Origin of the sequence: Kibdelosporangium persicum, assembly GCF_013280595.1 — a bacterium.
Taxonomy (GTDB): Bacteria; Actinomycetota; Actinomycetes; order Mycobacteriales; family Pseudonocardiaceae; genus Kibdelosporangium; species Kibdelosporangium persicum.
In genome coordinates this window covers 57,672-173,014 of record NZ_JAAATY010000019.1, presented here as the reverse complement: position 1 = coordinate 173,014, position 115,343 = coordinate 57,672, and the positions used below count along the sequence as shown (strand labels likewise).

Here is a 115,343-nt window from a genome sequence, read left to right as displayed (position 1 = left end):
CCTGCCGATGAGCGGGATCGCGCTGATCGTGGCCGGGCTGGGGTTCGTGCTGTTCCCGATCGCGGTGATGATCATCCGGCTGTGGACCGACGTGCACCGCCATCTGGCCGGCTGGGTCCTGGGGACGCCCGTGCAGCCGCAGTTCCGCCCGCTGACCGGCGGCGTGCTGGCCAGGGTGCGGCAGGTGATCACCGACCAGACCACGTGGCGTGACCTGGCGTGGCTGGTCGCCAACATGGTGCTGGGCTTCGCGTTCGGCATGGTGGGCATGCTGCTCGCGGCGTTCGCGGGGGCGAGCTTGGTGATGCTGTTCTTCTGGTGGGCGATGCCGCCGGGGGAGGCGATCCAGATCCTGAACGTGCCGATCACCGATCTGGGCAGGGCCATCGTGATCGGCGCGCCCACCACCGTCGTCGCGCTCGCCCTGGCGTGGTTCGGCGTGCCGGTGCTGGCCCGGATTCACGCGAGCTTCTCGAAACTGATGCTGTCGCCGTCCAGGCTGGCCGCCCGGGTCGAGCAACTGGCGGAGACCAGGGCGGGCGCGGTCAGCGCGCACGACGCCGAACTGCGCCGGATCGAGCGGGATCTGCACGACGGCACGCAGGCACGGTTGGTGTCCATCGCGATGCGGCTGGGGGTGGCCGAGAAGTCGTTGGACACCAAGGATCCCGTGTCGACGTTGGTCAGGGAGGCGCGGGAGGGCGCCGAACAGGCCATGGGGGAACTGCGGGACGTCATCAGGACGATGTACCCACCGATCCTCGCCGACCGCGGTCTCGACGGGGCGTTGGCCGCGCTCGGCGCGCGCTGCCCGGTGCCCACGGTCGTGGAGACCGAGGACCTGGGCAGCGTGCCCGCCCCGGTCGAGGCGGCGGCGTACTTCGTGGTGGCCGAGGCGTTGACGAACGTGGCCAAGCACAGCCACGCGACCAGCGCGTCCGTGCGGGTCGTCAGGGACGAGTGCGTCCGCATCACCGTGTCCGACAACGGGTTCGGTGGCGTGGACGAGTCCAGGGGGACCGGAATCCTCGGAATGCGACGCCGAGTGGCCGCGCTGGACGGTACCGTGGCCGTCGACAGCCCGATCGGCGGGCCCACGGTGATATCGGTGGAGCTTCCTTGCGCGTCGTGATCGCAGAGGACAACGTCCTGCTGGCGGAAGGCCTGAACCTGCTGCTGCGCACCAGCGGCATCGAGGTCGTGGCCACCGCGGGCGACGGGACGTCCTTTGTCGAAGCGGTGCGCGCACATCGGCCGGACGTGACCATTGTGGACGTCCGGCTGCCGCCGTCGTTCCGGGACGAAGGACTGCGCGCGGCGCTGGTGGTGCGTGCGGAGTTCCCGTCGTTGCCGGTTCTCGTTCTCTCCCAGTACGTGGAAGAGACCTATGCGACGGAGTTGCTGGCCGACGGGCGCGGCGGCGTCGGTTATCTGTTGAAGGACCGCGTGAGCCGCGTGGACGAGTTCGTGGACGCGTTGCGCAGGGTGGCGGACGGCGGAACCGTGATGGACCCCGAAGTGGTCGCCCAGTTGCTGGTGCGCCGCCGCCGGGGGCACGACCCGGTCAGCACGTTGAGCCCGCGGGAGCGCGAAGTGCTCGGGCTGATGGCCGAAGGACACGGCAACAGCGACATCGCGACCAAGCTCGTGGTGACGGAACGGGCCGTGCACAAGCACATCGGGAACATCTTCGCCAAGCTGGACCTGCCGCCGAGCGACGGCGGACACCGCCGCGTGCTCGCGGTCCTGGCCTACCTCAACAGATGACCTAGCCCGGTGGGAGTGTGGCGGCCTGCTGCGCTTCCCAGTCACGCAGGCGCAGTTCGACCGTGGAACCGTCACGCCAGCGCAGGGTCCGGTTGGGCGGGTCGACGTGCGGCCGCGCGGGACCGTCGCCCTGCCACAGGATCGTCACGCGGAACTCGTCCCGCGCGATGCGGATCAGCGCGGACCGGTTGCGGGTCCAGACGAACCAACACGGGTCCACTTCGTATTTCTGGTGCTCGGCTTTGGTCGCGTCGGCGAAGGCCACTCCCATGCCGTTGGCCGGTCCGCTGACCTTGCTGGTGCGGTAGCTGCTGGACGGCCCGTTGCCCAGGATCGCGATCGGTGCCAGGACGATGTCGCGCAACGGCAGCAGAATCCGGCCGAAGAACCACCGGACCGGCTGCCGTCCTTTCACAGACCCGTTGCGGCGACGGCCTTCCACCTCGTACGCCGGGCGGAACGCCTCGATCTCGACGGACAGGGCCGGGCCGTCGTGCCAGACCCGCGCGAAGTGGTCGCGCACGAACGCGTGCCGGTCGGGTACGTGCGTGATCCTGGACCACTCAGTCATCGGCGATTCCTCGGGGCTGCCAGAAGAACCCGTCGAAGATACCCTCCGTGAGGTCCTTGATGTCGAGCCAGTCCTCGGTATTGGTGCTCATCACCGACAACGCGACCAGTGTGGTGCCGTCCGGGTCGGGAATCCAGGCGGTGAGCGAGTGCTGCGTGAGCTCGTAGGTCTCCGCGGGCTCGCCCATGGTGATCTCGCTGTCCTCGCGGGCCTCGACCGTGACCGCGGGGCCCGAATCCAGGTGCACGGTCCGTACGAGACCGGCCTGCCGGCTCTCGTGGACCTCCAGCAAGCCGCTGATCGCGGCCTGGACCGAGGCGTGGCCGGATGCCATCACATAGGCGCTGAGCAGCACCAGAAGTGGCCGTTCGCCGTCGGTGGACCGGAAAATGCCCGCGGAGACGTGTGACGCGCCGCCCGCGGCGGCTCCCGCGCCGACCGACGCGAGGGTGATGGCCGAGGCCACCGCGCCCAGGTCCGGTTCGGGAACCTGGAAGACACCGGCGATCTCGGCCGCCAGGCCACGGAGCCCGTCCTCGGTCAGCTCGCCCAGCGGGATCCGCACGAACTGTTCCGGCAGCACGAGGTTGAACCCACGCGGCTGTCGCATGGTCGTCACCACGGGGAGTGCTCCTTCACCTGCTCCTTGCCCAGACCGATGCCCGTCTTGATGGTGCTGTTGACGGCCGTCCCGGCGATCAGGCCGCCGGTGGAGAACGCGTCGGTGATGTTCACGCCCGGGATCCAGTTCGCCATCTTGACGCCGTTGGCGTGGGTGTAGCGGGCGGCGTTGTACATCGCCTCAGCCGGGTTGGCACGCAATGCGGCCTGCGTGATCGGGGTGAACGTGTCGCTGCCGATCTGCACCACCTTGGCCCCGGCGACCGGGACCCGGGAGACCGCGCCGGTGGTCCGGGCGGCCTGGACGGCGGCGTTCTTGGCGCCCGCGACGACCCGGCCGCCGGGGATCACGCCGATGGCGTCCATCCCGATGCTGGTCCAGGAGACGTCCGCGCCCGCGGCCTTGGCCAGCAGCTTGGTCCCCGCGGCGGCGCCGCTCACCACGGCGGCGGCGGTGGCGGTGACCGCGTTCACGCCGGGGATCCAGCACGTCGCGATGGCCACCACACCCAGGACGTTGCCCACGGCGCTGAGCACGGTGCCGATCTTGGCGATGACGTCGGCGTGCTCCTTGACGAAGTTCCACACGTCGCCGGCGAGTTCCTTGACGCCGTCGACGATGTCGCTGAGCGCCTCCCCGATCCGGTCGAAGAACCCGGGTTCCTCGGGCGCTTCGTCCTTGGCCCTGCGCAGTGCGTCGGCGACCCGGTCGGCCAGTTCCTGATGCTGTTCGAGCAAACGCTTGGCCTGCTCACGGATGGCGGTCAGGTCGTTCTCGGCGTTGGTGAGCTGCTGCTTGGCCTGGTCGAACCGCTGCTGCGCGGTGCGCAGGGCCTCCTCGGTGTCGAACATCTGGCCCGCGAGACCGAGATCCGGGTTGTTCTCGGCGTTCCGCACGGCCTGCAACGCCTTCTTGGCCTGCGCCTCGTAGTCCTGCGCGGTGCGCTGCATGGACTCCAGGTCGGCGGCCCAGTCCTGCAACACTTTGGACGCGTCACCGAGGGAGCGGCGTGCCTTGTCCAGATAGTCCGGAAGTTCCCCGACCTTGCCCTGGAACCCGCTGGCGGCCTCACCTTCCCAGACGCTGCCGCCACGGCCGATGCTCGTGAGCGACGTGTACGCCTCGTTGAGCTCCTTGGCCACAGTGGACATGTTGTCGGCCACACTGGTCACCGAGCCCACGGTGCCGGGGGCCGGGTTGAAGCCGATTGCGGGGTAGCTCACGAGGCACCGCCCATCCTGCGGGAGATCCGCGAGTCGCCCTCACCGGCGGGAAAGTACTCCGAGATGGCCTGTTCGGCCTGCTGGTACTGCTTGCGGGTGGCGCCGAGCCCCTCGACCATCTTGCCCGCGCATTCGGCCAGCTTGCCGATGCCGTACTCCCACCGGTCCTGGAAGGCGTTGCCCGCCTGGTCGACGGTGAGGCTGCCCAGATCACGGGCGGACGAGGCGCGCAGGTTGTCGTTGGCCTTGGTCATCCGTTCCTCGGCCCTGGCCAGCTGATCGATCAACCTGCCCATGCCGCCCAGTTCGAGGCGGTATCCGTCTGGCATCGAACTCCCCGTTCTCGTCGCGTGTGGACTCTGACGCAGTGGCGGCCCGTTTGGATCCACCCTGTCATCCGGATGATCGCGAGCCGGGCAGCCGGGTGTCCCGGAGGTCGTCCGCACCGGACACCAGGCGGCTCGCAGTTCCAGTACCGCGTCAGTGCCGACAAGGCCGCATTTCCGGCGCGGGAGCGCACGTCCGGGCAGCGTTGATTGTCGCGTGCGTTCCAGACGCGAATCCGTCGACTGCGAAATACAATTAGCATGGCTAATTGATCGATCCGCCGCTGCCTCCGCCGCTCGGTCATTTCGCTCTTTCGTGGGCGTTGTCGGGTCCCCGAGACCCACGCGGACCGTTACAGTCTTGGCTATGCTCGTTCACGCAGTGTGTACGACATGCAGAGGTGAGGCCCGATGCCCGAGCGACCAGGCCTGAGTGAGATCCGCCCTGATCAGGTGGACAAGGTCGGCAAGCTCTTCGAGGACTCCGTCGAAGACCTCACGCGGCTCGTCCGCGACGGCCGCCACCAGTTGCGGATGCGGCCGATGGCCGGCGACGAGGTCAGCCTGCGCGCGGCGGAGGGCTTCACCCAGGCGGGCCTGGCTTCCCATGTCGGCGCCTTGGAGCAGTACCGGGACCGGCTGCGGGACATCGCGGACGGGATTCGAGCCGGCGTCGCCGAATACCGGCGGACCGAGACGGGCAACGCCGAGGGAATGCGGAGGACCGAGGGTGTCTAGTTCGCGGCTTGGCGCGGCCGAACCGGTGTTAGTCCTGGCTGGTGGGTGCACTGTGGACACCCCCGGCCACGCCTCGACGCAGCCTCCGTCCGGGCCGTCCCCGACGGCCTCCCGCCAGACCTCCACCGCCACGCACCCGGCGGCCCCACACCCTCGTGCGGGGCAGACCGATTGGGTGAATCAGCGCGAGCGTGTTCCGGCACATCGGCTGAGGAGAATCGCCCCCGGCGAACCGCCGAGCCCGGCCCGCGGCGTCCCCACCTGCGAATTGTTTTCGGGCCGCGCGAACAATGTATTCCGCCGGGCATCAGTACCCGATTCCGGAATCGGAAAATCCGATTCGGACAGGGCATTCGGTCGCGGTGACCACGTAGCCGGCGAGATGGGAGGTGTGCGGTGGGGTGGATCGACGACGTGACGAGTCACCTGGTGTGGCTCGCGAAGTCGCATCAGCGGATGTACGACGACATCCACGGCGGCCTCGGTGCCGGCGCCGCGCAGGGCACCGTCGAGCACTACGACTGTGCCAGCAGGAAGCTGCAGGAGATACACGAACGGATCGAGAGGGGCGTGCGGGAACTGTCCGCCAACTGGTCGGGTACGGCCGCGGCCGGCGCCACGGCGTTGACAAAGGCATCAGCTGACTGGGCGGCAGCGGCGGCGGTCGCGGCGAGCAAGGCGTGCGAGCTGAGCGTGCGGCAGGTGAACGCGTTCGTCGATGCCCGCAACCGGATGCCGGAACCCGTGCCGCTTCCGGACATCTCGCCGAGCGGTGGGTTCCCGGCCGCCAAGCTGACCGCCGACTTCGTGCGGGCCAAGGAGCGCGCCGACGCCGCGCACCAGGAGGCCGCGCGGGTGATGACCGGCTACCAGACTTCGACGAACCAGCACCTCGGCTCGCTGCCGGAGTATCCGCCGCTGACCACCTTGGCCACTGTCGCCGCCACGGACACACCCGGCGGGCACCCTCGTGGCGGGCCGGTCCCCGGGCCGCGGCCGCCGGTCGGGCAACGTGCCGTGGCCCAGCCGCCACCCGGTGTCCCGCCGCAGCAGCAAGCGACTCCAGCACAGGCAGAACCCATTCCGGTGACCGGCGAGGACAGATACTGACGTGGGCGCGATCCGACTTTCCGCGACGGCGTTCCTCGTGCTGACCGAGCGCCTGGGTGTCCGGGTGCCCTCGGCTGTCTGGCTCGTGCCGGACGGCCTGGGGCCCGACCGGATCAACGACGCGTCAGCGGAGTTAAGCCGCCTGGAACTGGTCGACGAGTGGGGTGACGTCGACGAAAGCCTGGCCGGGCGGTTGCGGCTGTTCGATCAGGCGACCCGGATCGTCGACGTGGTCGCGCACGTCGACGGCCCGGCGAACGCGGTGCTGGTCGCGACCGAGCGGCGTGCGGTGCTGGTCATCAACCGTGGGCAGCAGGTGCTGATCCGGCGCGCGACGGCGCAGAGCCTGAGCGATCAGGCGGTCCGGCTTCTGCCTGACACCTCACCTGGTTACGGCCGTTCGGTGTCCCTGCCGACCGAGACTCTGCGGAAGGCCGCCGCCGAGGCCGGTGACGACACGCGCGAGCTCCAAGCAGCACTCCAGCGTCTGGGGGTGGGCAGCAGCGACGCGCGCATGATCGCCGTGATGAACGAGTCCCCAGTGGACACCGCCCAGTTCGGTGTCACGGTCAAGCGGCGCCGGGGCCAGCGTGTCATCGGGTGGTGGCGCACCGAGTCCGGCGGCTATCTCACCGAGGAGCACATCAGTCCGTCGGGTGAGCCGTGGACGACGATCGCACCCACCGACGCGGCGCGCCTGGCCCGCCAGATCGACAGGGTGCTTTTCGAATGACCGGTGCCGGGGTAGGCGCACCCCCGGTGGCAGATCAGCACTTCCCGCGCTCGTCCGGGCGGAGATCGACGTCCGCCCTGGCCGAAACCACACCCAGCGCAGACCGGCGCGGGTGAAACGGTCCAACAGAACCAGCGCGAGAACAAGCCGGGTATGCCATGCGGTGAAGCATGGCGTACCCAGCTCGGATCAGGCCGGCCTCAGCACTTCGTCTTGTAGAAGAACTCCGCCTTCTTGTCCATGTCCTCTTTGGTCAGTGCGACCAGCGGCGCGGAGATGTTGCGCTGCACGGACTTGCCCTCGACGGCCGCGATCGCCTGCTGGACGCCGGTCCGGCCGATCATGCCGGGGTCCTGCGCGATCAGGGCCTGGAACGCCCCGGCGCGCAGGCCTTCCACCTCCGACGGGCTGGCGTCGAAACCGACCAGCTGGACCTGGCCGACCTTGCCCGCGCTCCGCAGCCCGGTCGCGGCGCCCTCGCCGGTGTTCAGGTTCGTCGCGAACACGCCGACCAGGTCCGGCGTGCTGGAGATCGCCGCGGTCACCTTCTGGGCCGCCACCGAGGGCTCGTTCTCGGTGAACTGGATCCCGATCGACTTCAGGTTCGGCGCCGAATTCTTCAGTTCCTCCTCGAAGCCCTTGGCCCGCGCGGCCGTGGTCGACGTGCCCGCCTTGGTGTCCAGGACGAGCACCGAACCGGTCTTGCCGCTGGTCAGCTTCGCCATCGTCTGGGCGGCGAGCCGGCCGCCCTGGGCGTTGTCCGACGAGATCGACGAGACGGCGATGCCGGTGTCCTGCAACGCGGTGTCCACTTCGATCACTTTGACGCCCATGTCCTTGATCTGCTTCATCTGGGGCGCCATGGTCTTGTCGTCGGTCGGTGCGATCAGCAGCGCGGCGGGCTTCTTCGCGCCCAGTGCCGTCACGATCGGGGCCTGCAGCGTCGGGTCGAACTTGTCCGGCGCCTGGGTGGTGATCGTGTAACCCGCTTCCTTCGCGGCGGCTTCCGCGCCGCACTGCATGGAGATGTAGAACGGCTCGTTCTTCACGCCCACAACAAGGTCAAGGTTCTTGTTGGCGGGCGTCGCGCCGCCGGTCTGGGCCGGCGTGTCGTTGTTCTGCCCGATCTGCCCGCCGCATCCCGCCACCAGCGCACCCGTGGCGAGCACCAGCATGAGTGTCCTCGTTGACACCACAACCTCCAATTATCGCTTGTTCTGGGAGCGACGGCGTTGCTGGTCGAACCACACGGCCGCGACCAGGACCGCGCCGACCGCGATCATCTGCCAGTACGGCTGGACGCCGATGATATTGAAGCCCTTCTGCAGCACCGCCGGGATGAACACGCCGATCACCGTGCCGAGGATCGTGCCGATCCCGCCGAACAGGCTCGTGCCGCCCATCACCACACCGGCGATGGCGTTGAGGTTGTCCGTGGTGTGCCCGGAGATCGTGGTCGACTGGAAGTACGCCAGCGACATGAAACCCGCGATCCCGGCCAGAAAACCGGTGAGCAGGTAGACGTTCGTCAGGTGCCGGGTCACGCCGATGCCCGCCCGCCGTGCGGCTTCCGGGTTGGAGCCGATCGCGAACGTGTACCGGCCGAACCGGGTGGTGTGCAGGACGAGGCCGAAGATCACCGTGATCACCACCGCGACGACGACCAGGTTCGGGATGTTGCCCTCCAGCGTGCCGAAGCCGAGGCTGTCCCGCAGTTCCAACGGAACCGTGCGCACGTTCGTGCCGTCGTTGAGCAGCGAGGCCACGCCCAGTGCGGCGCCGAGCGTGCCGAGCGTGACGATCAACGGCGGGATGTTGGCCCGTGCCACGAGCAGACCGTTGATCAGGCCCCACAGCGAACCGCCCGCGATCGCCACCACCAGCCCGGCGGTGATCACGCCCCAGCCCGCGTTGCTGGCGTCCTGACCAGGGCTCATCCACTCCATCGTCTTCGCGGAGATCATGCCCGCGAAGATCAGCACCGAGCCGACCGACAGGTCGATGCCGCCGGTGATGATCACGAACGTCATCCCGACCGCGATCACCAGCAGCACCGCGGTCTCGATGAACAGCTGCTGGAAGTTGAAGAACGTCAGGAACGACTCCGGCGCGATCGCGCTGAACACCACGATGAGCGCCAGCAGCACAAGCGCGATCCAGAAGGTGTTGGCGGACAACAACCGGGCGCCTAACGACCGCCGTTCCGCGGTGGGCAGGCCGTCCAAAGTGGTCATGCCGCGTCCTCCTGGGTCAACGCGCCCGTCATCGCGCCGACGAGGTCCTCCAGCGAGGCTTCGGCGGCGGTGAACCGTGCGACACGACGCCCGAGCCGCAGCACCTCGACCCGGTCGGACACCGAGAGCACCTCGGGCATGTTGTGGCTGATCAGCACGACGGCCATGCCCTCGTCGCGCACACGTTTGATCACGTCGAGCACCTTTTCCCGTTGCACCACACCGAGTGCGGCGGTGGGCTCGTCCATGAACACGACCTTGCTCGCCCACACGACCGAACGCGCGACCGCGACGCTTTGGCGTTGCCCACCGGAAAGCGCTCCGATCGGCACGTCGATGCTCTGCAGCGTCACGCCGAGCCGGGTGAACTCGTCGGCGGCACGCCTGCGCATCTCCGCCTTGTCCAGCACGCCGAACTTGCCGAGCAGGCCCTTGCGGCGGATCTCCCTGCCCAGGAACAGGTTCGCGGCCGGGTCGAGATCCGGTGCGACGGCGAGGTCCTGGTACACGGTCTCGATGCCGAGCCTGCGCGCGGTCACCGGCGAGTCGAGCGTCACCGGCTGTCCGTCGAGCAGGATCGTGCCCGAGTCGGGGATCTCCGCGCCGGACAGGCACTTGACCAAGGTCGACTTGCCCGCGCCGTTGTCGCCGATCAGTGCGACCACTTCACCTTGGCCCACTTCGAACGACGCGCCACGCAGTGCTTCGACCGAACCATAGTGCTTGACTATGTTCTGCGCCTGCAGGACAGGTGTCACAACGTTACCTCCGGTGGCAGGCAACGGATCGCCACGAGCTCGCCGTCCACTGTGGCCGGACCGGCGGCGTGCGGGAACACGTACGTATCGCCCTTGTTCACCGCCACCTCGCCGCTTTCGGTCCGGATCGTGCCCGACCCCTCCAGTGCGACGAGGATCGAGAACGACGCGTCCAGCGACGCGCCACCACGAATCCGTTGCGCACGGAAGAACCCTGCCGCGTCCGGGCCAAGGAGGTCGGTCACCGGCGACGCGTCCTCGGCGTGCCGCACGATCTGCTTGAGCCGGTCCGCGTCCCACCTGGAACGGTCCACGCAGTCGAGCACCACGTCGTAGCCGAAGCCGAGGTGTCCACCGGCCTCCGAGTCGAGGAAGTCCTTCCACTCCAACGTGACCGACAGGTCGGTCGGCTGCTGTAGTTCGACGATGAACACGCCAGCGCCGATCGCGTGCGGCAACCCGGCGGGCACAAAAACCGTGTCGCCCGGCCGGACCGTGACGGTGTTCAAGGCGCCGAGCATCGCCGAAGTGTCCTGTTCGGCCACCCAGTCGGCCACCGTGGAGCCGGAAAGGTCCTCCCGGAATCCGATGTGGACGTCGCCGCCGTCCGCCGGTGTGCCGACGATGATCCACGCCTCGGTCTTGCCGAAGTGGGAACCCATGTGCCGCTGCGCGAACGCGTCCGACGGGTGGCAGTGCACCGGCAGCCGCTGCCCGGCGTCCAGCAGTTTCACCAGCACGGCGGGATCGCCGCCGAAGCGTGCCGAATGTGCCTTGCCCAGCCAGTTCTCCGGGTTCTCCCGCACGGCGTCCCGCAGCCACTGGCCGTTGGCGAGCATGGTCAGGCCGGCGGTCTCCTGGCCGTACCTCGTGGTGGTCGACCCGACCCAGTCCTCCGGGCCGTGGTCCGTCCGTGCGTTGCCGACCCCTCTGAGCGCCTCGATCGATTCCCCGCCTGCGTAGAACTGCATGGGCTGGTTGGCAGGCAGCCACACCGGGCTTACTCCGGTTGCGACGTCTGGGCTGTTCAAGGTCGTACCTCTCCCGATCCCCGAGGGATGATGTTGGCCGGCAGCACGATCCTGCGCGGCGGTGACGTGTCGCCCTCCATCCGGGCGAACAACAACTCGGCGGCGGCCCGGCCCATCGCGGCGATGTCGTGCGCCAGCACGGTGACCGGCGGGGCGAGCAGATCGGCCAGTTCGAAGTCGTCGAAACCGGCCACGGCGGGACGCGCGTCGAGCGTGCTCAGGGCACGCAACACCATGATGGTGATCCGGTTGTTGCCGGTGATCAGCGCGGTCGCCGGATCGGCGCCGGAGAGCAAGCGGCGGACGGAACTCGCCACCGCGGCGTCGGTGTGCGGCCCCATCACGACGAGCGACTCGTCGTAACGGATGCCCGCCTTCGCGCATCCTTCGCGGAAACCTCGTAACCGCTCACTGGCGGTGAAGATGTCGGGTGCGTCGCCGAGGAAGGCGATCCGGCTGTGGCCGTACCGGGCCAGGTGATCGACCATCGCGGCGGTGCCGCCAAGGTTGTCCACCAGCACGGTGTCGGCCACGACATCGCCAGCGGGCCGGTCGACGAACACGACCGGAGTTCCCGCGCGCATCTCGGGCACGAGATAACCGTGCTGCATCCCGGCGGGCACGACGATCAGCCCGTCGACCCGGCGTGAGCAGAACTCCAGCGCCAGCTCTCGTTCCCTGGCCGGGTCCTCGGCGGACGAACCGGTCAGCACCTGGCGCCCGAACGCCCGGGCGACCTCCTCGACGGCCCTGGTCAGCACGGAGTAGAAGGGGTTGCCGACGTCCTCGAGGACAAGCCCGATGGTCCCGGTGGACATCCCCCGCCGAAGATTGCGGGCACCGAGGTTCCGGCGGAAACCCAGCTGTTCGATCGCGGCCAGCACCCGTTCCGCGGTGTCGGGATGGACACCGGGCTCGTCGTTGACCACCCTGGACACGGTCTTGATGCTCACCCCGGCAAGCCGGGCGACATCACTCATGGTCGCCCGCCGAACCTTGCGAGTCCCTGGTTCCGACAACGTTGTCATGGTGGCGCTGAGTATCACATGAGCAACAACGAAGAACAAGCGAGCGAAGCGAGCGCGTGAGTCGGTGACATGTGACCGCGCGTGTCTGCCTTTGCGGCGCGTGAGTTGCTCCGTCCGCGGCGCACGGAGAGAAGAAAGCACGCTGGAAGCGAGTCGGATGGAGAACTCACGCCAAGCCGCAAAGGCGGACACGCGGTAATTCACCCAACCCAGCCCGGCTGAGACAGGCAGGAAGCGCATCGAAGGTGCCGCAAGCACATCGGAGGTGCCGCAAAGCGCATCTCACGGTGCCGGAGTGGTGGACACGGGGTGCCGGAGTGGTGGACACGGGGTGCCGGAGTGGTGGACACGGGTGGTGGCGGGCGAGGTGAGGGGTGGGTTAGCGCGTTTGGGGTAACTGGGGCGGGCTGGATGGGCTGAGATCTGGTGAAGGGTTGACGAAGCCCGCCACGCTGCGCAGTGTGGCCGACACGAACGGTTGATAGCGACAAGGTTGTCAGTCAATCCGGGAGGCGATCGGCCACATGTCACGCAGAAGATGGTTGGCAGCGACGGTGACCCTGGGGGTCGCGTGGGGCGTGGTCAGCGCCCCGGTCGCGACAGGTCAGCCGCGGACCGCCGTCGAGGATCTAGCACAGTTCGTGAACCCCTACGTCGGCACCAAGCCCGGCGGACCCGACCACGGCACGGGCGGCGGTGCCGGCAACACCTTCCCTGGGGCCGTGGTGCCGTTCGGCATGGTGCAGTGGAGTCCGGACACCGTGACCCACCAGCACGGGGGATATTTCCACGACGACAATCGGATCAAGGGCTTCAGCCTGACGCACCTGTCCGGCGCCGGGTGCAGCACGTACCAGGACATCCCGTTCATGCCGTTCGTCGGCCAGGTGACCACGTCCCCGGCGACGGACCCGGCCAGGTACATCGCGAAGTTCAACCGTGCCAACGAGACGGCGACGCCCGGGCGCTACGGGGTGACGCTGGACTCCGGCGCCGGGGTCGAACTCACCGCGACCCAGCGCACGGGCGTCGGCCGCCTGCGGTTCCCGGCGGGCGCGATGTCGACGTTGCTGGTCAACACGTCAGGATCGGTCGCGGGCACGGACGACGCCGAGACCGTCATCGGTACCGACACCATCAGCGGGTGGGCCACGAGCGGCAAGTTCTGCGGTGTGGACCACCGCTACCGCGTCTACTTCCACGCGCAGTTCGACCGGCCCTTCGAGTCGGTCGGTACCTGGAAGAACGGCACGGTCACGCACGGCAAACGAGCCGAAAGGGGTGGCGCGCCGCCGAAGGTCGACCTCGAAGCCGTGGACGCGCCGAAGACCGCTGAGCGGGCCGGGAAGCCGCGGCCGGTCGCACCACTCGACACCACGGTGTCCGGGCCAGGCTCGGGCGGGTTCGTCACGTTCGACTCCTTCGAGTCGGACACCGTGAACGTCCGAGTGGGACTCTCGTTCGTGTCGATCGACGGCGCGAAGGGCAACCTCAATGCCGAGAACGGCACCTTCGAGCAGGTCAGGGACAACGCACGGGCCGCGTGGAACGCGAAGCTCAACCAGATCCAGGTCAAGGGCGGCACGACCGACGAGCGGACCACGTTCTACACCGCGCTCTACCACTCCTTGATCCAGCCCAACGTCTTCTCCGACGCGGACGGCAGATACGCCGGGTTCGACGGTCGCGTCCACACCACGGACCGGCCCGTCTACACCAACTTCTCCGGCTGGGACGTCTACCGCTCACAGTTCCAACTGCTGTCCCTGCTGGCGCCTGAGGAAGCGTCGGACATCGCCCGGTCGATGATGCTGTACGCCGAGCAAGGCGGGGCATGGGACCGCTGGACGGTCGCCAACGGCTACACCGGCGTGATGAACGGCGACCCGTACCACATCATCGTGTCGACCGCGTATGCCTTCGGCGCCAAGGACTTCGACGCGGCCAAGGCCCTCCTGCTGATGCTGCGCGGGGCGACACAGCCGACGCAGGGCTACATCGAGCGCCCTGGCCTTGAGGACTACCAGGAACTGGGCTACATCCCGATGGGCTCGCCGAACGTCTGGGGAGCGGCCGCGACCACCCTGGAGTACACCAGCGCGGACTTCGCGATCGCCGAACTGGCCCGCAGGCTCGGCGACGGCGCGACCTGGAGCACGTTCATGAAACGCGCCCAGAACTGGCAGAACCTCTACAACCCGGCCAACGGTTATCTGAACCCGCGCAACAAGGACGGCTCGTTCATGCAGCCGTTCAACCCGGCCAGTGGCGACGGCTGGGTCGAAGGCAACGGCGCGCAATACGCCTGGATGGTCCCGTACAACCCGAGTGGCCTGTTCACCGCGATGGGCGGGAACGCGACCGTGATCAACAGGTTGGACACGTTCTTCACGGAGCTCAACGCGGGTCCCGGCAAACCGTTCGCCTTCATGGGCAACGAGCCGAACTCGCACGTCACCTGGCTGTACAACTACGCCGGGGCGCCGGAGAAGACCCAGGCGATCACTCGTAAGGTGCTGACGGAGTTGTACAGCCCCAAGGAGAACGGCCTGGTCGGCAACGACGACCTCGGCCAGTTGTCCTCGTGGTACGTCTGGGCCGCGATGGGCATGTACCCGATGATCCCGGGCCGCGCCGAACTGGTCCTGAATGGACCGTTGTTCGAGGAGATCGTGGTCACCCGGCCCGCCGGTGCCAAGCTGACCATCCGCGGCGCGGGCGCGGGCGCGAAGTCGCCGTACGTCACCGGCCTGCTCTTCAACGGACGCCCGTCGAGCCGGACCTGGCTGCCGGAGTCCTTTGTGGAGCGTGGCGGCACGGTGGACTTCACCATGTCCGCGACTCCGTCGGCGTGGGGCAGCGGGCCTGGCGACGCGCCGCCCTCGTTCCGGGACGGCGAGGTCGGGCAGCGCGGGTACGTCTCCCCGTCACGGATCGTGCTTCCCGCAGGCACCACGGGCTTCGTCGAGATCGGCGCGCAGGACTTCTCCGGCGACGGCGCACGGCTGACGTGGACCGCGCCGGGACCGCCCGGGATCTCGGTGATCCCCGGCGGGAGCGAGTTGATCGTCCCGCCGGGAGCCAAGGCGGGCAGGTCGGTCGCGGTTCGTGCCGAGCCCGGCACGCCGGAGGCCACCTACCAAGTGGTGGTGCGGTTCAACGGTCCGCAGGGACCACTGCAGAGCGCGACGCTGCAGATCCTCGTCGCACAGCCCGACAGCCTGCGGGCGGCCTACAACAACGTAGGAATCTCCCCGGACAACGCGATGTCCGTGGCGAACTTCGACAACGTCGGGTTCAGCTACTCGGCCAACGCCCTGTCCAACGCGGGGCTGAAACCCGGCGGAACCGTCACAGTGGACGGTTTGCCGCATACCTGGCCGCTCACCGAGGTCGGCGAACCGGACAACGTGATCGCCTCCGGGCAGACGGTGAACGTCCAGGCGGCTGCCGGGGCGACCAAGCTGGCCTTTCTCGGCAGCGCGGCGAACGGCACGGCGTCCGGCACCTTGACGATCACCTACACCGACGGATCCACGCAGCAGGCCCAGATCGGCTTCTCGGACTGGACGCTGGGCGGTGGCGGGCAACAGCCGTCGTTCGGCAACCGAATCGCGGTGACGTCCTCGTACCGCAACTCGGTGAACGGGTCGTCCCAGGGCCTGAACACCTACGTGTTCGCGACCGAGCCCATCGCGCTCGATCCGTCCAAACAGGTCAGGAGCGTGACGCTGCCGTCGTCGGTGTCCGGCGGCACCTTGCACGTGTTCACGGTGTCCGTCGGGTAGGCCGAACGGCCTAACCGGACGGCTGATATTCGTATCGAGTGGCCCGCCTCGCGAGATTTCGCCCGCGAGGCGGGCTACCTTGCGTCCATGACCGGTAATGGGGGAGGCGGGGACGCGATCGTCGTCTCCGCGATCCGCAAGACCTACGGTGAGCTCACCGCCGTTGACGGAGTGTCGTTCACTGTGGCCGAAGGTGAGTTCTTCGGCATCCTCGGGCCGAACGGCGCCGGGAAGACGACCACCCTGGAGATCGTCGAGGGCCTGCGGCGGCCCGACGCGGGCAGCGTGACGCTACTGGGTGAGAACCCGTGGCCACGCAAGGTGAAACTCGTGCCACGGATCGGCGTGCAGTTACAGGCGTCGGCGTTCTTCGAGAAGCTGACCGCGCGGGAGCAGTTGCAGACGTTCGCCTCGCTGTACGGCAAGGGCACCAAGAACATCGACGAGATGCTCGACGTGGTCGGCCTCGCCGAGAAGGCGAACACCAGGGAGGACAAGCTTTCCGGCGGTCAGCGCCAGCGGCTGTCCATCGCGTGCGCGCTGGTGCACGACCCGGACATCGTGTTCCTCGACGAGCCGACCGCGGCGCTGGATCCCCAGGCCCGGCGCAACCTCTGGGACGTGCTGCGGGAGATTCGCTCGCGCGGCAAGACGATCGTGTACACCACCCACTACCTCGACGAGGCCGAGGCCCTCTGCGACCGGGTGGCGATCATGGACCACGGCACGATCCTCGCGATGGACACGCCTGCCGCGCTCGTCCGCGGACTGGACGCGCCCGCGCACATCATGCTCGACCACGGTGTGCTTCCCGTCGACGACGTACGGGGATTCACCGGTGTCGACGAGGTCAAGGACGACGGCACCACGCTGACGATCACCACCCGCAAGCCCGCGCCGGTGCTGAGTGCGTTGGCCGAGCGCGGCACCCTGGACGGGCTGCAGGTCAGGACCGCCACCCTCGAGGACGTGTTCCTCGACCTGACCGGACGGGAGTACCGGGCGTGAACGCGTTCAAGAGCCTTTCCATCGCCGGTGCCAAGGGATTCCTCCGGGACAAGGCGGCGGTGTTCTTCATCCTGTTGTTCCCCTTGATGTTCCTGGTCATCTTCGGGCTGCTGTTCCGGGACGCGGGCACCGACAAGATCAAGCTGGCGGTGGTCGGCGACGGCCCGGTCGTGCGGGCGCTCAGTCAGGCCGGGGTGGTGGAGACACAGCGGTTCGACTCCGCCGACGCGGCCGTGGCCACGGTCAGGGCCGGTGACCTGCCCGGCGCGGTGATCGAGAACGGCACGAACGTCCAGCTGCGGTTCGCCGCCAGTGACCAGAACCAGTCCGGGATCGTCAACGGGCTGGTGTCCAGTGTGGTCGACAAGGCCAACGTCGCGGCGACCGGCCAGCAGCCGCGGTTCACCTTTCAGCCCAGCCAGGTCGAGGACGACTCGCTCAACGCGATCCAGTACCTGACCCCGGGCATCCTGAGCTGGGCGGTGGCGTCCGCAGGCGTGTTCGGGGCGGCGATGACGTTCGTGCAGTGGCGCCGCAAGCAGGTGCTGCGGCGGCTCTGGCTCGCGCCGGTGTCCCCGGCGACCGTGCTGATGTCCCGGATCGGCGTGACACTGGGCATCGCGATCTCCCAGGCTGTGCTGTTCGTCGGGATCGCGTGCCTGCCGCTGTTCGGGCTGAGGCTGGCGGGCACGTGGTGGCTGTCCATCCCGGTGTTCCTGTTCGGCATGCTCGCGTTCTTCGCCATCGGCCTGCTGATCGGGTCGTTCGCCAAGACCGAGGAGGCCGCGAACGGCGCCGCGCAGATCGTGGTGCTGCCGATGGCGTTCCTGTCCGGCACGTTCTTCCCGATCGACCGGTCGCCCGGCTGGCTGCAGACCGTCTCGCAGATCTTCCCGCTGCGGCACATGAACGACGGCATGCAGGACTTCCTGGTCCGCGGCAAGGGTATCGAGGCACTGGTGGTGCCCAGCGCGATCCTGATCGGGTTCACGCTGGTCGTCGGCTTTGTCGCGACTCGCGTCTTCCGCTGGGACAGCTAGCTCGACACGTGGCCGAAAGGATCAGGCAGGACCCACAGTGAACCCCTCGTGAGTGTTTATCAGGGTTAGAACACCGATAAACACTCACGAGAGGGCAGGCAACCCTTTCGCACGCCTTCGCGCGACAGAACGCCGCGTCGAACGCGGGATCGCCTGCCTGACCAGGCCGTCTAACGGCGGCGGTTCGCCAGCTTCTTCAGGTGCAGCGGGAGCGTCAGCACGAAGCTCACGATCGCCACGATGATCGCGCCGAAAAAACCGGCCCAGAAGCCGGTGACCTCGAACGGCAGGTCCAGTTCGCCGGCGATCCAGCCGGTGAACCAGAACAACAGGCCGTTGACCACCAGGCCGATCAGGCCGAGCGTGAGGATGTAGACGACACAGCCCGCGATCTTGGCTATCGGTTTGAGAATCAGGTTGACGAGGCCGAACAGCACCGCGACGCCGATCAGCGTGCCGATGCGGGCCGGCACCGATCCGCTCAGCAGGTTGATCCCCGGCAGGATGGTCGCGACCCAGACGGCGGCGGCCGAGGCGAGCACTCGATACACGAATTCCACGCGGCCACCTTCTCACGGATGACCAATCTGGACACGTAGGCGCGGGCTACCGCGATCGGCGGTGCCGTACTTTACGGCCTAACGGCGTGGTTTCGGTGCCTGTGTGGCTCGCGACGTGTCGCAATTGTCCACACAGGACTGTTTGCCTGTGGCCAGTACTGCCGCCGCGGGCAGTGCCCGCGGCGGCGGCTCCGGTCGCTAGAACAGCGCGCTGGCCAGGTCGCGGCGGGCCTTCGCGACGCGGGGGTCGTCCGCCGGGAAGAGCCCGAACAGCTCGACCAGGTGCGACCGCGCCTTGTCCCTGTCCTCGCCCGAGGTGTTGCGGACGGTGTTGATCAGGCGCGCGAACGCCTCGCCGACCTGCTGCTGCGCCACCTGCACGTCGGCCGCGGCGAGCTGGGCGTCGACGTCCGACGGGTCCGCGTCCGCCTTGGCCACGGTCGACGGGTCGGCCGACTCCGCGCGCGCGGTGAACTTCACCTGCGCGAGCGCCGCCTTGACGTCCTCGTTGCCCGGCTCGGTGGCCAGGATCTGCTGGTACGCCTGCTCGGCCGCGGCGTAGTCGCCGCGCTCGATGGCGTCCTCGGCCGCGATGATCCGCGGGTCGGCCGGCTCCTCGGGCACCTCTTCGACGCCGCCCTGGGCGTTGGCCTCGGCGGCCGCGATCCCGGGCAGCCGGTCGCGCAACGCGTCCAGCAGCGCACCGATCCACTGCCGGATCTGCGGCTCCGGCTGGGCGCCGGAGAACGCGTCGACCGGCTGGCCGCCCGCGATCGCCACGATCGTCGGGATCGACTGCACGCCGAACAACTGCGCGATCCGGGGGTTGGCGTCGACGTCGACCTTCGCCAGCACCCAGGCGCCGCCGCCCGCGTTGGCCAGCCGTTCGAGCACCGGGGAGAGCTGCTTGCACGGGCCACACCATTCGGCCCACAGGTCGACGACCACCGGGACCTGTAGCGAACGCTCGACCACGTCCGCCTGGAAGGTGGCTTCGGTGACGTCGAAGACGAACGGGCCGCCGGCCACCGGGGCGCCGCCGGCCGGGGCGGCCGCGGGCTTGCTGGGAGCCTGACGTGCGGCATCCGCCCGCGCCTTGAGCGCCGACAGGTCGACGGCGCCGGACAGAGCCGCGGACATCGCGGCCGTCTGACGTGGATTTGGCCTTGTCACATATCTATCCTGGCACGTTCCGTTGCCCAGGTCAGGGCGGGCCGCCCCTCAGCGCCCGGTGTGCCCAGAACCACAACCCCCGTGTCCACCACTGCGGCACCCCGTGTCCACCACTGCGGCACCGTGAGATGCACTTTCCGGCACATCGAGATGCCCGATGCCCACACTGGCGGGAATTTCATGGTGCCGGAACGGTCGACACGGGGTGCCGGAACGGTCGACACGGGGTGCCGGAACGGTGGACACGGGGTGCCGGAATGGTGGACACGGGGTGCCGGAATGGTGGACACGGGGTCAGGACAGCGCGCTGACCACGTCGATGGCCATCGGGTTGCGCCGCATCGCCTCGTTCTGTTCACCCAGTGCCAGTGCGATCGGCCGCATCAGCTCGGCCAGCCGCCGCGTCCGGGCTTCGCCAAGGGCCTGCCACGGCGCCTCGGCGGCTTCGTCCGTCCGGCGCTCGATGTCCGTTCTCAAGTCGCGGCCTGCCTGCGTGATCGAGCTGCCGTCGAGCAGGCCGCGGTCCTCCAGGCGTGCTGCCGCGGCGGCCCACTCCGCCTCTGACCAGCCACGGGCCTGACGCATGTACGCTGGATCCACGTCGTGGTCCGCAGCGAACAGCACGAGCGTTTCGGCCGGGTCCAGCGACGCGGCCACAAGCACCGCGATGTGGCCGTCACCTCGGGATTCCCGCAGCACAGTGGTCGCCTGCCACAGCTTCAGGCGTGGTTCGGCCGGCGGCTCGATGATCGCGTTGGCCGCGGCGAGCGGACGCCCCGCTGTCGGCGCGTTCCTGGCCGCTTCCTGGGCGAGTTCGGCGGCCTCGGTCAGGTCCCGGTCGCCGATCATGCGCTGGAGCGCCCGGTCGACACCCGTCAACCGGGTCACCAGGTACTGCTCGGGCGAGGCGACCTGCCAGGCGTACGGGATGGCGCGACGGACCATCCGCGGGTGGAAGTTGTAGAACGCCGAGATGACCATCTCGGGCGCGACAGCGCCGAGGGGTGCCGCGCGCATGCCGAAGTACCCCATCCAGCCGCCCTTGCAGCCGAGCGCGTCGGTCGCCGCGCGGGACTCCGGCGTGAAGTACGTGACGTCGTGATACGTCTCGCACAACAGCCACATCGACCGGCTAGTCCGCAAGGTGCTGCTCCAGACGTTCGACCTTCGCGGTGATCTGCCCGGTGTGGCCGGGCCGGATGTCCGCCTTCAGCACGAGACTGACGCGTGGCGCGTCCGCCTGCAACACCTCGACGGCGCGTTTGACGACGGCCATCACCTCGTCCCACTCGCCTTCGATCTCGGTGAACATCGCGCTCGTGCGGTTGGGCAGGCCGGACTCACGGACCACCTTGACGGCCTGCGCGACCGCCTTGGCCACGCTGTCCGACTCGCCGCCGAGCGGGGAGACGCTGAACGCCACCAGCATGTGGTTCTCCTTTCCGCGTTGCTGTCCGTATGGATACCGCCTGGTAGCTTTCTGCGCCATGACGTCACGTCCGCTGCCGTTCGACCCGATCGCCCGTGCGGCCGAGATCTGGGAGGAGCGCATCGGCCCGTCCGAGGCGATGGCGGCCGTCACCAGCGTGATGCGGGTCCAGCAGATCATCCAGTCGGCAGTGGACACCGCACTGCGACCGCACGGCCTGACGTTCGCCCGGTACGAGGCGCTGGTGCTGCTGTCGTTCTCCCAGCGGGGCAGCCTGCCCATGCGCGTGATGGGCGAGCGGCTGCAACTGCACCCGACCAGCGTGACCAACATCGTCGATCGCCTCGAAGCCGACGGGCTGGTGAAGCGGACGCCCCACCCGACCGACCGCAGGACGACGCTGACCGAGATCACCGAAGCGGGCCGGGACCGCCGGGAGGCCGCGACCAGGGCCGTGACGGAGATCGACTTCGGGCTGCGTGGTCTGACCCCGCGCCAGACCAGGCAGCTGTCGGAGTTGCTGGCGCGCGTGCGGAAATCGGTCGGCGATTTCACCGACTGAGTGTTTGACTGCCCACCATGGTGTGGACAGCTCCCCAGACAGACCGGCTCGACGGCCCGTTCGTCGGCGATGAACGCGAAGTCCTGACGGGATTCCTGGAGTACCAGCGGGCGACCTTCCTGTGGAAGTGCTCCGGCCTGACCGGCGAGCAACTCGCCAGGCGGTCGGTGCCGCCCTCACCGCTGTCTCTGCTGGGACTCGTGCGGCACATGACGGACGTGGAGCGTTCCTGGTTCGTGCGCCGCGTCGCCGGCCGTCCGGTGGAGATGCGCTATTTCGACACGGATCCCGACGATCCGGACATCGAGTTCACCGGGGCCGCGGCGGAAGGCGCGGAGAAGGACTACGCGCTGTTGATCTCGGCGATCGACGAGGCACGGGCGGCACTGGCCGAGTTCCCGTTCGACCACGTCTTCGAGCACCCCCGGCACGGCCCGGTGTCGACCCGCTGGGTGGTGACGCACATGATCGAGGAGTACGCGCGCCACAACGGGCACGCGGACTTCCTCCGGGAACTGATCGACGGCGCTACCGGCGAGTAGCCGCTGCGTTCTCGGCCCGTCCGCCCGTCCGCTCGACTCAGGAGAAGCGGGCGGTGCACTCCTTGGCGTTGACGTAACCGATGCGGAACGCCTCCACGCGCGCGAAACCGGCCTTCACCGGGTTGCCGTTGATGTCGGCGGCGATCAGGCTCTTGCCCATCAGCATCTCCGCGACCGCCTCGTCGAGGTCACCGGGTGAGAGCCGGAGCGTGTTCTCCCCGGACCCCGGCTTCTCGGCGACGTGCGCCCACGCGCCGGTCAGGCAGGCCGTGCGCAGGGCGGCCTTCTCGTCGTCGAGGCTGAGGCCGACGTTCTTCTGGATCGACATCGTGTAGCGGGACGCGATCTCCGCGAACGCCGCGAAGTCACCGATGCCGACACCGTCGGCGCCCGGTTCCTGGTTGCGTTTCGGGGGCGTGCCCAGTTGCGCGAGCTTGCCGACGTCCATCACGACGGTGTTGTCGTCCGGGCAGTAGGCGACCGGCTCGGTGGCCTTCCCGCCCGGGCAGCGCGAGCCGTTGTCGCGCAGCTGCGGCGGGGTGAAACCGCTGGTCGTGAACGCCTCGTCCAGGCTGATCTTGATCTTGCGGATGTACTCGTCGTTCACCGGCAGGTTGCCGCGCCGGTAGTCCCGCTCGTCGAACTTCTGCTCGCTGATGCGGTCGTCGATCTCCTTCTGGTCCATCGCCGCGCAGCGCTTCGGGCCCTGGCTGAACCCCATCTGGAACGCGAACACCCGGTCCCACGCCAGGCCGTGCGCGCCCTGCTTGTTGGCGTCGGTGCCGGCCGGGTCGCGGATGAAGAACATGGTCGCGAGCACCTTGTTGAGGCCCTCGCCGGTGGAGATCTGGAAGCGCTTGGACTTGCCGTCGGCGATCCAGCGGAAGAAGCCGCCCGCGTAGCAGTCGGCCTGCTGCTCCTTCACGATCGTCTTGGTGGCCTGCGTGATCCCGCTCTTGCCGCCGAGTTTGAACTGCACGGCGTGCCCGGCCTCGTGCGCGAGCACGGTGACCACCGACATCTTCCCGAACTGCTTGCTCAGCTCCGGCAGCAGTACGCCACGGTCCCAGGCGATGCTGTCGTCGAGGCTGCAGTAGAAGGCGTTGACCAGACCGGACGTGGACGTCTGGCACAGCCGGAGGGCCTTGCCCTTGGAGTCGTACGACACCAGCCGGGCGAGCGGCGTGAACTTCTGCCCTTCGAAGTCCGCGGGCATCCGCTCGTTCCAGTACTCGTACAGGTCGGCGAGAGCGCCCAGGGCGAGCTGGTCCATCTCGCCGTTGTCGGCGTTCTCGGCCGTCAGGTCCGTCTTCGGCGCACCGTCACGCGGCCCGCTGGGCACCGTGTCGTCGTTGGTGACCGGCAGACCCGCGACCGTGCCCGCGTCGATCTCGCCCTCTGCTCTGGGCGTCCCGGGTATCGCCTGCGCACAGCTGACCAGGACGAGAACGACAAGAGCGAGCGCTAACGGGAGATAAGACCGCACGGGGGCACGATACTGGCCACCCGAAACGGACATACGGCGATCGGTCAGATCGACATCAGTCGAGGTTGCAGGCGTTGATGCCGTCCACGGCCCCGGTGCGGAAGGCGGCGACACGTTCGAAGCCGGTCGCGGGCGCCTCGCCGTCGAGGTCCCGGGCCGGGAAGTCGAAGCCGAGCAGCACCTGGACCGCCTCGTCCATGTCGCCGGGGGACAGCGCGAACACGTTGTTGCCCTGGCGGTTCAGCAGGAACTTGCTGTACGAGCCCGAGACGCAGAGTGCGGAGCGTTGTGCGTCCGCGCCGGTCAGCGGTTTGCCCAGGGCCGCCAGCGCCGCGATGGCGTAGCGGCTGCTGATGATCGTGCCGGTGGACCAGTCGCCGATCTTGGTGTGCAGTTCGGCCAGCCTGCCTCTGGTTTGCACGTCGATCGTCCGGTCGTCCGGGCAGTACGCCACCGGGCCCTGGTCGCCCTGGCCGCAGCGGGGCGTGCTCGTCACCCGGTCCAGCTTCGGATTCGGCCACTGTTTGCCAAGTTTCGACAACTCCGCCTGCATGTACGCGTTCACGTCCGGTTCGAGCTGTTTGAGGGTGTCCTCGAACGGCAGGTTGCCGCCCGTGGCCTGGTCCTGCTCGCTGAGGAACCCGCGCTGGGTGAAGGTCCGGTTGTCCACCGAGATCTCCGAGCACAGCTTCGCGGACTTCTCGAACCCGTCCTGGAACGCCGAAACACGGTCGAACGCGTCGCCGTGCGCGCCCTGTGCGGTCTGTTCGGTGCCGACCGGGTCACGGAACAGGACCATCGCCTCGAGCGCGGGGTCCAGCGCCGTCCGGTCCAGTTGCAGGCGATCGGCCTTGCCGTCGGACACCCAGCGCACGAACGCACCCGCGTAGCAGTCGGCCTGTGACTCCAACAGGATCGTCGGGTAACGCTGCGGGTCGCTGCGCTGAGCCGCCTGCGTGATGCCCGCGCGGCGCTGCACGGCGTGCCCCATTTCGTGCGCCAGCACCAACATCACCGACGCCTCGCCGAACCTTTCCTTCAGCACGGGTAAGAGCGACGCACGGTCCCACGCGATGATGTCCGCCGACGGGCAGTAGAACGCGTTGCCCTCGACGTCCGACGCCTGGTCGGTGCACGGCGGCGCGGGCGCGGCCTTGTCGCTCGTGTCGACCGAGTAGTACCCGCCGCGTAACGGCTGCCACGGCTTGTTGTCGAACGTGGCAGGGAAGGTCTCCTCCCAGAACTTCTCGACGTCCTTGACCACGGTCCCGGCCAGTTTGTCGATCTCGCCGCCGTCGGAGTTCTTGATGAACGTCGAGTCGACGTCCTCCTTGATCACACGACCGGTGCCGAGCGCGACACCCTGCACGGTCGTCGTGCACGCGGACAACGTCAGGGCAAGGGCCAGCGCCGCACCGGCTACGCCGAATGACCGAGTCACCCCTCAAGTGTGCCCGTTTTCGGCGGCCGAGGGGGGACTGATCATGCGCAGCACCGATATCGGCGCCCAAAAGTGCAGATCAGGTGCTGAAGCGGTCCAGCGCCCTGATCTTGTTGGTGGCGTCGAGCGCGGCGACCTTGTACGCCTCCGACAGCGTCGGGTAGTTGAAGATCGCGTTGACCAGGTAGTCGACCGTGCCGCCGCAGCCCATCACGGCCTGGCCGATGTGCACCAGGTCCGTCGCGCCCGTGCCGAAGACGTGCACACCGAGGATCTTGCGGTCCGTTGTGGACACCAGCAGCTTCAGCATGCCGTACGAGTCACCGGCGATCTGGCCGCGGGCGAGTTCGCGGTACCGGGCCGTTCCGGTCTCGTACGGCACCGAGGACGTGGTCAGCTCCGCCTCGGTCGCGCCGACGTACGAGATCTCCGGGATCGTGTAGATGCCGATGGGTTGCAGCGCACCCAGTTCGTGGGCCGGTTCGCCGAACGCGTGGTAGGCCGCCAGCCTGCCCTGGTCCATCGACGTCGCCGCCAGCGCGGGGAAGCCGATCACGTCACCGACGGCGTAGATGTGCTCGACCGAGGTCTGGAAGTGCGGGCCGACCTCCAGCCTGCCGCGCCTGTCGGCCTGCAGCCCGGCCTTCTCCAGGTCCAGTGCCTCGGTCATGCCCTGACGGCCCGCCGAGTACATCACGGCCTCGGCCGGGATGCGCTTGCCGCTGGCCAGGGTGGTGACGGTGGCGTCCTCGTTGACCGCGACGTCCACGACCTTCTCGCCGAACCGGAAAGTCACCGCCAGGTCCCGCAGGTGGAACTTGAGCGACTCGACGATCTCCGGGTCGCAGAACTCCAGCATCCGTTCCCGCTGCTCGACCACGGTGACCCGGCAGCCGAGCGCGGCGAACATGGACGCGTACTCGATGCCGATCACGCCGGCGCCGACCACGACCATCGAGGCCGGGATGGTCTCCAGCTGCAGGATCTCGTCCGAGTCCAGCACCCTGGCCTCGTCGAAGTCGACCGCGTTCGGCCTGGCCGGGCGGGTGCCGGTGGCGATCACGATCTTGTCCGCGCTGATCGTCGTCCGGGCCCGGCCCTCGACCGCGACGGTGTGCGGGTCGACGAACCTGGCGTGGCCGTCGACGAGTTCGACGTGGTTGCGCAGTAACTGCGCACGCACGACCTCGACCTCACGGCCGATCACGTGCTGGGTGCGGGCCAGTAGGTCGACGATGGTGATGTCGTGCTTGACGCGGTAACTCGCGCCGTACAGCTCCCGCTGGTTCATCCCGGTCAGGTAGAGCACCGCCTCCCGCAGTGTCTTCGACGGGATGGTCCCGGTGTTGACGCAGACGCCGCCGATCATGTCGTGCTTGTCCACGACGGCGACGCGTTTGCCCAGCTTGGCGGCGGCGATCGCGGCCTTCTGGCCACCCGGCCCCGATCCGATGACGATCAAGTCGTAGTCGTGCGCAGTCACGCCTACAGCCTGCCACCTACCAGCCCCTCGTGAGTGTTTATACGTGTTCTAACCCGGATAAACACTCACGACAGGTCTTCTGCGGGAACCAGCCAGATGACGCCCTGCGGCGGCAGTTGCAGGACCGCCGAGGCAGGCCGTCCGTGCCACGGCTTGCCGACCGCCTCGACGTCGCCGAAGTTGCCGACGCCTGAACCGCCGTACACCTGAGCGTCCGTGTTGAGCACCTCACGCCAGTGCCCGGCCTTGGGCAGGCCCACGCGGTAGTCGTTGTGGGGCATGCCCGCGAAGTTCGCGATGCAGACCACCATGTTGTCGCCGTTGGGGTCCATCCGGATGAACGACAGCACGTTGCCCGCCGCGTCGTTCGCGTCGATCCACGAGAAGCCCTCGGGCGAGGTGTCCGCCACGTACATCGCCGGATTGTCCCGGTAGACGCCGTTCAGGTCCCCGACCAGTGTGCGGATTCCGGCGTGCAGCGGGTCGTCCAGCAGGTGCCAGTCCAGCGAACGGGACTCGGACCACTCGTCGACCTGACCGAACTCGCCGCCCATGAACAGCATCTGCTTGCCCGGGTGCGCCCACATGAACGCCAGCAGGGCGCGTACCCCCGCGGCCTTGTTCCAGTCGTCGCCCGGCATCCGGGTCCACAACGAACCCTTGCCGTGCACGACCTCGTCGTGCGACAGCGGCAGGACGTAGTTCTCGCTCCACGCGTACACCAGCGAGAAGGTGATCTCGTTGTGGTGGTACGTGCGGTGCACGGGGTCGTGGTGCAAGTAGTTCAGGGTGTCGTGCATCCAGCCCATGTTCCACTTGAACCCGAAGCCGAGGCCGCCCAGGTGCGTCGGCCTGGTCACGCCCGGCCACGCGGTGGACTCCTCGGCGATCATCATCGTGCCCGGGTGTCGCCTGTAGACGGTCGCGTTCAGCTCCTGCAGGAACCGCACGGCGTCCAGGTTCTCCCGGCCACCGTGCTCGTTGGGCAGCCACTGGCCGTCCTGCCGGGAGTAGTCCAGGTACAGCATCGAGGCCACCGCGTCGACCCGCAGGCCGTCGATGTGGAACTCGTCCAGCCAGTACAGCGCGTTCGCGACGAGGAAGTTGCGCACCTCGTTGCGGCCGAAGTCGAACACCAGCGTGCCCCAGTCCGGGTGCTCGCCCCGGCGCGGGTCGGCGTGCTCGTACAGCGGCTGGCCGTCGAACCGGGCCAGTGCCCACGAGTCCTTCGGGAAGTGCGCGGGCACCCAGTCCATGATCACGCCGATGCCGCGGGAGTGCAGGTGGTCGACGAAGAAGCGGAAGTCGTCCGGGCCGCCGAAGCGGGACATCGGCGCGTAGTACGACGTGACCTGGTAGCCCCAGGAGCCGCTGAACGGGTGTTGCGCCACGGGCATCAGCTCGACGTGGGTGAAACCGAGCTCGCTCACGTAGTCGGCCAGCTGTTCGGCCAGCTCGCGGTAACCGAGGCCGGGCCGCCACGACCCCAGGTGCACCTCGTACTTGCTGACCGGGCGACGCCACCAGTCGGTGCGCTGGCGTGTCGTCACCCATTCGTCGTCCGTCCACTTGAAGTCCGAAGTGGACACGATGGACGCGGTCGCGGGCGGCGGCTCGGCGCTGAAGGCCAGCGGGTCGGCCTTCTCGTGCCAGGAGCCGTCCTTGCCGAGCATCCGGAACTTGTAGCGGGTGCCTGCCGGCAGGCCGGGGACGTAGAGCTCCCAGATGCCCGACGAGCCGAGCGAACGCATCGGGTTGGCACGGCCGTCCCAGCCGTCGAAGTCGCCGCAAACCCTGACGCCGGTGGCGTTCGGGGCCCACACCGCGAACGACGTGCCTTCGACGACACCGTTCGGCGTGTCGTAGCTGCGCACGTGCGCGCCGAGCACCGTCCACAAGCGCTCGTGCCGTCCCTCGGCGATCAGGTGCAGGTCCAGCTCACCCAGCGTGGGCAGCCAGCGGTACGGGTCCTCGACCAGTTCGACCTTGTCGCCGTACGCGACCTCGAACAGGTACTCGGTGGCGGTCTGCGGCAGGACGGCCGCGAAAAGACCGGGCGCCACCTCGTCCAGCTCCTGTTTGAGGTCGCCGGCGAGGACGGTCACCGAAGTCGCGCCGGGGCGCAGGGTGCGCACCACGGCTCCCGCCGGGTGCGGGTGCATGCCCAGTACCGAATGCGGATCATGGTGTGCGCCGGCGAGCAGGCGGTTGACGTCCTCGGCCGGCGGGGCCGGATCGAGTGGCTTCACTCCAGCAATCCTAGTGGCCCCGCCGGTCGATCGCAGATCACCCTGTCACCTCGTGAGCGAAAATCCGTGTTCTAACCCTGATAAACACTCACGAGGGGTCAGGAGGCGATGCGGGAGATCGACGCCAGGGGGATCTGCAGCCAGTCCGGGCGATTGGCTTGCTCGTACGCCACTTCGTAGACCGCCTTGTCGAGCTCCAACGCCCGCAGCAGCACCTCGTGGTCGCGGGGATCGCCGTTCGGTGAGACCTCCGCGTAGCCGTCGCAGAACGCGCCGCGGTTGCGGTTGCTCCACTCACGGGCCCGCACCGCGAGCTGGTGATCCTCTGGTTGTCCGACAAGCAGTTGATGCGCCGCGTAGTCGAACGACCTGAGCATCCCGGCCACGTCGCGCAGCGGTGAGCGGGGCGCGCCGCGTTCCTCGGCCGGTGCCGCGGGCTCGCCTTCGAAGTCGATCAGAGCCCAGCCGTGCACGGTCCGCAGCACCTGGCCGAGGTGCAGGTCGCCGTGCACGTGCTGGATCGTCACGCCCTCGTTCGCCGCGCCACGGGCCTGCTCGAAGACGCCACGGATGGCCTCTTCCCGCGGCGCGAGCTCGGGCACGGAGGAAAGCACCGTGTCGAGCCTGCGGTGCATGGTGTCGACGGCCGCGTCCAGCTCGCCCGGTTCGGCCTGGCGGGAATCCAGCGCCCGCGCCAGATCCGCGTGCACGGCCGCCACGGCCGCGCCCAGGCGGTGCGCCTCGCCGGCGAAGTCACCGCCGACCTCGTCGGCGTGCAGGTCCGCCTCGGCCATCAGGTCACGCACACTCGTCGTGGCCATGGCCCAGCCGTCCGCCGCGTCCGCCAGGAACTGTTGCAGCATCCCTAAAGTCGGCTTGTCGCCGTCGTCGTCGGAGATCCAGCCGAGCGGCTGGGCGATGTGCTCACAGCCCACCGAGTGCAGCGCGCGGTGGATCCGCAGGTCCGGGTTCGGGCCCGCGGTCAGCTTGCGGAACAGCTTCAGGATGTACTGCGTGCCGTAGATCAACGAGGTGTTGCTCTGCTCGGACGTCACCGTGCGGCCGCGCAGGTTCTCGTCGAGGTCGACGTCGTTCTCGCGGTGGAAGCCGATCGGGCCGGCCGACTCCTCCTCGGCGATCGCGTTGAGCAGGCACGTCATCAGGTCGGGATCGGCGGTCGCCTCGTACCAGTGCCTGCCCTCGCTGTCGATCCAGACACCGGCCAGGTACTCCGGCGGATCCTCCCTGCTGCCCAGCAGGACCTGGTAGACCGACTTGCGGTCGTCCTGCACCACGTCGACCAGTGCGTGCACCAGCAACGGATCCCGGTCCCGCAGCGTGATCACCCGCACCGGCCGGGCCTCGGTGATCGGACGGTCCTTGCCCCCGAACCACCGCTGGTGGGGCAACCACTTGGGCAGTTCGTCGGCCAGCATTCGCAGAACCGGCTGGGTCATCCCTCGTCCACCGCCATGATCTCGAACCAGTAGAAGCCGTGCCCGGGCAGCGTGAGCAGGTAGGACAGCTCACCGATCAGGGGGAACCGCACACCACCGGTCAGCTCGACCGGCTGGCGCCCTTCGTACTCCGAGAGATCCAGCTCGACCGGCTGGGGGAACCTCGAGAGGTTGTTGACGCAGAGCACCGTGTCATCCCCATGCCGCCGCAGATAGGCCAGCACGCTCGGGTTGGACGAACCGAGCTCCTGGAAGTCCCCGAGCCCGAACGCGCTGTGTTGCTTGCGCACCTCGATCATCCGCCGCGTCCAGTGCAGCAGCGACGACGTGTTGTTCAGTTGCGACTCTACGTTGATCGCCTGGTAGCCGTAGACCGGATCGGCGATCACCGGCAGGTAGATCCGGCCCGGGTCGCACTGCGAGAAGCCGCCGTTGCGGTCGGGCGTCCACTGCATCGGCGTACGGACCGCGTCCCGGTCGCCGAGCCAGATGTTGTCGCCCATGCCGATCTCGTCGCCGTAGTACAGCACCGGCGAGCCGGGCAGCGACAGCAGCATCGCGGTGAACAGCTCCAGCTGGTTGCGGTCGTTGTCCAGCAGCGGCGCCAGCCGCCTGCGGATGCCGATGTTGGCCTTCATCCGCGGGTCCTTGGCGTACTCCATGTACATGTAGTCGCGTTCCTCGTCGGTGACCATCTCAAGGGTCAGCTCGTCGTGGTTACGCAGGAAGATCCCCCACTGGCAGCCCGCCGGGATCTGCGGCGTCTGGGCGAGGATCTCGGAGATCGGGAACCGCGACTCACGCCGGACGGCCATGAAGATGCGCGGCATCAACGGGAAGTGGAACGCCATGTGGCACTCGTCGCCGCCGACCGCCGGGTCGCCGAAGTACTCGACCACGTCCGACGGCCACTGGTTGGCCTCGGCCAGCAGCACCCTGCCCGGGTACTCGTCGTCGACGACCTTGCGGCACCGGCGCAGGAACTCGTGCGTCCGCGGCAGGTTCTCGCAGTTGGTGCCCTCCTCCTCGAACAGGTAGGGCACGGCGTCCAGCCGGAAGCCGTCGATGCCGAGGTCCAGCCAGAACCGCAGCACCTCCAGCATCGCCTCCTGCACCTCGCCGTTCTCGTAGTTGAGATCAGGCTGGTGGGAGAAGAACCGGTGCCAGTAGAACTGCCCGCGCACCGGGTCGTACGTCCAGTTGGAGGTCTCGGTGTCGACGAAGATGATCCGGGCGTCCGGGTAGGCCTCGTTGGTGTCCGACCACACGTAGTAATCGGCGTAGGGCCCGTCCGGGTCGTTGCGTGACGCCTGGAACCAGGGGTGGGCGTCCGAGGTGTGGTTGAGCACCAGGTCGGTGATCACCCGGATGCCCCGGCGGTGCGCCTCGTTGAGCAGGTACACGAAGTCCTCGACGGTGCCGAACTCGGGCAGCACGGCGCGGAAGTCGCTGATGTCGTAGCCGCCGTCGCGCAGCGGCGAGGCGTAGAACGGTGGCAGCCAGAGGCAGTCCACCCCGAGCCACGCCAGATAGTCCATCTTGGACGCCAGCCCGCGCAGGTCGCCGGTGCCGTCGCCGTTGGAGTCGGTGAAGGCCCGGACCAGGACCTCGTAGAAGACCGCGGTCTTGAACCAGTCCGGTTCCCTGGGCACCAGCCTGGCCGACCGGAAATCCTCGGCCTGGGGCTCGACCAGGTGTCCGTCGGCCAGCACGGCCTCACCTGTATGCGGCACACCCTCCAGGCCCAATGCGGAGCCAGGACGGGTTTCCTCCGGCACAGTCGCCACGTTCGCACCACTCGTTCGCTCGAGACCCAACACTTTTGTGGTACCCCAAAGCGCGACTGTTTGCACAGCGAAAGCTCTGGCGGTGTGCGGACTCTACTGGTCAACCGCCGTGCGGGCGAACTACGGTCCCTTTTGGTGCGACGCCCCGTGGCCGTTGCGCATGCCGGAACGCGGACATGCCCGGCGTACTGGCCAGTACGCCGGGCATGTCGGAGGAACGGGAGGCTGCTACCCCTGGACGCTCACCGCCGCACCGAGATGATGTGCGCGACCGCGTTCCACGGTTCGAGCCGGACGTAGTTCGCCTGGCCCCAGTCCCATGCCTGGCCGGTCACCTCGTCGAACGCGGTGAACCGGTCGTGCCAGCGCATGCCCAGTTCCGGCATGTCCAGCCAGACCGTGCCCTCCGCGGTGCCGAACGGGTCGAGGCTGAGCACCACGACCACCGTGTCGCCGGTTTCCGGGTCCACTTTGGAGTAGGCCAGGACGGCGTCGTTGTCGACGTGGTGGAAGCGCAACGTCCGCAGTTGCTGCAGCGCGGGGTGGGCTCGCCGGATCGCGTTCAGCCTGCGCAGCCACGGCTCCAGCGAGCGGCCCTCGGCCAGTGCCTTCTCCCAGTCACGCGGCCGCAGCTGGTACTTCTCAGAGTCCAGATACTCCTCGCTGCCCTCCCGGACCGGTGTGTGCTCGTACAGCTCGTAGCCGGAGTAGACACCCCACGTGGGGGAGAAGGTCGCTGCCAGCGCCGCGCGCAACGCGAACATGCCCGGACCGCCGTGTTGCAGGGACGCGTGCAGGATGTCCGGCGTGTTGACGAACAGGTTCGGCCGGGCCTCGTCGGCGTGCTTGACCAGCTCCTGGCCGAAGTCGATCAGCTCCTGCTTGCCGGTCCGCCAGGTGAAGTACGTGTACGACTGGGTGAAGCCCAGGCGCGCGAGACCGTACAGCCTGGCCGGGCGGGTGAACGCCTCGGACAGGAACAGCACGTCCGGATGGGTCGACTTGACCTGGGTGATCAGCCAGTGCCAGAAGTCCGGCGGCTTGGTGTGCGGGTTGTCCACCCGGAAGATCCGCACGCCGTTGTCGACCCAGTGCATGACCACGCGCAGGACCTCCGAGTACAGCCCGGGCGGGTCGTTGTCGAAGTTCAGCGGGTAGATGTCCTGGTACTTCTTCGGCGGGTTCTCGGCGTACGCGATCGTCCCGTCCGGACGGGTGGTGAACCACTCCGGGTGTTCGGTGACCCACGGGTGGTCCGGCGCGCACTGCAGCGCGAGGTCGAGTGCGACCTCCATGCCCAGTTCGTGCGCGCGGGCCACGAAGTCCTTGAAGTCACCGAGCGTGCCGAGCTCGGGGTGGATGGCGTCGTGCCCGCCCTCGTCCGAGCCGATCGCCCAGACCGAGCCCACGTCACCGGGCTCGGAGGTGACGCTGTTGTTCGGGCCCTTCCGGTTGACCTTGCCGATCGGGTGAATCGGCGGCAGGTAGACCACGTCGAAGCCCATCGAGGCGATCCGCTCGAGCTCGCCCGCCGCGGTCATGAACGTGCCGTGCACCGGCTTGCCCGACGCGTCGAGACCGCCGGTCGAGCGGGGGAAGAACTCGTACCACGATCCGAAGAGGGCACGTTTGCGGTCCACCCAGACCCGGATCGTCTTACCGCGCGTGACCAGTTCCCTGACCGGGTGACCGGTCATGATCTTGTGGACCGGTTCGGACAGCGCCTCCGCGATCCGCGCGGGCAACGGGCGTTCCGTGTCGCGCAACGCCGCCGCGGCCGCCGCGAGCAACCGCTTCTCGCCGTTGCGGTTGGGACGCCGGGAAACCCGTTCGATCAGGCGGGCACCGGTCTCCAGGTCGTTCCACAGTTCCCCGGGGCTCTGCCCGGCCGCGACCTTCACCTCGACCGTGTGCTTCCACGTCGACCACGGGTCGCTCCACGCGTCCACCCGGAACGTCCACAGTCCCTCGGTGTCCGGGACGATCACCGCGACGAACTCGTCCGGCTCGCTTGGGTGCGGCGCCATCCGGGTCTGCCGGGCGGCCGTGTCGGTCGGCCCGCGCCAGGCGACGGTCGCGGCGACCGCGTCGTGGCCCTCCCGCCAGACCGTCGCCTGGATCGGAACATGTTCTCCGACAACGGCTTTGACCGGATACCGGCCACAGTCGACAGACGGGGAAACGTTGTCGATGCCCAGACGACCGCTCACAGAGGCACTCCTCGGGTGTGGGGTTCTGCCTCTAGTCTGCCGTGTCGGAGGCCTTCTCGCGTAACGGGGTTGGCCACTCACCGTGCCGGAGTGGTGGACACGCGGTGCCGGAGTGGTGGACACGCGGTGCCGGAGTGGTGGACACGCGGTGCCGGTGTGGTGGACACGCGGTGCCGGAGTGGTGGACACGCCGGGGTTATCCCGGACTTGGCTTGTCCCACACCCGCCGGTAAGCCTCGATCAACCACCTGTTCGCCCGCTCGCGGTCCGGGTGCTCCGGCAGCGGCGACGTGGTGATCAGTTTCTCCAGCTTCGCCTCGAGCTCGTCGGCCGCCGCCAGCGCCTCGTCCTTGGTGTGCCTGCCCTGCCGCAGATCCCGCAGCCACGCCAGCCACGGCTCCGGGATCGGCAGGGTGATCCGGCCGGTCTCCAGCAGTTCGACGCCCTGCACGCCGAGCCGCACCATGTGCATCGCGTACTTGGCGTCGAAGCCGTACTTCTCGATCAGTTCCGGCCGGTTCGTGTGCCGTTTCACCCCGAGCATGCCCGCGCGCTGCGAACGCAGGTAGCCGACGAAGCGCCTGCCTGCCTGGCGCGACAACACGATCTCCGGGTTGGCGCGCAGCTCACGGCCGAGGTCGTCGATCCGGACGATCTCGTTCTCCGGCACGAACAGCGGCAGCAGCACGGTCGGGTTGCCCTGTAGCGCGAGCCGTACCCACTTGCGCAGCGAGTAGACGATCAGATCGAGGTCGCCTGGCCCGGACCGGTGGCCCTCGGGCTGCGTGCGGAAGATGTACTGCTCGAACTTCTCCAAGCCGACGACGTACTCGGGCGGTTCGACGCAAATGCCCATTTCGTCACGGTCGTCCTGGCCCTGGATCGCGGTGCCGTGCACGCCTGAGCCCACCTGCACGCGCAGGATCGTGCTCCGCTCGGCGATCCGCGCGAACTGGGGACTCGAATGTTTCATGACAGATTTCTAGCGGTCGACCAGCACGAACGTGTACTGATTTTCACCCCGCCGCGCGTGTCCACCGTTCCGGCACCCCGTGTCCACCGTTCCGGCACCCCGAGATGCGCTTAGCGGCACCGCGAGTTCGCCGTTCCGGCACTGCGGGTTCGCCGTTCCGGCAGGTCGGGTGACTACCGGGCTCGGGGCCTTCAAGATCGCCCCCGGCGGTAAGTATGGTGCTCGGGGTGAAAGCTGTGCGTCGATTCGCCGTCCGTGCCGGCCTGCCGGAGTCGCTGGCCGAGCTGGGCACCCTGGCCAACAACCTGCGCTGGACCTGGCACCCGCCGACCCAGGACCTCTTCGCCGCTGTCGACCCGCGGGCGTGGGAGGAGCTGGGCGGTGACCCGCTGCGGATGCTCGAGCAGGCACCGGCCGAGCGGCTGCGGCAGCTGGCCGCCGACGAGGAATTCATGATGCGGGTCCGTGCCGTGTCCGACGACCTGCGGCGCTACATGACCAGCGATCGCTGGTACCAGCGCAGGCAGGAGGAGCTGGCGCACCGGGCCGCGGGCGACCCGTCGGCGCCCCGGCTGCCGAGGTCGATCGCCTACTTCTCGATGGAGTTCGGCGTCACCGAGGCGCTGCCGAACTACTCCGGCGGCCTGGGCATCCTCGCCGGTGACCACATGAAGGCCGCGTCCGACATGGGCGTGCCGCTGATCGGCGTCGGCCTGCTCTACCGGTCCGGGTACTTCCGGCAGTCGCTGTCGGCCGAGGGCTGGCAGGTCGAGCACTACCCGGTGATCGACCCGCGCGGCCTGCCGCTGGAACCGCTGACCGAGCCGTCCGGCGTGCCGCTGCTCGTGCACGTCTCCATGCCCGGCGGCCGCGTGTTGCGCGCCCGGATCTGGAAGGCCAACGTCGGGCGCGTGCCGCTGCTGCTGCTCGACTCGGACGTCGAGGAGAACGACGCGGATCTGCGGGGCGTCACCGACCGGCTGTACGGCGGTGACCAGGACCACCGCATCCGCCAGGAGATCCTCGCCGGGATCGGCGGCGTGCGGGCCGTGCGGACGTACTGTGAACTGACCGGTCACCCGCAGCCCGAGGTTTTTCACACGAACGAGGGACACGCCGGCTTCCTCGGCCTGGAGCGGGTCCGTGAACTGATGGCCGCCGAGGGCCTCGACTTCGACCAGGCACTCTCGGCCGTCCGCGCGGGCACCGTGTTCACCACGCACACGCCCGTGCCCGCCGGGATCGACCGCTTCCCGGTGGACCTGGTCCGGCACTACTTCGGCGGCGGCAACCTGCTGCCCGGCCTGGATGTGCAGCGTGTGCTCGCGCTGGGCGCTGAGGAGAACGCCGGCATGTTCAACATGGCCCACATGGGCCTGCGGCTCGCGCAGCGAGCCAACGGCGTGTCCAAGCTGCACGGCGAGGTCAGCCGGTCGATGTTCGGCGGGCTCTGGCCGGGCTTCGACACCCACGAGGTGCCGATCAGGTCCGTGACCAACGGCGTGCACGGCCCGACGTGGGCGGCCCGCGAGATCTCCAAGCTGCTCGGAGAGTCCGAAGTGGACAGTGAGGTCGGGCTGACCGGGTTCCAGCCGGTGACCGACGCGCTGCTCTGGGAGCTGCGCTGCGGGCTGCGGGAACGTCTCGTGCACGAGGTCCGCCGCCGGGTCCGGGAGGCCTGGCTGCAACGGGGCGCGTCGTCGCTCGAACTGTCGTGGACCGAGTCGGTCTTCGACCCGAACGTGCTGACCGTCGGGTTCGCCCGGCGCGTGCCGACCTACAAGCGGCTCACGCTGATGCTGCGTGACCCCGAGCGGCTCAAGGCTCTGCTGCTCGACCCGGAGCGCCCGGTGCAGCTGGTGGTGGCGGGCAAGTCGCACCCGGCCGACGACGGCGGCAAGGCGTTGATCCAGCAGATCGTCCGGTTCGCCGACGACCCGGAGGTGCGGCACCGGATCGTGTTCCTGCCGGACTACGACATGTCGATGGCCCGGTACCTCTACTGGGGCTGCGACGTCTGGCTGAACAACCCGATGCGCCCGCTGGAGGCGTGCGGCACGTCGGGCATGAAGGCGGCGTTGAACGGCGGCCTGAACCTGTCCATCCGGGACGGTTGGTGGGACGAGCTGTACGACGGCCGTAACGGCTGGGCGATCCCGACCGCGGACGGCGTGTCCGACCCGGTGCGCCGCGACGACCTGGAGGCCGCGGCCCTGTACGACCTGCTCGGCTCGCAGGTCGTGCCGACGTACTACGACCGCGGTACCGACGGCGTGCCGACCAAGTGGATGGAGCTGGTCCGGCACACCCTGGCGTCACTCGGGCCGAAGGTGCAGGCGACCCGGATGGTCCGCGAGTACGTGGAGTCGTTCTACGCACCCGCGGCCACCTCGGCCGCACGGGCCAACGCCGACGGCTTCAAGCACGCCAAGGACCTGGCGGAGTACCGGGGCCGGATCGACGCCTCGTGGCACCAGGTGCGGGTGACCGACAGCGAGCTGACCCTGCCGGACGGCAAGGCACCGGTGATCGGCGAGCGCGTCCAGGTCCGCTCCTCGGTGGAGCTGGCCGGCCTGCAGCCCACCGACGTCGAGGTCCAGGCGGTCGTCGGCCGCGTCGGCGACACGGACGACCTGCTCGACGTGGTCACCGTGGCGATGAAGCCCGACAGCGACGGCACGTACGTGGCCGAGTTGCCGCTGCCGCACGCCGGTGCGCTCGGCTACACCGTGCGGGTCCTGCCCAAGCACGACCTGCTCGCGTCCACCGCGGAGCTGGGCCGGGTGATCCTGGCGAACTAGGCCGTGTATCGATGTCCCCGTTCGATGAGAGGCTGCCCCGGCCGGAGGCCGGAGTCGGCTCGGTGGCGCCAGGGGCCGCATCCGGCCCGGCTATCGCGATCGGGGCTTTGATACCCGGGCTAGGTCTGAGCGAGGTCGAGGCGGCTGCGGGTCACCGCGACCCGCGGCCACCACGGCACCAGGCGTTCGGCCTTCGCTAGGGTCTTGCGAGCCTTCGAGTTGTCACCGGCGGCCATGTACGCCCGTGCCAGCGTGGCCAGGTCGTCGGCGCGGTGCAGTGACCCGTCGTTGTTCCTGCACGCGGTGCGCGCGAGCCTGACCGCCAGTTGCGGGTCTCCGGCCAGCAGGGCGATCAGCGCGCGGACGCCGTCCAGCATGTAGCTGGGTTTGCCCAGCTCAACGGCCTCGTTGAGGGCTCGGGCGGCGACCGGCAGGCCGTCGTGGGCGTCCAGCTGACCGGCTTCGACGGCCGCGCCCGTCAGGCCGGCGACCGCGGCCATCACCGCTGCCGCGTCCTGCCCGTCGGCTTCGGACATCCCGATCGCGAGCGTCAACGCCTCCGCGTACCGGCCCCGCGCCTCCAGGACGAGCAACCTCGACGCCCGGACGGCGCGCGCGGCCGGGTCCGCCACGGTCAGCTGGTGCACGAGTCGTTCCGCCGCGTCCAGGTCACCTGCCTGAACGAGCTCGACGACCTGGAGAACACCGGGCGCCTCGGTCCGTCTGCACCGGATTCCGGCGAAGACCGTGCGCATCCTGCGGCCCGCCCTGAGCCGGATCAGCCCGATCACGGCGCGGCCGCCAGATACGTCCCGAAGCGAACAATGCGCACAAGCTGGGACGGTACGCACCCATGGCCGTGCCTCCCATGTCCGCTGGGGTGTCCATCGGGGCAGCGGCCCGGTCGGCTAGGTGACGGGAGTCGTTCCGCCGGGCCGGACAGGCAGCCCGGCTGCCTTCCACGCACGGAACCCGCCGACGAGGTCGGTGGCGTTGCGCAGACCTACGGCCTGCAGGTCGCGAGCGGCGAGACTGGAGGAGTAGCTCTCGTTGCAGACGACGACAACGCGTGTGCCGGCGTCGAATCCCTCGATACGGTGATCGCCGTCCGGATCGAGCCGCCATTCGAGGACGATCCGTTCGATCACGACCGACCCGGGGATCTCGCCCTCGGCCACCCGGTTGTGGGCGGGCCGGATGTCGACGACGAGGGTGTTCTCGTCGTCGAGCAGGTCCGCTGAGGGGAGGACACGGTCCAGGCCCGTGCGGGCCTCGGCGAGGATGTCGTCGATCGCGCTCACGGCTCGACAGGGTCCTTTCGCAGGTCGGCCAACGACCGGTGGGCGGGCAGCGGCGGGATCTCCGCGGGGATGTCGGTCAGGCTGGCGTACTCACGGGTCGGCACCAACGGCGGCGAGTACGCGTGCACGCTCGCCGCGGGCGCCTTCGACAGGTTCAGCACCTGGTGGGCCCGTCCGGCACCGAATCCGACGGCCGAGCCGACCGTGTGCGACTGGCTGCGGATCGGCCCGCCCGGGTACCGGTAGAACTCGGCGAGCTCACCGGTCAGCACGGTGAAGGAACCCGCGGCGCCACCATGGTCATGCGGTTCAGTCTGCTGGCCGGGCAGCCACGACAGCAACCACAGCTCCACGCCTTCGGTGAGCGCCAGCCTCGCCCACCACCGCTCCTGTTCGGTGTACCGCAGGATGCGGAGAAGAGACGTGGTCAGCTCGGACGCGACGGTCGAGGTGAGGTCCCTGAGCTCGCGAGGCGTCCACAGGTGCCGCCCGGGGTGCAGCAGGTCGGGCAGCAGCGGGTCGGTGAGGTCAGCGTGCACTTCGGCGTCGGACACAGACGCGGTCATGACGAGTTCTCCAGGCAACGAGTGTCGGGTGTACGGGAAGCGACACGCGGCTCGGAGAGGAGTTCAGTCCCCGGGCCGCGCGGCGGTACACCCGCACAGGTTGAGCTTCTGGAGATCAACCGTGCGGTCGCGCCAGGTGAGCAGCGACCGGGTCATAGGCGCATGGTGGCACGGAGTTCGCGGCGCCGAAAAGCACTCTCACCAGCTGGACGGGGACTGCGTTCGGTCAGCGGCGAGCCCGCAGCAGGAGTAGGGAACGCGGCGGCACGGTGATCGTCGCGCCCGGTTCCAGCGGTTCGGGTTCCGACGGCTTGCCGTCCGGAGATCCGGTGTCCAGTACCGGCTCGAAGTCGTCGCCGTACCGGGCCGAGGGCAGCGTGAACCCGGTGGCCTCGGCGCCCGCGTGCAGGATCAACAGCCAGGAGTCGTCGGACACCAGTTCGCCGTCGCGTGTCCGGGACAGCGACTCCGAGCCGTCGATCCACATGCCCAACGACCGGGCGCTGTCGTCGAACCAGTTCTCGTCGGACATCGGGCAGCCGTCCGGCCGGAACCACACCAGGTCCGGCTCGCCCGACCGCGTCGGCCTGCCGTCGAAGAAATGCGGCTGGCGCAGCGCCGGAGCCTGGGTGCGCAAGCTGATCGCGTGCCGCACGAACGCGTTCATGTCGAGTTCTTCGTCACCACGCGCCCAACTGACCCAGGAGGTCTCGTTGTCCAGGCAGTAGGCGTTGTTGTTGCCGCCCTGCGTGCGCCAGCGTTCGTCGCCCGCGACGAGCATCGGCGTGCCGGTCGACAGCAGGAGCGTCGCGACGAGATTGCGGGCCTGACGGGCGCGAAGGGCGCGGATCTCCTTGTCGTCCGTCTCGCCTTCGACGCCGCAGTTCCACGATCGGTTGTCGTCCGTGCCGTCGCGGCCTTCCTCGCCGTTGGCCTCGTTGTGCTTGTGGTTGTACGAAACCAGGTCGCGCAAGGTGAAGCCGTCGTGCGCCGTGATGAAGTTGACCGACGCCCAGGGACGGCGCCGGTTGAGCGCGTACAGGTCCGACGAGCCGGAGAGCCGGTACGCCAGGTCGCGCACGCCCACCGCGCCCCGCCAGAAATCCCGGACCGTGTCCCGGTAGCGGCCGTTCCATTCTGTCCACTGTGGACCGAAGCCGCCGACGCGGTAGCCCTCGCCGGTCGCGTCCCACGGCTCGGCGATCAGTTTGCAGCCCGCGAGCACCGGGTCGGTCGCGATCGCGGTCAGCAGCGGCGCGTTCGGGTCGAACGAACCCGCGTACGGCCGCCCCAGCACACTGGTGAGGTCGAAACGGAAGCCGTCGACGCCCAGCTCGCTCGCGAAGTAACGCAAGGAGTCCGTGACCATCCGGACCACGGTCGGCGACCCGGCGTTCAGCGTGTTGCCGCAGCCGGTGATGTCGCGGTCGTACCCGTCCGGGCCGAGCACGTAGTAAGCCGGAGCGTCCAAGCCGCGGAAGGACAGCGAAGGACCGCCGACACCGCCCTCGCACGTGTGGTTGTAGACGACGTCGAGGATCACCTCGATGCCCGCGGCGTGCAGCGCGGCGACCATGGTGCGGAACTCCTCGATCTCCCGGCCCGGTTCGCTCGCGTACCCGCTGTGCGGCGCGAAGAACCCGAGCGTGGAATAACCCCAGTAGTTCGTGCGGCCGGTGTCGCGCAGGCCGGGTTCCGAGCTGATCGCGTGGATCGGCAGCAGTTCGACGGCGGTCACGCCGAGCCGCACCAGGTAGTCGATGACCGCGGGGTGCGCCAGCCCCAGATAGGTGCCGCGTTGTTTCTCCGGCACTTCGGGGTTCAGCTTGGTGAACCCGCGCACGTGCAGTTCGTAGATGACGGTCTCTTCGAACGGCACGTCGGGTTTCCGGCCCGTGTCGGCGCCGCCGAGCGACGTGACCACCGACAACGGCACGGCACTGAGGGAATCGACGCGTGAAGGCACGCCGTCCATGAGATGGCCCACGTAGTCCAGCGTGTCGGACAGCCGTGTCACGTCGCCGGTGATCCGCCGCGCGTACGGGTCCACCAGCAGTTTCGCCGGGTTGCAGCGGATTCCACGGGCTGGGTCGTACGGCCCGTGCACCCGGTATCCGTACCGCTGGCCGTGCATGACGGCGGGCACGATGCCGTGCCAGATGCCGAACGTGTGCTCGGCGAGCTCGACGCGCCGCTCGGTGCCGTCCTCGCTGATCAGGCAGACTTCGACGGCCTCGGCCACGGACGAGGCCACGGCGAAGCGCACGCCGCCTGACTCCGGATGCGCGCCCAGCGGGAACGGGCGGCCGGCGAGGAGGCTCGGGAACTCGCGTGGTGAGGTCGGCACGCCTCTATCTTCGCAAGGATCACCGACAGGCAGTCTCGATCGAGTCTTCAAGCCAGCCGTTCGGAGCATCAAGCGGCGGCCGCCAGGCGTCGAAGTAGGCGTCATAACCGCAGGTCATGAGACAATGGGGTTGAGCCCTGGCTTAGGAGAGGTGCACAGTGAGCACTGTGATGTGGCCGGACCACCTGCTGTCTCTGGCGGAATGGGATGCCCTCCCGGAGGACAACACCCGCCGCTATGAGCTCTCCGAAGGAGTCTTGCAGGTGTCACCACGGCCGGTGTCGAACCACCAATGGGCGATCACCGAGTTGGCGCGGCAGCTGAACACCCAGCTGCCTACGGATCTCATGGCATTTCCCGAGATGGAACTCGTGCTGTCGGACAGTTTCCCGGCAACCGTACGAGTACCTGATCTGATGGTGGTACCGCGCTCCGTGGCGAAGACCAATCCTCCTCGATACACCGCGGACAATGTCCTGCTCGCCGTCGAGGTGGTCTCGCCCGGCTCTCGAAAGCTCGACCGCATCCTCAAGCTGAAGGAGTACTCGCAGGCCGGGATCCCGGCCTACTGGATCGTCGACCTCGACGATCCGGTCTCGATCTCCGCCTTCCAGCTGGCCGACGGTGACTATGAGCTCAACGCCGAGGTCAGCGACGTGCTGTCGGTCACCACTCCGGCGCCACTCACCGTGAACGTCCGCGACCTCGTTCCCTAGCCGACCACCCCCCGGTTGGGCACCGCGGTCAGGGCGGACGACAGAATGAAGGCGTGAGCGAGCAGAACGTCCCGGAGAACATCGACGACCTTGTGGTGCACATGGCCGATGTCGGCGTGCGCCGAGGCGGCAGCAAGCTGCTCACCGGGATCAACTGGAGCGTGGAGCTCGACGAACGTTGGGTGATCCTCGGTGGCAACGGCGCGGGCAAGACGACCCTGCTGCGCATGGCCGCCGCGGAGATGCACCCGTCCAACGGGACCGTCCACGTGCTGGGTGAACAGCTCGGCAAGGTGGACATGTTCGAGTTGCGGCCGCGGATCGGGTTCTGCTCGGCCGCGACGGCCAACCGGTTCCCGGCCGACGAGAAAGTGATCGACGTCGTCGTCAGCGCGGGTTACGCCGTGATGGGCCGGTGGCGGGAGGAGTACGAGTCGCTGGACATCGGCCGTGCGCAGCAGTTGCTGGACGGTCTGGGCGTCGGCAGGTTCGCCGACCGCCTGTTCGGGACGTTGTCCGAGGGCGAGCGTAAGCGCACGCTCATCGCCCGTGCCCTGATGACGGACCCCGAGTTGTTATTGCTCGACGAGCCCGCCGCCGGTCTCGACCTCGGTGGCCGGGAGGACCTGGTCGCCCGGCTCACCGAGCTGGCGCTGGACCCGGACGCACCCGCGACGATTCTTGTCACGCACCATGTGGAGGAGATCCCGCCGGGATTCACCCACCTGATGTTGCTCTCGTCGGGTGCCGTGGTCGCCCAGGGCCTCATCGACGACGTGCTGACCAGTGAGAACCTGTCGGCGACGTTCGGCCAGCAGTTGCGGCTGGAGCGCTCGGGTGATCGGTTCTTCGCCCGCCGCGCCTGACCGGCCTACTGGGAGGTAACCTCCGAGCATGGGTGAGTTCGTCAAGCTCGAGGTAGCGGACGGGATCGGCACCATCCGGCTGGACCGGCCGCCGATGAACGCGTTGAACCGGCAGCTCCAGGCCGAGTTGCGGGAGGCGGCGATCGAGGCGGGCGACCGGTCCGACGTCCGGTCCGTGATCGTCTACGGCGGGCCGAAGGTGTTCGCGGCCGGTGCGGACGTCAAGGAGTTCGCCAAGATGGGGCACACCGACATCGCGGACTACGCCCCCGAGTTGTCCAGGACCCTGACGATCGTCGCCGAACTGCCGAAGCCGACCGTCGCCGCGATCACCGGCTACGCCCTGGGCGGCGGCTACGAGCTGGCGCTGTGCTGCGACCGGCGGATCGCGGGCGACAACGCCAAGGTCGGCCAGCCGGAGATCCTGCTGGGCATCATCCCCGGTGCGGGCGGCACCCAGCGCCTGGCGCGGCTGATCGGCCCGAGCAGGACCAAGGACATCGTCTACACCGGCCGGTTCGTCGAGGCCGAGGAGGCGCTCAGGATCGGCATGGTCGACGAGGTCGTCGCGCCGGACGACGTCTACGAAGCCGCGCGCAAGTGGGCGGGACAGTTCACCGGCGCCGCGAGCCGTGCGCTCGCCGCGGCCAAGGCGGCGATCGACGGCGGGCTGGACGGTGACCTGAACGCCGGGCTGCGCCTGGAGACGGCCCTGTTCACCGGACTGTTCTCCACCGAGGACCGGACTGCCGGGATGGCGTCCTTCATCGCCAACGGCCCAGGAAAGGCGACCTTCAGTGGCAAGTGACCCGGGAATCGATCCGGTCCCGAACCCGCACGCGACGGCCGAAGAGGTCGAGGCGGCCTGGAAGGACCCGAAGCTCGCCAACGTCCTTTACCACGACTGGGAAGCGGGCACCTACGACGAGAAGTGGTCGATCTCGTACGACGAGCGTTGCATCGACTACGCCACCGGCCGCTTCAGGTCCGTCGCGGGCACCGAGGGCTGGCCGTACGAGACGGCGCTGGAACTGGGCTGCGGCACGGGTTTTTTCCTACTGAACCTGATGCAGGGCGGCGTGATCAAGAAGGGCTCGGTCACCGACCTCTCGCCCGGGATGGTCCAGGTCGCCCTGAACAACGCCCGCAACCTCGGGCTGGACGTCGACGGCCGGGTGGCCGACGCGGAGCGGATCCCGTACGACGACAACAGCTTCGACCTGGTTGTGGGGCACGCGGTCCTGCACCACATCCCGGACCTGCCCGCGGCGTTCCGCGAGGTGCTGCGTGTGCTCAAGCCGGGCGGCCGGTTCGTGTTCGCCGGTGAGCCGACCAAGATCGGCAACGCGTACGCGCGCAAACTCGGCCAGTTCACCTGGTGGCTGACCACGAACATCACCAAGCTGCCCGCGCTGAACTCGTGGCGGCGCCCGCAGGAGGAGCTCGACGAGTCCTCCCGCGCGGCGGCCCTCGAAGCGGTCGTCGACCTGCACACGTTCGACCCGACCGAGCTGGAGCGGCTCGTGCGGGACGCGGGTGGCGCGAACGTCCGGGCCAAGACCGAGGAGCTGGCGGCCGCGTTGTTCGGCTGGCCGGTGCGGACCTTCGAAGCCGCTGTGCCGCAGGAGAAACTGACGTTCGGCTGGCGGATGTTCGCCTACCGCGCATGGCAGCGACTGTCCTGGGTGGACGAGAACATCCTGCGCGGGGTGGCGCCGCGTGAGCTGTTCTACAACGTGATGATCACCGGCACCAAGCCGTGAGCCGTGGGATACCGCTTCACCGTTGAGGACGTCGCCTTCCTCGGCTCACCGGCCGGTGAGGCGGCGCTCGCGGAGATCGGCCGGCTGGCGCTGACGTCGGCGAGCTACCTCGCTGACGTGGCCGCGGCCCGCCGGATGGCCGGTGACCGTGCGCCGATGCTGCTGGAAACCGTGCTGCTGCGCCGGAAAGCGGCGATCAAGCTGTCCTCTGTGGACTCATGGCTGTTCACGGACGAGGCGTTGCAGCAGGCGACTCCGTGGCAGGTCGCGGCACACCGGGCCCGGCGGTTCGCGGGCCGCGTCGTGCATGACGTGACGTGTTCCATCGGTACGGAACTCGTGCACATGCCCGGTTTCGCGCTCGGTTCCGACCTCGATCCCGTGCGCGTGGCCATGGCACGGCACAACACCGGCCTTCCGGTCGTCCAGGCCGATGCGCTGCGTCCGGTCACGCGTGACGCCGCGATCCTGGCCGATCCGGCCCGGCGTGACTCTTCGGGCCGCCGCCGGTGGCGTCCGGCGGACTTCACGCCGCCGCTGGACACGTTGGCCGCTGTCTACCGGACTCGGGACATGGCCGTGAAATGTGCGCCGGGGATCGATCCGGCGGACGTCGCGTGGGCTCGTGAGATCGAACTGGTGTCGCTGGACGGGCAGGTCCGTGAATCGTGCCTGTGGACCGGTTCGCTCGCCACACCGGGGGTCCGGCGGCGCGCGACGGTTCTCCGGTCTGATGTGGACGCTTGGACGATCACGGACGCCTCGCCTGACGACTGCCCGGTGACCGCCCCGGCCTCGTGGATCGTCGACCCGGACGGGGCCGTGGTCCGCGCTGGTCTGGTGCGGCATTACGCGGCCGCGCACGGTCTCGCGCAGCTGGATCCGCGGATCGCCTACCTGACCGGGGACAGTCCGCCGCCGGGGATTCGTGCGTTCCGGGTGGTCGAGCATGGCCGGTACAGCGAGAAAGCGCTGCGACAGGTGCTGGGCAGGCATGGTGTCGGGCGGCTGGAGATCCTGGTCCGCGGGTTGGACGTGGACCCCAACGCCTTGCGCCCCCGCCTCAGGTTGCGGGGAGAGGCGGAGGCGACCGTGGTGCTGACCAGGATCGGCCACACACCGACAGCTCTGCTCTGCAAAGCTGAGCGCATCCCTGGTTGACCGCCGTGTCCCTGGCTCTGGCTTTGACGGGCCTTGCCGGGCTTGCGCCCGGACGCCGCAGCGCACCCGCGCTCGGGCCTGATCCTGCGGCTCGGTTCCTGGCGGCTGGTGCTGCCGTTTACGGTCGGCCTGCGGGAGAACATCGGCGCAGCCCGTAACGCCATTTCTGGCATAGCACGCTCCCGATGCCAGATCGGTGACGAACTCCTGCCCCGCCTGCGCGCCGAATCCATTCCCGGCCGCGCCCCATCGCAACAGCAATTCCTATGGGGGAACCCCTAATTTTCACGTTACCGCATGGGACCGACAGTTCTGGAACCGTCGGACCGAGTTGTCCACAGGCGTGCGACGGTGACGAGGCGGGAATCCCCGGCGAACCAGCTCAAGGGGAGCGTCACCTTTGCCCAGCAGCCCCGCTGGACAAAGGTGACCGCTGACCGGATGAGCGGACCACGGCGCTCAGCCCACCGGCCGAAATCTCGCCGGCACCTGATTATGGAGCGGGACCGCCGGCCCCCCTCGGGCCGACGGTCGCGCTCTTCACCTGGCTGGTTCGGGGACGCCCTCCGTCGAGTTGTGACCGAGGCGCCATGCCCAGCGCCAGCCGTCGACCACCGCGACCGCGGAACCTCCGACGGCGAGCAGGAACGCAAGCCCTGCGGCGCCTTCCATGGTCGCGGTGCTCAGCACCACCGTGATCGCCCAGATCTGCATCGCGGTGAACGGGATGGCGATGCACGCGGCGAAGAAACCGCGGCGCCACCTGCCTGGGTCCGGAGCTGGAAGAAACGGGTCCATTGCGCCCCCTCCTCGGGTCTCGTGCTTCTGATGAAACCCGGAAAGGCGCGGATTCTCTGTGTCAGCTGACACAGAAGGGCTAACGAGCGAGTTTTCTCAGCTCGTCGAGCCTGTGCACGCGGATCCAGCCGCGGCCCGTGCTGATGATGCCACGGTCTCGCAGCACGCGCAGCGCGCGGGCGTAGGACTCCCGCGATGTGGCCGCGTTGTCGGCCAGTTGCTGCTGGGTGAGCCCGGCTTTGATCTCGATCGTCGCGCCGTCCCGGGCGCCGTGTTCGACGGCCATCTGCGCCAGTTGGGCGTACACCCGCTGGCTGGCGCTGCCGCCGCCGTACTCGGCCCGCTGCTGGTTCAGTTCGCCGAACCGGGCGTGCAGCACACCGAGCAAGGTCCACGACAGTTTCGCGCGCGTCTGACACAGATGGGTGAATCTGTTGCTGGGAATTGTGAACGCCTCGACCTTGTCGAGAGCTCGCAGAGTCGCTGTGCGCGGCTGGTCGTACAACGCCGCCATCTCGCCGAGGATGTCACCCGCGGACCGCAACGCGATCACCACTTCGCGGCCGTCCAGGGTGTGCGTGATGACCTGGACGTGCCCGGAGATCACCACGATCACGTGCCTGGACTGGTCACCTTCATGACAAAGATAGTCCCCCGCGGCGTACACGCGCCGGGCCGAGACCTGTTCGATCACACCGCGTTCCGCGGTCGTCAGCCTCCCCCAGAAACTGTCCGGCCCTGTGTCCACCACTTCAGGTTGCCAAGTAAACGACCTGGAACACAACAATTCTCACCCGGCTGCCAGCTATGGTTGGACTCACAACACCGGCCTGGGGCGGCGATTATGGGGAGTGATCCGTCGTGACCACAGAACACCGGGCGATTGTCGCTGTCGACATCGCGTCCTTCACCGACCCCAGGAGAACCCTGACGCACCTGCGGACGGTCCACGAGGGCATGTACGAGATGCTCCGGGCCGCGTTCGACGAAGCGGGGATCTTCTGGAAACAGGTCTACCACGAGGACCGCGGCGACGGCGCGATGATCCTGGTGCCGCCGGAGTTCCCGAAACTGTGGCTCGCCGACCAGTGGCACACACGGTTGCTCGCCGCACTACGGCGCTACAACGCCGTGCACGCATCGGAGGCCCGGGTGCAGTTGCGTGTCGCGTTGCACCACGGCGAGGTTTACGAGAACTCCGACGGAGTGGTCAGCCACGCGGTCAACCTGGCGTTCCGGATCCTCGACGCCAAGCCGGCGAAGTCCGCTCTGGCGCAGACCGGCGGCATGCTGGCGCTGATCGCCTCGAACGACTTCTACCACGACGTGATCGCCCAGGAACCGGACGCCGCACCGGACGACTACCGGCGGATCGCGGTTTCGGTGAAGCAGACCGAGACCGTGGCCTGGCTGCGGCTGCCCGGCGTGCAGGTGTCCTTGCCGCAACCGGTCGAGCCGTCGGTGCCGGTGCAGCAGCAGACACACGTGACACCGTTGTCGGACATCGTGGACGCCTTGCTGGAACTGCCTTTCGTGCGCGAGGCGACCGGCCGGGCGATGCTGATCGATCTGCTGCCGCCGAACATCGCGACCGCGGTGCCGTACCACGCGATCACCCGGCTGCACGTCTTCGCACTGGTCCAGACTTGTCTACGGCACGAACACGGTCTGCTCGACCTGATCGAGGCGGTGCGCCAGCTGGACGGCGACTCCGGGGGAGTACGCCGATTGGAGGGTATCAAGCGGCTGCTGTTGTCGGATTCGGTCGACTGAGCTATGCCCGAACCGGGCGTGCACGAGACACGGAGGTGACACCGTGTGGCCGTTGGCTGGCCTGGGGCGGCGGCGGGATGTGTGGCAGGCGGTCGTGGAGACGCTCGAACAGGTCCAGGTGCTCCGCGATCCCATCGGCCGGGGACTGTGCCTTGACCTGGTCGGGCAGTACCTCGGGCTGCCCTTGCAGGTCAGGCATTTCCCGTCGACCCGCCAGCACATCTACAGCATCCTGCTGGCATGCGACCAGCACCCGGGCGCGCTGACGACGTTCTTGCGGGTGCTGAACGAGCTGGAGCCCAGGTCGCGTGCGGTGTCGTGGGCACGGCAGATGCTCAGCGGTGACGTGCCGCGCCAGCGTGGTGCGGACCGGACCGACCACGCGACGGTGTGCGGACACATCCCGCCCCGGGCGGACGATTTCGCCGCGCCGGTCGACCTGCTGGCCGCGATCAGGGATCGCAGCCCGGTCGTGCTGACCGGCCCTGGCCGCTCCGAGCTGGCGGCCGAGTACGCCCGTCGGCACGCCGGCGACCACGACGTGGTCTGGTGGATCCCGTCGGCGCACCCGGCGCTTGTGCGAATCGCACTGGTCGAGCTGGCCATGCGGCTGAAGTTGCCGGTCGAACCCAGCGCGCGGGCGGCGGTTCCGGCCGTCCTGGATGCGCTGCGGTCCCGTGACTCGCTGCTGGTCTTCGACAACGCCGGCCGGATCGACGACGTACGGCCGTTCTTCCCGGCAGGACCCGGGCACATCGTGGTGACGGCCCGTAGCGCGAACGGGAAAGCGACAGACGTCCCCTGGGTGCGCGCCGAACCGGATCTCGACCAGACGGACCTGCTCAGCATCTGCGCCTTCTTCGCTGACGGGCCGATACCGCGCGCGCTGTTCGCCGGTGTCCGCGACCCGGTCCTGCTCGGCCGTGAGATCCGGCAGCTCAGCGAGCGCGGACTGGCCAAGGTGGACCATCGCACCGACTGCTTCCAGCTGACTCACTGGATTCCGCGGGACGAGACGCTGCGGGCGGAGGCGCACCGGATCCTCGTCCACGCCGATCCCCACGATCCGGAGAACGCGGCGCACTGGTCCCGGTACGCGGATCTGTTGCCGCACATGCTGGCCGGCGACGTGATCGGTTCGACCGATCCGAACGTACGCAGGCTGGCGGTCAACATGGTGATCTTCCTGTCCACATGGGGCGATCCACACGACGCGCGGGCCATCGCCGCGAATCTGGTGGATCGCTGGCAGGACAACACAAGGCACAGCTTGATCGCCGCGCGCTGGCTGGCGCGGGCGACACGCCAGGCCGGACTGTTCGAAGAGGCCAGAAGCATCGGCGAGGCCGCGGTGGCCCGGTCGCGGGAGCACCTCGGTGCCGACCACGAGGACACCGTGCTGTCCGCCCGGTTCCTGGCCGAGGATCTGTGCGCGGCAGGCGACTTCGCCGCCGCGCGGACGTGGAGCAAGGACGCTTGGCAGTGCGCGCGGGACAGTTTCGGCGACGACGATCCGGACACCCTTGCGGCAGCGGGCGTTCACGCGTCAACCCTGCGGCTGTGCGGGGAGTTCGAGGCCGCGCGGCAACTCAGCGAGCGAACAGCGCGGCGGAAATCGGTCGTCCTCGGCGAGAACCACCTCGCCGTGTTGTCTACTTTGGACAGCTGGGCGATCGACCTGATCGCGTGCGGCAACTGGCTGGAAGCCTGTCAGGTTCAGGACGAGACGGTACGGCGGTTGCGTGAGCACGCCGGAATCCGGCACCCGCTGACGCTTCAGGCGACCAGAACCCTTGCCCTGGCACGGCGTTCGGCCGGCGACGCGACCAGCGCCCTGTCGCTCGGCCAGGTCGCGCTGGACGGCCTGATCGGCCGGTACGGCGAGGCAGGCCCGGAAGCGATCTCCGCCGCGCTGAACGTGTCGGTGACCTTGCGGCAGCTCGGCAGGCTCGAGGAGGCCCGCAGGCTGGGACTGCACGTTCACCAGCTGAGCCAGACCGCCTGGGGGCAGTACCACCCGTTCACCCTGGCCGCGGCGACGAACGTGGCCGTGACCCTGCACGTCCTCGGGGAGCTCTCCACGGCTCGCGGGCTGAACGAGAAGGCGATGAACCGGATGCGCGCTGCCCTGGGTGACGACCACCCGTTCAGCCTGGTCTGCGCGGCCAATCTGGCCAACGACCTGGCCAGAGCGGGCCAGTACGCGGCGGCCAGGGACCTCGGCCTGGACACCCTGGAGCGGGCGGAGCGCGTCCTGCCCGAAGAACACCCGCACACCAACGCGATCGCCACAAACCTGGCGCTTCACCTGCGCGGACTGGGCCAGTTGGACGAGTCCGCGGACCTGCAGCGCAGAAGCGTGCAGAGCCTGCGCGGCACGCTGGGTTCCGCCCACCCGGCGACCAAGGCCGCCGCCGAGAACCTCCGGATCTTCTGCACGGTGGACATCATCTGACCCCCACCTCCCCCTCGTGAGTGTTTATCAGGGTTAGAACCCGGACAAACACTCACGAGGGGAGAGCCGGGGCGGGGTGCGCGGAACGTCGCCCGGGATGGTCATCTACGTTGTGGGGCATGACATCGATGTGGGGCTCGCCGATGGCCGCGAGGGCGCGTGGCTGGTGGCGGGCGCGGCGCGACCCGCAGCAGGCGAAGTTCCTGACGATGGACTCGTTGCGCTGGATCGTGCGCAACCGGGCGTACACCCCCTGGTACCTGGTGCGGTACTACCGGTTGCTCAAGTTCCGGCTGCTCAACCCGCACATCGTGCTGCGCGGCATGGTGTTCCTCGGCAAGAACGTGGAGATCCACTGCCGTCCCGGCTACGGCCGGATGGAGATCGGCCGCTGGGTGCACATCGGCGACGGCAACGCCATCCGCTGCCACGAAGGCTCGCTCAGGATCGGCGACAAGGCCGTGTTCGGCCGCGCCAACGTCGTCAACTGCTACCTCGACATCGAGTTCGGGGACGCCTCCCTCGTCGCGGACTGGGTGTACATCTGCGACTTCGACCACGTCACCGAGGACATCCACATCCCGATCAAGGACCAGGGCATCGTCAAGTCCCCGGTCCGGATCGGCCCGGACACGTGGATCGGCACCAAGGTCTCCGTGCTGCGCGGCACGCGGATCGGCCGGGGATGTGTGCTGGGCGCACATTCCGTGGTGCGCGGCGACATCCCGGACTACGCGATCGCGGTGGGCACGCCCGCGAAAGTCGTGCGCGACCGGCTCGCGGACTACGAGGCCAAGGCCGAGCGCCGGGCCGCGATCGCCGACATGGACCGCAAGGCCCGCGAGGCCGTGCGGAAGATCCTCAAGGACTCCTAGATAAAGGCGTTGCCGGTGGCGATCTTCGGGCGGCCCAGCGGCCCGTGGTCCGCCACCCGGGCGTCCGCGTAGACGCGCACGGTCGCGGCCGCGATCTGGCCCCAGTCGAAGTCGGTGGTGAGCCGGGCCTTGGCGGCGCGGGTACGGCGGCGGGCCGAGGCCGGATCGTCCAGGACGGACCGGACCGACGCGGCGAGCCCTTCCACGTCCCCGGGGGCGAACGAGAGCCCGGTTTCGCCATGCACGACAACCTCGCCCAGTCCGCCTGCCGTGGACGCGACGAGAGGCGCGCCGGCCGCGGCGGCTTCCAGCGCGACGATGCCGAACGGCTCGTAACGGCTGGGCAGGACGACGACGTCAGCAGCCGCCAACGCGGCGACCAGCTGACTGTCCGTCAGATGCCCGACGAAGTCGACAGAGCGCAGCACACGTGCCTTGCGGGCGTCCTGTACCAGCTCGGGCGCGTGACGGCCCTTGCCCGCCACGACGAGCCTCGTGCCGGGGTGTGAGCGGCGGATCCGGGGCAGTGCGGCGATCAGGTCCTGCACGCCCTTCTCCCACTCCAGACGGCCGAAGAACAGCAGCATCGGGCCGCCACCGGGGTTGTACTGCTTGTGCGTCGCGCGCACGGTTGCCGCCGGTACGCGCCAGGACCGTGGCTCGATGCCGTTGTGGATCACCGTGATGTCCGCCGGATCGAGATCAAAAAGGTGCGCGACCTCGGCACGCATCGCGGCCGAGCACGTCACCAGCGCGTCGGCCCGGTTGGCCAGCCACCATTCCACCGAGTGGACCTGCTGGTTCAACGCCTGGGACAACCAGCCGCTGTGCCGCCCGGCCTCGGTCGCATGGATCGTGGCGACCAGTGGCTTGCCGGTTTCCTCCGCGAGCGCCACGGCGGGGTGCGTGACCAGCCAGTCGTGCGCGTGGATCACGTCCGGACGCCATTGCCTGAACAACGCCAGCCCTGCCCGGACCATCGCGTGTCCCATGGCGAGCGTCCACGCCACCAGGTCGCGTTCGAACACCAGATGTGGCGGGTCCTCGGCCACCCGGATCACGCGCACGCCGTCGACGACGTCGTCCGACGTCGGGTGCGTGGTCACGTCGGTGCCCGCCTGCTGACGGCACAGCACGACGACGTCGTGCCCGGCTGCCGTCAGGTGCTTGGCCAGCGCGTACACGTGTCTGCCCAGCCCGCCGACGACCACCGGCGGGTACTCCCAGGACAACATCAGCACGCGCATAAGGGCTTGATCCTCGCATCTCCGGCGGCGGAGCTACTCACGGGTATCCCTAACAACCGCTTGGTAGCTTACGCGCGTCCAGATGGCCGAACAGGAAGTCCTCCCTCTGCAGCTCGGTTGCCCGGGCAAGCGCCCGGTCGGCGTGGCCGAGCCGGAGCAGTTCCGCCAGTTCACCGAAGCGCTCGGTGTGCACCTTGGCGCGGCGCCGGGCGTAGTCGGCGGCGGAGTCCTTGGTGACCATGAACGCCCAGTCGCTGGACAGCGCGAGCAGGGCTTCCCGGACAAGCTGGTCCGCGGCGGCGTTCCGGGCGGTCGTGCCGAACGTGTCCATGCTGGACAACAGGTCGCGCTGAAGGTCGGCGCCTGTCGCGACCAGATCGGCGACCTGCTCACCGTCCCAGACCCGCCAGTCCTTTCCCGAACCCCAGGAAGACGCGGGCAGATCGACCCTCGGCCCCAGATGTCCGGCGTCGAGCGCGCCTTTGAGCGTGGTGACGCGAACGCCCGCCTCCGGCAGCTTGCGCAGAACGGCCTCAAGCCACGCCGGGCCTTCGTGCCACCAGTGTCCGAAAAGCTCGGTGTCGTACGCCGCCACGACAAGGGAATTCTCCGGGAGCCCGGTCAGCCGGCTGACCACTGTGTCCACGAAGTCGTCGGCATGTCGTTGCACCGCAACGGCAGCGCGCGCCGGATCGTACGGCTGCTTGTCCCATGGCTCGATGTGCTTGCCGGTCACCCGGGACGGCTTGAGCCCGGACGGGTGGTCGTAGGTGTGGAAGTCGCGGTAGTCGGCGTGGCCAGGATACCCGGCCTTCGGGGACCAGACCCGATACGTGACTTCGAGATCACGCCCGAAGCAGACCACGTCCGAGTCCCCGACCGTCCGCGCGGCTGCCGTGTCGCCCCGTAAGGACGGCCCGTCCACCAGGAACCTCTGCACGCCCGCTGCGGCGTACGTCGACTCCATGCCGGGGGCGTAACCGCATTCGGGCGCCCAGATGCCTTCCGGCTGACGCCCGATCCGTATCCGCGTGTCGGTCAGGCCGAGCCGGAGGGCGTAGTCCCGGAGCCGCGAATCCAGCAGGGGCTGGAACGGATGCGTGGCCGGGCCGCCGAGCAGTTCGATCGTGTCCGCGTCCACAAAGGACCGGAGAACCGGCGAAAAACCGTGCCGCCACTGGGTTTCGAACGCGGTCAGCGCCTTCTCCGAGGCCCGGTGCTCGGCCGCGGCCAGGTCCTTGAGCAACGGATCGCCGTGCTGCCAACGCACAGCCGCGTAACGCGCCCGAAGCTGCCAGTTGCCCAGCCAGTCGTGGAAACCGCGCAGGCAGTAGGGATCGTCCAGCTGAGCCGCGAGGACCGGCGTGACGCCGAGCGTGAGGACTTCCGCACGGCCTTCGTCGGCGAACCGCCGCAGCAGATCGACGACAGGAAGGTACGAGTTCGCCCAGGCCTGGTACAGCCATTCTTCGCCGACCGGCCAGGACCCGTGGTGCGCCAGCCAGGGCAGATGGCTGTGCAGAACGAGGCAGAACGTTCCGATCGGCTTGCTCAAGGCTTGATCGCCACCCCGGCCAGGTCGAGACTGGCGTCCACATCGGACTCGACGATCTCGAAGTCCGCACTGGTCACGGCTTCGACGGCGGCCAGCAACCGGGCGGGCCACGGTTCACCGGAAACGGCGACGTCCAGCTGCGCCTGGATGATCGACCCGAACTCCTCGTCGGCTGCCCGCAGCCGGGGACCGTGCCGCAGGCCGGCCATCAGCTCAACCCGGAAACCGGCCCCGACCAGCAGCTCGGTCAGCTCGGCCGCGTTGAGCTCCCGCGTGTGGAACGGGTTGAGCGGGGTGTCGCGGCCAGGCGAGAACGTGATCCGGTTCGGCGTGGTGATCAGCAGCCGGCCCCCGGGCCGCAGCACTCGCAGGCACTCGCGCAGGAACCGCTCCTGCTCCCACAGATGCTCGATGACCTGCAGATTCGCCACCACATCGATGGACTCGCCGGCGAACGGCAGCATCACCAGATTGCCCCGCACCATGTGAATCCGCGGGTACTTCCTCGCCACGTGCTCGCTCGTCAGCACGTCGTAGTCGAGCCCGATCACCGCCTTGGCGTCCCGGGCCAGCAGATCGGCGCCGTAGCCCTCGCCACACCCAGCCTCCAGGACAACCGCGTCGCGGCAGTACGACGCCAGCGCTCTGTACGCGGCCTCATGTCGCCGGAACCAGTAATTCTCCTCGGCAATGCCGGGCACGGTGCGCTCACCCGTGAGAGGCAGCGAAACAGGATCAGCCGTCACCCCGGCAGGCTACCCGTCGGTAAGCCTTGGCGTGAGTGACGCTCGACCAACGTGGCGGACGACATCCGGCGTGACCTGGCCTGGACGCTCAGTGCTTGACGTCGTGCAGGTCGATCGGGCCGGGTTCGAAGTGGCGGCCGAGCCCGAAGTCCGCGCCCATCGAGAGCCACCACTCGGCTTCCTCGGCGGTGTCGACGCCGTCGACGGTCACGGTCGAGCCGGCGAGGTGGGCGGTCTCGATCAGGTCGGCCAGGGTGCGGCCGATCAGGCCGGACTTGCCGGAACGCTGCCGTTCCACCAGCCGCGAGGCGATCCGCGCCGACGTGGCGGGCAGGTCCTCGAGGCACTCGATGTCCATGGCGCTGCCGAAGTCGTGCACTTCCGTGGCGATGCCGTTGTCGCTGAGCACCCGGAAGTTGTCGACGGACTCGCCGCGTTCGGCCAGCAGGACCGAGGCGGGCATGCCGATCCGCAGCAGTGACGGGTCCAGGCCGGTGTCCGCGAGCTGTTTCATGACCGCGCCGACCAGGTCGGGATCGCAGGCCTGGTTGGCCGTCAGCGAGATGGACAGCGGCATCGTGGCCGTGAACTCCGCGTTCCACCAGCGGACCTGCTTGCACCCGTCCTCGAGCAGGGTGTCGCGCAACGGCACGATCAGGCCGGTCTGCTCGGCCAGCTCCATGAACAGCGAGTGCGAGATCACCTCGGACTCGTGTTGCCAGTGCAGCAGTCCCTCGAAGCCGGCCTTGGTGCCGTCGGCCAGCCGGACCAGTGGACGGCAGACCACCGTGATCTCGCCCATCTCCAGCGCGCCGGGCATCTGCGCGGCCAGGCTGAAGCGCCAGCGGTCCCTGGCGTCCTCGGCCGCGTCGAACAGGCCCCACTGCCGTCTGCCGTTCGCCTTGGCGCGCCGTAGGGTCATGTCCGCGGTGCGCAGCAGCTCGGTGACGTCGGCGTCCGCGGGCGGCTGGTGCACCACGCCGATGCTCGCCGACGCGGCCACGCCGCGGCCGTCGAAGTAGATCGGCTCGGCCAGCTCCTCGTTGATCGACTCGATCATCCGGACCACGTCCGGGGAGGTGTCGGTGTTCTGCACGATGATCGCGAACTCGTCGCCGTCGAACCGGGCGACCATCGCGTTCTCGCCGGCCACCACGGCCTTCAGCCGCTGCGCCACGTTCATCAGCACCCGGTCGCCGACGGTGCGGCCCAGTCCGTCGGTGATCATCGAGAACGCGTCGAGGTCCAGGTGGTACAGGGTCGCGCCGGTGTCCGGATCCGCTTGCCGCAGCACGCTTTCCAGCCGGGTGGAGAAGTACTGCCGGTTCGGCAGCCCGGTCAGCACGTCGTGCAGCGACTGGTGGCTGAGCTGGCCCTGCAGCAACGACATCTCGGTCTCGTCCTGCACCGTCACCAGCAGCTGCGACGGCGTGGAACCGTTGTCCCGCAAGACGGTTATCGACATGTTCGCGCGTACGGCCTCGCCGTCCCTGCGCAGCAGCCTGCGCTGCTGGTGCAGCCGCTCGTTCCAGCCGTCCGCGAGGTCCTTGCACGCCGCCTTGAGGAACGGCGCCTCGTCCGGGTCGACCACGTCGAACAGCGTCACGTCGTCGAACTCCGTGCGGTCCAGCATGTTCTGCAGCGCGGGATTCGCACGGACGAACCGGCCGGCCAGGTCGACGATGGCGACCCCGTTGGGCGACGAGGTGAAGATGGCCTCGAACCGGGCCTGGGTGGCCCGCATCTGGCGCTGCGCGTCCGATCCGGCGCGGACCAGCGCTTCCTTGATGTCCTCCTGCTGGGTGAAGACGAATTGCCGCGTCGCGTCGAGGTAGTCCGACGCGATCACGCCGAGCAGCTGGACCGCGCGCTCCTCGCGCTTGTCGTCGATCCGGGAGAGTTCCGGCTCGGTCAGCAGCGCTTTGCCCAGCACGTCAATGGTTCTGCGCAAACTCGTCGGCCCGGTGCACCGCATGCCGACCAGCCGGGCGCCGACACCGTCGACCAGTTCGGCGGTGAACGGTTCGCTGAGCGCCGCGTTGAACACCACGTCGACCAGCTCGTGCATGGCCTGGTCGATCTCCTGCTGGGAGTACGGCAGGTATGTGCTCGAGCTGAGCAGGTAGGCCCACTTGCGGGCCACCTTGACCCGCGCCCTGGCGTGGTCCGCCGGTGTACGGGCTGGGCCGGCCGGCGTTCGCGAGCCGTCGTGGAGCGGTGAGGTCATGTCCTCTGCCCAGTTATCAGTGCTGGGATGTCAGTGCTGGGAGGCTGTCGGGGGTTACGGAGCATGAACTACTCCGTGGCGGAAGCGTACCGACTGTCGTGCTTGATCGGCCACGCGCCAACCGGCTTCGCTCGATCGGGTGAACCTTGGTCGCGGGCGTTCCGTGCGGCAGGTCCGGAACGTTCTCCCTGATCACGACGTCGCGCCGGAAAAACTCCGCACCGGAGCGGGAACGGCGACATGACGCCATCGGGCGATCGGCCGGTCCGAAATGGGCTGTCCGGCGCAGTGTGGCCGAGGTCATACGTGACGGTCGGTGATCGAAAAGCCCGCCGACGGCCTATTCAGCCCGGGACACCGTGATGCCGACAGCGCCAGGTCCGACGTGCACGCCGATCGACGACGAGACCTCGGTGATGACCGCGTCGCGCACGTGGTTGAGCCTCGGCTTGAGCTCCTCGAGGATCGTGGTGGCCCGGCCCATGTTGCCGAAGTGCTCCACCGCGATGTCGACCATGCCCTCGCCCGCCCGGGACACCGCGGTGTCGACCATCTTGCGCAGCGCGCGATCGGAGCCGAAACCCTTGTCCTGGGGCGCGATCTGGCCCTCCTGCACGGTCAGCACCGGCTTGAGCGACAGCGCGCTGCCGACGAGCGCCGCCGCGGCGCCGATCCGTCCGCCACGGCGCAGGTACTCCAGGGTGTCCACGTAGATCAGCTCTGAGCTGGCGCGGCACCGCTTGACGGCCGCGTCGATGACCCGCCGCGGGTTGCCGCCCGCGCCGGCCACCCGGGCCGCGGCCAGGACCGCGTAGCCCAGGCTCATCCCGCACGTGGCGGAGTCGACGATGTGGACCGGGATGCGCATCTGTCCCGCGGCGCGGCTGGCGGCCTTGCACGTCTCGGACAGCCGGGACGACACGTGGATCGAGACGATCGCGTCCGCCTGCTGGGCGACCTGCTGGTACAGCCGGTAGAACGTGGCCGGCTCGGGCGGCGCGGTGGTCACCGGGGTCCGGTTGCGCATCGCGGAGATCAGGTGGTCCGCGGGCACGTACTGCTCCTCGGCGACCTGGTCGCCGATCCGGATCTGGATCTGGGCGATCGACACTCCCCACTGCCGGGCGAGATCCGCCGGAAGGCATGCGGTCGAGTCGGTCACTACAGCTACACGGCCGTGCATAGGAAGGCAGATTAACTGTTATCACCCGGATGGACGCAATCCGTAGTGATCCATTTGGCCCGCAGGCCGTCTCCGTCGCACGTCAGGGCACCGCGTGAGTACCGTCACGCGGGACTTGCCATGCCGGAATGCTACCGGCCGGTAACATTGCCCGGGAGAGTCGCAGTGGCGCAGGCCACCGCGCCCGCACAGGGTCGGCGTGGGATCGTCTACCCAACCGAAGAAGAGCAAGGCCTCGAGAAAACTGCAAGACGTGTACGGGAGGTCGAAGAAGACCCATGCCAAACATCGTTGTCCTGGTCAAGCAGGTGCCCGACACCTACTCCGAGCGCAAGCTCGCGAGTGCTGACCACACTCTGGACCGTGCGTCGGCGGACGCCGTGCTCGACGAGATCAACGAGCGCGCCGTCGAGGAGGCCCTGCAGATCAAAGAGGCGCAGGGCGGCGAGGTGACGGTGCTGACCGTCGGCCCCGAGCGGGCCACCGACGCCATCCGCAAGGCCCTGTCGATGGGCGCGGACAAGGCCGTGCACGTCAGCGACGAGTCGCTGCACGGTGCCGACATCATCCAGACCGCCAAGGTGCTCGCCAAGGCCATCGGCACCGTCGAGGGCTACGACCTGATCATCGCGGGCAACGAGTCGACCGACGGTGTCGGCGGCGCCATCCCCGCCATGCTCGCGGAACTGCTCGGCCTTCCCCAGCTCACCCACGCCCGCAAGGTCGAGATCGACGGCACCAGCGTGAAGGTCGAGCGGGAGACCGACGCCGGCCGCACCTTCCTGGAAGCCGCCCTGCCCGCCGTGATCAGCGTCGGCGAGAAGATCAACGACCCGCGCTACCCGTCGTTCAAGGGCATCATGGCCGCCAAGAAGAAGCCGGTCACCACGCTCACCATCGCCGATCTGGGCATCGACGCGAGCGAGGTCGGCCTGGCCAACGCGGCCAGCCAGGTGCTCGAGTCGGCGCCGAAGCCGCCGCGCGCGGCGGGCCAGCAGATCACCGACGAGGGCGACGGCGGCAGCAAGATCGCCGAGTACCTCGTCTCCCAGAAGCTCATCTGACCAGCCGCGAGGAGGAGAACTAGTCATGGCAGAGGTTCTGGTCCTCGTCGACGAACTCGACGGCGAGGTCAAGAAGGTCACCTACGAGCTGCTCACCCTGGCCCGCAAGCTCGGTGAACCGTCGGCCGTCGTGGTCGGCGCGCCGGGGACGGCGGGCAAGATCAAGGACGCGCTCGGCTCGTACGGCGCGGCCAAGGTCTACGTGGCGGAGTCCGACGACGCCGCGGGTTACCTCGTCACGCCGAAGGTGGACGTGCTCGCTTCCCTCGTGGAGCAGGCGTCTCCGGCTGCGGTGCTGGTACCCGCGAGCGCGGAGGGCAAGGAGGTGTCCGGCCGCCTGGCGATCCGGATCGGCTCCGGTCTGCTCTACGACGCGGTCGACGTGGACGCCGACGGCACCACCACGCACTCCGTTTTCGGTGGCGCGTACACCGCGAAGGCCAAGGCCACCAAGGGCGTCCCGGTCATCTCGGTGCGCGCGGGCAGCGTGGAGCCCGAGCAGTCCGACGGCGCGGCGGCCGAGACGGCCGTCGACGTGCCCGCGGTCGACGCGGCCAAGGCTGCCAGGATCACCGGCACCGAGCCGGTCGTCGGCGGTGACCGCCCGGAGCTCACCGAGGCGTCCGTGGTCGTCTCCGGTGGCCGTGGTGTGGCCAGCGCGGAGAACTTCGGCGTGGTCGAGGCGCTGGCCGACGCGCTCGGCGGCGCGGTCGGTGCTTCTCGTGCCGCGGTCGACTCCGGCTACTACCCGCACCAGTTCCAGGTCGGGCAGACCGGCAAGACCGTTTCGCCGCAGTTGTACATCGCACTGGGAATCTCCGGGGCGATCCAGCACCGCGCCGGAATGCAGACCTCGAAGACGATCATCGCGGTGAACAAGGACGCCGAGGCGCCGATCTTCGAAATCGCCGACTTCGGTGTCGTCGGCGATCTTTTCCAGGTCGCGCCGCAGTTGACCGAGGAAGTCGCCAGGCGCAAGGGCTGACCAAGATCAACCCAGCTGACGACCCCTATCCGGTTCCGCCGGGTAGGGGTCGTTTTATTCCCCCGTCTTCGCCGTAAGTGATCTTCCTGACGATGTCGTCCTATGGGGTGACCCCGTCTCAGGGTATTCACCCATTTTCCACCGATGAGTCAGAAAGTCGGGTTGTCGAAGGTCATCCGGCGCGAGTAGAACGATTCCCATGACTCAGGCGCAGGTGCTCGTCAGTACTGCCCAGGCCGGAACCGAACTGCCGGAGGACGCACCTCGTTACTCACTGCTGCTCGCTCGCGACTCCGAGGAGGTCGTCGCAGCTCAGCGGCTTCGTTACCGGGTTTTCGCCGAGGAGATGGGCGCGACGCTCAAGTCCGGCGACACCGGGCTGGACGTCGACGAGTTCGACGAGCACTGCGATCACCTCGTGGTCCGTGAGGACCGCACGGGCGAGATCGTCAGCACGTACCGGTTCCTGCCGCCGGACCGGGTGGCCGCGGCGGGCGGGCTCTACTCCGAGACCGAGTTCGATCTCGGTGGGGTCCGGTCCCTGCTGCCGGGTGTGGTGGAGACCGGTCGGTCCTGCGTGCACCCGGATCACCGTTCGGGTTCCGTCGTCAGCCTGATGTGGGCGGGCATCGCCAGGTACATGCTGCTCACCGGCCGTACGATGCTGGCGGGCTGCGCGTCCGTGCCGCTCTCGGACGGCGGACCGCTCGCCGCGGCGGTATGGAACATGGTCCGCGACAACCACATGTCGCCGCCTGAGTACCGGGTGCGCCCGTTGCACCCGTGGCAGCCGGACGGTGTCCGCCCGGCTGCGCGCACCATGGTGCCGCCGCTGCTGAAGGGGTATCTGCGGTTGGGCGCCTGGGTGTGCGGTCCGCCGGCACTGGACGCCGACTTCAACGTCGCCGACCTGTTCGTGCTGCTGGACATCGCCAAGGTCGACCCACGTTACGTGAAGTTCTTCCTGGGGGAGCAAGGGTGAGGGGACATTTGTGGCAGCCGGAGTCACCGTGTGGCTCCAGCTGCATGTCGGGCAAGACGCCGACGGTCAGTCCGGCGCGCCGGGTCTGGCGGCTGATCACCGCGCTCGCGGTCCTGCTCACGGGGCCGTTCATCGCCATTGTGATGCCGCTGTTGGCCAAACGTCACAGGGAAGGCGCGATCCGCTGGTGGTTCCGCCGGATCGCGCGGTCGTTCGGGGTGCGTATCGAGGTGCACGGCGCCAAGGTGCTGCGTGACTACGCGCAGGACGAGCGCGGTGCCCTGGTGGCGTCCAACCACATCTCGTGGCTGGACATCGTCGCGGTCAACGCCGTTCAGCCGATGCGTGCCCAGGCGAAGAAGGAAGTGGCGGGCTGGCCGATCATCGGCAAGCTGGCCGGTGCGGCCCGTACGGTGTACCTGGACCGGGAGAACCTCCGCTCGTTGCCGGTCGCGGTGGACGAGCTGATGAAGGCGATGCGCGGGGGCTCGCTGGTGAACGTCTCGCCGGAGGGCACCACGTGGTGCGGACTGGCCAACGGCCGGTTCCGGCCGGCGATGTTCCAGGCGGCGATCGACGCCGACGTGCCGGTGATCCCGTTCGTGATCCGCTACCGGTTGACCGATGGCCGGGACACCACGGCGCCCGCGTTCATCGGCGACGAGACGCTCGTCACCTCGTTGCGCCGGACCGCCCGGACCAAGGGCCTGGTGCTGGAGGTGCACGTGCTCGACCCGATCGAGCCGAGCAAAGCCGCCAACCGCAAGGAACTCGCCGAGATGACGCAGGCCGCGGTGCGCGACATGCTGAGCAGGACCCAGACCCTGCCGGAGTTCGAGCACCCGAAGCTGGCCGCCGCATAACCCCAGCTCACCCCTCGTGAGTGTTTGTCCGTGTTAGAACACGGATAAACACTCACGAGGTCTTTCAGGGGGTCTTGACCTCCAGTGGACTTGAAGTTGCAGACTCGGTGCCGTGACGATCGCGGAGACCGCAGCCGAGCCGAAGACTTCACTGTGGACAGTTCAATACCGTGCTGTCTCAATCGGTATGACGCTGTTGGTCACGCTGGTCGCGTTCGAGAACCTCGGGGTGAACACCGCGATGCCGCGGATGGTCGCGGATCTGCGCGGCGGCGAGCTGTACTCGTGGCCGTTCACGGTGTTCCTGGTCACCAGCCTGATCGCGAACGTGCTCGCCGGCCGGTTGTGCGACCGGCGCGGGCCCGCGTTCGGGCTGTACACCGGCGTGATCCTGTTCCTGGCCGGGCTGCTGGTCGCCGGGCTCGCGCAGTCCATGGGGATGCTGCTGGCCGGTCGTGCGCTACAGGGGTTCGGCGGTGGCACGATCTCCATCGCGATCTACGTGATGATCGCCTACGTCTACCCGGAACGCGCTCAGCCCGCGGTCTTCGGCCTGCTCAGCGCGGCCTGGGTGCTGCCGTCCCTGATCGGGCCGGCCGCGGCCGGAGTCCTCACCGAACACGCCAGTTGGCGCTGGGTGTTCCTCGGCCTCGTTCCGCTCGCCGTGATCGGCGGGCTGTTGCTGTTGCCCGCCGTACGCCAACTGCCTGACCGCGTCGAGCAAGCGGATTCCGTCCGCGGTGGCCTTGTGCCTGCCGCGATCGCGGCGGCACTGGGCATCGCCGCGTTGACGTGGGCGGCCGAACACCCTTCACTGGCAACGCTTCTGCTTGGCGTGATCGGGGCGGCGATGCTGCTGCCCTCGCTGTTCCGGTTGCTGCCCAAGGGAACCCTCACGGCCCGCCCGGGTCTGCCGGTGACGATCCTGGCCCGTGGCCTGCTTGCCGGTGCGTACACGGCGATCGAGGTCTACGTGACGCTGACCTTGACCTCGGTGCACGGGTATTCGCCGGTACTGGCCGGGCTTCCGTTGACGGTCGGCGCTTTGGCGTGGTCGGCCGCTGCCCTGTTGCCCGCGCGCAATCCGGACGTGGACCGGCTTGTGTTCGTGCGGTGGGGATTCGCTTTCCTGGCTGTGGGCGCGCTGGGGATGTTGCTGGTCACGCCGGCCTGGGGCTGGGGCTGGGTCGCGTTCATCGCGTGGATCATCGCCAGTGCCGGGATGGGCCTGGGCTACTCCAGTCTGAGCGTGCTGACGATGAGGTACTCGTCGTTGCCGGAACAGGGCGCGAACGCCGCCGCGCTCCAGGTCTCCGAGCGCGTGTTCAGCGCGGTACTCGTCGGTGTCGGCGGTGTGCTGCTCGCGTTGGTGGCGTCGCCGCAGCGTCCGACGCCTGCGATGGCGATTCTGGATGTGGCGATGGCTGTGGTCGCTGTGACCGGTGCGTTGCTGGTGCGGCCTGGCCGGGCGGCCGGTCCTGGGGGTTCGGCCGCCTGAAAGACCACCCCGCGCGGGCACTTTCCGCTCCGACAAGCGGCCCGCGCGGGGTGACCTCTTACCAGCTCAACGGTGCTGCTTCGTACGGCTGTGTGATCAGCGCACGTTGTCCAGGCGGCCACATTTCGGGGTCGTCGTTGATGGTCAGCTGACCGTTCTTGCGAAGCAGCCACACCAGTTCGTGCTGGTAATGGACCAGCGCATCGCCGGGAATCCGGTCAAGCACACCAAGGGAAACCCGGAGAACGTCGGTTTCCTGAGCGTCGAAGTCCGCGACCTTCTTCAGTCCGAAGTAGATCTCGACCGTCGGCGGGAAACCGAACGACTGTTCCACCGGGTCAGGCGGATCGTATTCGGCGGCATCCACGTCGAAGTACGCACCACTGCGCAACCACCCGGTATTGCCCTCGTATCGCTCGATGGCGTCACCGCCCGCCTCAAGCGCCGCGGCCATGACGGTTCTCGGGGCGACCGGCGCCCCCAGTTCGAGCTTGTAGCTGATAGACACTGGTCACGTCCTGCAGTCACTGGGGGAACGCATCGATGATGGTGCCGTTCTTGTCGATGATCTTGACCTCTTCGAGCCCCTTGACGTGGGGTAGGAGCGCCTTGATCTCCTCGATCGTCATGGGGCTGCGTGCCATGTTGATGACGATACTGCCGGATTGCTCCTTGACCTTCTCGCGAAGCTCGCTCCGGACCGAGTCGCGTTTGTCGCTTCTTGGGGCGTAACAGTCCCAGAGCTTTCCCTCCATGTTGTAGTCCGGGTCGCTTCTGTCGCTGTTGCCCTTTTCGCCGGTGTTCTGGCTGATCTTGTACCCCGCCCTGGCAAGGATGACCGCCGAGTCGTTCTCGATCTGATGGCCTTCGCGCTGGAGCCGGTGTCCTGTCGAGGTGTCGGTCGGCGTGCCGCCGGGGGTGGCGTTTGGATCAGGCTGCCCGGAGGGCCTGGTGTGGGCCATTGACGACGGTGTCGTCGGCGTCTCGCCGGGCTTGCCTTGTCCGGCCCCGGGCTCACCCTTGTCCGCGAAGTCCTCGGTTTTGCCCAGCGCGCTGTTCAGGCCCGCGCTCGCGTCGACCGCGCCGGAATCGGACTTCTGCGGCGGCGGATCGGAGCCGGGGTCGCCCGGCTTGCCGGTGCCCTCGCCGTCCGGCGGTTTGCCGGGACCGTCGCCACCGCCGCCCGGCGGTCGCTTGTGCAGGCCGAACCGGGTGGCGACCACGAGGAGGAAGAGGAGTTTCCGCATCGCCGCCTACCCGTTGAGGAGCTTGGTCAGGTCGTTCAGGCTGGTGATCAGGGCCGTGGTGTAGGTCAGGATGCGCCCGGCCCACTTCACCACGGCCGCGACGATCTGCGAGGCGATCACCGGGATGGTGATCACGAAGATCGCCTCGGCGACCCACACGATCACCCGGGCCACCAGGTCGGCGATCAGGTCGCGGACGATCTCGCGGGTCATCTCCACCAGCCCGCCCGCGCCCTCGGTCGCCGCCGCCATCGCCGCCGAGATCGCCGCGAGGCCACCCAGGGCCTCCACGTTGTTGACCATCAGCCGCTGGTACGCGTCCGAGGCCTGGCCCGTCCACCCCGGGGTGTCCTGCTTGAGATGGGTCCGCAGGTCGGCGCACATGTCGTGCAGCTCGGTCGACATCCTGTTCCAGGTGGCGGCGTGCGCACGGACCACGTCCGGCTTGCCGGTCAGCTCGTCGAGCATCTCCCGCAGCGGCTCGAAATACTCCATCGCCCAGCCGAGCCCGTTGGCCAGCAGCGCGCTGATCGGGTCCATCACGGTCGCCACGACCTCGACGCCGAGCGTCGCACCGGCCAGGGCGTCGTCCACCCAGCCCTCGCTCTTGATGGCGTCGACCAGGCCCTCGATGCTGTCACCGAGGCTTGACCCGGTCCACGCCTCCCGGGACGACTCGACCGGCGCGATCAGTGAGTTGCCGGTCATAAGCCGCCCTTGTCACCGGTCGCCCGCATCAGCGCGGCGTTCGCGTCTTCGACGGCCTGGTAGTCGTTCGCGCTGAGCTGCAACGACTTCACGACCAGGTCGAGGTTCTTCTCGACCTTGGCGAGCACCTGGTCGTACCGGGTGTGCTTGTCCTCGAGAATCCCCGAGATCCATCCGCACAGCGTCCCGTACGCCTGGTCGTCCTGGGAGATGTGCGAACTCGCGCCTTTCACCGCGGCGAAGCGGGCGCGGATCGCGTCGATGTTGCGCGCATGGGTGCGTAGTTCGCCGACCTCGACGTTGAAGTGGTCGGTCATGCTCACCGGCGCCTGAGGTGGGAGCGGACGTCGTAGTCCTCGTCCGGGTCGTCGGCGGGCGCCTGCGGTTCGACCGGAGTACCGCGGAGCTGACGGCCGACGCTGTCCGCGATCGCCCGTCCCGCGGCCGATTCGGTGCCCACGGTGTCCGCGATGATCTCCTGGGACCGGTCGGCCAGCTGGCTGCGCGCGTCACCGAGGGTGGCCATGATCGTTTGCGCCACCGTTTCCGGGGACGTCCGCTGGATCCGGTCGGTCAGTTTGAGGTCGACCAGCGCGCCGGTCGAGTCGATGGTGACCTCGGCGAGCCCGCCGCTGTCCTTCGCGGTGATCCGCAGACCCTGCAACTGGGTGCTCATCGCCTGGGTGTCCGCGGCCAGTTTGTCGATCCGGTTCTTCCACGCGGCCAGACGTTCCCGTGCGCCGTCCGGGTCGAGGATGTTGTCGTCCATGTGTCCCCTCGGTGCCCCTGGTTGGTCAGACGAGTGTAGGAGCGGCGCCGCCGCGGGGCGTTGGAACAGGCGAACACATGCAGATTCAGGAAGGGAGGGAACCGCGCGGGCGGGCAAGGCATCGGCGCAGGCTCGACCGTGGACGAACTGGAGATCGCCCACGGGTCGGCAGCGGTCTCCACCATCAGCTCGGCGAAGCGCTCCTGACGCCGTACACGGCTGAGCTGACGATGCTGCCGTCGCCTGGGGCGTGACGCACGTCGCCCCATACACTCATTAGTGATGACCTATCTAGACCACGCGGCGACCACGCCGATGCTGCCTGAGGCAGTCACGGCGATGACGGAGGCGTTGACCATCCAGGGCAACGCTTCGTCGCTGCACACCTCGGGCCGCCGGGCGAGGCGTGTCGCCGAGGAGGCCCGTGAGTCGATCGCCGAGGCGCTGGGGGCGCGACCCTCCGAGGTCATCTTCACCGCGGGTGGCACGGAGAGTGACAATCTCGCGGTCAAGGGCATCTACTGGGCGCGGCGTCAGGAAGGCCGCAGGCGGGTTCTGGTGTCGGCCGTCGAGCACCACGCCGTCCTCGACGCGGCTGAGTGGCTGGAGAGCCACGACGACGCCGAGCTGACGTGGCTGCCGGTCGACCGTACCGGCCGGGTGAACGTCGACGCGCTGGTCGAAGAGCTGGGCGACGATGTGGCCCTGGTCACCGCGATGTGGGCGAACAACGAGGTCGGGACCGTCAATCCGGTCCGTGAGCTGGCCGAAGCGTGCGCGGAGCGTGGCATTCCGTTCCACACCGACGCCGTGCAGGCGGTGAGCACCTTGCCGGTGGACTTCGCCGAGTCGAAGGCGAGCGCGCTGACCATGACCGGGCACAAGCTCGGTGGGCCGATGGGCATTGGTGTGTTGCTGCTGGGGCGGGACGTGCCGTGTGCGCCGTTGTTGCACGGTGGCGGTCAGGAGCGTGACGTACGCTCGGGAACCGTTGACGTACCTGCGATCCACGCGTTGGCGACGGCTGTCCGTGCAGTCGTGGCGCATCGCGACGAACGCGCCAGGGAGCTGACGGTGCTGCGCGACGAGCTGGTTAATGCCGTGCGCACGGCGGTTCCCGACGCGATACTCAACGGGGATCCGGGGCTGCCGACCCACGCGCACTTCACGTTCCCCGGCTGTGCCGGTGACAGCTTGCTGATGTTGCTGGACGCCAAGGGAATTGAGTGCTCGACCGGTTCGGCCTGCACGGCCGGGGTGGCGCAGCCGAGCCACGTCCTGCTCGCCATGGGCATGGACCCGGCCGCGGCGCGCGGTTCGCTCCGGTTCTCACTGGGCCACACGTCGACGAAGGCCGACGTGGAAGCCCTCGCACAGGCGATTGGACCGGCGGTGGAACGAGCCCGCAGCGCGGGCTTGTCCGGAATGCGTCGATCCGCAGCGAAGGAGGTGTGAGCATGCGCGTGCTCGCCGCGATGAGTGGTGGTGTCGATTCAGCCGTGGCCGCGGCACGGGCGGTGGCCGCCGGTCACGACGTCGTCGGGGTGCACCTGGCCCTGTCGGCGAAGCCGGGCACGCTGCGCACCGGCGCGCGGGGCTGTTGCACGATCGAGGACTCGCACGACGCCCGGCGTGCCGCCGACGTGCTGGGCATCCCGTTCTACGTCTGGGATTTCGCCGAGCGGTTCACCGAGGAAGTGATCGAGGACTTCGTCGAGGAGTACGCGGCGGGCCGGACGCCCAACCCGTGCCTGCGGTGCAACGAGCGGATCAAGTTCGAGGCGTTGCTGGACAAGGCGTTGGCGCTGGGCTTCGACGCGGTCTGCACCGGCCACTACGCCTGTCTGACCACAGTGGACGGAAAGCCGGAGCTGCGCCGCAGCGCGGACTCCGAAAAGGACCAGTCCTATGTGCTCGCTTCGCTGACCGCGGACCAGTTGCGGCACGCGATGTTCCCGCTCGGTGGCTCGACCAAGCCGGAAGTGCGCGCCGAGGCGGCCGAGCGCGGCCTGTCGGTGGCGGAGAAGCCGGACAGCCACGACATCTGCTTCATCCCGGACGGCGACACCCGCAAGTTCCTGACCACCAAGCTGGGCGAGCGGCCGGGCATGCTCGTGGACGACGAAACCGGTGCGGTGCTTGGCATGCACACCGGTGTGCACGGATTCACCGTGGGACAGCGCAAGGGCCTCGGCATCGACGCGCCCGCGCCGGACGGCCGTCCACGCTATGTGCTGTCGCTGGAGCCGGTGTCCGGGAACGTCCGCGTCGGCACCGCGCAGCGCCTGGAAGTCCGGGAAATCGCTGGTGAGCGGCCGGTGTGGCCGTCCGGGGAGCCGATCGACGGGCTGACCGAATGTGTCGTGCAGGTCCGTGCGCACGGTGGAACGGCCCCGGCCGTCGCCGAAATGGAGGACGGTGAGCTGGTGATCCGGCTCGCTGAGCCGCTGAAGGGCGTCGCGCCTGGCCAGGCGGCCGTGATGTACCGCGGCGACCTGGTGCTGGGCAGCGCGACCATCACACGGACTCGATGAGGAACCCGGCGTCGCGGTCCACGAGATAACCGACGCCGCGCACGGTGGTGATCGGGTCGAACCCCGGCCCGATCTTGCCCCGCAACCTGCGTACGTGCACGTCGACCGTGCGGCTGCCGAGGTGCTCGGCCACGCCCCAGACTTCGGCCAGCAGTGTGGAACGCCGGTGCACCCGGCCAGGGTTGAGGCACAGGAACAGCAGCAGGTCGAACTCCAGCCGGGTCAGGTCGATCGGCGTGTCCCGCACCAGGACCCGCCGGGCCTCCGGCTGGATCCGGAGTTTCGCCGAAGGCAGGGCACGCTGGCGCGGAACGTGCCCACCGTCGACGACCATCCGGTCGATCGGCAGGTCGACCGCGGTACGCAGGGTCTCGACCAGCCGGGCGGCCATGGTCGGTGCCTGCTCGGTGTCGACGGTGAGCTGGACGATGACAGTCAGCTGTGCCATGCCCTCATGGGACCGGCGGGCGCGAGAGGGTGTCAACGCGTCCCACGTGCTGATACCTACTTGCCCGGGTCGATGACCAGCTTGCCGGTGGTGCGCCGGGCCCGCAGGTCCTCGTGCGCCTTGGCCACGTCGGACATGGCGTAGTCGCCGCCGCTGAGCACCTTCAGCCTGCCCGCCTCGACCTCGGCGGAGAGCTCGGCGAACGCCTGGTGCAGCGCGGCCGGCGTGCGGAAGGCGTGTGCCAGCCAGAAACCGCTGACCGTGGTGGAGTGGGACATCAAGGCCGGCAACGTGACCGGCTTCGGCTGCTCACGGCTTGCCATGCCGTAGAAGGCAAGGCGGCCGAACGGCGCCAACGACTTCAGGCTCTCGTTGGTGACGCGTCCACCGGTCATCTCCAGCACGACGTCGACGCGCTTGCCGCCGTTGGCCTCGATGATGGCCTTGTCCAGCTCCTCGGTGGCGGGGTCCAGCGCGACGTCGGCGCCCAGGCTGATCGCGAGATCACGCTTCTCCCGCGTGCTCGCGGTCGCGATGACCCGCGCCGCGCCCATGGACTTCGCGAGCTGGATGGCAAGCGACCCGACGCCCCCGGCCGCGGCATGCACCACAATGGACTCGCCTGCCTGGAAGTGCGTGATCTTCTTCAGCAGGAACCACGCGGTCATTCCCTGTACCAGCAACGCGACCGCCGAGACGTCGTCGACGCCCTCAGGCACGTCGAACGCCAGGTACTTGTTGACCACGGCCTTCTCGGCGTACCCGCCGGAGCCGGTCATGGCGGCGACCCGCCGGCCGTCCGCGGTGGTCCCGACCACCTCGCTGCCGGGGATGAGCGGCAGCTTGGCAGGGGCGAGGTACGAGTCGTCGGTCTGGTGCGTGTCCGCGAAGTTCACCCCGGCTCGGGAAACGTCGATGAGCAGCTCGTTCTCGCCAGGTACCGGGTCGGGCACCTCGGTGATGGTGAGCACCTCAGGCCCGCCGAACTCAGTGATCCGCACAGCTCGCACGTCAACGCCTCCTTGTCGTCGTGAGACAGAATATAACTTTGTCTCATTCGGGGGACGATCTGGCAGGTTATTTTGTTCCTTCTGTGCCCGTCGTCACGCCAAGATGTCGAGGTGACCTTGGAAGAGCTCGTCTGGCACATGCGGGAGCGGCGCCGGATGTACGTGTCGGACGACCGGTTCGTCACGATGGTGGCCTTCATCGACGGCGTGAACTGCGCCGGGCCGCCTGGCCGGCGGCTCTTGGACGGCTTCGAGGAGTGGCTGGCCGGTGGACCGTCGCCGCTGGCGTGGTCCGCACAGATCCTCCAGGCACTCGGCATGACTGCGATGCATTCCCTGACCCCGGACCAAGAGCAGGCGGCCTGCGCCGAGGCGCTGAACCTGGTCGAGCGGTTCGCGCAGACCAAGGCGAACAGGGGCTGACCGCGTGGTCGAATGGTGCCCGCCGGTTTTCGTGCCCGAAGATCACTGAGCCTCGACCGTGACAGGAGTGACATGAGGAAGTCGATCAAGGTGATGGCCGGCTACCAGTGCAGCCCGCTGTGGCTGACCGGCTCGAACGGCGGCGGGAACCTCTCGGTCTACGAGTTGCCGATCTCCGACACGCTCGCCGGTGAGCTGTGGGAGTGGGCGGGTATCTATGACGGCACCCTGGACAGGGACCCGCGTTCGTCCGGGTTCTCCACCGAGGAAGCCGGTCGGCGGTTCGTGGAGCGCGGCGCGGAACTGGCCAAGAAACTTGCCGCCGAGCTGGGGGACGGTTATGTCGTGAGCTACTTCGACAACACCACGATGACCGAGCGCCCGATCTCGATGTGATGTGCGAGCTCGTATGTCTGCGATGTTCGCGTTCGAGGTCGGCGAGCTCTTCATGAAGAGTCCGACGTTCGGCAGTGTCATCCACGATCTCCTCGAACGTTCCTCGGATCCGGCTGACCGGCAGGTTTGCCAGGATGCACTGGATCTGAACTGCCTCTGGGTGGACAAGATCGAAGCGGCTCGAAAGTGTGCGATGATCGTCAATCTGTCTGATGTGCTCAAGGCACACCTGTGCAGTGGCATACATTCGGGCAACGAGGTGGCGATGGTGGAGATCGAGGCCGCTGTCAACGAGCTGGCGAGGCGATATCCGGAGTGCTTCGCGGAACAGCGGATCTGAGCGGCTATCCGGAGGCTGATCGAACGGGGTGAGGTAGTCACCCGATCTGGCGGTGGTGCCGTGCCGTCGGGGGTGGTGAGATCCGGGCATGCGACGGTGCGGATTGGTGCTGGTCCTGCTGCTGACCGTGATGTTCGTGAGCCCGGTGGCGCAGGCCCAGGGTGGGCCGGGGGCGTTGTCCCACTTCGGGTTGGCGCGTAAGGACTGCGTTGGTACGGCCCGCAATACCACGAGCAAGGTGTGGTTCACGGTCGCCGACGGTGTTCTGTCCGACGTGTACGCGCCGACCATTGACAACACCAACGTCGAGACGCTGCAGTTCATTGTCACAGACGGCAGGACGTTCACGGATCTGCAGAGCCGCGACATGCGCTACACCGTCAGCGCTGACCGGACGGGTATGGCGTGCCAAGTGCAGTCCAGGGCGCGCGACTACCGGCTGACCACGGACTTCATCACCGATCCCGCCCGCAACTCCGTGCTCGTCAAAGCGAAGTTGCACGGGCCCAGGGATCTGAAGCTTTATGTGCGCTACGACGCGAGCATCAACGGCAACGGCGGCGGTGGGCCGCTGAACGGGGGAGCGGACAGCGCCTCGGCGGACCAGAGGGCCTTGGTCAGCAGTGATCCGAACACCATCACGAACGCGCCGAACCGTGACTACGGCGTGCCGCTGCACGGGGCGCTCAGGGCGAACAAACCCTTCAAGGCCGCCAACAGCGGATACGTGGGGACTGAGACCGACGGGTTGGTTCAGCTCGACAAGGAACGGACCATCAAGCCGAACACCAACGCACCCAACGGCAACGTCGTCCAGACCGCCCAGATCGACGGCCACGAGGCAACCCTCGCCCTGGGTTTCGGGCAAACGGCGAGCCAGGCGATCGAAACCGCGGGCGACAGTCTGACAACGCCGTGGCACTGGACCTACGGCCGTTACGTCCAAGGCTGGCGGGACTACAACCGGAAACTCAAGCCGACCGGCGACTGGGTGTCGGTCAACGTCCTGAAAGCCAGCGAGGACAAGACGTTCCCGGGCGCCGTGGTCGCCTCGCTCGGCAGTCCGTGGGGGCAGGCGATCAGCGCGGGCGATCTGCCGGACGGCAAGCCGGTGTACTTCGGGTCCTACCGCGAGATCTTCGCGCGTGACCTCTACGAGAGCTTCACCGGGCTCATGGCCGCGGGTGACCGGGAGACTGCCAGGGCCACCGTCACCTGGTTGTTCACCAGGCAGCAGCAGCCGGACGGCCGGTTCCCGCGGAACTCCATGGTCAACGGCAAGAAAGCGCCCGACTCCGGTGGTGACCAGCTCGACGAGACCGCGTACCCGATCCTGATGGCCTTGCAGGCCGGGGCCGACCGGGGCCTGTACCCGAACATCCGCCGGGCGGCGGACTTCGTGGTGGCGCATGGTCCTTCGTTCGGGTCCGAGCGGTGGGAGGAGCAGAGCGGGTATTCGCCGTCGACCATCGCGGCTGAGATCGCCGGGCTCACCGCCGCGGGCATCATCGCCACGCGTAATGGTGATCAGCAGCGGGTGAACGTGTACTTCGCGACCGCCGACCATTTCCAGCGCAGCATCAAGAGCTGGACTGTCACCGACGGGCACTTCATCCGGTTGTCCAAGACCGGTGATCCCAACGCGCCGATCCGGTACAACCTCGGCAACGGGTCGGTCACCGTGGACCAGCGGTCCGTTGTGGACGCTGGGTTCCTCGAACTGCCGCGGCTGGGCATCCTTCCCGCGGACGACCCTGAGGTGAAGCGATCGCTCGAACGGGTCGACCAGGTCATCAAGCGGGAGACGCCGAACGGTCCCGGCTGGTACCGCTACGGAACGCCGGACCCCGGCAGCGAAGACGGTTACGGTGACTGCTACGAGCCGGACTCCACCACCTGCGGTCCCACCGGAAAGCCTTGGCCTACAGGCAATGTCGGCAGCGGACACCTCTGGCCCGTGCTCGCGGGCGAGCGCGCCGAGCATCTGCTGCAGACCGGCGACAGGCGTGGGGCCGGAAAGCTTCTCGACGCGATGCACGCGCAGGCTTCCGGTGTGGGCATGATTCCCGAGCAAATCTGGGAGAACCCGGCCGTTCCGGAGTCGCCTCACGGCAGCGACCCCACGACCGCCAGCATCGGTTTCGAGCCGGGTGAGTCCGTGGGGTCGGCGTCCCCGCTGACGTGGGCGCAAGCTCAGGCCGTCCGGCTCACGCAAAGCATCACGGCCGGACGTCTGGTCGAACAGCCGGCCGAGGTCCGGGCCCGGTACGTCGACCACGGCCCGCCCGGCACCGTCCCGATCACGTTGCAGGCACCCGACCAGGTTTCGACACCGACGGTGACCGTGACGGGAACCGCGCCTGCCGGGACGAGGATCGACGTCTCTGCCACCGCGACGGATGCCGGAGGCGCGACCACGGTCGTGACCACCACGTCGAACGGCACCTTCACCGCCGAACTGCCCGCGCAGCTCGGCACCAACGTGATCACCGCCGCGGCCAGTGATGGGCGCAAGACCGGTTACGCGCAACGCCGGGTCGGCTCGGACTACGTGTCGGGAACGGTGCTGGTGAACGTCACCGATCCGGACAACGACGACAACGGCCCGGGAACGTACGCCTATCCGACGGCGGGCGACTTCAACGCCGGCGCGTTCGACATCCAGCAGTTCCAGGTGATCGACAGCGGTGAGCGAGTCATCCTGCGTACCAAGCTGCGCGATCTGTCACCGACCTTCGGTTCACCACTCGGCGCTCAACTGTTGACGATCTACGCCCGCGACCCGGCGATACCGAACACGTCGGCGAAAGCGCCCTACCCGTCGCGTAATCACGAAGTCGATCCGTGGAACCGGATGATCGAGGTTCAGGGGTTCGCCGAACCCGTGTTCGTCGATGCCGCCGGTGTCCCGCTGGGCGACGCCTCGGTGCAAGCCAGCGAGACTTCCCGCTACATAACCGTCAGCGTGCCGAAGTCCGCACTGGGCAACCCGACGTCCTATGCCGTGGTGCTCACCGGCCAGGAAGGCGACAGCCCGGACCGGGCACGCAGGTTCGCCGCGACGCCGGAGCCGTACGCGTTCGGCGTGTGTGCGCCAGGTGGCACGAGCCCGATCTGTGCGGTCGCGCCGGCATCCGTGCCGAAGGCGCTGGACGTGATCACGCCGCCCGGCGTGGACCAGGCCGTCGAACTGGACCCGACCCGCGGCCCCGTGGTCATCAAAGCCCTGGTCACCCCTCGTGAGTACTTAGCAGGGTTAGAACACGGATAAACACTCACGAGGGGTTGGTACGGAGTGGGGATGGTCATCTCGTACGAAAGGAGGACTCGCCGCTGATCACCCGGCGGTAGCGTGCCGGACCAGCGTCAAAGGGGGAACTTTTGAGCGTTGGCCTCGTACTGTCACTCGCCGGACTGGCCTTGCTGGACTCGACCAGCATCGGGACCCTGTTCATTCCGATCTGGCTGCTGCTCGCGCCCGGCCGCGTCCGGGCCGGCCGAATCCTGCTGTACCTGGGCACGATCGCCGCCTTCTACCTCGGCATCGGCCTGCTGATCGCGCTCGGTGCGGGTCAGGCGATCAGCGCACTGGGGGACGCCCTGCGCACCACGGCCGCGTTGTGGGTCCAGCTGGTGATCGGGGTGGGACTGTTCATCCTGAGCTTCCGGTTCGATCCGAAACGCCAGAAGAAGGGCGGCGCCGTCCAGCGCTGGCGTGAGCGGGCGATGGCCGACGACACGTCGGTGCGGTGGCTGATGGGCCTGGCCCTGCTCGCCGGGCTCACGGAAATCGCGACGATGCTGCCGTACCTCGGCGCGATCGGCATCATGACCACCACGGGTCTCAGCCCGATGACCATCTTCGCCCTGCTCGCCGGTTACTGCCTGGTCATGATCCTGCCCGCGGGCGTGCTCCTGACCGCGCGCGTCACCGCGCAGAAGGTGGTCGAGCCGGTTCTGCGCAGGCTCAACAACTGGATCATGACCAAGGGCACCAGCGCCACCGGGTGGATCATCGGCATCGCGGGCTTCCTGATCGCCCGCGACGCCGCGGCCAGGCTGTTCTGGCCCGACCTGTTGTAGTTACTCTGCGCGCTGTGGCTGATCTCGCGTACCTCACGGCGACCGACGCGATCGCGCTGTTCCGCAGCGGCGAGCTGGCGCCGGTCGAGCTGATGACCGCCGTGGTCGAACGGGCCCAGCTGACCGAGACCACGATCAACGCCTTCACCGACCGGTACTTCGAGGACGCGCTGGACCAGGCCCGTGAGGCGGGCGACCGTTACGCCAGGGGTGAGCAGCGGCCGCTGGAAGGGCTCCCAGTGGCGATCAAGGAGGAGCAGCCGATCGCCGGCCTGCCGTGGCGTGAGGGATCGAAGCTGCTGCGGGACAACGTGGCCACGCGGACGCATCCGGTGGTGGAACGGATCATGGCGGCCGGCGGGATCGTGCACGCCCGCACGACCACCCCGGAGTTCTGCTGCGCGGGGTTCACCCACAGTGGCTTGTGGGGCGTGACCAGGACACCCTGGAACCTGGAGTACTCGTCGGGCGGGTCGTCCGGTGGGTCCGGCGCCGCGTTGGCCGCCGGCTCGGCGACGCTCGCGACCGGCTCGGACATCGGCGGCTCGATCCGCATCCCGGCCTCGTTCAACGGTGTCGTCGGCTTCAAACCGCCGTACGGCCGGGTGCCGGGCATGCCACCGGTCAACTTGGACTATTACTGCCATGACGGCCCGATGGCGCGTACGGTGCCCGACGTCGCCTTGCTCCAGAACGTGATCGCGGGCGCACATCCCCTTGACCCGGTGTCGTTGCCGGCCCCGCAGCCCCTGACGATCGGTTCGTGCAAAGGCCTACGGGTCGCGTTGTGCATGAACCTCGGCGACTACCCGGTCGAGCCGGACGTGGCCGACGCGACGCGGCAGGCGGCCGAAGCCCTGGAGGACGCCGGGGTGCACGTCCACGAGGTCGAGTTGCCGTGGACGCGCGCGGAGATCATGGCGGCCGCGTGGGCCCACTACGGCGCGATCTTCGCGCCGATGATCGAGGCGGCCGCCGAAGGCCGGGAGGTCCAGCGGTACACGAACGACTTCGTCGAGCGGGCGACCTCCGGGGGCACGTTCTTCGAGGCCATGCTGATCGAGGCGAAGATCCAGGAGGACCTCGGCGAGGTCTTCCGGACGGCGGACGCCCTGCTCTGCCCGACGTCCGGCACTCCGGCGCTGCGGGCCGGCGAGGACTATGTGGACACTCCGCTGATCGTCGACGGCGTCCGGCTCGACCACAACCTCGAGGCCCCGCTGACGATGCCGTTCAACATCGCCAGCCGGTGCCCGGTGCTGAGTGTGCCGTCCGGCATCGCGAGCAACCGGGTGCCGACCGGTGTCCAGGTGGTCGGCCGTCCGTACGACGACCGGACCGTCTTCGCCCTCGGGCACGTGATCGCCGACGCCAACCCGTGGTACGTCAGCAAGTCGTGGTGCCCTTCGCTGATCAGGTAGCGAAGATCAGGCAGCGAACCGCACGTCAGGCGGGCAGCCAGTCCGTGTTGGCGCCACACAGCACCAGACAGGCCAGATCGCCCGGCACCTGACCGGCCAGCCACGCCGCCAACGGTGCGGCCGCGGCCGGTTCGACGGCCAGCCGGAAACTCTCCCAGAGCAGGTCACGGGCCGCGATGATCTTGTCGTCGTCGACCAGCACGGAGACCGGGTCCGCCGCCCGCAGGATCTCGAACGGCAGCTTCCCGACCCTGGTCGCGCCGAGGGCGGACGCGGCGATCGAGTCCACAGGCGAATCCACCGGTGTTCCGGCGGCCAGCGCGTCGTGCAGGGCACGGCAGTTCGTGGGTTCGACCGTGACGAGCTTGCGGCCGTCGGCGCTCAGCGCGGTCCCGGCCGCCAGGCCGCCACCGCCGACCGCAACCACCAGGGCGTCCACATCGGACGCGTCGGCCACGATCTCGGCGCCGACCGTGCCCTGGCCGGCGATGACGTCCGGGTGGTCGTAAGCGGGCACGTACTGCCCGGGTTGTTCCTGGGCGAGTTTCGCGGCCTCGGCGTAGTTCTCGCCGGCGCGCACCAGTCGGGCGCCCGCCGCCAGGATTCGGCGTGCCTTGCTGTCGGGGATCGACTCCGGTGCGTACACGGTCGCCGGAATGTCCAGCACCGCCGCGGCCTGCGCCACGGCCATCCCGTGGTTGCCGCCGGACGCGGTCACCACGTGGTCCGGTTTCCCGCCCGCCAGTAAGGCGTTCACCGCGCCGCGGAACTTGAACGATCCCGTCCGCTGGAGGTGTTCCAGTTTCAGCACGAGCGGTTTTCCGTCGATCTCGGTGCGGAGTAACGGAGTCCTGCGCGCGTGGCGCGCGATGCGGGCCGCCGCGAGAGCAACGTCTGTCACACGACCAGCGTACGTCGATGTGGTTGGGTCGAGGGTGTGGTGTGGGGGGCGCGGGCGCGACACGCCCCCCACACCACGTCTCGGGGGCTTCGACGATTCTCACTGATCGAAGCCGATCGTGTGCGCGTTGTCGCGACGAATGACATGACGGTAGGTGGCCTAGACCATCCCGTCAATGGGTCTAGACCTCCATGCTGCATAGCGGTGCGCCGCGAACGTGTGGGACCCGATCGGCCACACTGTGCGGGTGACGAACACGCCCTGGGCACCAGGAACAGCCACCGGTGTCGGCTCGATGCCCGGTGCCGACCCCTACGAGGCCGCAAACGTTGTCGTCGGTGAACTGCCGGATCTGCCGCACCTGCCCGAACTGCCCGGCCGCGGGCTCGGCGCGGACATCATCGGCCGGACCGCCGCCCTGCTGGTCGACCTGCCGATCGAGGTCGTCCCGTCCGGATATCGGACGGCGGCCCGGCCCGGTCATGAACACCGGCACGCCGTCGACCTGATCAGACGTGACATCGACGCCCTGGAAGAGGTCATCGAGCGCACCGGCGTGCGGCCCCCGGTCGTGAAGGTCCAGGCGGCCGGGCCGTGGACGCTGACCGCCGGGATCGAGCTCGCCCGTGGCCACCGCGTGCTGACCGACCGCGGTGCCCTGCGGGAGTTCGCCGACTCGCTCAGCGAGGGCCTGGCGCTGCACGCCGCCGAGGTGAGCCGCCGCCTGGAGACACCGGTGGTCGTGCAACTCGACGAGCCCAGCCTGCCGACCGTCCTCGCGGGAGCGTTGTCGACCCCGTCCGGCTACGGGACGGTTCCCGCGGTCACCGAGCCGGACGCCCGGGACGTTCTGGCCGGGGTCATCGACGCCGTCGGCGGCGCCACCGGCCAGCCCGTGATCGTGCACTGCTGCGCGCCGAGACCGCCCGTGGGGTTGTTCCGTGCCGCCGGGGCGCGGGCGCTGGCCATCGACGCGACGCTGCTGCAGGGCATCCCCGCGAGCCTGTCCGACCAGCTGGGCGAGGCGTGGGACGCCGGGATGACCTTGCTGCTCGGCCTGGTGCCCGGCACGCCCCCGGTCCGTCCGCCGACGCTGGCCGAGGCCGCCAAGCCCGCGCTGGATCTGGCCGGCCTGCTGGGCTTCCCCCGCTCGATTCTGGGCGAACGGGCCGTCCCCACGCCGACATGTGGCCTGGCGGGCGCCGACTCGGCATGGGCCCGGCGGGCGTTGACGCTGGTCCGTGATGTGGGAAGGGCATTCGTCGAACCGCCGGAGAGCTGGTGAATGGTTTGATACGCGCATGCCCCGGGTCGACCGCCGAACACTGTTACTCGCGGCTGGCGCCGTCCTGGCATCCGGATGCACGGCCCAGCCCACACCACCGGCGCCTGTCAAGCCCACGCTCGCGCCGTCCGTGACCGCGACGGGCACCCGAAGGCCCACCGGTCCGCAGGATCCGAAGGCGACGGCCGACGCCCGCAAGATCCTCGCCTGGATGTCCACCCTGCCCCAGCGTGACGTCAAGCGCGTGGTGTCCGGGCAGCAGCTCAGCGCCGACGCCCGGATCGACTACGACAAGCTGTTCCGGGGCATGGCCCGCAGGTACGGCAGGACGCCCGCCCTGATCGGCGCGAGCTTCGACGGGTACTGGAAGAAGGAGACCGTGCCCGTCCTGATCGACCACTGGCGGGCCGGCGGCCTGGTCACGATGGAGTTGCACCGGCCGAACCCGTTCCTGCCCAAGGTCGACCCCGAGTCGTACCGGGGTGACCTGTTCGCCCCCAAGGACGATCTGACCGCGCTGCTGGCCGACGCCAAGCCCAGCCAGGCCCGCAGCCGCTGGCGTGCCGACCTGGAGTTGCTCGGCGACATCGTCCAGGAGCTGGACGAGGCGGGCGTCACGCTGATCCTGCGGCCGTTCCACGAGGCCAACGGCATCTGGTTCTGGTGGGGCCAGGACCACAAGACCGGCAGCAGCGAGTCGGTCAGGCTCTACCGCGACCTGCACGCGTACCTCACCGAGACCCGCGACCTGCACAACATCCTGTGGGCGTACTCACCGGCCAGGCCGTGGGACGCGCCCCGGATGAAGTACTACCCGGGCGACGATGTCATCGACATCATGGGCCCGACCAGCTACCTCAACACGGTCAGCTTCGCCGTGGAGGGCCACACCGAGGACATCTCCGACATGCTCGCCCCCGAGCGGCCGATGGCCCTGCTCGAGGTCGGGTCGGGGGAGCCGTTCGACGGCAGCTGGAAGGCCACCGAGATCATCGACAAGATCCGCACCCGCTATCCGCAGATGACGATGTTCAACGTCTGGCACGGCTGGGTGGACGCGAAGATGGCGCTGATCGAGATCAGCGAGACGGACACGCTGATGAACGACCCGTGGGTGATGTCGCTGGAGAACCTCGACTGGCGTGGTTAGAGCGGTCTGAGCCAGGCGACCGGGACGGTCATCGTCTCGCCGGTCGGCCTGCTGACGATCCGCCCGGTCACGGCGTCCTTCAGCACACCCTCCACGACGTACCGGACATCCGTCGGCAGGCCCAGACGTTCGGCGGCCTCCGGCGGCAAAGGCGTGCTGACGTGGGAGGTCTCCGCCACGCGGACACCGGTCACCGCGGGTTCGCCGCCGAGCACCTGGCCGGTCGCGGTCACGGTCAGGTCGAACTCGTGTGCGGACTCCAGGGTCCAGCTGAGCATCAGCAGGTCGGCCTCGGTCTTGCCGGGATCACCCGTGATGAACTGGGCCGGGTTGTCCCGCTGGGTGATGCGGACCCGATAGGTCTGCCCGACTTCGACGTCGTGGGGACGCATGGGTTCAGGATGCCTCATCACGGGCCACGCGGACCCCGTGCGACTACTCACACATCCGGGTTCGGCCTTTCGTGGCCGGTCAACGCTTCGCCGGTGACCGGGTGGCCGCTTTCAGCACGTCCCGGTTCAGCCGCCCGATGGCCTCCAGGGGGATTCCCTTGGGGCACACCGCGGTGCACTCGCCGGAGTTGGTGCATCCGCCGAAACCGAGGTCGTCATGCGTGCCGACCATGTCCAGCGCACGGCTGTAGCGCTCCGGCTGGCCCTGCGGCAGCAGGCCGAGGTGCGTGGTCTTCGCGGCGGTGAACAGCATGCCCGAACCGTTGGGGCACGCGGCAACGCACGCGCCGCACCCGATGCAGGCCGCGGCCTCGAAGGCGTTGTCCGCGTCGTCCTTGGGCACGGGGACGGCGTGGGCGTCCGGTGCGCTGCCGGTCGGGGCGCTGATGTAGCCGCCTGACTCGATGATCCGGTCGAACGCCGAACGGTCCACCACGAGGTCCTTGATCACCGGGAACGGCCTGGCGCGCCACGGTTCGATGGTGATCGGCTCGTTCGGGTCGAAACTGCGCATGTGCAACTGGCACGTGGTGGTCAGCTTGTCCGGGCCGTGCGCGTTGCCGTTGATCATCAGGCCGCACATGCCGCAGATGCCCTCGCGGCAGTCGTGGTCGAACGCGACCGGCTCCTCGCCCTCGCTGATCAGCCGCTCGTTGAGCACGTCGAGCATCTCCAGGAAGGACATGTCCGGGCTGATGTCGTCGACGACGTACATCACCAGCCTGCCCTTGTCGAACTGGTTGTCCTGGCGCCAGACGCGCAGGGTGAACCTCACTTGTAGCTCCGTTGGCTCGGGGTGACGGTGTCGAACCGCAGTTCCTCGCGGTGCAGGACGGGCTGTGGCCCGTACTCCCATGCGGCGACATAGCTGAAGTTCTGGTCGTCGCGCCGGGCCTCGCCGTCCTCGGTCTGGCTCTCGGCCCGGAAGTGGCCGCCGCAGGATTCCGTGCGGTGCAGGGCGTCGATGCACATCAGCTCGGCGAGTTCGAGGAAGTCCGCGACCCGGCCGGCTTTCTCCAGCGACTGGTTCAGCCCGTCGCCGGTGCCGAGCACGCGTACCCGCCGCCAGAACTCCTCGCGCAGCGCGGGAATCGCCTCGAGTGCCTTGCGCAGGCCTTCCTCGGACCGCTCCATACCGCAGTGGTCCCACATCAGCTGGCCCAGTTCGCGGTGGATGTCGTCGGGCGAGCGGTCGCCGTCGACCTGGAGGATTCGCACGATCTGGTCCACGACGTCCTGCTCGACCTCGGCGATCGCCTCCGGGGACACCGGCGGGAACGGGCCGTCGGCCAGGTAGTCGCCGATGGTGTTGGGCAGCACGAAGTACCCGTCCGCCAGGCCTTGCATCAGCGCGGACGCACCGAGCCGGTTGGCTCCGTGGTCGGAGAAGTTGGCTTCGCCGATCACGAACAGGCCCGGGATCGTGCTCTGCAGGTCGTAGTCCACCCACAGGCCGCCCATGGTGTAGTGCACGGCCGGATAGATCCGCATCGGCACCTGGTAGGGGTCCTCGCCGGTGATCTGCTGGTACATCTCGAAAAGGTTGCCGTACTTGGCCGCGACCGCGTCCTTGCCGAGACGGTCGATCGCGTCGGCGAAGTCCAGGTACACGCCCAGACCGCCGGGACCGACGCCGTGCCCGGTGTCACAGATGTTCTTGGCGGCACGGGAGGCGATGTCGCGGGGAACGAGGTTGCCGAAGCTCGGGTACATCCGCTCCAGGTAGTAGTCCCGCTCGTCCTCGGGGATCATGTGCGGCGGCCGGGAATCCCTTGGCGCCTTGGGAACCCAGACCCGGCCGTCGTTGCGCAGCGACTCGCTCATCAACGTCAGCTTGGACTGGTGCGAGCCGCTGACCGGGATGCACGTCGGGTGGATCTGGGTGTAGCACGGGTTGGCGAACAACGCGCCCCGCTTGTGCGCCCGCCAGATCGCGGTCGCGTTGCTGCCCTTGGCGTTGGTGGACAGGTAGAAGGTGTTGCCGTAGCCGCCGGTCGCCAGCACGACCGCGTCCGCGGTGTACGTGTCGATCTGGCCCGTCACCAGGTCACGGGCCACGATTCCGCGTGCCCGGCCGTTGTCCACGATCAGGTCCAGCATCTCGGTGCGCGGGTGCGTCTTCACGCGCCCGGCGTTGATCTGGCGCGACAGCGCCTGGTAGGCGCCGAGCAGGAGTTGCTGCCCGGTCTGTCCGCGGGCGTAGAACGTGCGGGCGACCTGTGCCCCGCCGAAGGACCTGGTGTCCAGCAGTCCGCCGTACTCCCGGGCGAACGGGACGCCCTGGGCGACGCACTGGTCGATGATCTCGACGCTGACCTCGGCGAGCCGGTACACATTGGACTCGCGGGCGCGGAAGTCGCCGCCCTTGATCGTGTCGTAGAACAACCGGAAGACGCTGTCGCCGTCGTTGCGGTAGTTCTTGGCCGCGTTGATCCCGCCCTGCGCGGCGATGCTGTGCGCGCGGCGAGGGCTGTCCTGGTAGCAGAACGACAGGACGTTGTAGCCCAGCTCGGCCAAGGTCGCGGCGGCCGAACCGCCCGCCAGGCCCGTGCCGACGACGATCACGGTCAGCTTGCGCTTGTTCGCCGGGTTCACCAGCCGCGCGGAGAACCGCCTTTGCTCCCACCGCTTCTCGAGCGGGCCGTCGGGCGTCTTGGGGTCGCAGATCGGTGCGCCTTCGGTGTACATCGCTATCCCACCAATCCGGTCAGTACGGCGAACGGCACGGACAGGAATCCCGCGGTGATCACGAAGGCCACGCCGAACGAGAAGGCCTGGATGGCCTTCTGCCGTGCCGCGCTGGACGCCCCCAGGCTCTGCAACGCGCTCCACAGCCCGTGCCGGATGTGGAACCCCAGTGCGATCACCGCCGCGGCGTAGAACAGAACCACGTACCAGCGCTGGAAATCGGCGACCACGTTGTCGTACACGGCCAGGTGCACCCCGTTCGGGTTCAGCACGCCCGCCGTCAGGTCGAGGATGTGGTAGACGATGAACAGCGCCAGAATCACGCCGCCCCAACGCATTGTGCGTGCCGCGTAGCTGCCTTGCACCTTCGCGCGGTGTTGGTAGCCGGCCGGGCGGGCCTTGCGCGCCCGCCGAGCCAGCTGGATGGCGGCCGTCATGTGCAGCACCACGCAGACGACGAGCCCGACTCGTACCACCCAGACGACGCCTTCGTACCCCAGCAGCCCGTCGAGTAGTTGCCGTAGCCAGACCGCGTACCCGTCGATGCTGTCGCGGCCAAGGAAGATCTTCAGGTTCGAGACCATGTGCACGGTCACGTAGAGCAGCATGGCCAGTCCGGTCACGCCCATCACGGCCTTCTTGCCGATGGTGGACGACCAGATCCGCCCCGGTGTGCTGCGCCGGGCCGCATCGAGCACTGTCACGCCGTTCAGTAAGCACCTCGAACGACGAGTCGTCCAATATATCGAAACGCTCGATTTGATAGTCTCGAACTATGGAAAGAGTCGACCGGCTCACCTTGCAGCAGCTCAGGTACTTCCTGGCGGTGGCGGACACCAAGCACTTCACCAGGGCGGCTGAGCAGGCAGGTGTGGCGCAGCCCTCACTGTCCAAGCAGGTGCAGAGCCTCGAAGCGGAGCTCGGCACGCCGCTGTTCAGCCGGGTGCGCGGCAACGTCACGTTGACCCCGGCAGGCGAGGCGCTGCTGCCGATCGCCCGCCGCATTCTCGCCGACGTGGACACCGCCCGGCACGAGGTCGCCGAGCTCGTCGGCCTTCGTCGTGGCCGCCTGCGGGTCGGTGCGACTCCGAGCCTGTGCGCAAGCGTTTTCGCGGATGTGCTCAGCCGGTTCCACGCGGCGTATCCCGGCATCCGGCTGCTGGTGGAGGAAGGCGGATCACGTGACCTTTCCCGGTCCTTGCTGCGCGGTGACCTCGACCTGGCGTTGGTCATCGTGCCGCCGGAAGGGCCTGATCCCGCGTTGACCACGCGCGTGGTGCTGCGTGAGGACCTGATGGTGGCGTCGGCGGCGTCGCAGCCGCCCCTGGTGAACCGGCCGACGATCCGGCTGATCGAGCTGCGGGACCGTGCGATGGTCATGTTCCGTCAGGGCTACGACTTGCGCGAAACGACTCTGCAGGCGTGCCGTGCCGTGGGTTATGAGCCTCGTCTTGCCGTTGAGGGCGGCGAAATGGACGCTGTACTGCGTTTCGTCGAGGCTGGACTGGGCGTCGCCATCGTGCCGAGCATGGTGCTGGCCAATCGGCCAGGGCTACGCGGCCTTCCCATCGCCCCGCCAGGATTGAGCCGCACGGTTGCGTTGGCGCATCGGACGGACGTGCCACCGACCAATGCCGCCCGCGCTTTCAGCGACGTCCTGATGGAGTACGTCGCGACTTTGTGATTCAGATTCGTCGCGGAGTCAGATCGTCGAGACGAATCGTGATCGGCGCAGGGAAATCGATGCTGAAAGTGCCAGTTACCTCGTCGGCGGCATAGTAGTGACCGTCGCTGAGCGAATGCGGCAACAGTGAGACGGGATTGTCCAGATCGACCAGCCAGTATGCCTGAATGCCTGCCTCGGCGTACTCGACCGGCTTGACCAGCCGGTCTGTCCGACTTGAACCGGGCGAGATGATCTCGACCGCGCACAGGACGTCGGAGGCGGGGATTCGCGCTGTGCCTTCCTCAATGAGTTCGACCGCGTGATGATCACATCGGGGGCGCGCACTATCGGAGGGAAATTCGCGGCGATGGTCACTTCGATGTCGATGACGGCAGTCAGATCGTCTGGGAGTTGTTCATCGAGCCAATAAGCCAGCCGTTGCGCAGCCCGTTGGTGGGCAGGCAACGGTTTTGGCGTTACGATCAGAACTCCTTCGACGAGCTCATAGTGCCGGGAATTGTCCTCCGGCAGAGCATCCCATTCGTCGAGGGTCAGCAGATGGTCCGGCCATGGTGCCGCGATTCGCATCCTCCTCGTATATCGAGCCTCTTCTGAGTATTTCACGAGGAGGGCGACTCTGGTCAGCCGCCGTACACGGTCGTGTTGGTCGTGATGAACTGTGCGGTTCCGACTTTGACCATGAGCGCGTCCGGCACGGGTCCGCCGGGAGTCGGCTGCATCGCGGGTGACTGCACGCTGAACGTCGCCTGGAACGTCTGACCCTTGACCAGGATCTTCGGGCCGTTCTGGGACTGGATCGTCAGGTTGGACGGCATCAGGGTCAGCGTCAGCATGCCCGTGCCGGGCGTCACGAAAGGCGGTGCCGTGTAAGGCAGAGGACCGCGCAGCGACATCGGCAGCTCATCGCCCTGCAGGCAGACGAACTGGCCGTTGACCTGCACGTTCGTGCTCGAACCCCGGAGCGGGACGGGGGCCTGGATGGCCGGCACGATCACCGGGGGCGGGATGGTGATCTGGATCATGTCCCCGGTTTTGATGACGAAGTCGCTCGGCACGTCAGCAGGCTCCCACGGCCCCGTCCGCGAGCCAATGCACGTTAGGGCTGCTCAAGGTGCACGGAACGCGCTGAGCTCGGGAAACGCCGCCGCGTAGCCGTCGAGCGTCGCCGTGGCGGCAGCCACCGAGTCGACCAGCGGGTGCGTGGCCATCGCGAACAACGCGTCCGCCCGGCTCCCCGTGCGCGCTGCCCGGATCGCGGCCTGTTCACAGCCTTTCACCTGGAGCATCAGGCCGAGGCTGTGCGGGTCGACTGGGCCGGTCGCGATCGGCCGCGGGCCGTTGCCGTCCACGAAACACGGCACCTCGACGACGGAATTGTCCAGCCCGGCAACGACTCCGCGGTTGCGCACGTTGAGGATCAGCTGGTCCGGCCGGTTGCGCGTGATCGAGTTCATCAGCCGCAACGCCACTTGCTCGTAGCCCCCGCCGTCCGTGTCACACGCGGCGCGCTCGGTCATCCCCGCGACCGCCCGGCCTTCCGCGAGGTAGGTGTTCTCCCGCTCGGAACGGGTTGCCAGCCAGGTCCGCAACGCCGCCTGCGGGTTCTCCTCGATCCGCTCGTAGAACGACTTCTGTTGTTCCTTCAGGAACTCGCCCCGGGTCGTCTGCTGGGCATGCATCTGCTCCAGCGTCTCCCGTGCGAAGTAGTAGTAGTGCAGGTACTCGTTCGGCACCGCTCGCAACGTCCGCAACCAGTGCGCGCCAAAGAGTTTGCCTTCCTCGAACGAGGTCAGCGCGGTCTCGTCGCCGAACAGGTCCGGCAGCCGGTCCCGGCCGTTCACCCTGACCCCGCGCAGCCAGCCGAGGTGGTTCAGGCCGACGTAGTCGAACGTCGCGTCCGATTCGGACACACCGAGCGCACCGGCGACGCGGCGGCACAGGCCGACCGGCGAGTCGCAGATCCCGATCACCCGGTCGCCCAGCACCGACGACATCGCCTCCGTGACGATCCCGGCCGGATTGGTGAAGTTGATGACCCACGCGTCCGGCGCGTGCCGTTCCACCTGCCTGGCGATGTCCATCGCCACCGGAACAGTCCGCAGCGCGTAGCAGATCCCGCCCGGCCCGACGGTTTCCTGGCCGATCAGGTTGTGCCGCAACGGCACGCGCTCGTCCAGGCTGCGCCCGCCGAGACCGCCCACCCGGATCGCGGAGAACACCATGTCCGCGCCGGACAGGGCGTCTTCCAGCGACGTCGTCATCCGGATCTTCGGCCGCCACGCGGAGCCCTGGGACTGCTGGTCGAGCACGGCACCGATCGCGGTGAGCCGGTGCGCCAGCACGTCCTGCAGGACGATCTCGTCGACCAGCCGATCCGGGTCGGCCAGCAGGCTCTGGTGCACGAGCGGAACGCGGAACCCGCCACCGCCAAGGATCACCAGCTTCATGCTTCGATCACCTCAACCCCCACGTCCCGCATGGCGCCGAGGCCTGGCCCGGCCGCGCCCGCGTTGGTCACCAGCACGTCGATCTCCTCCGGCCCGCAGATCCGCGCGAGCCCGCCGCCAGGGAACTTGCCCTCGTCGGCCAGCAGGACCACCTGGTCGGCGGCCGCCACCATGGCGCGCTTGAGCGGCACTTCGACCACGGTGTCGTCCATCACCGAGCCGTCGTCACGAACACCCGCCGCGCCAAGGAAAAGACGATCGGCGCGGACCTGGCGCAGCGCGTCCTCGGTCAGAAACCCGACCATGGAACGGTAGTTGCGCCGCACGACCCCGCCGAGCAGGATCAGCTCGACCGCGCTGTCGTCGGCGAGTTCCTCGTACACGGCCAGATTGCTTGTCAGCACAGTGACTCCGCGGCCGTGCAGGTGCGCCGCGAGCCTGTGCGTTGTCGTCCCGATGTCCAGCAGCACGGACTCGCCGTCCTGGACAAGGGTGGCCGCGGCCTTCGCGACCGCGTCCTTGGCACCGCGGTCCTCCCTGGCGACACGGTCGAACGGACGCTCATGGGACGGCGCGAGCACCGCGCCGCCGTGCACCCGGGTCAGAACTCCCTCACGCTCAAGGCAGATCAGGTCACGACGGATCGTCGCCGCGCTCGTGGCCAGTCGTTCGCACAGCGCGGTGACGGACGCTGACCCATCCTGGGTGAGGCAGCGCAGGATCTCGGCATGTCGGCGCTGGGGGAGCACAACTGAACAATAACAGTCAGATTGCGTCAGACAACTTGTCAATTCTTTGCAGATGGGTGCAGACTCGCGGGATGGCGAAAGGAGGCGCGCGGTGGCGGCCGAGCCGGCGACTGGGGGCCCTGAGCTGGACATACTGCTGTCCGGAACGGTCTTCCTCGACATCATCTTCACCGGCCTGGACCACCTGCCCGAGCCGGGCACGGAGGTCTGGGCGACCGGGCTGGGATCCAGTCCAGGAGGCATCGCCAACCTCGCCGTGGCGCTGAGCCGTCTGCGGTTGCGGACGGGGCTGGCGGCGGCGTTCGGCGAGGACGCGTACGGCGACTTCTGCTGGGACGTGCTGGCCAACCAGGAAGGCGTGGATCTCAGTCATTCCAGGCGGTTCTACGGCTGGCACTCGCCGTTGACCGTGTCGATGGCGATCGACAGGGACCGCAGCATGATCACGCACGGTCACCCGTCGCCGATCAGCGCGGACGAACTGCTCGACCCGCCGCCCGCGACGAAGGCGTGTTTTGTGCACGTCGACATGCACGCCGACCAGTGGGTGAAGAAGTCCAAGGAGAACGGGTCGCTGCTGTTCGCCGACGTGGGCTGGGACCCGACGGAACGCTGGGAACCGTCCATGCTGCGGCAGTTACTCGACGGCTACGACGTGTTCCTGCCCAACAGCGTCGAGGCGATCAGCTACACCAGGTCCGACGACGTCAAGGCGGCCGCGAAGTCGTTGTCCGAGATCGTCCCGGTCGTCGTGGTGACCAGGGGTGGCAACGGCGCCTACGCGATCGACGCCGCCTCCGGTGAAGAGGCCGAGGTCCGTGGCCTGAACGTGGCCGCCCTCGACCCGACCGGCGCGGGCGACGTCTTCGGCGCGGGATTCGTGCTCGGCACGCTCGCCGGGTGGCCGCTGGCCGACCGGGTGCATTTCGCAAACCTTTGCGCGGCACTGTCCGTGCAACATTTCGGCGGCTCGCAGTCCGCGCCGGGCTGGGGTGACATCGCGGAGTGGTGGCGGCTGGTGGGCCGCCGGGACGAGCGCGAGCTGCGTGGCTACACGTTCCTCAACGACCTGTTGCCCAGCCACACCGACACCCAGGTCCGTCGAGCGAGCGCGACCATCGGATTGCGAGGGATCTCGTAGTGAAACTTCCGGTTATCGCGGCCGTCCCGGTGATCGCCGCGGTGGTGCTGGCCGCGTGCGCGCCAGGATCGGACAACAAACCCGCCCAGCAACCCGCCGGCGAGGTCAGGACCGACGTCGCCGCGATGGGCGACGTCACGCTGACCATCTGGGACCAGGAGACACGGCCCGCGCAGGAAGCCCAGATCAAGGAGCTGAACGCGCGGTTCCAGGCCAAGTACCCGAACATCAGGATCAACCGCGTCGGCCGGTCGTTCGACGACCTGCGCAGCACCATCAAACTGGGGCTGACCGCCAACGACGCACCCGACATCGCCCAGGTCAACAACGGCAAGCAGGACATGGGCGCGTTCGTCAAAGCGGGCCTGCTGCGCCCGATGGACTCGTACGCAAGCGCTTACCAATGGACGCAACGCTTCCCGGAGTCCGTCCGCAAGCTCGCCAGCTACCCGGACAGCGGGGACGTGCTCGGCGAGGGCAAGCTCTACGGCGTTCCGCAGACCGGTGAACTGGTCGGGATCTGGTACAACAAGGCCAAACTGACCGAGCTGGGCCTGCAGCCGCCGAAGACCTGGGACGAGTTCGACGCGGCGCTGGCCAGGGCCAAGGCCGCGGGCCAGGTGCCGATCCAGATCGGCAACCTGGAGAAGAGTTCGGGCCCGTATCTGTTCGCCCTGGCCATGCACCGGTTCGGCAACCCGGCGGACGAGACCAGGCTGGCCACCGGGCGGGCGGACGCGAACTGGCTGACCGAACCGAACCGCCAGGCCGCGCGGCAGGTCGCCGACTGGGTCGACAAGGGCTACCTGACGACGGGTTTCGCCGGGCTGAAGAGCGACGACGCGACCGAGAAGTTCGGTGCGGGCGAAGGCGTCTTCCACGTCAACGGCACGTGGAGCCTGGCGACGCTGAAGGAGGCCATGAAGGACAACGCCGGTTTCCTGCTGCCGCCTGGCGGGACCGTGACCGGCGGGACCGGCCTGCCGTGGGCGATCAGCGCCAAGTCCCGCAATCCCGACGCGGCGGCGGCGTATATCGACTTCATCACCACGCAGGACGCGATGAAGACCGTGGCGTCCAGCGGAAACCTGCCCGTGCTCGACGCGGGCCAGCAGCCGGGCGCCGGGCCGGAGCGGGACGTGCTCGACAAGTGGCAGGAGGCATCGACGTCGACGAAGATGGTGCCGTACCTGGACTACGCGACACCCAACGCGTACGAGGTGATCGGTGGCGCGGTCGAGCAGCTGATGGCCAAGCAACTGGACGTGGAGGCGTTCCTCGGCAGGCTCCAGGCAGACCTGGAGTCGAGGCGTGGCGGTCGGTGAACCACGGCGGGTGGGGTATCTCTATGCCCTGCCCGCTCTGCTCGTCTACGTCGCGTTCCTGCTCTTTCCGTTGCTGCACAGCGGATGGCTTTCACTGTTCGCGTGGGACGGTCTGTCGTTGGGGACGTGGGCCGGGCTGTCGAACTACGCCTCGCTGTTCTCCGAGGAGGGAGCGGCGGCCGCGTTCGGGCACGTCGGTGTCCTGATCCTGTTCTTCTCGGTGTTGCCTGTCTGCATAGGACTCGTACTCGCGACGGCACTCCATAGGGTTCGTATACGCGGGTTGCCCTTCTTCAGGACCGTCCTGTTCCTGCCACAGGTGATCGCTATGGTCGTGGTCGCTGTGGCCTGGCAAAGGATCTTCGCGCCGGACGGCGCACTGAATTTTGTCCTTGGCACAGAAGGAAAAGCCTGGCTCGGCGACTCCGCGACGGCGCTGCTGTCGGTCGGAATTGTCGGTACGTGGGTGCAGACTGGGCTCGCGATGGTTTTGTTCCTCGGTGGGATCGGGAAGGTCTCCGCCGACCTGTTCGACGCCGCCCGGCTGGACGGCGCCGGACCGGCGGGGGAGTTCCGTGCGGTGATCCTGCCGGCGTTGCGAGGGGAGATCGGGGTGGCACTGACGCTGACCGTGATCGCCGCCCTGCGCACGTTCGACCTGGTCTACATGATGACCCCGTTGGGCGGCCCAGGCGGCTCGACGACCGTGCCCGCGTACGAGATCTACCAACGTGCCTTCCACACGGGGCAGGTCGGCTCGGCCGCGGCGATCGGCGTGGTGATCACTGTGCTGGCCTTCCTCGTGACGTACGTGATCACGCGGGTGGCCGGGAGGGAACGGGCATGACTGTCTCCCGGTTCGAGCGCGTCGGCACCTATCTCGTCCTCGGCGTCTTCACGATCTTCGCGCTCTATCCCATGCTGTCGATCCTCTTCACCGCGCTGCGGTCCGAGGTGTCGGGGCAGGGCGGGCTGCACTGGGAGAACTTCGGCAAGGCCTGGACCGAGGCCCGGTTCGGCAGCTACCTGTTCTCCAGCCTGATCGTGAGCGTCAGCGTCGTCGCGATCACCGTCGTGCTCTCGATCCTGGCCGCGTACGCCTTCGGCACCATGCACTTCCGCGGCCGGGACGCCTTGTTCTACCTGATGCTGCTCGGACTGACCGTGCCGAGCGAGGCCGTGGTCGTCCCGCTCTACTACGACCTGCGTGACCTCGGGCTGACCGATACGTACGCGTCACTCATCCTTCCGCAGGTCGCGCAGTCCATCGCGTTCGGCGCGTTCTGGATGCGGACGTACTTCCGGTCGACCTCGCGCGGCGTGGTCGAGGCCGCGCGGCTGGACGGCGCCGGGCATTGGCAGACGCTGTGGCGAGTCCTCGTCCCGATGGGCAGGCCCGCGCTGGTCACGCTGATCGTTCTCGTCTTCATGTGGACGTGGAACGAGTTCCTGCTCGCCCGGGTCATGATCACCAGCGAGGCCTTACGCACGGCCCCGTTGGGCCTGCAGTTCTTCTCGGGCCGATCGGACACGAGCGTGCCGCTGCTGGCGGCGGCGTCCGTGCTGGTCGCACTGCCGGTGGTGGTGCTTTACCTGTTCCTGCAACGACATTTCATCCGCGGCATGGTGGATGGCGCGGTCAAAGGCTAGACCACGGGAGGAATCCGTGCGCTGGGCAACCCTGCTCCCTCTAGTTCTCCTTGTCGGTACGGCGGTTCCCGTTCAGGCTGCTGAACGGGACCGGGCGGAACTCGACGTGCTCTTCGTCGGCGCGCACCCCGACGACGAAGCCGGGTCGCTGGCCGCGATCGGCCAGTTCAAGGTGCGGTCGGGCGTGGTCACGGTGACGCGGGGCGAAGGCGGTGGCAACGCCGTGGGCACCGAGGAAGGCCCCGAGCTCGGTCGGCTGCGTGAGGCCGAGGAGAGACGAGCGGTCGGCAAGGCCGGGATCACCGACGTGTTCAACCTGGACAAGGCGGACTTCTACTACACCGTCAGCTCGTCGCTGACCCAGCAGGCCTGGGATCATCAGGACTCGCTCGGCAAGCTGGTCCGGGTGATCCGGCAGACCAGGCCGAAGGTCGTGATCACCATGGACCCGGCGCCCTCGCCGGGCAACCACGGCAACCACCAGTACGCGGCACGGCTGGCGATCGAGGCGTACGAAAAAGCCGCTGACCCGCGGGCATTCCGCGATCAGGGACTGCGGCCATGGGCGGTGTCCCGGCTGTTCACCAGCGGGCTGAAGGGTGAACGGACCCGCGGCCCGAACTGCGTCAGCGCTTTCACACCGACCGAGCCGACCGATCGTGTCTGGGGCGTGTGGGCGGGTGTGCCCGCGTATGGCGGGCAGACGTGGGCGCAGGTCGAGCGCGCCGCGCAGCGCGAGTACGCCAGCCAGGGCTGGGCAGGGTTCCCCGACGTGCCAACGGATCCGGCGCAGATCGGCTGTGACTACTTCACGCAGATCGCCAGCCGGGTGCCGTACCGCGTCGACAACCGCGGGCCGCTGGGCATCCTCGAAGGCGCGGTCGTCCCCGGTGAACTGCCGCTGGGAACGAAGCTCTCGGCGAAGCCCTCGAAGTACGCCGTCACTGCTGGTTCGTCGGTGAAGGTCGAGGTGAACTCGTCGGTTCGCGGGCCCGTCACGCTCATCCCACCGCAGGGGTGGACAGTGCACGGTGACACCGTGACGGTTCCCGCCGACGCCAAGCCGGGCAAGGCGCGGATCGGCGCGCGGGTCACCAGCGGCGGCAAGTCGGGTTTCACCGAAGCGCTGGTCGAGGTCGTGCCCGCGTTGACCGCCACCCAACAGCCGTTGCCACAAGTCGCGCAGTACCAGCAATGGGCGCGTGAAATCGGCCACCCCGAGTTGGCCAATGCCGTCGCACCGGTGCTGACGCTGCCGTCCGGTGGCAGTCGCGATATCGACATCACGATTCACAACCAGGGTGACTCGGCACGTGACGGTGCGGTCTCGTTGACGCTGCCCGCCGGGTTCGAGTCGGGTCCCGAGCAGCGTTTCCCGAGCATCGCGCCTGGTGGGAGCACTGTCGTGCGGTTCTCCGTGCGCAACACCGATCCCCTGCTGCGGACCGGTATGCAGGGCGGGGACTACAGCTACACCATCAACGTGCCCGGCGCGACCGCGCAGGCGGCGCTCGAACTGGTGCCCGCGACCACCGTTCCGCAGGCTGGTGGTTCTCCTGTGGTGGACGGGGTTTCCGGGGCAGGCGAGTACCCAGGGCCCGAATTGGACATCTCGTCGCGGTGGGAGGGTGACGACTGCACCTCCGCCGCGGACTGCTCGGCGACCGCGCGAGTGTCCTGGCGGGACGACACAGTGTTCGCCCTTGTCACGGTGACCGACGATGTCCTCGGCACCCGGTTGGCCACGGCGGACTGCAAGCGTCACTGGCGCACGGACTCGGTCGAACTGACCGTCGATCCGCGTGGACGCTCGGAGAACACGTCCACCACGTACAAACTCGCCGTGCTGCCCGCGACGGCGGAAGGACCGCCGTGTGCACTGCGGGACGCGGACAACAAGCAGGGCGGCGCGCCCGGCGTGCGTGTGGCGTCAAAAATCACCGAAACGGGTTACGTTGTCGAGTTCGCTGTCCCTCTTTCGGAGGTACCCGGCGCGGTCGACCCGGCCGGCGCCGGACTGAACATCCTGGTGTACGACTCGGATACACAGGACCGAACAGGGCAAACGCGGATCGGGTGGTCCACTTGGGGCGGTGTGCAGGGCGACCCGTACCGATGGGGCCGTGCCAAGCTCGACGGTTACACACCGCCACCGGACCGGCCGATCGATCCGCCCACACCGGTGCTCCCGCTGGAAGCCTTGGCATCCGTGGATTCCCCGCAGTCCCTCGCCCAGTCCATCCGGCTCGGGCTCCCGCCGGGCGCCGCACCCGCGGCCAGGCCGATCCGGATCGTCCACGGATTCCTGCTGACCAGCGAAAAAGGCACGGCCTACGTGTTCGCGAACGGACAGCGTCACGTGCTCAAGGTGTCGCCAGGACTGACAAAGCTTCCGCAGGGCAACCTTTTGGTGGGGTTCGTCACCGAGAAGGGAGCGACGGCGGCCGCTGAATCACGCTAAGGGCGGTACTGTTCCGGGCCGTCCTACGCCACCGTGGAAGTTTGGTCTGCCAGTCGCGAAAGGTGCTCGATGATGGCTTTATCCAGCCAGCGGATGCACTACTGCGGCAAGTGTGTGTCCGGCGAGCACGCCCTCGGCGTCGACAACTGGGAGACGAAGTTCTGCCGGCTACAGCGCGAACTGTGCCAATGCGACTGCGACTGCCCGTACTACCGTGTACTGATCGAGGAACCTCGCTGCCACCGGCGCCGCACGCCGCGCCGGTGGCACACGGCAGACAGGCACTCCCGCGCCTGGACCCGCCGCCACATCCACGAGCTCTTCGGCCCACCCATCCTCGACCCGCAGGAGTACATCGACGGCAAACCGTCCACATAGGCAGCTTCACTCCTCCGCAAGCCGCCGCCGTCGCTCTCCCCACTCAAACCCAGCCCACTCCCGGGGCATGGCGGCGAGACATTCACGCGCCGCAGTACGAGCCCCGCTCAAGTCTCCGAGCGCCCGAAGCGCAAATCCGCGGTTCCCCAAGAAGAACGACGGCGTGTACCAGTAGCCCCACGACGGCAACTCGTCCTCTGGCGGGAGTCGATCTATCAGCGCGTCAGCCTGGGACAGCAACGCCAGGGCATTTTGCCCCGCCAATGCCCCCGCATCTGCCCCTGAGCCGCATGGCCAGGCGACCGGGTGACCGGCCGTCCACTCAGGACCGGCCCCGTGTCCTCCGTTCCGGCACCCTGAAACGCACTTTCCGGCACCCTGAAACGCACTTTCCGGCACCCTGAAACGCACTTTCCGACACCCTGAAACGCACTTTCCGGCACCATGAGCTCGCCGCGCCCATGCACCACGCCACCCCTGATCGGGCCGTGCTGTCCGCCGATCGGCTCGTGTGGACGGTAGGGGTTCTCCGCCGACCCGCGAAGGTCATACCCTTCGGCTATGACTCCGGATCTGGCGTCGTTGCGCCTGTTGGTGCTGGTCGGGGAGATGGGCAGCATCGGCAGGGCGGCGGCCAAACTGGGCATCGCGCAGCCCTCGGCGAGCAAGCGGCTGGCCAGCCTCGAGCGGAAGTTCGGGCTCGCGCTGGTCGACCGGACCCGGCGGGGTTCGGCGCTGACGCCGGACGGGCGAGTGGTCACCGACTGGGCCAGGCGTGTCCTCGACGAACTGAACGTCCTGGTCACCGGCGCTGAGGCGTTGCGATCCAGGCGCGCCGCCGAGCTGCGGGTGGCGGCGAGCCTGACGGTCGCGGAGCACCTCGCGCCCGGTTGGATCGGTGAGCTGCGCAGGGCCAGGAAAGACCTGTATGTCGGGCTTGTCGTGACCAACTCCAGCCTGGTGTGCGATCTCGTCCGCGGTGGTGAGGTGGACCTCGGGTTCGTCGAATCGCCGACCGTGCCCGCCGAGCTGTCCGCACGACGTGTGGCGTCGGACCGCCTGGCCGTCGTCGTGCCGCCGAACCATCCCTGGGCACGGCGCCGTAAACCCCTCAGCGCGGCGGACCTGACGGAGACGCCGTTGGTCGTACGCGAGCGCGGCTCGGGAACGCGGGAAACCTTGGAAAGGGCGCTCAAACGCGCCAAGGTAGGCGATCTCCATCCAGTGGCGGAGCTCGGATCGACAACCGCGGTACGCAGCGCGGTCGTCGACGGTGCCGGGCCCGCGGTGCTCAGCGTGCTCGCGGTCGACGCCGACCTCTCCGAAGGACGGCTCGTCGAGGTCACCGTGGACGGCCTCGACTTGCGCAGGCAACTTCGCGCCGTGTGGCCTGGTGGACGCCGCCTGCTCGGCTCGGCCGCCGAACTGCTCGCGGTCGCGCTGCGCGCATCGAGTGGTTGATTCCCCGGGTGGGCGCGGATGAGGACAGATAGGTTGTCGTGAGTGAAGTGGTTCCGCCGACGTCCCGAGCCCGAGCCCGTCCGTGACCCCGCCGCCGCGGCGGCGCAGTTCTGGCGCGGCTGGGCCGAACTCCTGCCGACCGTCAGCGCGGCGTTGGGCGACCGCGAGCCGAACCGGGTCGAGAACGACCTGTGTGAGCTCGTCGCCGTCGTGCACCCTCAGCTGCACTTTTCGCTCGAACGCGGCCAGCGCGCCATCTACGCCCTGGTGATCTCCGGCCAGGAGGACCCCGAGCTGCGGCCGTTCACCGACGCCTGGAAAGCCGCCGCGCCGCCTGAGGACGCCATCTGGGAGTACCACGACTCGGTTCCGCCTGTGCCCGACCCGACGGAGGTCACGGTCAACCTGGGGACCCACCGCATCCCCCTCGCCGACGTCCGGGTCGCGGTCCAGGTGGACGAGGCCGAGGGCGTCGTCGACGTCGCCGTGCACCACCCGAAGTTCGTCGAGCTTGAGCCGGCCGCTCGCGAGGCGCTGACTTATCTCCCGCTCGACGCCACTCTCGGTGAACGGCTCGCCGGCGAACGTCTCCGTCGCGTGGAGACCGCCGAAGCCGAACCACAGGGCTCGATGGGGCTGCTGGAGCTGCGCGAAATTGTCAGAGGGCTGGGCTAGTCTCCGGGACGTGACCAGCACCGATGAAGCAGAAGGCCTCGAAGACGTACCGGGCGATGTCCGCACGCGCCACGCGGAGCTAGCCGAGGAGATCCGCGGCCACCAGTTCCGCTACTACGTGCTGGATTCGCCCACGGTCAGCGACGCGGAGTTCGACAAACTGCTGCGCGAGCTGGCGGCGCTCGAGGAGCGGCACCCCGCGCTCGCCACTCCCGACTCGCCCACGCAGCAGGTCGGCGGCACGTTCTCGACCGAGTTCACCGCGGTCGACCACCTCGAACGCATGCTCAGCCTGGACAACGCGTTCAACGCCGACGAGATGAACTCGTGGTTCGACCGGGTCGCCAAGGAGGTCGGCGACGCCGCGCACTACCTCTGCGAGCTGAAGATCGACGGCCTGGCGATCAACCTGCTCTACCGGGACGGTCGCCTGGTCCGCGGTCTGACCAGGGGTGATGGGCGCACGGGTGAGGACGTCACGTTGAACGTCCGCACGCTCAGGGACGTGCCGGAGACGCTGACCGGCACCGACGAGTACCCGGTGCCCAAGCTGGTCGAGGTCCGTGGCGAGGTGTTCTTCCGGGTCGAGGACTTCCTCGAACTGAACGCCAAGCAGGCCGAGGCCGGCAAACAGGTGTACGCCAACCCGCGCAACACCGCGGCGGGCTCCTTGCGGCAGAAGGACCCGAGCATCACCGCGAGCCGCAAGCTCCGGCTGATCTGCCACGGCCTGGGCAAACGCGAGGGCTTCGAGCTGGACCGCCAGTCGCACTCGTACGAGGCCCTGCGGGCGTGGGGCCTGCCGGTCTCGACGCACACCAAGGTGCTGTCCACGCACCAGGAAGTCAACGACTTCATCAAGTACTGGGAGGAGCACCGGCACGACGCCGAGCACGAGATCGACGGCATCGTGATCAAGGTGGACGAGGTGCCCCTCCAGCGGCGCCTCGGCACCACGTCACGCGCGCCACGCTGGGCGATCGCGTTCAAGTACCCGCCGGAAGAGGTCACCACCAAGCTGCTCGACATCCGGGTCAACGTCGGCCGCACCGGCCGGGTCACGCCGTACGCGGTCGTCGAGCCCGTGTCGGTCGCCGGGTCGACGGTCGCCCGCGCGACGCTGCACAACGCCAGCGAGGTCAAGCGCAAGGGCGTGCTGATCGGCGACCGAATCGTGCTGCACAAGGCCGGTGACGTGATCCCGCAGATCCTCGGCCCGGTCATCGACGCGCGGACAGGCGACGAGCACGAGTTCGTCATGCCGGTGTCGTGCCCAGAGTGCGGCACCCTGCTGCGTCCCGAGAAGGAAGCGGACGTCGACATCCGCTGCCCCAACGCCCAGTACTGCCCTGGTCAGCTGCGCGAACGGCTGGACTACATCGGCAGCCGCAACGCGCTGGACATCGAGGTGCTCGGCTACGAAAGCGCCACCGCGTTGGTCAACTCGGCCGTCTACGACAACGAGGCGGACCTGTTCGACCTGGACGAGGAGAAGCTCAAGCAAGTCGAGCTGTTCCGCACGATCTCCGGCGAGCTGTCCGCTAACGGCGTCAAGCTGGCCCAGAACCTCCGTGAGGCCAAGGAGCGTCCGCTGTGGCGGGTCCTGGTCGCGTTGTCGATCCGGCACGTCGGCCCGACCGCGGCCAGGGCGCTGGCGGTGGAGTTCGGCTCGCTCGACCGGATCTTCTCGGCCACCGACGAGGAGCTGGCCGCCGCGGAGGGCGTCGGGCCGACGATCGCCACCGCGTTGCGGGACTGGTGGGCCGTCGACTGGCACCGGGACGTCGTCGAACGCTGGCGTCAGGCCGGCGTGAAGATGGCGGACGAGCGGGACGAGTCCGTCCCGCGTAACCTCCAGGGCCTGTCCATTGTGGTCACCGGAACGCTGCCGACGCTGTCACGCGACGAGGCCAAGGAGGCCATCATCGCGCGCGGCGGCAAGGCCGTCGGCTCGGTCTCCAAGAAGACGTCCTTCGTGGTCGTCGGTGACTCACCGGGCTCCAAGTACGACAAGGCCGTCCAGCTCAAGGTGCCGGTCCTCGACGAGGACGGCTTCCGGGTCCTGCTCGACCAGGGGCCGGAAGCCGCCACCGAGATCGCCACGATCGGCGCGGAGGAAGCCTAGGTCGCCAGGAAGTGGAAGCAGCCCGCTGAGCCGCTCCGGACGTGGACGTACGCCACGTCCGGCTGGCTCAGCACGTTCGCCAAGGCAGCCAGGTGATCGTCCTCGGGGCCGAGGAACGTGATGTGGTCGTAGGCCCGTGCCCCGCTGTGGTCGAACGGGTTCAGGATCGCCTTGTTGTGCCGGAACAGCGCCGGGTACTCGCCCGTGTCCGGGTACCCGGCGCAGGCCTCGTGGTGCACGAACACCGGCCCGGCCTCCATCCACGGGCTCGGCTCGTCCCAAGGCGTGTAACAGATCAGGGCGATGTCCTCGTCCACTGAGGCCTTGCGCAGGCAGCACCGCAGCGGCTCCCAGCCCTCCGCGACCCGCGGCTGCCACTTGTTGCCGAACTCGTCCTCGCCCGCCTCACGCATCGCGGCCAGGCGCTCGGCCGGGATCGCCGTGTACCGAATCTCCATGTCCCGAAGGGTGCTCAGGAACCGGCATCGGCGCTGGCGGTTTCCGGCCCTCGCATCCTTGCCCTGCGCGCGAGGACGGCGATCGACGCCAGCGCGATGATCGCCAGCACGATGATGTACGCCGACACCGACATCGACGTGCCGGTCGACTCCAGCAGCAGCACCATGACGAACGGCGCCAGGCCGCCGCCGAGGACCGCGCTGATCTGGTAGCCGAGGGAGGCGCCGGTGTAGCGCATCTCGGGGGTGAAGAGCTCGGCGAACAGCGCGGCTTGCGGGCCGTACATGATGCTGAGGAACGTGCTGGCCACGAGCGCGGCGACGACGATCCAGAAGTAGTTCGCGGTGTCGATCAGCAGGAACATCGGCACCGCCCACACCATGATCCCGGCCGCGCCGAACGCGTAGATCCTGATCCGCGGAATCCGGTCGGACAGCTTGGCGGACAACGGAATCACCACGAACTGGGTCAGGCTGACAAGGATCGTGATGGTCAGAACGGGCCCGCGGGGCAGCCCCAGATGCCGGGTGGCGTAGTCGAGCACGCCGGTGAGCAGGATGTAGAACGTCGCCGTGTTGACCGCGAACGACCCGCCGGCGAGCAACACCGTGCCGAGGTGGTTGCGCAGCACCACGGCCAGCGGTGAGCCGCGTTTCTCCTCGGACGCCAGCTTTGCCTCTGCCGCACGGAATTCCGGCGTCTCCTCCACGCGAGCGTGGATGTACCACGCCAGGGCGAGCACCAGAATGCCGACCAGGAAAGGAATCCGCCAGCCCCACGAAGTGAAGCCCGCGCCGGTGACCTGAACCGCGAGCAGGAACACGGTATTGGCCAGCACGACGCCGATCGGCACGCCGAGCTGGACAAAACTGCTGTACAGGCCGCGTTTCCCGGCAGGCGCGTACTCCGCCGCCAGCAACATCGCACCGCCCCACTGGGCGCCGACCGCGAGGCCCTGCAGCACCCGCAGCACCACCAGCAGGACGGGCGCGGCGATCCCGATCGACTGGTACGTCGGCAGCAGCCCGATCGCCGTCGTCGCCAGGCTCATGATCACCAACGCGGCGACCAGCATCGGCTTACGGCCCCGCTTGTCGCCCAGGTGACCTGCGATGATGCCGCCGATCGGCCGTGCGGCGAACCCGACCGCGAACGTCGCGAACGACGCCAGCACGCCGGCGACCGGATCGTCGGCCGGGTAGAACTGGCGGCCGAACACCAGCGCGGCCGCCACACCGAAGATGAAGTAGTCGTACCACTCGACCGCCGCTGCCAGACCCGCCGCGGTCGCGATCCGCCGCCGATGCCGGACGTCGCTGTCCATGAGCCTCAACTCCGTTGCGACGAAGGGGCTTTGCACGTCTGACGTTAGCGACCGCTTAGTATGGCGTCAACGGAGCTCTTCCAGCTTGCGTTGCAGCTTGTTCATCCCGCCGAGCCAGCGGTCGGTCTGGGTCGCCCGGGCCGCGTAGTACCCGGCGACCTCCGGATGCGGCAGGATCAGGAACGAGTCGCCGCGCAGGGCCTCCACCACCGTGTCGGCGACCTGCTCGGCCGTGATCGCGCTTTCGTCCATCAGGAACTTGCCGCGTGGTCCCGTGTTCTCCAGCATCTGGGTACGGACCCCTTGCGGGCAAATGGCTTGCACGCCGATCCCGCGGTGCTTGTACGTCGCGAGCAACCACTCGGCGAACGCCAGCGCGCCGTGCTTCGTGACCGAATAGGACGCTGAGCCGAGGCTGGTCAGCAGTCCGGCCGCCGACACGGTCGCCAGGAAGTGCCCGCGGCCGCGCTCGAGCCAGTCCGGCAACAGCGCGCGGGCCGCGCGGACGTGCGACATCACGTTCACGTCCCAGGTCCGCGCCCAGTCCTCCTCGGTCGCGTCCGGGCCGCCCATCGGCGCGATTCCGGCATTGGCGCAGTACATGTCGATCTCGCCGAGCACCGAACGGGCTTCCGCGACCAGCCGCGAGACGCCTTCTTCACTGGCCGCGTCACCGACGACCGCGTGCGCCCCCAGTTCGGCGGCGACAGACTCGACCGAGCTGTCCACATCGGCCACGACCAGCCGGGCGCCCGAGGACTTGAACTTCCGTGCCAACGCGGCGCCGATGCCGCGTCCGGCGCCGGTGATGACGACGCCGGAGTCCTTCAGTTCGAAGCTCACAGGCCACCGCCGAGGGACACGCCGCCGTCGAGCACGATCGTCTGGCCGGTGATCCAGCCGGCCTCCTCGGACAGCAGGAACGCCACCGCGCCGGCGACGTCGGCCGGGACACCGAGCCGCTTCAGCGGGTAGGCCTGGGAGATGGCCTCTTCGTTGTCCTGGATCAGCGCACCGGCGAACTTCGTCTTCACGATCGCGGGCGCCACCGCGTTCACCCGGATGCCCGGGCCCAGGTCGACGGCCAGTTCCATGGTCAGCCTGATCAGTGCCGCCTTGCTGACGCCGTACAAACCGATGCCGGGCGACGCGCGCAGCCCGGCGATCGAGGCCACGTTCACGATCGAGCCGCCGTGCTCACCCATCCACGCGTCGCGGGCCTTGCGGGTCCACGACAGCGGCGCGAGCACGTTCACCGCCAGGATCTTGGCGGCCGCGCCCGGGTCGATGTCCACCGTCGGGCCGAACACCGGGTTGATGCCGGTGTTGTTGACCAGCATGTCGACCCGGCCGAACGCCTCCATCGTGCGGGCGATCGCCTCGTCCTGGTGGTCGGTGTCGTCGGCCTTGCCAGGCACGAAGATCGCCCGGTCCGGGCCGCCGAGCCCGGCGGCGGCCTCTTCGAGCGCCTCCGGCTTGCGCGCGGTGATGCACACCTTCGCGCCGCGCTCGGTCAGCTCCTTCGCGATGCCGAGGCCGATGCCGCGGCTGGCGCCGGTGATGATCGCCACCCGGTCCTTGAACGACGTCACAACGGCCGTCCTTTCCTAAGCACGCGCTTAGCGTGCGGCTAGTGTTCCTGGTATGTCGATGTCACTACCCGCCGACCTGTGGCCGGAGGTCAGGCCGGAGGCGGCCAGGCGGCTGATGTCCGCCGCGGTCGAGTCGTTCGCCGCCGTCGGCTTCCACGCCACCACGACCAGGGACATCGCCACCGCGGCGGGCATGAGCCCCGCGGCGCTGTACGTGCACTTCCCGTCCAAGGTCGCGCTGTTGTACGAGATCAGCCGTGGTGGCCACGAACAGACGCTCGCCATGGTGCAGGACGTGATCGGCCAGGCCGGCTCGCCGGTCGACCGGATGCGCGCGCTGGTCGGGAGGTTCGTCGAGTGGCACGCCAAGCGCCACGTCGTGGCCCGTGTCGTGCAGTACGAACTGCGTTCCCTCCCGGAGGAGGAATACGCCGTCGTCGCGGCCCTGCGCCGCCGGATCGAGCAGGCCGTCCAGGGCCTGATCGCGGAAGGTGTCCGGGACGGTTCCTTCACGGTCCCGGACGAGAAGCTCGCCGCGCGCGCCGTGCTCTCGCTGGGCATCGACGTGGCGCGGTGGTACAGCGAGCGCGCGCGCAAGACGCCGAAGGCGCTGGGGCGCGAGTACGCCACCCTCGTGCTGCGCATGCTCGGCTCCTCTGCCCACTAGGCAATTCCCGTTGTCCAGTAGGCATACCTACCAGTCGGTACCCGAGTCTGCATACTAAGCGGTTGCTCACCTCACAGCGCGCCGGCGTCAGGCGGGGTAGGGCGGGAACCGCGGCGGACGCCGTTCCAGCCAGCTCAGCACGCCCTCCTTCGATTCCGGGTGCCGGAACGACTCGTTCATCAGCTCCGCCGCGCGGTCACCCGACTCGGCCAGCGGGATCGCCGCCTCGTCGAGGATCTGCCGTTTCATCACGGCCATCGACCTCGGCGCGCTGTATGTCGCCAGCTCGGTCGCGTACGCCAGCGCGGCGCCCAGCAACTCCTCGGCCGGGTGGACCTCCTGGACCAGGCCGTACGCCAGAGCGTCCTCGGCGGTGAACGTCCGCCCGGAAAGCAGCAGGTCCATGGCCCGGCCACGGCCGACGAGGGCGGGCAGGAGCTGCGCGATGCCGTACTCCGCGATCAGGCCGCGCCGCGCGAACGCGGTGGTGAACTTCGCGCCCGCCGCCGCGAACCGGATGTCGGCGGTGCACGCGATGACGAAGCCGAGACCCGCGCAGCCGCCGTTGACGGCCGCGATCACGGGCTTGCCGACGAACGCCGCCGACTGGACGTGCTCGACCTGGAAGTCGATCCCGCCCGCGGGGATCTCACCGGCGAGGACGTCGAGGTCGGCGCCGGGACAGAAGGCCTTGCCCGCGCCGGTGACGACGATGGCGCGCACCCCCGTGTCGGCCTCCAGGGCACGCAGGACCTCGCCGTACCGCCGTTCCATGGCCAGGTTCATCGCGTTGTTGCGGTCCGGCCGGTCGAAAGTCACGGTCGCCACGCCCTCGGCCACCGAGTAGCGCACGCCGTCCTCGAGTGTCATGCCGACATGCTAAGCGGTTGCTTAGATCACGTCGAGGTTTGCCGATCACATACCGAGCGGTATGGTTGCCGTGTCTGGGAATACGGAGGTAGCCGACGATGGCACGCAGGCCGGCCAACACCGCGTCCGGAGTGGACGACCGGTTGCTCGCCGAGGCCACCAGGCTGTTCGCCAAGCAGGGGTTCGACCGCACCTCGGTCCAGGAGATCGTCGAGGCCGCTGGCGTCACCAAGGGCGCGATGTACCACTACTTCGGCTCCAAGGACGACCTGCTGCACGAGATCTACGCCCGGGTGCTGCGCGACCAGACCGACCGGCTGGAGAAGTTCGCGGCCAGCGAAGCGCCCGCGCCGGACCGGGTCCGGGCCGCGGCCGCCGACGTCGTGGTCACCACCATCGAGAACCTGGACGACTTCCGGATCTTCACCCAGTCCATGCACCAGCTCAGCCCGGCCAAGCAGCGGTCCGTGCGGGCCGAACGGCGCAAGTACCACGAGCGGTTCCGGTCGTTGGTCGAGGAAGGCCAGCGCGACGGCGACTTCCGCACCGACGTGCCCGCCGACCTGGTGGTGGACTACTTCTTCGGGTCCGTGCACCACCTCGGTGTGTGGTACCGCCGCAACGGGCGTCTCTCGCCGTCGCAAATCGCCGATCACTATGCCGATCTGCTGTTGACATCACTGAAGGAGAGCCAATGACCAAGGTCGCGATCGTCACCGGCGCCGCCCGCGGCATCGGGGCGGCCGTCGCACGCAGGCTGGCGTCCGACGGGTTCGCCGTCGCGCTGCTGGACCTGGACGAGGCCGGTGTGCAGGAGGGCGCCGCCGCGATCACGGCCGACGGCGGCAAGGCGATCGGGCTGAGCGTCGACGTGAGCGACACCGAGCAGGTCGAGGCCACGGTCGCGAAGATCGCCGACGAGCTCGGCCCGCCGGTCGTCCTGGTGAACAACGCCGGGATCACCCGGGACAACCTGCTGTTCAAGATGACCGACGCGGACTGGGACTCGGTGATCGGCGTGCACCTGCGCGGCTCGTTCCTGATGAGCCGCGCGGCGCAGAAGTACATGACCGAGCAGAAGTGGGGCCGGATCGTCAACCTGTCCAGCACGTCCGCGCTGGGCAACCGCGGCCAGGCCAACTACTCCGCCGCCAAGGCGGGCCTGCAGGGCTTCACCAAGACGCTGGCGATCGAGCTCGGCAAGTTCGGCGTCACGGTCAACGCCATCGCGCCCGGCTTCATCGCGACGGACATGACCGCCGCGACCGCCGAGCGGCTGGGCGTGTCCTTCGAGGACTTCAAGGCCGGTGCCGCGCAGGCGATCCCGGTGCGCCGGGTCGGCGAGCCGGAGGACATCGCACACCTGGTGTCGTTCTTCGTCAGCGAGGGCGCCGGGTTCATCTCCGGCCAGGTCGTGTACGCGGCCGGCGGGCCGACGGACTGAAAGGACAACGCCGATGCGGGTTTTCAAGGACGTCGACGAGCTGGCCGCGGCCAAGGGCGAGGTGCTCGGCACCGGTGAGTGGCGGGAGATCACCCAGGAGGCGGTGAACCTGTTCGCCGACGCGACCGGTGACCACCAGTGGATCCACGTGGACGTGGAGAAGGCGAAGGCCGGGCCGTTCGGCGGCCCGATCGCGCACGGGTACCTGACGCTGTCGCTGGTCCCGGTGCTGGTCAAGGACATCTACAAGATCGAGAACGTCACCATGGTGGTGAACTACGGCTCGAACAAGGTCCGGTTCCCGTCGCCGGTCCGGGTCGGCTCGCGGGTCCGGGCCACGTCGGAGCTGGTCGACATCACCGACGTGCCGGGCGGCATGCAGGCCGTCACCAAGGTCACCGTGGAGATCGAGGGCGGCGACAAGCCGGCCTGTGTGGCCGAGATCGTCAGCAGGATCGTCCGATGAGCCTGCCGGGGCTGGACCTTGACAAGCTGCGGGGCAAGCTCGGCGACGGGCCGCTGTCGGCCGAGCTGATCGAGGGCGGCCGGTCGAACCTGACCTATGTGGTCACCGACGGCACGCGGAAATGGGTCGTGCGCAGGCCACCGCTCGGGCACGTGCTGCCCACCGCGCATGACATGAAGCGCGAGTACCGCGTGATCACGGCGTTGAAGGACACCGCGGTGCCGGTGCCGGGCACGCTGTTGCTCTGCGAGGACACCGAAGTGCTCGGCGCGCCGTTCTACGTCATGGAGTTCATGCCCGGGACCCCGTACCGCAGCCGGGACGAGCTCGGCAAGCTCGGCCCGGAACGGACCAGGGCGATCGCGTTCTCGTTGATCGACACGCTGGCCGACCTGCACGCCGTCGACCCGGCCTCGGTCGGCTTGGCGGACTTCGGCAGGCCGGAGGGCTATCTGGAGCGCCAGTTGCGGCGCTGGGGCAAGCAACTGGACGCCTCCCGCAGCCGTGACCTGCCGGGCATCGACCGGTTGCAGTCCCGGCTGGCCGAGCGGTTGCCGTCGTCCACCGAGGCGACGATCCTGCACGGCGACTACCGGCTGGACAACACGCTGGTGCTGGACGACAGGATCACCGCGGTGCTCGACTGGGAGATGTCCACGCTGGGCGACCCGCTGGCGGACCTCGGCCTGACGGTCGCGTACGCCACCCGCGAGGCGCCGGACGACTCGGTGATCGCCAACGTCAGCGGCGCGCCGGGCTACCCGGGCACCGACGAGGTGGTCGACCACTACGCCCGGCGCACCGGCCGCGATGTGTCCAACTTGGACTGGTACATCGCGTTCTCGTTCTTCAAGCTCGCGGTGATCACCGAGGGCATCTACTACCGGTTCAGCCAGGGCAAGACCGTGGGCCACGGCTTCGACCGGGTCGGCGCGCTCGTCGAACCGGTCGTCGCGCAGGGCAACGCCACCCTCAAGGAGAACTGATGGACTTCGGCTACGACGCCCGCACCGAGGAACTCCGGCAGCGGCTGCTGGCCTTCATGGACGAGTTCGTGTACCCGGCGGAGGCGGTCTTCGAGGAGCAGGTGTCCTCGTCGGACGACCCGTGGAGCCCGCCGCCGGTGGTCGAGGACCTGAAGCGGGAGGCGCGCGAGCGCGGCCTGTGGAACTTCTTCCTGCCCGGTGAGCACGGCGCGGGCCTGACGAACCTGCAGTACGCGCCGCTCGCGGAGATCACCGGCCGCAGCCCGCACCTGGCACCGGCCGCGCTGAACTGCGCGGCGCCGGACACCGGCAACATGGAAGTGCTCGCGATGTTCGGCACCGAGCAGCAGCGCAAGCAGTGGCTGCACCCGTTGCTGGAGGGCGAGATCCGTTCGGCGTTCGCGATGACCGAGCCGGACGTGGCGTCCTCCGACGCCCGCAACATCGCCACCCGCATCACCCGGGACGGCGGCGACTACGTGATCAACGGCCGCAAGTGGTTCATCTCGGGCGCGATGAACCCGCGCTGCCAGATCTTCATCGTGATGGGCAAGACCGATCCCGACGGCGAACCCCATCGCCAGCAGAGCATGATCCTCGTGCCACGGGACACGCCCGGCATGACGATCAAGCGCGGCATGCACGTCTTCGGTTACACCGACGGCGATCACGGCGGTCACGCCGAGATCGAGTTCGACGACGTGCGCGTGCCGGCGGAGAACCTGATCGGCGAGGAGGGCGGCGGCTTCGCGATCGCCCAGGCCCGCCTCGGCCCCGGCCGGATCCACCACTGCATGCGCCTGATCGGCATGGCCGAACGCGCGATCGAGCTGATGTGCAAGCGAACCGTGTCCCGCACGGCATTCGGCAAACCCATCGCACAGCAAGGCGTCGTGCAGGACTGGATCGCGGAGGCACGGGTCCGCGTGGAGCAGTTGCGGCTTCTCGTCCTGAAGACGGCGTGGCTGATGGACACCGTCGGCAACCAGGGCGCGCACACCGAAATCCAGTCGATCAAGATCGCCACGCCGATCCAGGTGGAATGGATCCTCGACAAGGCGATCCAAGCCCACGGAGCGGGCGGCGTCAGCCAGGACACGCCCCTGGCGTCGCTGTGGGCACACGCCCGGACCCTGCGACTGGCCGACGGACCGGACGAGGTGCACAAGCGCTCACTGGCCCGGCGGGAACTGGCGAAGTACACCCGCTGACGTAACCGCGAGGCTGTTGGGCGCAAGCCCAGCAGCCTCGCGTCAGCGCCTCTTTCGTCCTGCGCGCGGGCACGAGAACGTCACCGTCATTTCGTGACCGGTTAGCCTGCACGCGTGGGGCGTGTCGGGACATGGCTTGGTGCAGCGGCGGCAGTGGGTGTGACGCTGTGGCTGCTCGTCGCCCACGGCAGTGCCAACGTCGACAGGGTGCTGTCCACGGACATGGGCTGGCACGCGGACTTCGACACATTCCACCGCTCCGCGGTAGCCCTGCTGCACGGTGACTCGATCTACGACACCGGCGCCAAGCTACCCAACCTCAATCCGCCGTTCTGGACGGTTCTCCTGGCGCCGTTCGGGTTCCTCGGGCCGCTGACCGCGTATCGGCTGTTCGGCGTGCTCACCGCGGCGTTCATCGTGTCCGCCGGTCTGCTTGTGGCCCGTGAGCTGCCCGTCTCGCGCCGGGCGAAGTGGCTGCTCTCCGCCGCTTTTGTGCTTTCGTCGCCGCTGATGGGCACGGTCGCGCTCGGTCAGGTTTACGGCCTGCTCGTGCTGGGTCTCGCGGTGGCGTGGGTCGGGGGGAAACGGGACAGGCTGGTGCTCGCGGGTGTTGCTCTCGGCCTGGTCGTCGCGATCAAGCCGACGCTGGCGCCGATCCTGCTTCTGCCCGTCGTGCGACGTCAACGGCACACGATGCTGGCCGCGGCCGCCGCCGTGGCGGCAGCGACGATCGCCGGCCTGGCCGCGGGCCCGGAGAACACGGTGCGCTGGCTGCAAGTGCTCAGGATCGAACAGCTCAGCACGTTCGGCGACAACGCGTCCCTGCCCAGCCTCGTCGCCAGGTTCGGCGGGCCCGCGTGGCTCGGGTTCGTCGTGGCCGGCGCCTTGCTGATCTACACACTCCGGAAGGTCCGGCACGATCCGGACATCGCGCTGTGGGCCGTGACCGCCGCGACACTGCTGCTGTCACCGGTGGCCTGGCACAACTACCTGGTGTTGTGTTTCCCCGGCGTGTACGTGGTGTTGCGGCGCCGCCGGTCCGCTACGACCGCGTTGATGGTGACGCTGCCCTTGATCGGCGTGGAGTGGGGATTGCACCTCTGGCACGGCGACTCGCTGGTCGACAAGGCCGGCCAGTCGCTGTACTGCTTCGTGCTGCTGACGTACTGGTACGCGCTAGCCGTCCAGCACGACCGCGATGATCCCGGCCAGGTGGGCCAGGCGCGCGACCTCGGCGGCGCGGAACATCGGCCCGCCAGGGCGGCCGACCAGTAGCACCCGGTCCGGCTTGCCCAACGGCGTCGCGGCGAGCTCGGTGCCCAGTTCCCGCCAGGTCTCCGGGACCCACGGCTCCTCGCCGTCCAGCACGGTCGCCTTGGCCAGCGGCATGAACGGCAGCTCGATGGTGAGGATCTCGGGCGCCGCCGGGCTGGCCGCCAACGGCTGCGTGCCGCTCGCGTCGTGCTGGATCACCACCGCCCAGCCCGCCCGGATGATCTTGGGGACGCCCTCGGTGAACGTGATCAGGCCGTCCTTGGGCTCGGCCGCCACTTCCTCGACCAGTTCCAGCTCACGGTGGGTGTCGAGCACGCCCGCGTACGGCCGGACGGCGTCGACTTCCACGCCCTCGATCGACTCGGCCGCGGTGATCAGCATGTCCGGCAGCCGTCCGGACGGCAGCTCGACGACCAGGTCGTCCACGGCGACCCCGGAACCACGTTCGACCACGTCGACGCTGAGGATGTCGGCGCCGATCTTGCCGAGCGCGGACGCCACCGCGCCCAGTGTTCCCGGGCTGTCCGGGAGTTGCACCCGGATCAGGAAGGACAAGGCGAACGCCTCCTGCGTCGTGCGCGGAACCTTGCCGTCCGCACCTGCTGCCGGGCGCCGATTGTCGCAGATGGGCGCGTACCCCCAGGAGTAGGCGTCCGGGTCGTCTGGGTTAAGAACAACGTCTCGGCGGATAACCCGTTCGGGCCCCGGTCAACCCTCGCCATAGACTCACCAGGTCCCAGAATGAAATGTAATCCCCCGGGGGTTCGTGGAGTGCCAACCATCTCCCGCGACGAGGTCGCGCATCTCGCCCGGCTGGCCCGGCTCGCGGTGACCGAGCAAGAGCTGGACAAGTTCGCCGGCCAGCTCGACATCATCCTGCAGTCGGTGGCCCAGGTGACCGAGGTCGCCGCCGACGACGTGCCGCCGACCTCGCACGCCGTGCCGCTGACCAACGTCTTCCGCGACGACGTCGTCCGCCCGGGGCTGACCCAGCAGCAGGCGCTGTCCGGCGCCCCCGCGGCCGAGGACGGACGGTTCCGCGTGCCCCGCATCCTGGGAGAAGAACAGTGAGTGAACTCACCCGGCTGACCGCGGCCGAACTGGCCGCGAAGATCCAGGCCAAGGAGGTCTCGGCGGTCGAGGTCGCCCAGGCCCACCTCGACCGGATCGCCGACGTCGACCCGGCGGTCCACGCGTTCCTGCACGTCAGCGCCGAGAGCGCGCTGGCTCAGGCGCGCGCGGTCGACGAGGACGTGGCCGCGGGCAACCAGCCCGCCTCCCCGCTGGCCGGTGTGCCGCTCGCGCTCAAGGACGTCGTGACGATGCAGGGCGCGCCGACGACCTGCGGCTCGAAGATGCTTGAGGGCTGGCACCCGCCGTACGACGCGACGATCACCACGAAGATGCTGGAAGCCGGCATCGTGATCCTCGGCAAGACCAACATGGACGAGTTCGCGATGGGCTCGTCCACCGAGAACTCCGCCTACGGCCCGACCCGCAACCCGTGGGACCTCGACCGGATCCCCGGCGGCTCCGGCGGTGGCTCGTCGGCGGCGCTCGCCGCGTTCGAGGCGCCGCTCGCGATCGGTACCGACACCGGCGGCTCGATCCGTCAGCCGGGCGCGGTCACTGGCACGGTCGGTGTGAAGCCGACCTACGGCGGTGTCTCGCGGTACGGGCTCGTGGCGTTCTCCTCGTCGCTCGACCAGGCCGGGCCGTGTGCGCGCACGGTGATGGACGCGGCTCTGCTGCACGAGGTGATCGGCGGGCACGACCCGCTGGACGCCACGTCCATCGACGAGCCGGTGCCCGCGGTCGTCCAGGCGGTCCGTGAGGGTTCGATCGGCGACCTGCGTGGCCTCAAGATCGGTGTGGTCAAGGAGTTCTCCGGCGACGGCTACGAGCCGGGCGTGATGGTCTCGTTCAACGAGGCCGTCGAGCGGTTGCGGTCGTTGGGCGCGGAGATCGTCGAGGTCTCGTGCCCGCACTTCAAGTACGCGCTGTCGGCGTACTACCTGATCGCGCCGAGCGAGTGCTCGTCCAACCTGGCTCGGTTCGACGCGATGCGCTACGGCATCCGCGTCGGCGACAACGGTGAGCGCAGCGCCGAGGAGGTCATGTCGCTGACCCGTGACGCCGGGTTCGGTCCCGAGGTCAAGCGCCGGATCATGATCGGCACGTACGCGCTGTCGTCGGGTTACTACGACGCCTACTACGGCTCCGCGCAGAAGGTCCGCACGTTGATCAAGCGGGACTTCGAGGCCGCGTACGAGAAGGCGGACGTGCTCGTCTCGCCGACCACGCCGACCACGGCGTTCCCGCTCGGTGAGCGCACCGACAACCCGATGGCCATGTACCTCGCCGACCTCTGCACGATTCCGGCGAGCCTGGCCGGGCACCCCGCGATGAGCGTGCCGAGCAGGCTGTCGGGCGTCGACGGGCTTCCGGTGGGACTGCAGATCATGGCGCCCGCTCTGCAGGAGACCAGGATGTACCGGGTGGCGGCGGCCTACGAGGTGGCACGCAACGAAGCCGACGGCGGCCCGTTGATCAACCGGGTGCCCGAACTGGAGGTGGCACGGTGAATTTCAAGAAGGTTCGCGGCCTGCTCGGCCTGGTCGGTTCCGTCTTCGGCGCGGTGAGCGCGGTCCAGGGGTTCCGCAACGCGCGCAAGGACAAGGACAAGCTGCTCCTCGTCAACGCATCCGCCAGCATCCTCGTGGCGATCACGGGTGTGCTGCTGACCATCCGCGCCATACGTAAGGACGAGCTGAAGTGACGGCTGCTGCCGAGCTGATGGACTACGACGAGGTCATCTCGAAGTTCGACCCCGTCCTCGGGCTCGAGGTGCACGTCGAGCTGTCCACCGCCACGAAGATGTTCTGCGGCTGCCCGGTCACCTTCGGCGGGGAGCCCAACACGCAGGTCTGCCCGACCTGCCTTGGCCTGCCCGGGGCGCTGCCCGTGGTCAACGCGAACGCCGTCGCGTCGGCGATCCGGATCGGCCTGGCACTCAACTGTGAGATCGCCGAGTGGTGCCGGTTCGCGCGGAAGAACTACTTCTACCCGGACATGCCGAAGAACTTCCAGACCTCGCAGTACGACGAGCCGATCGCCTTCAACGGCTGGCTGGACGTCGAGCTGGAGGACGGAACCGTGGTGCGCGTGGACATCGAGCGCGCACACATGGAGGAGGACACCGGCAAGTCCCTGCACGTGGGTGGCGCGACGGGCCGGATTCACGGCGCCGAGCACTCGCTGCTGGACTACAACCGGGCCGGCGTGCCGCTGATCGAGATCGTCACCAAGCCGATCACCGGGACCGGCGCCCGCGCACCGGAAGTGGCGCGGGCGTACGTGACGGCCCTGCGGGACCTGTTGCGTGCCTTGGACGTCTCCGACGTCCGGATGGACCAGGGCTCGCTTCGCTGCGACGCCAACGTGTCCCTGATGGCCAAGGACGCGTCGGAGTTCGGCACGCGGACCGAGACGAAGAACGTCAACTCGCTGCGCTCGGTGGAACGGGCGGTGCGCTTCGAGATGACCCGCCAGGCGGCGGTGCTCCAGGCCGGCGGCAGGATCGTCCAGGAGACCCGGCACTTCGACGAGTCGACGGGCAGCACGTCCTCGGGACGGGCCAAGGAGACTTCCGAGGACTACCGGTACTTCCCGGAGCCCGACCTGGTCCCGATCGCGCCGTCCCGCGAGTGGGTCGAAGAGCTGCGGCAGACACTGCCGGAGATGCCTTCGGTGCGGCGCAAGCGGATCCAGGCCGAGTGGAACCTCACCGACCTGGAACTGCGTGACCTGCTGAACGTGGGCGCGGTGGACCTGATCGCCGCGACGGTGGACGCGGGCGCGTCGCCGGGTGAGGCCCGTGCGTGGTGGGTCAGCCAGCTGGCGCAGGAGGCCAACAGCCGCGGCGTGGAACTGGCGGACCTGCCGATCACGCCGAAGCAGGTCGCCGAGGTGATCAAGATGGTCGCCTCCGGTC

Annotated in this window: 108 protein-coding genes and 1 pseudogene (2 of these 109 cut by a window edge); 55 read left to right on the top strand and 54 right to left on the bottom strand. The window is 68.5% G+C overall.

Translation table 11 applies throughout. The features are described 5' to 3' along the window. Both GC106_RS29755 and GC106_RS29750 read left to right on the top strand, forming a co-directional pair. Positions 1 to 1,132, top strand: partial view of a sensor histidine kinase gene (locus GC106_RS29755; protein WP_173137473.1) — the 3' portion only. Its footprint begins 83 nt before the window's first position; the window shows 1,132 of its 1,215 coding nt (coding positions 84–1,215); its start codon lies off the left edge, out of view; it ends in the stop codon at positions 1,130 to 1,132. Beyond that, entirely contained in the window at positions 1,120 to 1,767 is a 648-nt protein-coding gene (locus GC106_RS29750) for a response regulator (protein ID WP_173137471.1), read from the top strand. The genes GC106_RS29755 and GC106_RS29750 overlap by 13 nt, the downstream gene beginning before the upstream one ends. 1 nt (position 1,768) lies before the next feature. On the opposite strand, the gene GC106_RS29745 is transcribed toward GC106_RS29750, so the two are convergent. The 4 genes from GC106_RS29745 to GC106_RS29730 are packed head-to-tail and all read right to left on the bottom strand — an operon-like array spanning position 1,769 to position 4,512. Continuing rightward, positions 1,769 to 2,338 carry a hypothetical protein gene (locus GC106_RS29745; protein WP_173137469.1) on the bottom strand — a complete coding sequence of 190 codons (570 nt, stop codon included), beginning with the start codon at positions 2,336 to 2,338 and terminating at the stop codon, positions 1,769 to 1,771. Beyond that, complete coding sequence (locus tag GC106_RS29740) at positions 2,331 to 2,948, bottom strand: hypothetical protein (protein ID WP_173137467.1); 618 nt, start codon at positions 2,946 to 2,948, stop codon at positions 2,331 to 2,333. The genes GC106_RS29745 and GC106_RS29740 overlap by 8 nt, the downstream gene beginning before the upstream one ends. A gap of 5 nt (positions 2,949 to 2,953) precedes the next feature. Further along, positions 2,954 to 4,183 (bottom strand): flagellar export protein FliJ, encoded by a 1,230-nt coding sequence (locus tag GC106_RS29735; RefSeq protein WP_173137465.1) that lies wholly within the window; start codon positions 4,181 to 4,183, stop codon positions 2,954 to 2,956. Continuing rightward, positions 4,180 to 4,512 carry a DUF6317 family protein gene (locus tag GC106_RS29730; RefSeq protein WP_173137463.1) on the bottom strand — a complete coding sequence of 111 codons (333 nt, stop codon included), beginning with the start codon at positions 4,510 to 4,512 and terminating at the stop codon, positions 4,180 to 4,182. Before GC106_RS29730 ends, GC106_RS29735 begins: the two co-directional genes overlap by 4 nt. Before the next feature lie 408 nt (positions 4,513 to 4,920). Here GC106_RS29730 and GC106_RS29725 point away from each other — a divergent pair, with 408 nt between their 5' ends. The 3 genes from GC106_RS29725 (at position 4,921) to GC106_RS29715 (ending at position 7,090) form a co-directional block, all read left to right on the top strand. Continuing rightward, a complete protein-coding gene (locus tag GC106_RS29725; protein ID WP_173137461.1) occupies positions 4,921 to 5,247 on the top strand; it encodes a PE domain-containing protein in 327 nt (108 codons plus the stop codon). Between the two features lie 396 nt (positions 5,248 to 5,643). Beyond that, positions 5,644 to 6,357, top strand: coding sequence for a hypothetical protein (locus GC106_RS29720; protein ID WP_173137453.1), 714 nt, complete (start codon positions 5,644 to 5,646; stop codon positions 6,355 to 6,357). 1 nt (position 6,358) lies between these two features. After that, positions 6,359 to 7,090, top strand: coding sequence for an ESX secretion-associated protein EspG (locus GC106_RS29715; RefSeq protein ID WP_173137451.1), 732 nt, complete (start codon positions 6,359 to 6,361; stop codon positions 7,088 to 7,090). 200 nt (positions 7,091 to 7,290) lie between these two features. Here the strand turns inward: GC106_RS29715 and GC106_RS29710 are convergent, their stop codons facing one another. The 5 genes from GC106_RS29710 to GC106_RS29690 are packed head-to-tail and all read right to left on the bottom strand — an operon-like array spanning position 7,291 to position 12,093. After that, a complete protein-coding gene (locus tag GC106_RS29710; protein ID WP_173137525.1) occupies positions 7,291 to 8,265 on the bottom strand; it encodes an ABC transporter substrate-binding protein in 975 nt (324 codons plus the stop codon). Between the two features lie 30 nt (positions 8,266 to 8,295). Next, positions 8,296 to 9,324, bottom strand: coding sequence for an ABC transporter permease (locus GC106_RS29705; protein ID WP_173137449.1), 1,029 nt, complete (start codon positions 9,322 to 9,324; stop codon positions 8,296 to 8,298). Then, positions 9,321 to 10,082: an ATP-binding cassette domain-containing protein gene (locus tag GC106_RS29700; RefSeq protein ID WP_173137447.1), complete on the bottom strand. Its 762-nt coding sequence runs from the start codon at positions 10,080 to 10,082 to the stop codon at positions 9,321 to 9,323. Before GC106_RS29700 ends, GC106_RS29705 begins: the two co-directional genes overlap by 4 nt. Then, positions 10,079 to 11,053 (bottom strand): class I mannose-6-phosphate isomerase, encoded by a 975-nt coding sequence (locus tag GC106_RS29695; protein ID WP_173137445.1) that lies wholly within the window; start codon positions 11,051 to 11,053, stop codon positions 10,079 to 10,081. The genes GC106_RS29700 and GC106_RS29695 overlap by 4 nt, the downstream gene beginning before the upstream one ends. Before the next feature lie 56 nt (positions 11,054 to 11,109). Then, positions 11,110 to 12,093 (bottom strand): LacI family DNA-binding transcriptional regulator, encoded by a 984-nt coding sequence (locus tag GC106_RS29690; protein WP_173137443.1) that lies wholly within the window; start codon positions 12,091 to 12,093, stop codon positions 11,110 to 11,112. Between the two features lie 602 nt (positions 12,094 to 12,695). Here GC106_RS29690 and GC106_RS29685 point away from each other — a divergent pair. The 3 genes from GC106_RS29685 (at position 12,696) to GC106_RS29675 (ending at position 17,977) form a co-directional block, all read left to right on the top strand. Beyond that, positions 12,696 to 15,929, top strand: a complete 3,234-nt coding sequence (locus tag GC106_RS29685; RefSeq protein WP_312872950.1) for a GH92 family glycosyl hydrolase — start codon at positions 12,696 to 12,698, stop codon at positions 15,927 to 15,929. An 87-nt stretch (positions 15,930 to 16,016) separates the two neighbouring features. After that, a complete protein-coding gene (locus tag GC106_RS29680) occupies positions 16,017 to 16,937 on the top strand; it encodes an ABC transporter ATP-binding protein (RefSeq protein WP_173137439.1) in 921 nt (306 codons plus the stop codon). Next, the gene (locus tag GC106_RS29675; RefSeq protein WP_173137437.1) at positions 16,934 to 17,977 is read left to right on the top strand and encodes an ABC transporter permease; all 1,044 of its coding nucleotides are present in this window, start codon (positions 16,934 to 16,936) and stop codon (positions 17,975 to 17,977) included. Before GC106_RS29680 ends, GC106_RS29675 begins: the two co-directional genes overlap by 4 nt. Before the next feature lie 170 nt (positions 17,978 to 18,147). On the opposite strand, the gene GC106_RS29670 is transcribed toward GC106_RS29675, so the two are convergent. The 4 genes from GC106_RS29670 to GC106_RS29655 form a co-directional block, all read right to left on the bottom strand. Continuing rightward, positions 18,148 to 18,537 (bottom strand): phage holin family protein, encoded by a 390-nt coding sequence (locus tag GC106_RS29670; RefSeq protein WP_173137435.1) that lies wholly within the window; start codon positions 18,535 to 18,537, stop codon positions 18,148 to 18,150. Positions 18,538 to 18,735: 198 nt separating this feature from the next. Beyond that, positions 18,736 to 19,677 (bottom strand): tetratricopeptide repeat protein, encoded by a 942-nt coding sequence (locus GC106_RS29665; RefSeq protein ID WP_173137523.1) that lies wholly within the window; start codon positions 19,675 to 19,677, stop codon positions 18,736 to 18,738. Positions 19,678 to 20,004: 327 nt separating this feature from the next. After that, positions 20,005 to 20,853: an SCO6745 family protein gene (locus tag GC106_RS29660; protein ID WP_246366849.1), complete on the bottom strand. Its 849-nt coding sequence runs from the start codon at positions 20,851 to 20,853 to the stop codon at positions 20,005 to 20,007. Next, positions 20,843 to 21,139, bottom strand: a complete 297-nt coding sequence (locus GC106_RS29655) for an MTH1187 family thiamine-binding protein (protein ID WP_173137519.1) — start codon at positions 21,137 to 21,139, stop codon at positions 20,843 to 20,845. The genes GC106_RS29660 and GC106_RS29655 overlap by 11 nt, the downstream gene beginning before the upstream one ends. Positions 21,140 to 21,197: 58 nt before the next feature. On the opposite strand from GC106_RS29655, the gene GC106_RS29650 reads away from it, so the two are divergent. Then, complete coding sequence (locus GC106_RS29650) at positions 21,198 to 21,701, top strand: MarR family winged helix-turn-helix transcriptional regulator (RefSeq protein WP_173137433.1); 504 nt, start codon at positions 21,198 to 21,200, stop codon at positions 21,699 to 21,701. 17 nt (positions 21,702 to 21,718) lie between these two features. Then, the gene (locus tag GC106_RS29645; RefSeq protein WP_173137431.1) at positions 21,719 to 22,243 is read left to right on the top strand and encodes a DinB family protein; all 525 of its coding nucleotides are present in this window, start codon (positions 21,719 to 21,721) and stop codon (positions 22,241 to 22,243) included. A gap of 37 nt (positions 22,244 to 22,280) precedes the next feature. Here GC106_RS29645 and GC106_RS29640 read toward each other — a convergent pair whose 3' ends face one another. The 8 genes from GC106_RS29640 to GC106_RS29605 all read right to left on the bottom strand — a co-directional run bounded on the left by GC106_RS29640 (position 22,281) and on the right by GC106_RS29605 (position 35,329). Next, complete coding sequence (locus GC106_RS29640) at positions 22,281 to 23,729, bottom strand: neutral zinc metallopeptidase (protein WP_312872948.1); 1,449 nt, start codon at positions 23,727 to 23,729, stop codon at positions 22,281 to 22,283. A gap of 55 nt (positions 23,730 to 23,784) precedes the next feature. Beyond that, positions 23,785 to 25,170, bottom strand: a complete 1,386-nt coding sequence (locus tag GC106_RS29635; protein WP_312872946.1) for a neutral zinc metallopeptidase — start codon at positions 25,168 to 25,170, stop codon at positions 23,785 to 23,787. A gap of 79 nt (positions 25,171 to 25,249) precedes the next feature. Next, positions 25,250 to 26,653: a Si-specific NAD(P)(+) transhydrogenase gene (sthA, locus tag GC106_RS29630; protein ID WP_173137427.1), complete on the bottom strand. Its 1,404-nt coding sequence runs from the start codon at positions 26,651 to 26,653 to the stop codon at positions 25,250 to 25,252. A 65-nt stretch (positions 26,654 to 26,718) separates the two neighbouring features. Beyond that, a complete protein-coding gene (gene glgB, locus GC106_RS29625) occupies positions 26,719 to 28,902 on the bottom strand; it encodes a 1,4-alpha-glucan branching protein GlgB (protein ID WP_312872945.1) in 2,184 nt (727 codons plus the stop codon). A 98-nt stretch (positions 28,903 to 29,000) separates the two neighbouring features. Beyond that, positions 29,001 to 30,359 (bottom strand): maltokinase N-terminal cap-like domain-containing protein, encoded by a 1,359-nt coding sequence (locus GC106_RS29620; RefSeq protein WP_173137425.1) that lies wholly within the window; start codon positions 30,357 to 30,359, stop codon positions 29,001 to 29,003. Continuing rightward, positions 30,356 to 32,137 carry a maltose alpha-D-glucosyltransferase gene (treS, locus tag GC106_RS29615; protein WP_173137513.1) on the bottom strand — a complete coding sequence of 594 codons (1,782 nt, stop codon included), beginning with the start codon at positions 32,135 to 32,137 and terminating at the stop codon, positions 30,356 to 30,358. The genes GC106_RS29620 and treS overlap by 4 nt, the downstream gene beginning before the upstream one ends. A gap of 251 nt (positions 32,138 to 32,388) precedes the next feature. Then, entirely contained in the window at positions 32,389 to 34,356 is a 1,968-nt protein-coding gene (locus GC106_RS29610; protein ID WP_173137423.1) for an alpha-1,4-glucan--maltose-1-phosphate maltosyltransferase, read from the bottom strand. A gap of 196 nt (positions 34,357 to 34,552) precedes the next feature. After that, a complete protein-coding gene (locus tag GC106_RS29605) occupies positions 34,553 to 35,329 on the bottom strand; it encodes a nucleotidyltransferase domain-containing protein (protein WP_173137421.1) in 777 nt (258 codons plus the stop codon). Between the two features lie 227 nt (positions 35,330 to 35,556). On the opposite strand from GC106_RS29605, the gene glgP reads away from it, so the two are divergent. After that, positions 35,557 to 38,130 (top strand): alpha-glucan family phosphorylase, encoded by a 2,574-nt coding sequence (glgP, locus tag GC106_RS29600; protein WP_173137419.1) that lies wholly within the window; start codon positions 35,557 to 35,559, stop codon positions 38,128 to 38,130. Between the two features lie 119 nt (positions 38,131 to 38,249). On the opposite strand, the gene GC106_RS29595 is transcribed toward glgP, so the two are convergent. From GC106_RS29595 to glgX, 4 genes are all read right to left on the bottom strand, one after another. Beyond that, positions 38,250 to 38,921, bottom strand: coding sequence for a tetratricopeptide repeat protein (locus GC106_RS29595; RefSeq protein ID WP_173137417.1), 672 nt, complete (start codon positions 38,919 to 38,921; stop codon positions 38,250 to 38,252). A 117-nt stretch (positions 38,922 to 39,038) separates the two neighbouring features. After that, entirely contained in the window at positions 39,039 to 39,431 is a 393-nt protein-coding gene (locus GC106_RS29590; RefSeq protein ID WP_173137415.1) for a rhodanese-like domain-containing protein, read from the bottom strand. Beyond that, entirely contained in the window at positions 39,428 to 39,997 is a 570-nt protein-coding gene (locus tag GC106_RS29585) for a cysteine dioxygenase (RefSeq protein ID WP_173137413.1), read from the bottom strand. Before GC106_RS29585 ends, GC106_RS29590 begins: the two co-directional genes overlap by 4 nt. Before the next feature lie 226 nt (positions 39,998 to 40,223). Beyond that, positions 40,224 to 42,344: a glycogen debranching protein GlgX gene (gene glgX, locus GC106_RS29580; protein WP_312872944.1), complete on the bottom strand. Its 2,121-nt coding sequence runs from the start codon at positions 42,342 to 42,344 to the stop codon at positions 40,224 to 40,226. A 158-nt stretch (positions 42,345 to 42,502) separates the two neighbouring features. Between glgX and GC106_RS29575 the strand changes: the two genes are divergently transcribed. From GC106_RS29575 to GC106_RS29555, 5 genes are read left to right on the top strand one after another with little or no spacing between them, the layout of a single operon-like run. After that, complete coding sequence (locus GC106_RS29575; RefSeq protein ID WP_312872943.1) at positions 42,503 to 43,060, top strand: Uma2 family endonuclease; 558 nt, start codon at positions 42,503 to 42,505, stop codon at positions 43,058 to 43,060. A gap of 53 nt (positions 43,061 to 43,113) precedes the next feature. Next, positions 43,114 to 43,926: an ABC transporter ATP-binding protein gene (locus GC106_RS29570; RefSeq protein WP_376777771.1), complete on the top strand. Its 813-nt coding sequence runs from the start codon at positions 43,114 to 43,116 to the stop codon at positions 43,924 to 43,926. Positions 43,927 to 43,954: 28 nt separating this feature from the next. Further along, on the top strand, positions 43,955 to 44,734 hold the full coding sequence (locus GC106_RS29565; RefSeq protein ID WP_173137410.1) for an enoyl-CoA hydratase/isomerase family protein: 780 nt from the start codon (positions 43,955 to 43,957) through the stop codon (positions 44,732 to 44,734). Then, positions 44,724 to 45,689 carry a class I SAM-dependent methyltransferase gene (locus GC106_RS29560; protein WP_312872942.1) on the top strand — a complete coding sequence of 322 codons (966 nt, stop codon included), beginning with the start codon at positions 44,724 to 44,726 and terminating at the stop codon, positions 45,687 to 45,689. Before GC106_RS29565 ends, GC106_RS29560 begins: the two co-directional genes overlap by 11 nt. 3 nt (positions 45,690 to 45,692) lie before the next feature. Beyond that, complete coding sequence (locus GC106_RS29555) at positions 45,693 to 46,850, top strand: THUMP-like domain-containing protein (protein WP_173137408.1); 1,158 nt, start codon at positions 45,693 to 45,695, stop codon at positions 46,848 to 46,850. Between the two features lie 540 nt (positions 46,851 to 47,390). Here GC106_RS29555 and GC106_RS29550 read toward each other — a convergent pair. Further along, positions 47,391 to 47,648, bottom strand: coding sequence for a hypothetical protein (locus tag GC106_RS29550; RefSeq protein WP_173137407.1), 258 nt, complete (start codon positions 47,646 to 47,648; stop codon positions 47,391 to 47,393). 79 nt (positions 47,649 to 47,727) lie between these two features. Beyond that, the gene (locus GC106_RS29545) at positions 47,728 to 48,396 is read right to left on the bottom strand and encodes a Crp/Fnr family transcriptional regulator (RefSeq protein ID WP_173137405.1); all 669 of its coding nucleotides are present in this window, start codon (positions 48,394 to 48,396) and stop codon (positions 47,728 to 47,730) included. Between the two features lie 113 nt (positions 48,397 to 48,509). On the opposite strand from GC106_RS29545, the gene GC106_RS49470 reads away from it, so the two are divergent. From GC106_RS49470 to GC106_RS29530, 3 genes are all read left to right on the top strand, one after another. Beyond that, a complete protein-coding gene (locus GC106_RS49470) occupies positions 48,510 to 49,421 on the top strand; it encodes an effector-associated domain 2-containing protein (RefSeq protein WP_173137403.1) in 912 nt (303 codons plus the stop codon). Positions 49,422 to 49,464: 43 nt separating this feature from the next. Further along, a complete protein-coding gene (gene fxsT / locus GC106_RS29535; protein ID WP_173137401.1) occupies positions 49,465 to 51,876 on the top strand; it encodes an FxSxx-COOH system tetratricopeptide repeat protein in 2,412 nt (803 codons plus the stop codon). A gap of 119 nt (positions 51,877 to 51,995) precedes the next feature. After that, entirely contained in the window at positions 51,996 to 52,751 is a 756-nt protein-coding gene (locus GC106_RS29530; RefSeq protein WP_173137399.1) for an acyltransferase, read from the top strand. Here the strand turns inward: GC106_RS29530 and GC106_RS29525 are convergent. The 5 genes from GC106_RS29525 to GC106_RS29505 all read right to left on the bottom strand — a co-directional run bounded on the left by GC106_RS29525 (position 52,748) and on the right by GC106_RS29505 (position 59,688). Continuing rightward, entirely contained in the window at positions 52,748 to 53,998 is a 1,251-nt protein-coding gene (locus tag GC106_RS29525) for a glycosyltransferase family 4 protein (RefSeq protein WP_173137397.1), read from the bottom strand. The genes GC106_RS29530 and GC106_RS29525 overlap by 4 nt on opposite strands. Before the next feature lie 49 nt (positions 53,999 to 54,047). Then, a complete protein-coding gene (locus tag GC106_RS29520) occupies positions 54,048 to 55,553 on the bottom strand; it encodes a 1,4-alpha-glucan branching protein domain-containing protein (RefSeq protein ID WP_173137395.1) in 1,506 nt (501 codons plus the stop codon). Beyond that, a complete protein-coding gene (locus tag GC106_RS29515) occupies positions 55,550 to 56,299 on the bottom strand; it encodes a class I SAM-dependent methyltransferase (RefSeq protein ID WP_312872941.1) in 750 nt (249 codons plus the stop codon). Before GC106_RS29515 ends, GC106_RS29520 begins: the two co-directional genes overlap by 4 nt. 88 nt (positions 56,300 to 56,387) lie before the next feature. After that, positions 56,388 to 58,526, bottom strand: coding sequence for a putative bifunctional diguanylate cyclase/phosphodiesterase (locus GC106_RS29510; protein ID WP_173137393.1), 2,139 nt, complete (start codon positions 58,524 to 58,526; stop codon positions 56,388 to 56,390). 340 nt (positions 58,527 to 58,866) lie between these two features. Continuing rightward, positions 58,867 to 59,688, bottom strand: a complete 822-nt coding sequence (locus GC106_RS29505; protein ID WP_312872939.1) for a DegV family protein — start codon at positions 59,686 to 59,688, stop codon at positions 58,867 to 58,869. A gap of 299 nt (positions 59,689 to 59,987) precedes the next feature. Here GC106_RS29505 and GC106_RS29500 point away from each other — a divergent pair, with 299 nt between their 5' ends. The 5 genes from GC106_RS29500 to GC106_RS29480 all read left to right on the top strand — a co-directional run bounded on the left by GC106_RS29500 (position 59,988) and on the right by GC106_RS29480 (position 65,101). Further along, positions 59,988 to 60,773 (top strand): electron transfer flavoprotein subunit beta/FixA family protein, encoded by a 786-nt coding sequence (locus GC106_RS29500; RefSeq protein WP_173137381.1) that lies wholly within the window; start codon positions 59,988 to 59,990, stop codon positions 60,771 to 60,773. Between the two features lie 25 nt (positions 60,774 to 60,798). Continuing rightward, positions 60,799 to 61,758, top strand: coding sequence for an electron transfer flavoprotein subunit alpha/FixB family protein (locus GC106_RS29495; RefSeq protein WP_173137379.1), 960 nt, complete (start codon positions 60,799 to 60,801; stop codon positions 61,756 to 61,758). A gap of 199 nt (positions 61,759 to 61,957) precedes the next feature. Next, positions 61,958 to 62,740, top strand: a complete 783-nt coding sequence (locus tag GC106_RS29490; protein ID WP_173137377.1) for a GNAT family N-acetyltransferase — start codon at positions 61,958 to 61,960, stop codon at positions 62,738 to 62,740. Beyond that, positions 62,737 to 63,603, top strand: a complete 867-nt coding sequence (locus tag GC106_RS29485) for a lysophospholipid acyltransferase family protein (protein WP_173137375.1) — start codon at positions 62,737 to 62,739, stop codon at positions 63,601 to 63,603. Before GC106_RS29490 ends, GC106_RS29485 begins: the two co-directional genes overlap by 4 nt. A gap of 187 nt (positions 63,604 to 63,790) precedes the next feature. Beyond that, positions 63,791 to 65,101, top strand: a complete 1,311-nt coding sequence (locus GC106_RS29480; RefSeq protein ID WP_173137374.1) for an MFS transporter — start codon at positions 63,791 to 63,793, stop codon at positions 65,099 to 65,101. Positions 65,102 to 65,159: 58 nt separating this feature from the next. Here GC106_RS29480 and GC106_RS29475 read toward each other — a convergent pair whose 3' ends face one another. From GC106_RS29475 to GC106_RS29455, 5 genes are read right to left on the bottom strand one after another with little or no spacing between them, the layout of a single operon-like run. Further along, the gene (locus GC106_RS29475; RefSeq protein ID WP_173137372.1) at positions 65,160 to 65,609 is read right to left on the bottom strand and encodes a SitI3 family protein; all 450 of its coding nucleotides are present in this window, start codon (positions 65,607 to 65,609) and stop codon (positions 65,160 to 65,162) included. Between the two features lie 16 nt (positions 65,610 to 65,625). Beyond that, positions 65,626 to 66,348 carry a CdiA C-terminal domain-containing protein gene (locus tag GC106_RS29470; protein WP_173137370.1) on the bottom strand — a complete coding sequence of 241 codons (723 nt, stop codon included), beginning with the start codon at positions 66,346 to 66,348 and terminating at the stop codon, positions 65,626 to 65,628. A 6-nt stretch (positions 66,349 to 66,354) separates the two neighbouring features. Further along, positions 66,355 to 67,056, bottom strand: coding sequence for a WXG100 family type VII secretion target (locus GC106_RS29465; protein WP_173137368.1), 702 nt, complete (start codon positions 67,054 to 67,056; stop codon positions 66,355 to 66,357). After that, positions 67,053 to 67,373 (bottom strand): hypothetical protein, encoded by a 321-nt coding sequence (locus GC106_RS29460; RefSeq protein WP_173137366.1) that lies wholly within the window; start codon positions 67,371 to 67,373, stop codon positions 67,053 to 67,055. The genes GC106_RS29465 and GC106_RS29460 overlap by 4 nt, the downstream gene beginning before the upstream one ends. Positions 67,374 to 67,375: 2 nt before the next feature. Further along, complete coding sequence (locus GC106_RS29455) at positions 67,376 to 67,825, bottom strand: YbaB/EbfC family nucleoid-associated protein (RefSeq protein WP_173137364.1); 450 nt, start codon at positions 67,823 to 67,825, stop codon at positions 67,376 to 67,378. Positions 67,826 to 68,107: 282 nt separating this feature from the next. On the opposite strand from GC106_RS29455, the gene GC106_RS29450 reads away from it, so the two are divergent. Next, complete coding sequence (locus tag GC106_RS29450; RefSeq protein ID WP_173137362.1) at positions 68,108 to 69,280, top strand: cysteine desulfurase family protein; 1,173 nt, start codon at positions 68,108 to 68,110, stop codon at positions 69,278 to 69,280. Positions 69,281 to 69,282: 2 nt separating this feature from the next. Next, positions 69,283 to 70,359 carry a tRNA 2-thiouridine(34) synthase MnmA gene (gene mnmA, locus GC106_RS29445; protein ID WP_173137360.1) on the top strand — a complete coding sequence of 359 codons (1,077 nt, stop codon included), beginning with the start codon at positions 69,283 to 69,285 and terminating at the stop codon, positions 70,357 to 70,359. On the opposite strand, the gene GC106_RS48940 is transcribed toward mnmA, so the two are convergent. Together GC106_RS48940 and GC106_RS29435 are read right to left on the bottom strand one after the other, a co-directional pair. Then, a complete protein-coding gene (locus tag GC106_RS48940; RefSeq protein WP_173137358.1) occupies positions 70,343 to 70,807 on the bottom strand; it encodes a winged helix-turn-helix domain-containing protein in 465 nt (154 codons plus the stop codon). The genes mnmA and GC106_RS48940 overlap by 17 nt on opposite strands. A 56-nt stretch (positions 70,808 to 70,863) precedes the next feature. Then, positions 70,864 to 71,817 (bottom strand): quinone oxidoreductase family protein, encoded by a 954-nt coding sequence (locus GC106_RS29435; protein WP_173137356.1) that lies wholly within the window; start codon positions 71,815 to 71,817, stop codon positions 70,864 to 70,866. Between the two features lie 111 nt (positions 71,818 to 71,928). On the opposite strand from GC106_RS29435, the gene GC106_RS29430 reads away from it, so the two are divergent. The 6 genes from GC106_RS29430 (at position 71,929) to GC106_RS29405 (ending at position 78,480) form a co-directional block, all read left to right on the top strand. Then, on the top strand, positions 71,929 to 72,240 hold the full coding sequence (locus GC106_RS29430; protein WP_173137354.1) for a hypothetical protein: 312 nt from the start codon (positions 71,929 to 71,931) through the stop codon (positions 72,238 to 72,240). A gap of 72 nt (positions 72,241 to 72,312) precedes the next feature. Next, the gene (locus tag GC106_RS29425; protein ID WP_173137352.1) at positions 72,313 to 72,636 is read left to right on the top strand and encodes an immunity protein CdiI family protein; all 324 of its coding nucleotides are present in this window, start codon (positions 72,313 to 72,315) and stop codon (positions 72,634 to 72,636) included. A 22-nt stretch (positions 72,637 to 72,658) separates the two neighbouring features. Further along, entirely contained in the window at positions 72,659 to 72,976 is a 318-nt protein-coding gene (locus GC106_RS29420; protein WP_173137350.1) for a hypothetical protein, read from the top strand. 88 nt (positions 72,977 to 73,064) lie between these two features. Then, the gene (locus GC106_RS29415) at positions 73,065 to 76,247 is read left to right on the top strand and encodes a glucodextranase DOMON-like domain-containing protein (RefSeq protein WP_173137348.1); all 3,183 of its coding nucleotides are present in this window, start codon (positions 73,065 to 73,067) and stop codon (positions 76,245 to 76,247) included. A gap of 110 nt (positions 76,248 to 76,357) precedes the next feature. Next, positions 76,358 to 77,059 (top strand): GAP family protein, encoded by a 702-nt coding sequence (locus tag GC106_RS29410; protein ID WP_173137346.1) that lies wholly within the window; start codon positions 76,358 to 76,360, stop codon positions 77,057 to 77,059. Between the two features lie 14 nt (positions 77,060 to 77,073). Further along, on the top strand, positions 77,074 to 78,480 hold the full coding sequence (locus GC106_RS29405) for an amidase (protein WP_312872934.1): 1,407 nt from the start codon (positions 77,074 to 77,076) through the stop codon (positions 78,478 to 78,480). Positions 78,481 to 78,505: 25 nt separating this feature from the next. On the opposite strand, the gene GC106_RS29400 is transcribed toward GC106_RS29405, so the two are convergent. Continuing rightward, positions 78,506 to 79,381 carry a serine/threonine dehydratase gene (locus tag GC106_RS29400; RefSeq protein WP_173137344.1) on the bottom strand — a complete coding sequence of 292 codons (876 nt, stop codon included), beginning with the start codon at positions 79,379 to 79,381 and terminating at the stop codon, positions 78,506 to 78,508. A gap of 247 nt (positions 79,382 to 79,628) precedes the next feature. Between GC106_RS29400 and GC106_RS29395 the strand changes: the two genes are divergently transcribed. Further along, positions 79,629 to 80,666 (top strand): methionine synthase, encoded by a 1,038-nt coding sequence (locus GC106_RS29395; protein ID WP_173137342.1) that lies wholly within the window; start codon positions 79,629 to 79,631, stop codon positions 80,664 to 80,666. A gap of 130 nt (positions 80,667 to 80,796) precedes the next feature. Beyond that, entirely contained in the window at positions 80,797 to 81,816 is a 1,020-nt protein-coding gene (locus GC106_RS29390; RefSeq protein ID WP_173137340.1) for a glycosyl hydrolase, read from the top strand. Here the strand turns inward: GC106_RS29390 and GC106_RS29385 are convergent. The 4 genes from GC106_RS29385 to GC106_RS29370 form a co-directional block, all read right to left on the bottom strand. Then, positions 81,813 to 82,208, bottom strand: coding sequence for a hypothetical protein (locus GC106_RS29385; protein ID WP_173137338.1), 396 nt, complete (start codon positions 82,206 to 82,208; stop codon positions 81,813 to 81,815). The genes GC106_RS29390 and GC106_RS29385 overlap by 4 nt on opposite strands. Before the next feature lie 79 nt (positions 82,209 to 82,287). Further along, complete coding sequence (locus GC106_RS29380; protein ID WP_173137336.1) at positions 82,288 to 83,043, bottom strand: succinate dehydrogenase/fumarate reductase iron-sulfur subunit; 756 nt, start codon at positions 83,041 to 83,043, stop codon at positions 82,288 to 82,290. After that, positions 83,040 to 84,956 carry a fumarate reductase/succinate dehydrogenase flavoprotein subunit gene (locus GC106_RS29375; RefSeq protein ID WP_217281120.1) on the bottom strand — a complete coding sequence of 639 codons (1,917 nt, stop codon included), beginning with the start codon at positions 84,954 to 84,956 and terminating at the stop codon, positions 83,040 to 83,042. Before GC106_RS29375 ends, GC106_RS29380 begins: the two co-directional genes overlap by 4 nt. A 2-nt stretch (positions 84,957 to 84,958) precedes the next feature. Further along, a complete protein-coding gene (locus tag GC106_RS29370; RefSeq protein ID WP_173137334.1) occupies positions 84,959 to 85,660 on the bottom strand; it encodes a succinate dehydrogenase cytochrome b subunit in 702 nt (233 codons plus the stop codon). A gap of 71 nt (positions 85,661 to 85,731) precedes the next feature. On the opposite strand from GC106_RS29370, the gene GC106_RS29365 reads away from it, so the two are divergent. Next, positions 85,732 to 86,640, top strand: a complete 909-nt coding sequence (locus GC106_RS29365; RefSeq protein WP_173137332.1) for a LysR family transcriptional regulator — start codon at positions 85,732 to 85,734, stop codon at positions 86,638 to 86,640. A gap of 1 nt (position 86,641) precedes the next feature. Here the strand turns inward: GC106_RS29365 and GC106_RS49770 are convergent. The 4 genes and pseudogenes from GC106_RS49770 to GC106_RS29345 all read right to left on the bottom strand — a co-directional run bounded on the left by GC106_RS49770 (position 86,642) and on the right by GC106_RS29345 (position 89,839). Next, positions 86,642 to 87,210 (bottom strand): annotated as a pseudogene (locus tag GC106_RS49770) (Uma2 family endonuclease). A gap of 53 nt (positions 87,211 to 87,263) precedes the next feature. Next, positions 87,264 to 87,698, bottom strand: a complete 435-nt coding sequence (locus GC106_RS29355) for a contractile injection system spike tip protein (RefSeq protein ID WP_173137327.1) — start codon at positions 87,696 to 87,698, stop codon at positions 87,264 to 87,266. A 51-nt stretch (positions 87,699 to 87,749) separates the two neighbouring features. Continuing rightward, positions 87,750 to 89,090 carry a 6-phospho-beta-glucosidase gene (locus GC106_RS29350; RefSeq protein ID WP_173137325.1) on the bottom strand — a complete coding sequence of 447 codons (1,341 nt, stop codon included), beginning with the start codon at positions 89,088 to 89,090 and terminating at the stop codon, positions 87,750 to 87,752. Continuing rightward, the gene (locus GC106_RS29345) at positions 89,087 to 89,839 is read right to left on the bottom strand and encodes a DeoR/GlpR family DNA-binding transcription regulator (RefSeq protein WP_173137323.1); all 753 of its coding nucleotides are present in this window, start codon (positions 89,837 to 89,839) and stop codon (positions 89,087 to 89,089) included. The genes GC106_RS29350 and GC106_RS29345 overlap by 4 nt, the downstream gene beginning before the upstream one ends. A gap of 91 nt (positions 89,840 to 89,930) precedes the next feature. Between GC106_RS29345 and GC106_RS29340 the strand changes: the two genes are divergently transcribed. From GC106_RS29340 to ligA, 9 genes are all read left to right on the top strand, one after another. Next, positions 89,931 to 90,980 carry a carbohydrate kinase family protein gene (locus GC106_RS29340; protein ID WP_312872932.1) on the top strand — a complete coding sequence of 350 codons (1,050 nt, stop codon included), beginning with the start codon at positions 89,931 to 89,933 and terminating at the stop codon, positions 90,978 to 90,980. Next, complete coding sequence (locus GC106_RS29335; protein ID WP_217281118.1) at positions 90,980 to 92,305, top strand: extracellular solute-binding protein; 1,326 nt, start codon at positions 90,980 to 90,982, stop codon at positions 92,303 to 92,305. The genes GC106_RS29340 and GC106_RS29335 overlap by 1 nt, the downstream gene beginning before the upstream one ends. Beyond that, positions 92,292 to 93,152, top strand: a complete 861-nt coding sequence (locus GC106_RS29330) for a carbohydrate ABC transporter permease (RefSeq protein ID WP_173137319.1) — start codon at positions 92,292 to 92,294, stop codon at positions 93,150 to 93,152. The genes GC106_RS29335 and GC106_RS29330 overlap by 14 nt, the downstream gene beginning before the upstream one ends. Continuing rightward, positions 93,149 to 93,955 carry a carbohydrate ABC transporter permease gene (locus tag GC106_RS29325; RefSeq protein ID WP_173137317.1) on the top strand — a complete coding sequence of 269 codons (807 nt, stop codon included), beginning with the start codon at positions 93,149 to 93,151 and terminating at the stop codon, positions 93,953 to 93,955. The genes GC106_RS29330 and GC106_RS29325 overlap by 4 nt, the downstream gene beginning before the upstream one ends. A 16-nt stretch (positions 93,956 to 93,971) precedes the next feature. Continuing rightward, positions 93,972 to 96,416, top strand: coding sequence for a sugar-binding protein (locus GC106_RS29320; protein WP_217281117.1), 2,445 nt, complete (start codon positions 93,972 to 93,974; stop codon positions 96,414 to 96,416). A 72-nt stretch (positions 96,417 to 96,488) separates the two neighbouring features. Further along, positions 96,489 to 96,794, top strand: coding sequence for a hypothetical protein (locus tag GC106_RS29315; protein ID WP_173137305.1), 306 nt, complete (start codon positions 96,489 to 96,491; stop codon positions 96,792 to 96,794). A gap of 561 nt (positions 96,795 to 97,355) precedes the next feature. Then, positions 97,356 to 98,255, top strand: coding sequence for a LysR family transcriptional regulator (locus GC106_RS29310; protein WP_173137303.1), 900 nt, complete (start codon positions 97,356 to 97,358; stop codon positions 98,253 to 98,255). A gap of 42 nt (positions 98,256 to 98,297) precedes the next feature. Further along, the gene (locus tag GC106_RS29305) at positions 98,298 to 98,930 is read left to right on the top strand and encodes a hypothetical protein (protein WP_173137301.1); all 633 of its coding nucleotides are present in this window, start codon (positions 98,298 to 98,300) and stop codon (positions 98,928 to 98,930) included. 10 nt (positions 98,931 to 98,940) lie between these two features. Then, entirely contained in the window at positions 98,941 to 101,055 is a 2,115-nt protein-coding gene (ligA, locus tag GC106_RS29300) for an NAD-dependent DNA ligase LigA (protein WP_173137299.1), read from the top strand. Here ligA and GC106_RS29295 read toward each other — a convergent pair. The 4 genes from GC106_RS29295 to GC106_RS29280 all read right to left on the bottom strand — a co-directional run bounded on the left by GC106_RS29295 (position 101,052) and on the right by GC106_RS29280 (position 104,430). After that, entirely contained in the window at positions 101,052 to 101,513 is a 462-nt protein-coding gene (locus GC106_RS29295; RefSeq protein ID WP_173137297.1) for a DUF1203 domain-containing protein, read from the bottom strand. The genes ligA and GC106_RS29295 overlap by 4 nt on opposite strands. A gap of 14 nt (positions 101,514 to 101,527) precedes the next feature. Continuing rightward, positions 101,528 to 102,838 carry an MFS transporter gene (locus GC106_RS29290; protein WP_173137295.1) on the bottom strand — a complete coding sequence of 437 codons (1,311 nt, stop codon included), beginning with the start codon at positions 102,836 to 102,838 and terminating at the stop codon, positions 101,528 to 101,530. 66 nt (positions 102,839 to 102,904) lie between these two features. Further along, positions 102,905 to 103,681: an SDR family oxidoreductase gene (locus GC106_RS29285; RefSeq protein WP_173137293.1), complete on the bottom strand. Its 777-nt coding sequence runs from the start codon at positions 103,679 to 103,681 to the stop codon at positions 102,905 to 102,907. Next, positions 103,678 to 104,430, bottom strand: a complete 753-nt coding sequence (locus GC106_RS29280; RefSeq protein ID WP_173137291.1) for an SDR family oxidoreductase — start codon at positions 104,428 to 104,430, stop codon at positions 103,678 to 103,680. The genes GC106_RS29285 and GC106_RS29280 overlap by 4 nt, the downstream gene beginning before the upstream one ends. 52 nt (positions 104,431 to 104,482) lie before the next feature. On the opposite strand from GC106_RS29280, the gene GC106_RS29275 reads away from it, so the two are divergent. After that, complete coding sequence (locus GC106_RS29275; protein WP_173137289.1) at positions 104,483 to 105,097, top strand: TetR/AcrR family transcriptional regulator; 615 nt, start codon at positions 104,483 to 104,485, stop codon at positions 105,095 to 105,097. 87 nt (positions 105,098 to 105,184) lie between these two features. Here GC106_RS29275 and GC106_RS29270 read toward each other — a convergent pair whose 3' ends face one another. Further along, the gene (locus GC106_RS29270; RefSeq protein ID WP_173137287.1) at positions 105,185 to 105,967 is read right to left on the bottom strand and encodes an enoyl-CoA hydratase-related protein; all 783 of its coding nucleotides are present in this window, start codon (positions 105,965 to 105,967) and stop codon (positions 105,185 to 105,187) included. Between the two features lie 98 nt (positions 105,968 to 106,065). Here GC106_RS29270 and GC106_RS29265 point away from each other — a divergent pair, with 98 nt between their 5' ends. The 6 genes from GC106_RS29265 (at position 106,066) to GC106_RS29240 (ending at position 111,349) form a co-directional block, all read left to right on the top strand. After that, positions 106,066 to 106,665 (top strand): TetR/AcrR family transcriptional regulator, encoded by a 600-nt coding sequence (locus tag GC106_RS29265; protein WP_173137285.1) that lies wholly within the window; start codon positions 106,066 to 106,068, stop codon positions 106,663 to 106,665. Continuing rightward, positions 106,662 to 107,411, top strand: a complete 750-nt coding sequence (gene fabG / locus GC106_RS29260; protein ID WP_173137283.1) for a 3-oxoacyl-ACP reductase FabG — start codon at positions 106,662 to 106,664, stop codon at positions 107,409 to 107,411. The genes GC106_RS29265 and fabG overlap by 4 nt, the downstream gene beginning before the upstream one ends. Positions 107,412 to 107,424: 13 nt before the next feature. After that, complete coding sequence (locus GC106_RS29255) at positions 107,425 to 107,877, top strand: MaoC family dehydratase (RefSeq protein ID WP_173137281.1); 453 nt, start codon at positions 107,425 to 107,427, stop codon at positions 107,875 to 107,877. After that, a complete protein-coding gene (locus tag GC106_RS29250) occupies positions 107,874 to 108,863 on the top strand; it encodes a phosphotransferase family protein (protein ID WP_173137279.1) in 990 nt (329 codons plus the stop codon). The genes GC106_RS29255 and GC106_RS29250 overlap by 4 nt, the downstream gene beginning before the upstream one ends. After that, positions 108,863 to 110,074, top strand: coding sequence for an acyl-CoA dehydrogenase family protein (locus GC106_RS29245; protein ID WP_173137277.1), 1,212 nt, complete (start codon positions 108,863 to 108,865; stop codon positions 110,072 to 110,074). Before GC106_RS29250 ends, GC106_RS29245 begins: the two co-directional genes overlap by 1 nt. A gap of 114 nt (positions 110,075 to 110,188) precedes the next feature. Continuing rightward, entirely contained in the window at positions 110,189 to 111,349 is a 1,161-nt protein-coding gene (locus GC106_RS29240; RefSeq protein ID WP_173137275.1) for a glycosyltransferase family 87 protein, read from the top strand. Here the strand turns inward: GC106_RS29240 and GC106_RS29235 are convergent. Continuing rightward, on the bottom strand, positions 111,251 to 111,904 hold the full coding sequence (locus tag GC106_RS29235) for an ACT domain-containing protein (RefSeq protein ID WP_173137273.1): 654 nt from the start codon (positions 111,902 to 111,904) through the stop codon (positions 111,251 to 111,253). The genes GC106_RS29240 and GC106_RS29235 overlap by 99 nt on opposite strands. Positions 111,905 to 112,120: 216 nt before the next feature. On the opposite strand from GC106_RS29235, the gene gatC reads away from it, so the two are divergent. The 4 genes in view from gatC to gatB are tightly spaced (each overlapping or abutting the next) and all read left to right on the top strand, a layout consistent with a single transcriptional unit that may run on beyond the window. Further along, positions 112,121 to 112,420 carry an Asp-tRNA(Asn)/Glu-tRNA(Gln) amidotransferase subunit GatC gene (gene gatC, locus GC106_RS29230; protein WP_173137271.1) on the top strand — a complete coding sequence of 100 codons (300 nt, stop codon included), beginning with the start codon at positions 112,121 to 112,123 and terminating at the stop codon, positions 112,418 to 112,420. Beyond that, positions 112,417 to 113,934: an Asp-tRNA(Asn)/Glu-tRNA(Gln) amidotransferase subunit GatA gene (gatA, locus tag GC106_RS29225; protein ID WP_173137269.1), complete on the top strand. Its 1,518-nt coding sequence runs from the start codon at positions 112,417 to 112,419 to the stop codon at positions 113,932 to 113,934. Before gatC ends, gatA begins: the two co-directional genes overlap by 4 nt. Next, the gene (locus tag GC106_RS29220) at positions 113,931 to 114,128 is read left to right on the top strand and encodes a hypothetical protein (protein WP_173137267.1); all 198 of its coding nucleotides are present in this window, start codon (positions 113,931 to 113,933) and stop codon (positions 114,126 to 114,128) included. Before gatA ends, GC106_RS29220 begins: the two co-directional genes overlap by 4 nt. Beyond that, on the top strand, positions 114,125 to 115,343 hold the 5' portion of the coding sequence (gatB, locus tag GC106_RS29215) for an Asp-tRNA(Asn)/Glu-tRNA(Gln) amidotransferase subunit GatB (protein WP_173137265.1). Its footprint extends 287 nt past the window's final position; only the first 1,219 of its 1,506 coding nucleotides appear in the window; its start codon is at positions 114,125 to 114,127; the stop codon falls past the right edge of the window. Before GC106_RS29220 ends, gatB begins: the two co-directional genes overlap by 4 nt.

Excerpts from the sequence above, each read along its gene's own strand:
- GC106_RS29530 (WP_173137399.1), top strand. The coding sequence starts at position 51,996 with ATGACATCGATGTGGGGCTCGCCGATGGCCGCGAGGGCGCGTGGCTGG.
- GC106_RS29365 (WP_173137332.1), top strand. The coding sequence starts at position 85,732 with ATGGAAAGAGTCGACCGGCTCACCTTGCAGCAGCTCAGGTACTTCCTG.
- GC106_RS29245 (WP_173137277.1), top strand. The coding sequence starts at position 108,863 with ATGGACTTCGGCTACGACGCCCGCACCGAGGAACTCCGGCAGCGGCTG.
- GC106_RS29680 (WP_173137439.1), top strand. The coding sequence starts at position 16,017 with ATGACCGGTAATGGGGGAGGCGGGGACGCGATCGTCGTCTCCGCGATC.
- GC106_RS29645 (WP_173137431.1), top strand. The coding sequence starts at position 21,719 with ATGGTGTGGACAGCTCCCCAGACAGACCGGCTCGACGGCCCGTTCGTC.
- GC106_RS29465 (WP_173137368.1), bottom strand. The coding sequence starts at position 67,056 with ATGACCGGCAACTCACTGATCGCGCCGGTCGAGTCGTCCCGGGAGGCG.
- GC106_RS29270 (WP_173137287.1), bottom strand. The coding sequence starts at position 105,967 with ATGACACTCGAGGACGGCGTGCGCTACTCGGTGGCCGAGGGCGTGGCG.
- GC106_RS29565 (WP_173137410.1), top strand. The coding sequence starts at position 43,955 with ATGGGTGAGTTCGTCAAGCTCGAGGTAGCGGACGGGATCGGCACCATC.
- GC106_RS29585 (WP_173137413.1), bottom strand. The coding sequence starts at position 39,997 with ATGACCGCGTCTGTGTCCGACGCCGAAGTGCACGCTGACCTCACCGAC.
- GC106_RS29490 (WP_173137377.1), top strand. The coding sequence starts at position 61,958 with ATGACTCAGGCGCAGGTGCTCGTCAGTACTGCCCAGGCCGGAACCGAA.
- GC106_RS29725 (WP_173137461.1), top strand. The coding sequence starts at position 4,921 with ATGCCCGAGCGACCAGGCCTGAGTGAGATCCGCCCTGATCAGGTGGAC.
- GC106_RS29740 (WP_173137467.1), bottom strand. The coding sequence starts at position 2,948 with ATGCGACAGCCGCGTGGGTTCAACCTCGTGCTGCCGGAACAGTTCGTG.
- GC106_RS29690 (WP_173137443.1), bottom strand. The coding sequence starts at position 12,093 with ATGAGTGATGTCGCCCGGCTTGCCGGGGTGAGCATCAAGACCGTGTCC.
- GC106_RS29510 (WP_173137393.1), bottom strand. The coding sequence starts at position 58,526 with ATGACCTCACCGCTCCACGACGGCTCGCGAACGCCGGCCGGCCCAGCC.
- GC106_RS29420 (WP_173137350.1), top strand. The coding sequence starts at position 72,659 with ATGTTCGCGTTCGAGGTCGGCGAGCTCTTCATGAAGAGTCCGACGTTC.
- GC106_RS29425 (WP_173137352.1), top strand. The coding sequence starts at position 72,313 with ATGAGGAAGTCGATCAAGGTGATGGCCGGCTACCAGTGCAGCCCGCTG.
- GC106_RS29460 (WP_173137366.1), bottom strand. The coding sequence starts at position 67,373 with ATGACCGACCACTTCAACGTCGAGGTCGGCGAACTACGCACCCATGCG.
- GC106_RS29315 (WP_173137305.1), top strand. The coding sequence starts at position 96,489 with ATGGCTTTATCCAGCCAGCGGATGCACTACTGCGGCAAGTGTGTGTCC.
- GC106_RS29500 (WP_173137381.1), top strand. The coding sequence starts at position 59,988 with ATGCCAAACATCGTTGTCCTGGTCAAGCAGGTGCCCGACACCTACTCC.
- GC106_RS29650 (WP_173137433.1), top strand. The coding sequence starts at position 21,198 with ATGACGTCACGTCCGCTGCCGTTCGACCCGATCGCCCGTGCGGCCGAG.
- GC106_RS29415 (WP_173137348.1), top strand. The coding sequence starts at position 73,065 with ATGCGACGGTGCGGATTGGTGCTGGTCCTGCTGCTGACCGTGATGTTC.
- GC106_RS29495 (WP_173137379.1), top strand. The coding sequence starts at position 60,799 with ATGGCAGAGGTTCTGGTCCTCGTCGACGAACTCGACGGCGAGGTCAAG.
- GC106_RS29325 (WP_173137317.1), top strand. The coding sequence starts at position 93,149 with ATGACTGTCTCCCGGTTCGAGCGCGTCGGCACCTATCTCGTCCTCGGC.
- GC106_RS29375 (WP_217281120.1), bottom strand. The coding sequence starts at position 84,956 with ATGTACACCGAAGGCGCACCGATCTGCGACCCCAAGACGCCCGACGGC.
- fabG (WP_173137283.1), top strand. The coding sequence starts at position 106,662 with ATGACCAAGGTCGCGATCGTCACCGGCGCCGCCCGCGGCATCGGGGCG.
- GC106_RS29480 (WP_173137374.1), top strand. The coding sequence starts at position 63,791 with ATGACGCTGTTGGTCACGCTGGTCGCGTTCGAGAACCTCGGGGTGAAC.
- GC106_RS29455 (WP_173137364.1), bottom strand. The coding sequence starts at position 67,825 with ATGGACGACAACATCCTCGACCCGGACGGCGCACGGGAACGTCTGGCC.
- GC106_RS48940 (WP_173137358.1), bottom strand. The coding sequence starts at position 70,807 with ATGGCACAGCTGACTGTCATCGTCCAGCTCACCGTCGACACCGAGCAG.
- GC106_RS29710 (WP_173137525.1), bottom strand. The coding sequence starts at position 8,265 with ATGCTGGTGCTCGCCACGGGTGCGCTGGTGGCGGGATGCGGCGGGCAG.
- GC106_RS29655 (WP_173137519.1), bottom strand. The coding sequence starts at position 21,139 with ATGCTGGTGGCGTTCAGCGTCTCCCCGCTCGGCGGCGAGTCGGACAGC.
- GC106_RS29665 (WP_173137523.1), bottom strand. The coding sequence starts at position 19,677 with ATGTCCGCGGCTCTGTCCGGCGCCGTCGACCTGTCGGCGCTCAAGGCG.
- GC106_RS29310 (WP_173137303.1), top strand. The coding sequence starts at position 97,356 with ATGACTCCGGATCTGGCGTCGTTGCGCCTGTTGGTGCTGGTCGGGGAG.
- GC106_RS29745 (WP_173137469.1), bottom strand. The coding sequence starts at position 2,338 with ATGACTGAGTGGTCCAGGATCACGCACGTACCCGACCGGCACGCGTTC.
- GC106_RS29470 (WP_173137370.1), bottom strand. The coding sequence starts at position 66,348 with ATGCGGAAACTCCTCTTCCTCCTCGTGGTCGCCACCCGGTTCGGCCTG.
- GC106_RS29350 (WP_173137325.1), bottom strand. The coding sequence starts at position 89,090 with ATGAAGCTGGTGATCCTTGGCGGTGGCGGGTTCCGCGTTCCGCTCGTG.
- GC106_RS29525 (WP_173137397.1), bottom strand. The coding sequence starts at position 53,998 with ATGCGCGTGCTGATGTTGTCCTGGGAGTACCCGCCGGTGGTCGTCGGC.
- GC106_RS29550 (WP_173137407.1), bottom strand. The coding sequence starts at position 47,648 with ATGGACCCGTTTCTTCCAGCTCCGGACCCAGGCAGGTGGCGCCGCGGT.
- GC106_RS29705 (WP_173137449.1), bottom strand. The coding sequence starts at position 9,324 with ATGACCACTTTGGACGGCCTGCCCACCGCGGAACGGCGGTCGTTAGGC.
- GC106_RS29290 (WP_173137295.1), bottom strand. The coding sequence starts at position 102,838 with ATGGACAGCGACGTCCGGCATCGGCGGCGGATCGCGACCGCGGCGGGT.
- GC106_RS29695 (WP_173137445.1), bottom strand. The coding sequence starts at position 11,053 with ATGCAGTTCTACGCAGGCGGGGAATCGATCGAGGCGCTCAGAGGGGTC.
- GC106_RS29450 (WP_173137362.1), top strand. The coding sequence starts at position 68,108 with ATGACCTATCTAGACCACGCGGCGACCACGCCGATGCTGCCTGAGGCA.
- GC106_RS29620 (WP_173137425.1), bottom strand. The coding sequence starts at position 30,359 with ATGACCCAGCCGGTTCTGCGAATGCTGGCCGACGAACTGCCCAAGTGG.
- GC106_RS29385 (WP_173137338.1), bottom strand. The coding sequence starts at position 82,208 with ATGCGTCCCCACGACGTCGAAGTCGGGCAGACCTATCGGGTCCGCATC.
- GC106_RS29730 (WP_173137463.1), bottom strand. The coding sequence starts at position 4,512 with ATGCCAGACGGATACCGCCTCGAACTGGGCGGCATGGGCAGGTTGATC.
- GC106_RS29295 (WP_173137297.1), bottom strand. The coding sequence starts at position 101,513 with ATGGAGATTCGGTACACGGCGATCCCGGCCGAGCGCCTGGCCGCGATG.
- GC106_RS29250 (WP_173137279.1), top strand. The coding sequence starts at position 107,874 with ATGAGCCTGCCGGGGCTGGACCTTGACAAGCTGCGGGGCAAGCTCGGC.
- mnmA (WP_173137360.1), top strand. The coding sequence starts at position 69,283 with ATGCGCGTGCTCGCCGCGATGAGTGGTGGTGTCGATTCAGCCGTGGCC.
- GC106_RS29255 (WP_173137281.1), top strand. The coding sequence starts at position 107,425 with ATGCGGGTTTTCAAGGACGTCGACGAGCTGGCCGCGGCCAAGGGCGAG.
- GC106_RS29275 (WP_173137289.1), top strand. The coding sequence starts at position 104,483 with ATGTCGATGTCACTACCCGCCGACCTGTGGCCGGAGGTCAGGCCGGAG.
- GC106_RS29265 (WP_173137285.1), top strand. The coding sequence starts at position 106,066 with ATGGCACGCAGGCCGGCCAACACCGCGTCCGGAGTGGACGACCGGTTG.
- GC106_RS29605 (WP_173137421.1), bottom strand. The coding sequence starts at position 35,329 with ATGAAACATTCGAGTCCCCAGTTCGCGCGGATCGCCGAGCGGAGCACG.